116 protein-coding genes and 2 tRNA genes (1 of these 118 running past the window's edge) are annotated in these 115,343 nt (G+C 45.7%); 102 read left to right on the top strand and 16 right to left on the bottom strand.

Going from position 1 to position 115,343, the window contains the following annotated elements:
• Positions 1-958: the 5' portion of a PTS sugar transporter subunit IIC gene (locus MUN34_RS10250; RefSeq protein ID WP_026829004.1), read on the bottom strand. 104 nt of this gene lie to the left of the window's left edge; the window shows 958 of its 1,062 coding nt (coding positions 1-958); it begins with the start codon at positions 956-958; its stop codon lies off the left edge, out of view.
• A gap of 190 nt (positions 959-1,148) precedes the next feature.
• On the opposite strand from MUN34_RS10250, the gene MUN34_RS10245 reads away from it, so the two are divergent.
• Positions 1,149-2,141 (top strand): NADP-dependent oxidoreductase, encoded by a 993-nt coding sequence (locus MUN34_RS10245; protein ID WP_247857727.1) that lies wholly within the window; start codon positions 1,149-1,151, stop codon positions 2,139-2,141.
• A gap of 69 nt (positions 2,142-2,210) precedes the next feature.
• Here the strand turns inward: MUN34_RS10245 and MUN34_RS10240 are convergent, their stop codons facing one another.
• Positions 2,211-2,372 (bottom strand): hypothetical protein, encoded by a 162-nt coding sequence (locus MUN34_RS10240; protein WP_200868722.1) that lies wholly within the window; start codon positions 2,370-2,372, stop codon positions 2,211-2,213.
• 276 nt (positions 2,373-2,648) lie between these two features.
• Between MUN34_RS10240 and MUN34_RS10235 the strand changes: the two genes are divergently transcribed.
• The 13 genes from MUN34_RS10235 (at position 2,649) to pulA (ending at position 20,194) form a co-directional block, all read left to right on the top strand.
• Positions 2,649-5,291 carry a glycosyltransferase gene (locus tag MUN34_RS10235; protein ID WP_247857726.1) on the top strand — a complete coding sequence of 881 codons (2,643 nt, stop codon included), beginning with the start codon at positions 2,649-2,651 and terminating at the stop codon, positions 5,289-5,291.
• Positions 5,291-6,292 (top strand): methyltransferase domain-containing protein, encoded by a 1,002-nt coding sequence (locus MUN34_RS10230; protein WP_026829001.1) that lies wholly within the window; start codon positions 5,291-5,293, stop codon positions 6,290-6,292. The genes MUN34_RS10235 and MUN34_RS10230 overlap by 1 nt, the downstream gene beginning before the upstream one ends.
• The gene (locus tag MUN34_RS10225; RefSeq protein ID WP_235188877.1) at positions 6,187-7,509 is read left to right on the top strand and encodes a glycosyltransferase family 4 protein; all 1,323 of its coding nucleotides are present in this window, start codon (positions 6,187-6,189) and stop codon (positions 7,507-7,509) included. Before MUN34_RS10230 ends, MUN34_RS10225 begins: the two co-directional genes overlap by 106 nt.
• On the top strand, positions 7,506-8,744 hold the full coding sequence (locus tag MUN34_RS10220) for a glycosyltransferase (RefSeq protein WP_247857725.1): 1,239 nt from the start codon (positions 7,506-7,508) through the stop codon (positions 8,742-8,744). Before MUN34_RS10225 ends, MUN34_RS10220 begins: the two co-directional genes overlap by 4 nt.
• Before the next feature lie 302 nt (positions 8,745-9,046).
• The gene (locus MUN34_RS10215) at positions 9,047-10,339 is read left to right on the top strand and encodes a nucleotide sugar dehydrogenase (protein ID WP_247857724.1); all 1,293 of its coding nucleotides are present in this window, start codon (positions 9,047-9,049) and stop codon (positions 10,337-10,339) included.
• Positions 10,336-11,136 carry an ABC transporter permease gene (locus MUN34_RS10210; protein WP_247857723.1) on the top strand — a complete coding sequence of 267 codons (801 nt, stop codon included), beginning with the start codon at positions 10,336-10,338 and terminating at the stop codon, positions 11,134-11,136. The genes MUN34_RS10215 and MUN34_RS10210 overlap by 4 nt, the downstream gene beginning before the upstream one ends.
• Positions 11,137-11,147: 11 nt before the next feature.
• On the top strand, positions 11,148-11,978 hold the full coding sequence (locus tag MUN34_RS10205; RefSeq protein WP_247857722.1) for an ABC transporter ATP-binding protein: 831 nt from the start codon (positions 11,148-11,150) through the stop codon (positions 11,976-11,978).
• Between the two features lie 14 nt (positions 11,979-11,992).
• On the top strand, positions 11,993-13,102 hold the full coding sequence (wecB, locus tag MUN34_RS10200) for a non-hydrolyzing UDP-N-acetylglucosamine 2-epimerase (protein ID WP_026828995.1): 1,110 nt from the start codon (positions 11,993-11,995) through the stop codon (positions 13,100-13,102).
• Complete coding sequence (locus MUN34_RS10195) at positions 13,099-13,593, top strand: hypothetical protein (protein ID WP_114596417.1); 495 nt, start codon at positions 13,099-13,101, stop codon at positions 13,591-13,593. The genes wecB and MUN34_RS10195 overlap by 4 nt, the downstream gene beginning before the upstream one ends.
• Positions 13,583-14,971, top strand: a complete 1,389-nt coding sequence (locus tag MUN34_RS10190; RefSeq protein ID WP_026828993.1) for an MBOAT family O-acyltransferase — start codon at positions 13,583-13,585, stop codon at positions 14,969-14,971. Before MUN34_RS10195 ends, MUN34_RS10190 begins: the two co-directional genes overlap by 11 nt.
• A gap of 15 nt (positions 14,972-14,986) precedes the next feature.
• Positions 14,987-16,168, top strand: coding sequence for a DHHW family protein (locus MUN34_RS10185; RefSeq protein ID WP_247857721.1), 1,182 nt, complete (start codon positions 14,987-14,989; stop codon positions 16,166-16,168).
• Positions 16,169-16,179: 11 nt separating this feature from the next.
• Positions 16,180-17,112 (top strand): LCP family protein, encoded by a 933-nt coding sequence (locus MUN34_RS10180; RefSeq protein ID WP_026828991.1) that lies wholly within the window; start codon positions 16,180-16,182, stop codon positions 17,110-17,112.
• A gap of 169 nt (positions 17,113-17,281) precedes the next feature.
• Positions 17,282-20,194: a type I pullulanase gene (gene pulA, locus MUN34_RS10175; RefSeq protein WP_247857720.1), complete on the top strand. Its 2,913-nt coding sequence runs from the start codon at positions 17,282-17,284 to the stop codon at positions 20,192-20,194.
• 68 nt (positions 20,195-20,262) lie between these two features.
• Here pulA and MUN34_RS10170 read toward each other — a convergent pair whose 3' ends face one another.
• Positions 20,263-21,516 (bottom strand): dicarboxylate/amino acid:cation symporter, encoded by a 1,254-nt coding sequence (locus MUN34_RS10170; RefSeq protein WP_247857719.1) that lies wholly within the window; start codon positions 21,514-21,516, stop codon positions 20,263-20,265.
• A 310-nt stretch (positions 21,517-21,826) separates the two neighbouring features.
• Here MUN34_RS10170 and rpsU point away from each other — a divergent pair, with 310 nt between their 5' ends.
• The 21 genes from rpsU to MUN34_RS10065 all read left to right on the top strand — a co-directional run bounded on the left by rpsU (position 21,827) and on the right by MUN34_RS10065 (position 41,049).
• On the top strand, positions 21,827-22,000 hold the full coding sequence (gene rpsU, locus MUN34_RS10165; protein WP_012369719.1) for a 30S ribosomal protein S21: 174 nt from the start codon (positions 21,827-21,829) through the stop codon (positions 21,998-22,000).
• Positions 22,001-22,021: 21 nt separating this feature from the next.
• Positions 22,022-22,468 (top strand): GatB/YqeY domain-containing protein, encoded by a 447-nt coding sequence (locus MUN34_RS10160; protein WP_071498507.1) that lies wholly within the window; start codon positions 22,022-22,024, stop codon positions 22,466-22,468.
• A gap of 188 nt (positions 22,469-22,656) precedes the next feature.
• Positions 22,657-23,166 carry an NfeD family protein gene (locus MUN34_RS10155; RefSeq protein ID WP_034770302.1) on the top strand — a complete coding sequence of 170 codons (510 nt, stop codon included), beginning with the start codon at positions 22,657-22,659 and terminating at the stop codon, positions 23,164-23,166.
• Positions 23,163-24,146, top strand: coding sequence for a flotillin-like protein FloA (gene floA, locus MUN34_RS10150; RefSeq protein ID WP_026828986.1), 984 nt, complete (start codon positions 23,163-23,165; stop codon positions 24,144-24,146). The genes MUN34_RS10155 and floA overlap by 4 nt, the downstream gene beginning before the upstream one ends.
• 13 nt (positions 24,147-24,159) lie before the next feature.
• The gene (locus MUN34_RS10145; protein WP_026828985.1) at positions 24,160-24,627 is read left to right on the top strand and encodes a hypothetical protein; all 468 of its coding nucleotides are present in this window, start codon (positions 24,160-24,162) and stop codon (positions 24,625-24,627) included.
• Between the two features lie 226 nt (positions 24,628-24,853).
• Complete coding sequence (locus tag MUN34_RS10140) at positions 24,854-25,816, top strand: PhoH family protein (RefSeq protein WP_034769977.1); 963 nt, start codon at positions 24,854-24,856, stop codon at positions 25,814-25,816.
• Positions 25,817-25,857: 41 nt separating this feature from the next.
• A complete protein-coding gene (locus MUN34_RS10135) occupies positions 25,858-27,915 on the top strand; it encodes an HD family phosphohydrolase (protein ID WP_247857718.1) in 2,058 nt (685 codons plus the stop codon).
• Positions 27,912-28,388, top strand: coding sequence for an rRNA maturation RNase YbeY (gene ybeY / locus MUN34_RS10130; RefSeq protein ID WP_026828982.1), 477 nt, complete (start codon positions 27,912-27,914; stop codon positions 28,386-28,388). Before MUN34_RS10135 ends, ybeY begins: the two co-directional genes overlap by 4 nt.
• Positions 28,385-28,735 (top strand): diacylglycerol kinase family protein, encoded by a 351-nt coding sequence (locus tag MUN34_RS10125; RefSeq protein ID WP_247857717.1) that lies wholly within the window; start codon positions 28,385-28,387, stop codon positions 28,733-28,735. Before ybeY ends, MUN34_RS10125 begins: the two co-directional genes overlap by 4 nt.
• Positions 28,736-28,785: 50 nt before the next feature.
• Positions 28,786-29,184, top strand: coding sequence for a cytidine deaminase (locus MUN34_RS10120; RefSeq protein WP_014969809.1), 399 nt, complete (start codon positions 28,786-28,788; stop codon positions 29,182-29,184).
• Positions 29,177-30,085: a GTPase Era gene (era, locus tag MUN34_RS10115; RefSeq protein ID WP_012369729.1), complete on the top strand. Its 909-nt coding sequence runs from the start codon at positions 29,177-29,179 to the stop codon at positions 30,083-30,085. Before MUN34_RS10120 ends, era begins: the two co-directional genes overlap by 8 nt.
• 3 nt (positions 30,086-30,088) lie before the next feature.
• Positions 30,089-30,838, top strand: a complete 750-nt coding sequence (recO, locus tag MUN34_RS10110) for a DNA repair protein RecO (protein WP_026828980.1) — start codon at positions 30,089-30,091, stop codon at positions 30,836-30,838.
• Positions 30,839-31,124: 286 nt separating this feature from the next.
• Positions 31,125-32,015: a glycine--tRNA ligase subunit alpha gene (gene glyQ, locus MUN34_RS10105; RefSeq protein ID WP_012369731.1), complete on the top strand. Its 891-nt coding sequence runs from the start codon at positions 31,125-31,127 to the stop codon at positions 32,013-32,015.
• A complete protein-coding gene (gene glyS, locus MUN34_RS10100; RefSeq protein WP_247857716.1) occupies positions 32,008-34,068 on the top strand; it encodes a glycine--tRNA ligase subunit beta in 2,061 nt (686 codons plus the stop codon). The genes glyQ and glyS overlap by 8 nt, the downstream gene beginning before the upstream one ends.
• 19 nt (positions 34,069-34,087) lie before the next feature.
• Positions 34,088-34,717, top strand: coding sequence for a transcriptional regulator CcpN (gene ccpN / locus MUN34_RS10095; protein WP_026828978.1), 630 nt, complete (start codon positions 34,088-34,090; stop codon positions 34,715-34,717).
• Between the two features lie 14 nt (positions 34,718-34,731).
• Complete coding sequence (locus MUN34_RS10090; protein ID WP_026828977.1) at positions 34,732-35,541, top strand: pyruvate, water dikinase regulatory protein; 810 nt, start codon at positions 34,732-34,734, stop codon at positions 35,539-35,541.
• 137 nt (positions 35,542-35,678) lie between these two features.
• Positions 35,679-37,472, top strand: coding sequence for a DNA primase (dnaG, locus tag MUN34_RS10085; protein WP_026828976.1), 1,794 nt, complete (start codon positions 35,679-35,681; stop codon positions 37,470-37,472).
• 34 nt (positions 37,473-37,506) lie between these two features.
• On the top strand, positions 37,507-38,592 hold the full coding sequence (gene rpoD, locus MUN34_RS10080; protein ID WP_012369736.1) for an RNA polymerase sigma factor RpoD: 1,086 nt from the start codon (positions 37,507-37,509) through the stop codon (positions 38,590-38,592).
• Between the two features lie 153 nt (positions 38,593-38,745).
• Complete coding sequence (cccA, locus tag MUN34_RS10075; RefSeq protein ID WP_026828975.1) at positions 38,746-39,087, top strand: cytochrome c550; 342 nt, start codon at positions 38,746-38,748, stop codon at positions 39,085-39,087.
• A gap of 130 nt (positions 39,088-39,217) precedes the next feature.
• Complete coding sequence (locus MUN34_RS10070) at positions 39,218-39,934, top strand: tRNA (adenine(22)-N(1))-methyltransferase (RefSeq protein ID WP_247857715.1); 717 nt, start codon at positions 39,218-39,220, stop codon at positions 39,932-39,934.
• Positions 39,934-41,049, top strand: a complete 1,116-nt coding sequence (locus MUN34_RS10065) for a Nif3-like dinuclear metal center hexameric protein (protein WP_247857714.1) — start codon at positions 39,934-39,936, stop codon at positions 41,047-41,049. The genes MUN34_RS10070 and MUN34_RS10065 overlap by 1 nt, the downstream gene beginning before the upstream one ends.
• A gap of 41 nt (positions 41,050-41,090) precedes the next feature.
• Here MUN34_RS10065 and MUN34_RS10060 read toward each other — a convergent pair whose 3' ends face one another.
• The gene (locus MUN34_RS10060) at positions 41,091-42,038 is read right to left on the bottom strand and encodes a 4-hydroxy-3-methylbut-2-enyl diphosphate reductase (protein ID WP_026828972.1); all 948 of its coding nucleotides are present in this window, start codon (positions 42,036-42,038) and stop codon (positions 41,091-41,093) included.
• Positions 42,039-42,182: 144 nt separating this feature from the next.
• Between MUN34_RS10060 and MUN34_RS10055 the strand changes: the two genes are divergently transcribed.
• The 8 genes from MUN34_RS10055 to MUN34_RS10020 all read left to right on the top strand — a co-directional run bounded on the left by MUN34_RS10055 (position 42,183) and on the right by MUN34_RS10020 (position 50,538).
• On the top strand, positions 42,183-43,946 hold the full coding sequence (locus tag MUN34_RS10055; RefSeq protein WP_247857713.1) for a sensor histidine kinase: 1,764 nt from the start codon (positions 42,183-42,185) through the stop codon (positions 43,944-43,946).
• Positions 43,943-44,896: a sugar ABC transporter substrate-binding protein gene (locus tag MUN34_RS10050; protein WP_247857712.1), complete on the top strand. Its 954-nt coding sequence runs from the start codon at positions 43,943-43,945 to the stop codon at positions 44,894-44,896. The genes MUN34_RS10055 and MUN34_RS10050 overlap by 4 nt, the downstream gene beginning before the upstream one ends.
• 68 nt (positions 44,897-44,964) lie before the next feature.
• Positions 44,965-46,317 (top strand): DEAD/DEAH box helicase, encoded by a 1,353-nt coding sequence (locus MUN34_RS10045; RefSeq protein ID WP_026828969.1) that lies wholly within the window; start codon positions 44,965-44,967, stop codon positions 46,315-46,317.
• A 147-nt stretch (positions 46,318-46,464) separates the two neighbouring features.
• Complete coding sequence (locus MUN34_RS10040) at positions 46,465-47,364, top strand: deoxyribonuclease IV (RefSeq protein ID WP_026828968.1); 900 nt, start codon at positions 46,465-46,467, stop codon at positions 47,362-47,364.
• A gap of 20 nt (positions 47,365-47,384) precedes the next feature.
• On the top strand, positions 47,385-48,011 hold the full coding sequence (locus MUN34_RS10035; protein ID WP_247857711.1) for a hypothetical protein: 627 nt from the start codon (positions 47,385-47,387) through the stop codon (positions 48,009-48,011).
• A 113-nt stretch (positions 48,012-48,124) separates the two neighbouring features.
• On the top strand, positions 48,125-48,361 hold the full coding sequence (locus MUN34_RS10030) for a FeoA family protein (RefSeq protein ID WP_026828966.1): 237 nt from the start codon (positions 48,125-48,127) through the stop codon (positions 48,359-48,361).
• On the top strand, positions 48,358-50,340 hold the full coding sequence (gene feoB, locus MUN34_RS10025; protein WP_247857710.1) for a ferrous iron transport protein B: 1,983 nt from the start codon (positions 48,358-48,360) through the stop codon (positions 50,338-50,340). The genes MUN34_RS10030 and feoB overlap by 4 nt, the downstream gene beginning before the upstream one ends.
• Positions 50,341-50,355: 15 nt before the next feature.
• On the top strand, positions 50,356-50,538 hold the full coding sequence (locus tag MUN34_RS10020) for a FeoB-associated Cys-rich membrane protein (RefSeq protein ID WP_247857709.1): 183 nt from the start codon (positions 50,356-50,358) through the stop codon (positions 50,536-50,538).
• 69 nt (positions 50,539-50,607) lie between these two features.
• Here the strand turns inward: MUN34_RS10020 and MUN34_RS10015 are convergent, their stop codons facing one another.
• The 3 genes from MUN34_RS10015 to MUN34_RS10005 all read right to left on the bottom strand — a co-directional run bounded on the left by MUN34_RS10015 (position 50,608) and on the right by MUN34_RS10005 (position 54,557).
• Positions 50,608-50,781, bottom strand: coding sequence for a XapX domain-containing protein (locus tag MUN34_RS10015; protein ID WP_012369749.1), 174 nt, complete (start codon positions 50,779-50,781; stop codon positions 50,608-50,610).
• Positions 50,782-50,856: 75 nt separating this feature from the next.
• Positions 50,857-53,016, bottom strand: coding sequence for an RNA degradosome polyphosphate kinase (locus tag MUN34_RS10010; RefSeq protein ID WP_247857708.1), 2,160 nt, complete (start codon positions 53,014-53,016; stop codon positions 50,857-50,859).
• Positions 53,013-54,557, bottom strand: coding sequence for a Ppx/GppA family phosphatase (locus MUN34_RS10005; protein WP_247857707.1), 1,545 nt, complete (start codon positions 54,555-54,557; stop codon positions 53,013-53,015). Before MUN34_RS10005 ends, MUN34_RS10010 begins: the two co-directional genes overlap by 4 nt.
• A 222-nt stretch (positions 54,558-54,779) precedes the next feature.
• Here MUN34_RS10005 and MUN34_RS10000 point away from each other — a divergent pair, with 222 nt between their 5' ends.
• From MUN34_RS10000 to MUN34_RS09980, 5 genes are all read left to right on the top strand, one after another.
• A complete protein-coding gene (locus MUN34_RS10000) occupies positions 54,780-55,547 on the top strand; it encodes a metal ABC transporter ATP-binding protein (RefSeq protein ID WP_247857706.1) in 768 nt (255 codons plus the stop codon).
• The gene (locus MUN34_RS09995; protein WP_026828960.1) at positions 55,544-56,413 is read left to right on the top strand and encodes a metal ABC transporter permease; all 870 of its coding nucleotides are present in this window, start codon (positions 55,544-55,546) and stop codon (positions 56,411-56,413) included. The genes MUN34_RS10000 and MUN34_RS09995 overlap by 4 nt, the downstream gene beginning before the upstream one ends.
• Positions 56,385-56,807 (top strand): Fur family transcriptional regulator, encoded by a 423-nt coding sequence (locus MUN34_RS09990; RefSeq protein WP_026828959.1) that lies wholly within the window; start codon positions 56,385-56,387, stop codon positions 56,805-56,807. The genes MUN34_RS09995 and MUN34_RS09990 overlap by 29 nt, the downstream gene beginning before the upstream one ends.
• Before the next feature lie 88 nt (positions 56,808-56,895).
• On the top strand, positions 56,896-58,353 hold the full coding sequence (locus MUN34_RS09985; RefSeq protein WP_247857705.1) for an NAD(P)H-hydrate dehydratase: 1,458 nt from the start codon (positions 56,896-56,898) through the stop codon (positions 58,351-58,353).
• A gap of 150 nt (positions 58,354-58,503) precedes the next feature.
• Entirely contained in the window at positions 58,504-60,348 is a 1,845-nt protein-coding gene (locus MUN34_RS09980) for a GGDEF domain-containing phosphodiesterase (RefSeq protein ID WP_247857704.1), read from the top strand.
• 13 nt (positions 60,349-60,361) lie between these two features.
• Here the strand turns inward: MUN34_RS09980 and MUN34_RS09975 are convergent, their stop codons facing one another.
• From MUN34_RS09975 to MUN34_RS09960, 4 genes are all read right to left on the bottom strand, one after another.
• Entirely contained in the window at positions 60,362-61,363 is a 1,002-nt protein-coding gene (locus MUN34_RS09975) for a GGDEF domain-containing protein (RefSeq protein ID WP_247857703.1), read from the bottom strand.
• Between the two features lie 189 nt (positions 61,364-61,552).
• Complete coding sequence (locus MUN34_RS09970; protein ID WP_081776653.1) at positions 61,553-62,122, bottom strand: 5' nucleotidase, NT5C type; 570 nt, start codon at positions 62,120-62,122, stop codon at positions 61,553-61,555.
• Between the two features lie 106 nt (positions 62,123-62,228).
• Complete coding sequence (gene ispG / locus MUN34_RS09965; protein WP_026828954.1) at positions 62,229-63,332, bottom strand: flavodoxin-dependent (E)-4-hydroxy-3-methylbut-2-enyl-diphosphate synthase; 1,104 nt, start codon at positions 63,330-63,332, stop codon at positions 62,229-62,231.
• 191 nt (positions 63,333-63,523) lie between these two features.
• A complete protein-coding gene (locus MUN34_RS09960; RefSeq protein ID WP_247857702.1) occupies positions 63,524-63,997 on the bottom strand; it encodes a hypothetical protein in 474 nt (157 codons plus the stop codon).
• A gap of 220 nt (positions 63,998-64,217) precedes the next feature.
• On the opposite strand from MUN34_RS09960, the gene MUN34_RS09955 reads away from it, so the two are divergent.
• From MUN34_RS09955 to MUN34_RS09850, 22 genes are all read left to right on the top strand, one after another.
• A complete protein-coding gene (locus MUN34_RS09955; RefSeq protein WP_026828952.1) occupies positions 64,218-65,858 on the top strand; it encodes a Na/Pi cotransporter family protein in 1,641 nt (546 codons plus the stop codon).
• Between the two features lie 119 nt (positions 65,859-65,977).
• Positions 65,978-66,051: transfer RNA gene (locus tag MUN34_RS09950), tRNA-Met, on the top strand.
• Between the two features lie 11 nt (positions 66,052-66,062).
• Positions 66,063-66,136, top strand: a tRNA-Ile gene (locus MUN34_RS09945).
• Between the two features lie 131 nt (positions 66,137-66,267).
• Entirely contained in the window at positions 66,268-67,728 is a 1,461-nt protein-coding gene (locus MUN34_RS09940) for an alpha-amylase (RefSeq protein WP_247857701.1), read from the top strand.
• 93 nt (positions 67,729-67,821) lie between these two features.
• On the top strand, positions 67,822-68,430 hold the full coding sequence (locus MUN34_RS09935) for a superoxide dismutase (protein WP_114596381.1): 609 nt from the start codon (positions 67,822-67,824) through the stop codon (positions 68,428-68,430).
• A 138-nt stretch (positions 68,431-68,568) separates the two neighbouring features.
• Positions 68,569-70,641, top strand: a complete 2,073-nt coding sequence (locus MUN34_RS09930; RefSeq protein WP_247857700.1) for a peptidoglycan D,D-transpeptidase FtsI family protein — start codon at positions 68,569-68,571, stop codon at positions 70,639-70,641.
• Positions 70,642-70,866: 225 nt separating this feature from the next.
• Positions 70,867-71,811, top strand: a complete 945-nt coding sequence (locus tag MUN34_RS09925) for a PstS family phosphate ABC transporter substrate-binding protein (RefSeq protein WP_131503164.1) — start codon at positions 70,867-70,869, stop codon at positions 71,809-71,811.
• Positions 71,812-71,906: 95 nt separating this feature from the next.
• Positions 71,907-72,848, top strand: a complete 942-nt coding sequence (pstC, locus tag MUN34_RS09920) for a phosphate ABC transporter permease subunit PstC (protein ID WP_131503163.1) — start codon at positions 71,907-71,909, stop codon at positions 72,846-72,848.
• A 1-nt stretch (position 72,849) separates the two neighbouring features.
• Positions 72,850-73,758, top strand: a complete 909-nt coding sequence (gene pstA / locus MUN34_RS09915) for a phosphate ABC transporter permease PstA (RefSeq protein ID WP_247857699.1) — start codon at positions 72,850-72,852, stop codon at positions 73,756-73,758.
• Positions 73,759-73,858: 100 nt separating this feature from the next.
• The gene (pstB, locus tag MUN34_RS09910; protein WP_051525195.1) at positions 73,859-74,635 is read left to right on the top strand and encodes a phosphate ABC transporter ATP-binding protein PstB; all 777 of its coding nucleotides are present in this window, start codon (positions 73,859-73,861) and stop codon (positions 74,633-74,635) included.
• Between the two features lie 17 nt (positions 74,636-74,652).
• Positions 74,653-75,315: a phosphate signaling complex protein PhoU gene (gene phoU / locus MUN34_RS09905; RefSeq protein WP_026828944.1), complete on the top strand. Its 663-nt coding sequence runs from the start codon at positions 74,653-74,655 to the stop codon at positions 75,313-75,315.
• 108 nt (positions 75,316-75,423) lie between these two features.
• Positions 75,424-76,161 carry a DUF4912 domain-containing protein gene (locus tag MUN34_RS09900; RefSeq protein ID WP_247857698.1) on the top strand — a complete coding sequence of 246 codons (738 nt, stop codon included), beginning with the start codon at positions 75,424-75,426 and terminating at the stop codon, positions 76,159-76,161.
• 39 nt (positions 76,162-76,200) lie between these two features.
• Positions 76,201-78,384, top strand: a complete 2,184-nt coding sequence (locus MUN34_RS09895; RefSeq protein WP_247857697.1) for a 1,4-alpha-glucan branching protein domain-containing protein — start codon at positions 76,201-76,203, stop codon at positions 78,382-78,384.
• Positions 78,385-78,488: 104 nt separating this feature from the next.
• A complete protein-coding gene (gene rpmG / locus MUN34_RS09890; protein WP_012369771.1) occupies positions 78,489-78,638 on the top strand; it encodes a 50S ribosomal protein L33 in 150 nt (49 codons plus the stop codon).
• Positions 78,639-78,699: 61 nt separating this feature from the next.
• Positions 78,700-79,248 carry a 5-formyltetrahydrofolate cyclo-ligase gene (locus tag MUN34_RS09885; RefSeq protein WP_247857696.1) on the top strand — a complete coding sequence of 183 codons (549 nt, stop codon included), beginning with the start codon at positions 78,700-78,702 and terminating at the stop codon, positions 79,246-79,248.
• Positions 79,239-80,018 (top strand): DUF92 domain-containing protein, encoded by a 780-nt coding sequence (locus tag MUN34_RS09880; RefSeq protein ID WP_247857695.1) that lies wholly within the window; start codon positions 79,239-79,241, stop codon positions 80,016-80,018. Before MUN34_RS09885 ends, MUN34_RS09880 begins: the two co-directional genes overlap by 10 nt.
• Before the next feature lie 167 nt (positions 80,019-80,185).
• On the top strand, positions 80,186-81,139 hold the full coding sequence (locus MUN34_RS09875; RefSeq protein ID WP_026828939.1) for an L-lactate dehydrogenase: 954 nt from the start codon (positions 80,186-80,188) through the stop codon (positions 81,137-81,139).
• 215 nt (positions 81,140-81,354) lie between these two features.
• Positions 81,355-81,864, top strand: coding sequence for a GNAT family N-acetyltransferase (locus tag MUN34_RS09870; RefSeq protein WP_247857694.1), 510 nt, complete (start codon positions 81,355-81,357; stop codon positions 81,862-81,864).
• Positions 81,865-82,062: 198 nt separating this feature from the next.
• A complete protein-coding gene (locus tag MUN34_RS09865) occupies positions 82,063-83,100 on the top strand; it encodes a M42 family metallopeptidase (protein ID WP_247857693.1) in 1,038 nt (345 codons plus the stop codon).
• Positions 83,084-83,281, top strand: a complete 198-nt coding sequence (locus tag MUN34_RS09860; protein ID WP_247857692.1) for a YqgQ family protein — start codon at positions 83,084-83,086, stop codon at positions 83,279-83,281. Before MUN34_RS09865 ends, MUN34_RS09860 begins: the two co-directional genes overlap by 17 nt.
• A 77-nt stretch (positions 83,282-83,358) precedes the next feature.
• Positions 83,359-84,315: an ROK family glucokinase gene (locus MUN34_RS09855; protein ID WP_247857691.1), complete on the top strand. Its 957-nt coding sequence runs from the start codon at positions 83,359-83,361 to the stop codon at positions 84,313-84,315.
• Between the two features lie 220 nt (positions 84,316-84,535).
• The gene (locus MUN34_RS09850) at positions 84,536-86,461 is read left to right on the top strand and encodes an LTA synthase family protein (protein WP_034769970.1); all 1,926 of its coding nucleotides are present in this window, start codon (positions 84,536-84,538) and stop codon (positions 86,459-86,461) included.
• 131 nt (positions 86,462-86,592) lie between these two features.
• Here MUN34_RS09850 and MUN34_RS09845 read toward each other — a convergent pair whose 3' ends face one another.
• Positions 86,593-86,772 (bottom strand): DUF2759 domain-containing protein, encoded by a 180-nt coding sequence (locus MUN34_RS09845; RefSeq protein ID WP_012369780.1) that lies wholly within the window; start codon positions 86,770-86,772, stop codon positions 86,593-86,595.
• Between the two features lie 165 nt (positions 86,773-86,937).
• Between MUN34_RS09845 and MUN34_RS09840 the strand changes: the two genes are divergently transcribed.
• The gene (locus MUN34_RS09840) at positions 86,938-87,555 is read left to right on the top strand and encodes an MBL fold metallo-hydrolase (protein ID WP_247857690.1); all 618 of its coding nucleotides are present in this window, start codon (positions 86,938-86,940) and stop codon (positions 87,553-87,555) included.
• Positions 87,556-87,607: 52 nt separating this feature from the next.
• Here the strand turns inward: MUN34_RS09840 and MUN34_RS09835 are convergent, their stop codons facing one another.
• Positions 87,608-87,871 (bottom strand): DUF2626 family protein, encoded by a 264-nt coding sequence (locus MUN34_RS09835; RefSeq protein WP_012369782.1) that lies wholly within the window; start codon positions 87,869-87,871, stop codon positions 87,608-87,610.
• A 225-nt stretch (positions 87,872-88,096) separates the two neighbouring features.
• On the opposite strand from MUN34_RS09835, the gene MUN34_RS09830 reads away from it, so the two are divergent.
• The 13 genes from MUN34_RS09830 (at position 88,097) to gcvPB (ending at position 96,921) form a co-directional block, all read left to right on the top strand.
• Positions 88,097-88,483, top strand: a complete 387-nt coding sequence (locus tag MUN34_RS09830) for a Spx/MgsR family RNA polymerase-binding regulatory protein (protein WP_012369783.1) — start codon at positions 88,097-88,099, stop codon at positions 88,481-88,483.
• Between the two features lie 59 nt (positions 88,484-88,542).
• Positions 88,543-89,385, top strand: coding sequence for an ATPase, T2SS/T4P/T4SS family (locus tag MUN34_RS09825; protein WP_247857689.1), 843 nt, complete (start codon positions 88,543-88,545; stop codon positions 89,383-89,385).
• Positions 89,386-89,402: 17 nt separating this feature from the next.
• A complete protein-coding gene (locus MUN34_RS09820) occupies positions 89,403-90,341 on the top strand; it encodes a type II secretion system F family protein (RefSeq protein WP_247857688.1) in 939 nt (312 codons plus the stop codon).
• A 20-nt stretch (positions 90,342-90,361) separates the two neighbouring features.
• Positions 90,362-90,679 (top strand): competence type IV pilus major pilin ComGC, encoded by a 318-nt coding sequence (locus MUN34_RS09815; RefSeq protein ID WP_026828931.1) that lies wholly within the window; start codon positions 90,362-90,364, stop codon positions 90,677-90,679.
• Complete coding sequence (locus tag MUN34_RS09810) at positions 90,642-91,109, top strand: type II secretion system protein (protein ID WP_247857687.1); 468 nt, start codon at positions 90,642-90,644, stop codon at positions 91,107-91,109. The genes MUN34_RS09815 and MUN34_RS09810 overlap by 38 nt, the downstream gene beginning before the upstream one ends.
• Positions 91,106-91,426 (top strand): prepilin-type N-terminal cleavage/methylation domain-containing protein, encoded by a 321-nt coding sequence (locus MUN34_RS15980; protein WP_348772905.1) that lies wholly within the window; start codon positions 91,106-91,108, stop codon positions 91,424-91,426. The genes MUN34_RS09810 and MUN34_RS15980 overlap by 4 nt, the downstream gene beginning before the upstream one ends.
• A complete protein-coding gene (locus tag MUN34_RS09805; RefSeq protein ID WP_247857686.1) occupies positions 91,338-91,769 on the top strand; it encodes a hypothetical protein in 432 nt (143 codons plus the stop codon). Before MUN34_RS15980 ends, MUN34_RS09805 begins: the two co-directional genes overlap by 89 nt.
• Positions 91,770-91,810: 41 nt before the next feature.
• On the top strand, positions 91,811-92,038 hold the full coding sequence (locus tag MUN34_RS09800) for a hypothetical protein (protein WP_247857685.1): 228 nt from the start codon (positions 91,811-91,813) through the stop codon (positions 92,036-92,038).
• Positions 92,031-92,513, top strand: a complete 483-nt coding sequence (locus tag MUN34_RS09795; protein WP_247857684.1) for a shikimate kinase — start codon at positions 92,031-92,033, stop codon at positions 92,511-92,513. The genes MUN34_RS09800 and MUN34_RS09795 overlap by 8 nt, the downstream gene beginning before the upstream one ends.
• On the top strand, positions 92,510-92,824 hold the full coding sequence (locus tag MUN34_RS09790) for a hypothetical protein (protein WP_247857683.1): 315 nt from the start codon (positions 92,510-92,512) through the stop codon (positions 92,822-92,824). Before MUN34_RS09795 ends, MUN34_RS09790 begins: the two co-directional genes overlap by 4 nt.
• 182 nt (positions 92,825-93,006) lie before the next feature.
• A complete protein-coding gene (gene gcvT, locus MUN34_RS09785) occupies positions 93,007-94,089 on the top strand; it encodes a glycine cleavage system aminomethyltransferase GcvT (RefSeq protein WP_247857682.1) in 1,083 nt (360 codons plus the stop codon).
• Positions 94,090-94,103: 14 nt separating this feature from the next.
• Complete coding sequence (gene gcvPA, locus MUN34_RS09780; protein WP_247857681.1) at positions 94,104-95,450, top strand: aminomethyl-transferring glycine dehydrogenase subunit GcvPA; 1,347 nt, start codon at positions 94,104-94,106, stop codon at positions 95,448-95,450.
• Positions 95,443-96,921, top strand: a complete 1,479-nt coding sequence (gene gcvPB / locus MUN34_RS09775) for an aminomethyl-transferring glycine dehydrogenase subunit GcvPB (protein WP_247857680.1) — start codon at positions 95,443-95,445, stop codon at positions 96,919-96,921. Before gcvPA ends, gcvPB begins: the two co-directional genes overlap by 8 nt.
• A 61-nt stretch (positions 96,922-96,982) precedes the next feature.
• On the opposite strand, the gene MUN34_RS09770 is transcribed toward gcvPB, so the two are convergent.
• The gene (locus MUN34_RS09770) at positions 96,983-97,363 is read right to left on the bottom strand and encodes a rhodanese-like domain-containing protein (protein WP_026828921.1); all 381 of its coding nucleotides are present in this window, start codon (positions 97,361-97,363) and stop codon (positions 96,983-96,985) included.
• A 139-nt stretch (positions 97,364-97,502) separates the two neighbouring features.
• Here MUN34_RS09770 and MUN34_RS09765 point away from each other — a divergent pair, with 139 nt between their 5' ends.
• From MUN34_RS09765 to hpt, 3 genes are all read left to right on the top strand, one after another.
• Positions 97,503-98,333, top strand: coding sequence for a lipoate--protein ligase family protein (locus tag MUN34_RS09765; protein WP_081776652.1), 831 nt, complete (start codon positions 97,503-97,505; stop codon positions 98,331-98,333).
• A gap of 24 nt (positions 98,334-98,357) precedes the next feature.
• Positions 98,358-98,780, top strand: coding sequence for a transcriptional regulator MntR (gene mntR, locus MUN34_RS09760; protein ID WP_034770295.1), 423 nt, complete (start codon positions 98,358-98,360; stop codon positions 98,778-98,780).
• A 144-nt stretch (positions 98,781-98,924) separates the two neighbouring features.
• Complete coding sequence (gene hpt / locus MUN34_RS09755; protein ID WP_026828918.1) at positions 98,925-99,452, top strand: hypoxanthine phosphoribosyltransferase; 528 nt, start codon at positions 98,925-98,927, stop codon at positions 99,450-99,452.
• A gap of 200 nt (positions 99,453-99,652) precedes the next feature.
• On the opposite strand, the gene MUN34_RS09750 is transcribed toward hpt, so the two are convergent.
• Together MUN34_RS09750 and MUN34_RS09745 are read right to left on the bottom strand one after the other, a co-directional pair.
• On the bottom strand, positions 99,653-100,054 hold the full coding sequence (locus MUN34_RS09750) for an SA1362 family protein (RefSeq protein ID WP_026828917.1): 402 nt from the start codon (positions 100,052-100,054) through the stop codon (positions 99,653-99,655).
• Positions 100,055-100,074: 20 nt separating this feature from the next.
• Entirely contained in the window at positions 100,075-101,007 is a 933-nt protein-coding gene (locus MUN34_RS09745) for a DUF1385 domain-containing protein (protein ID WP_026828916.1), read from the bottom strand.
• A gap of 157 nt (positions 101,008-101,164) precedes the next feature.
• On the opposite strand from MUN34_RS09745, the gene aroQ reads away from it, so the two are divergent.
• The 15 genes from aroQ to spo0A all read left to right on the top strand — a co-directional run bounded on the left by aroQ (position 101,165) and on the right by spo0A (position 114,971).
• The gene (gene aroQ / locus MUN34_RS09740; protein ID WP_247857679.1) at positions 101,165-101,587 is read left to right on the top strand and encodes a type II 3-dehydroquinate dehydratase; all 423 of its coding nucleotides are present in this window, start codon (positions 101,165-101,167) and stop codon (positions 101,585-101,587) included.
• A gap of 18 nt (positions 101,588-101,605) precedes the next feature.
• Positions 101,606-102,670, top strand: a complete 1,065-nt coding sequence (locus MUN34_RS09735) for a M24 family metallopeptidase (protein ID WP_247857678.1) — start codon at positions 101,606-101,608, stop codon at positions 102,668-102,670.
• 34 nt (positions 102,671-102,704) lie between these two features.
• Positions 102,705-103,271, top strand: a complete 567-nt coding sequence (gene efp / locus MUN34_RS09730) for an elongation factor P (protein WP_012369804.1) — start codon at positions 102,705-102,707, stop codon at positions 103,269-103,271.
• 179 nt (positions 103,272-103,450) lie between these two features.
• Positions 103,451-103,906, top strand: coding sequence for an acetyl-CoA carboxylase biotin carboxyl carrier protein (gene accB / locus MUN34_RS09725; protein ID WP_026828912.1), 456 nt, complete (start codon positions 103,451-103,453; stop codon positions 103,904-103,906).
• 14 nt (positions 103,907-103,920) lie between these two features.
• Complete coding sequence (gene accC / locus MUN34_RS09720; RefSeq protein WP_034769968.1) at positions 103,921-105,273, top strand: acetyl-CoA carboxylase biotin carboxylase subunit; 1,353 nt, start codon at positions 103,921-103,923, stop codon at positions 105,271-105,273.
• Between the two features lie 119 nt (positions 105,274-105,392).
• Positions 105,393-105,818, top strand: coding sequence for a transcription antitermination factor NusB (nusB, locus tag MUN34_RS09715; protein WP_081776651.1), 426 nt, complete (start codon positions 105,393-105,395; stop codon positions 105,816-105,818).
• Positions 105,819-105,884: 66 nt separating this feature from the next.
• The gene (folD, locus tag MUN34_RS09710; protein ID WP_247857677.1) at positions 105,885-106,718 is read left to right on the top strand and encodes a bifunctional methylenetetrahydrofolate dehydrogenase/methenyltetrahydrofolate cyclohydrolase FolD; all 834 of its coding nucleotides are present in this window, start codon (positions 105,885-105,887) and stop codon (positions 106,716-106,718) included.
• On the top strand, positions 106,715-108,058 hold the full coding sequence (xseA, locus tag MUN34_RS09705) for an exodeoxyribonuclease VII large subunit (RefSeq protein ID WP_247857676.1): 1,344 nt from the start codon (positions 106,715-106,717) through the stop codon (positions 108,056-108,058). The genes folD and xseA overlap by 4 nt, the downstream gene beginning before the upstream one ends.
• Positions 108,036-108,257 carry an exodeoxyribonuclease VII small subunit gene (gene xseB / locus MUN34_RS09700; protein WP_026828907.1) on the top strand — a complete coding sequence of 74 codons (222 nt, stop codon included), beginning with the start codon at positions 108,036-108,038 and terminating at the stop codon, positions 108,255-108,257. Before xseA ends, xseB begins: the two co-directional genes overlap by 23 nt.
• Positions 108,254-109,123: a polyprenyl synthetase family protein gene (locus MUN34_RS09695; RefSeq protein WP_247857675.1), complete on the top strand. Its 870-nt coding sequence runs from the start codon at positions 108,254-108,256 to the stop codon at positions 109,121-109,123. Before xseB ends, MUN34_RS09695 begins: the two co-directional genes overlap by 4 nt.
• 120 nt (positions 109,124-109,243) lie before the next feature.
• A complete protein-coding gene (gene dxs, locus MUN34_RS09690; protein ID WP_026828905.1) occupies positions 109,244-111,130 on the top strand; it encodes a 1-deoxy-D-xylulose-5-phosphate synthase in 1,887 nt (628 codons plus the stop codon).
• A 6-nt stretch (positions 111,131-111,136) separates the two neighbouring features.
• Entirely contained in the window at positions 111,137-111,943 is an 807-nt protein-coding gene (locus tag MUN34_RS09685) for a TlyA family RNA methyltransferase (RefSeq protein WP_247857674.1), read from the top strand.
• Positions 111,944-112,085: 142 nt separating this feature from the next.
• Positions 112,086-112,535: a transcriptional regulator AhrC/ArgR gene (gene ahrC, locus MUN34_RS09680; protein WP_012369814.1), complete on the top strand. Its 450-nt coding sequence runs from the start codon at positions 112,086-112,088 to the stop codon at positions 112,533-112,535.
• 12 nt (positions 112,536-112,547) lie between these two features.
• Positions 112,548-114,254 carry a DNA repair protein RecN gene (recN, locus tag MUN34_RS09675; RefSeq protein ID WP_026828903.1) on the top strand — a complete coding sequence of 569 codons (1,707 nt, stop codon included), beginning with the start codon at positions 112,548-112,550 and terminating at the stop codon, positions 114,252-114,254.
• Between the two features lie 3 nt (positions 114,255-114,257).
• Positions 114,258-114,971, top strand: coding sequence for a sporulation transcription factor Spo0A (gene spo0A / locus MUN34_RS09670; protein WP_081776648.1), 714 nt, complete (start codon positions 114,258-114,260; stop codon positions 114,969-114,971).
• The last annotated feature ends 372 nt before the right edge of the window (positions 114,972-115,343 follow it).

Genomic DNA, 115,343 nt, shown 5'->3' with positions numbered 1-115,343 from the left:
GTCCGAAGACAACCGAGATATTGCCCCATGTCCAACCGCCGGTCATTAAATGTAACGCATTGATCGGACCAATCAATCCTGACATGCCGAAACCGGCACTGAACGGTGTTCCTTGAACACCAAGAACGCCAGCCAGTCCGCCGAGAACTGCCGCACTGCACATGACTGGCAGAATCATGATGGGATTTCGGATGAAATTTGCCATTTGGATTTTAGGAGATCCTAAAAAGTGAGCAATGGAAGTGCCTCGTGAATTCGCTTGCCAACCGGCAATCGCAAGTCCGAAACCGGCTGCGCAAACACCTAAGTTGGCAGCACCGGCGGCAACACCGGATAAGCTGATTGCAGTTGCGATTCCGACAGTCGACAACGGTGAGACAATCAGGACAGAGAAGGTGACGGCTAAAGTGATGCCCATTAACACAGGTTGAAGGACTGTAAAATGAGTAATCAACTGACCGATACTGGCAGTGATTTTTGTGACATAAGGATAGGTCAGGACACCGATTCCGCCTGCTCCGACGATGATTAAGGTCGGAATGACGAGGACGGTATACGTTTTAAACCGATTGCCAATCCACAGTACGAGAGCTGTTGCAATGGCAGCCGTTAGTCCGGCATTGATGACATCCCCCGTGCCGACGAATAAGTAACCTGCTGTATCGGTCCGGCTTGCGACACCTGATCCAACGACAGTCGCGAGACCAATCGAGGTAGTTTCGATGGGAGACGTCTTAAACTGCATCGCTACGGCAACACCAATCACCATCGGTAACAAACGCATCGCAAGCGCGGTAGAGTCGATGATATGTTGGGCGGGAGAAAAGTACGGAAGCAAGGCTTTGGCGAGTTCGCCAAGTAAGGCGCCAGGGATAAGTGCAACTAAAATCCCGATACTAAGACCGTTTAACACATGGATTCCGAATTGGCGGTCGAACCGTTTCGAAGTTGTCTTCATAAAAATCACTCCTTATGTATCACTTTTGCGCATAACAGTATAAAAGCGATGAATTGTGTTTAATCATACGAAAGTCTCTGTAGCACGTCAAGGTGAAAATGGAATTTTCTGAAAAAACAAAGGCAAAGTATTCGCACTCACAGGATAGGACTGCTAGAGTGAAAGAGTAAAAATCGGGGAGGGAACAATTATGTCAGAACAACAAATCGTATTAGCCAACAGACCGGACGGACGTCCGACACGGGAGACGTTCCGGTACGAAAAGATTGAACTGAATGAGTTGCAAACGGATCAAGTCTTGTTAGAGACGCTTTATATCTCAGTTGATCCATACATGCGGGGACGAATGAACGATTCCCGTTCTTATTCTCAGCCATTTGAACTGGATGCACCGATTCAAGGAGGCGTAGTCGCACGTGTCATCGAATCAAAAACGGATACACTCGAAGTCGGCGACATCGTCGTCGGAATGCTCGATTGGGCAACAAAATTAGTCGTGGATGCCAAACAAGTCCGTAAAATTGATGCATCACTGGCACCTGTCTCAACGGCACTTGGTGTACTTGGGATGACCGGCATGACGGCTTATTTCGGATTACTGGATATCGGGAATCCACAGTCCGGTGAAACGGTTGTCGTCTCGGCAGCAGCCGGAGCAGTCGGCTCGATTGTCGGACAAATTGCTAAAATCAAAGGTGCACGGGTCGTCGGTATTGCGGGAAGTGATGAAAAAATTCAGTATCTCAAAGAAGAACTTGGATTTGATGAAGTCATCAATTATAAAACGGAACAAATCGGAGAAGCCTTGGACCGGACGTGTCCGGACGGAATCGACGTCTATTTCGAAAATGTCGGCGGGGAAATCGGTGATGCAGTACTCAATCGTTTAAATCCGTTTGCCCGTATTCCAGTCTGTGGAGCAATTTCCGGATACAATGAAAAAACAGATGTTGGTCCACGTGTTCAATCCAAATTGATCATGTCACGCGCACGGATGCAAGGCTTTTTGGTCGGAGATTACGCTAAGCGTTTTAAAGAGGCGGCGGAGCAACTAGGACAATGGGTCAGTAACGGTGAATTAAAGTATGAAGAAACGATTTTTGAAGGGTTTAATCAAGTACCGGATGCGTTTCTTGGACTGTTTGATGGTTCGAATACCGGAAAATTGTTGGTCAAGTTATAAGAAGACGTCAAAAAAGGTTTTGCTTTCCTTTATGGGGGAGCAAAACCTTTTTTTTATGGAAAAACCTATTTATTGATCAGCGGGATCTTTTTGTAATTCTTCCAGATCGGGATCCGGATGCTGTGTTTCAGCCGGTTTGATACCGGGATCAGATGTTTCCGCGGGTTCCGGATCCGGGTGTAAGCCGACATCTGCTGTTTCGTTTGGCAAGTCTTGTTTTTTATCCGTCATGATTCTGTCATCTCCCTTATCATCAATACTTTTACATTTACCCCAATTGATTGTTCTAAAACGAAAAGCGACAGGTTTGAGTTCATTGTTTTGTGCGAAACACGTTGTGAACCAAAACGACTCCACACGTTTACGTCCTGATTTCATGACGAATGTCCGGGAAACCGTTAAAGGCTTCACCAAGTCTTTACAAAAACCTTGCAGATCCTTTAAGTCTCCTTTGAACTGGACTCGTAGACTGATAGGGAGATGAAAGAGAAGGAAGGGTGTATACGCGTGAGTGGACAACAATTTAAAAAAGCAGTCATGAAACAACTTCAGTGGGTACGCGAGGAGAAGCAACGGCTTCAATCGGAATCAAAGGCAAGTGTTGCTTCCATTGAACGTTTACAGAAGCTCCCGGTATTGACGATGAAAACAGGAATCCGACCAAACACTTCCGGACGTCCTTCGACAACAACGGCATATCATGAGCAAAGTAACAGCGGATTGTTACAGGAGATTGCGTATGCAGATATTCCCTTGCAAAGCGGAACGCGTTATTTTGAGCAGCGACCACTGGAAGTCGCCATCGTCTGTTCCGAATTCATGTATGCCTATTATCAAGATGCGCTCCACTTACACTATGTCAATCCGGCAACATTTGAAGAGGTATTTGAAAAACCGATTGACCTTTTCCTAGTCGTATCCTCATGGAAAGGACTACACGGAGACGACTGGAAAGGTGTCGCAACGCCGACCTCCAAAAAACGGGCCCGTCTGATGGAAATGATTCGACAGGTGAAGGCAAAAGAAATACCCGTTGTTTTTCAATCGACAGAGGATCCAAGTAATTTTGAACGTTTTAGTGGTGTGGCCAAGGAAGCGGATTATATTTTGACATCAGACGAAGCCATGATTCCGGAATATCAGGTGTTATGCGGGCATGACCGGATTGAAGCGACGACGTTCGGGGTGAATCCAATCATCCATAATCCGATTGGCGCGACACGCAGTCGAAAAAAACACGTTTTGTTTGCCGGCAGCTGGATGGCAAAGTATCCGGAACGTGTCAAAGACACTGAGATGTTATTTGATGGTGTCTTACGTTCCGACCATACACTTGATATCGTTGACCGCAACTATCAGTTGAATTTACCGGATTATCACTTTCCGGAACGTTATGTCTCGCGTGTCGCACCGTCAATTCCTTATGAGGCATTACAACAAGTCAGTAAGTGTTATGACTGGGTATTGAATTTAAACAGCATTAAATATAGTAAAACGATGTGTGCACGGCGAATTTACGAATCCCAAGCACTCGGAAATCTGATTTTGTCGAATTACAGCATCGCCGTCAATAATGATTTTCCGAACGTGTTTACTGTCCATGATCATCAAGAGGCTCAAGCGATTTTAGAACGGACGACCGAGGATGACGTGAAGCGGCTCCGGGCAGAAGGGATTCGTTCCGTCATGTCGTCCCATACCGTGTATGACCGGATTGATCAGATGACACGTTTGCTGAAGTTGCCGGTCCAACCGTTGCAGCGGAAACTTCTGGTCGTCTTACGCCACGTGACACCGGAACTAAACCGGATGATCGAACACCAAACCGTAACACCGGATTGGATTTACCGCGAAGAAGACCTGACGAAAGAATTATACGGACAGACCGATTTAGTGGCAGTACTCGACGGGGCGGAGTCATATGGAGAGTACTATCTTGAAGATTTAGTGAACGGATTTAAATACAGCGATGCAAGTATTGTCCGTAAAACAGCCCGCGATGAGGTACCGTTTGTCATTCGGGAAGAACAAGGCCAGCCGGTCGGCAGTATGATCTGGCGTGCTGATTTTTCCTATGAACAGTTCAGTGAAGGAAAGATGACAGGAAAAACACTGCTTCTTGATGCACTCGAGTGGAACGAGCAAGGGAAGTCATCTGCTGTTGAAACACCGGTTTTGTCCGTCGTCGTGCCGATTTTTAATAATGGATATCATCTCACATACAAATGTTTTGCCAGCTTAAAACGAATGGAACGATTTGACGAGACGGAAATTATCTTAGTGGATGATGGATCAACAGACCGTATGACTTTACAAGCGATTGATCGTCTCGCGCGACGACACGGCAACGTCGTAACCTATCTGTTCCCGACAGGCGGAAGCGGCAGTGCGTCACGCCCGCGCAATAAGGGCGTCGAACTGGCACGTGCCGAACGGATTGCGTTCCTGGATCCTGATAACGAAGTGTTGAGTGACCGGTATGCCGAATTATTGAGTGAACTCGATCATGACCCGACACTCGATTTTGCAGTCGGACATATGAAAAAGTTGGCAGAAAAAACAAGTATCATCGCCTTACCGAAAGTTCGGAAAGAAGGACGGAAGGTCTGTGAGCAACCCAAAACATATTTGCTCGAGAACCGTTTTTCCGTTCAAAGTATTCAGGCGTTAGTCGTTAAGAAGAGCTTTTTGCAGGAACACCAGCTGGAACAAGTCGTTGGTGCAGTCGGACAAGACTCATTGTTTTTCCAAGAAATGATGTTACATGCGGACCGTGTCTTACTCGTCAACCGAGTCATTCATTATTACTATGCCGCAGTAGCGGGTTCGACCGTCAACTCCTTGACAGTTCGCTTCTTTGAACGCAGCGTCGTCCGGGAAAAGGCCCGGGCTGAGAAGTTTGCACGTTATGGTGTCCTGGATGCGTATAAAGAAACCCGTTTCGAACACTTTTTTGAACATTGGTATTTGGTAAAACTTCGTTACTGCAGTGATAAAGATTTTGGTCCGAGCGTCGCGCTTCTCCGAATGATTATCGCTTTTTATGAACCGATGACATTAACGAATCCGTTGATCCGCCGATTCGTTGAACTTGCGGATAAAAAACAGACCGATGCAATCCAAGCATTGTTATTAGAGGAGGTACGGTGATGCCGACAAAACAGATGACGCGACCAAAAGATGAAATCCGTGCTGCTTATTATGATCAACTCGGAGTCCAGTTCGGAAAAAAAGTCCGGTCACGGATTCACTGGATTATTCGCGAGACAAAGGGCAGTCAGATTCTCGACATCGGTTGTTCAGGAGGGCTCGTCCCGATTTTACTAGGTCGTGAAGGGAAACAGGTTGTGGGAATCGATGTCTCACCGGAAGCCATCACAGAGTCGAGGAATGCACTGGAGAAAGAAGCACGTTCGGTCAAAGAATTGATTCAGTTTGAAGAAGAAAATCTGATGACGTTTTCGACCAGCCAACGTTTTGACACGGTCTTGATGACGGAAGTTCTCGAGCATATCGGCGAACCAGAACGGTTTGTCCAAAAAGCATGTTCATTCCTGAAACCGGGTGGACGGCTTGTCGTAACGGTTCCGTTTGGTGTCAATGACTATGCCGACCATAAGCGGACTTATTATTTACGTCATTTGTTAGAGCAATTGACACCCTATGGAACGATTGATCGATTGGAGCGGATGGACAAGTGGTTAGGCGTGATTGTGACGCTTCATGAGGAAAAACAACCGGTCCGTAGTATGACGAATCAAGAAATCGACTGGTTGGAAACGGCTTTTGAAGCAATCGAGCGGATGCATTTGACTGAAATCGTTCGATTAAAAAACCAGCAAAAGAAATGGGAGCAGAAACAGTTGAAACAGCAGGTCAACGAGCAGGAATATGCGGAGTTATCATCAGAACATGAGCGGCTGTTACAACAAGTGACCGAACAAGAAGAAACGATTGCACTGTTGGCACAACAGTATCAGTTGGTCCTCGAACGGTATGAAGGAGCACTTGTGTCGAATCTGGATGTCTTGGAGGCGAATACACAATGGAAATTAAAATACCGATCACTGGCAAATTCAAAGCTTGGAAAAATCGCCGTCCGTTACTGGAAGTTCCGACGAAAGCTCAAACAAAGACGGGCCCGGAGATGATGAATGTCTTGATGATCTGTCAGAATTTTTATCCTGAAATCGGCAGTGCCGCCAACCGGATGAAAAACATCTTTAAACGGATGGAACAACAAGGCAGTGACGTGCATGTCCTGACATCAGAACCACTGTACCCGACGGCGGAATTGTATACGGATGCGATGTTTTGGGACGAACCAAGTTTGGATGCGGCTAACATTACCCGGATTCAACCACGGGATCTACGGGCGACGACAAACTTATGGCGACGGCTACGGTTGTTTTTAGAACAGTTTGTCTTGGCGGTCCGGGAAGTACGGCAGGATAAAAAACAGTATAGCTACATCTATGCGACGACGCCTTCCATCTTCATGGGACTGGTTGGAGTCGTTGCCAAGTTCATCAAAAAAGCACCACTCGTGTTAGACGTCCGCGATTTGTGGCCGGAATCATTGGTCGGTGTCGGAATCACGAAGTCACGCTTGCTGCTCGCGCCGCTCTACTGGCTTGAAAAATGGATGTATCATCGAGCCGATCAAATTGTCATCAACAGTGAAGGATTTCGTTCGTATATCGAAAGCAAAGGAATTGCCCCGGAGAAAATTCATTACATTCCGAATTCAATCGAAGAAAACGAATGGTTGATTAAACGGCGGAAAGTATCGGAGCAAGTCCGCGTCGTCTATACCGGAAATATCGGGTTGGCGCAGGACGTATTCTTATTACTTGATGTAGCGGAGCGATTAAAAGAGGATTCAAAAATTGAATTTCATGTCGTCGGATACGGCTATCATAAAGAAAAATTTGAAGAACATGTCTTAAAACGCGGACTGACGAATATTCATTTCATGAATGCGATGCCGAGATGGGACGCGCTGAAACAACTTGCCAAAAGTGATATCGCCTTTGCGACATTAGTCGAGAGTACAGCATTCGATACAGTGACGCCAGGAAAAATCATCGACTATATGGCAATGGGCTGTGCGATTGTCGGAGCCGTTTCAGGACATGCTGCGAAAGTGATTGAAGAGGCCGGAGCAGGATTCGTCTCACGGGAGCGTTGTCGCGAGACAATCGTCGGACAAATCCGTTATCTCGCAGAACATCCGGAAGCGCGTGAAGAAATGGGTCAATCGGGTGTAGCGTATGTCCAGACCCATTTTGACTGGGAACAAAATCAGGAACGATTGTTTGAAGCCATTCGAAAAACCAATTTCCAAGTAGTAGGGGTGAGTAAATGAGACGGGTCGGGATGTTTGTTTGGAATACGTTTACGAATGATGCACGTGTTTTACGGGAGTGTACAGCGCTCGCGGAAGCAGGGAATCACGTCGATTTATATTGCCTCAATGATGGCACATTACCAGCAATGGAGTATCATCCGGCTGGCTTTCGAATCATCCGAATTGAACGGACACCTCCTTTTGAAACAATCCTTCGTCGTCTGAAGAAGCGTAACCCGGTTACGCTTCTGGCTGGCGCAGGATTGTTCTTGTTCATTCCCTGGCTGATTCCGATTGTAGTGATTCTGTACGTGTTGCAGAAAAGTCGGTTTATCCGCTATGCGCTTTATAACAGCTTCGGCATTGTCCGGATGACACGGGCAGCACGTAAGCGAAACTACGATATCATGCATGCCAACGATTTAAATACATTACCGCAAGCGATTTTAGCGGCGAAAGGTGCGAAAATCGTCTACGATTCGCATGAAGTCCAGACGGATCGGACGGGATATGGAAGAGGACAAGGCGGATTGGAACGTCACTTATTACGATTTGTGGATCGGACGATGGTTGAAAATGAGACACGGGCCGACTATCACGAAGCACTTTATGGAGAGCGTCCGGCCGTGTTGCACAATTATCCGTTCTATCAAGAAACGGTACCAGAAGCACGCCCGCTACATGAAGAACTTGGGATTGAAGAAAAAGAACCGATTTTATTGTATCAAGGCGGTATTCAGGAAGGACGGGGGCTCGAGCGGTTGATTGCTGCGATGCCTTTGATCCGAAACGGCACACTGCTGTTCATTGGCGACGGGAAAATCAAGCCGGAGCTTCAACGGCTAGCGTCTCAATCCTCAGAACGAGAACGTATTTATTTTATTGATAAGGTGCCGCTTGATCAGTTACCGAGCTATACAGCAGCGGCGACGGTCGGGTTTCAAGTGTTACAAAACGTGTGCTTTAACCATTATTCGGCATCTTCGAATAAGTTATTTGAATACATGTCAGCTCTTGTGCCGGTCGTGGCAGCCGATTTACCGGAAATCCGTCGTGTCGTCGAGGCAGAGGCCGTCGGACTGCTCGTTGACGTTGAATCGTCGCAAGCGATTGCCGCTGCCGTCAATCAAATCGTCGAGGAGGACGGGTTACGCCAGGCGATGAAAGAACGAACAAAGCAGGCACGGCAGAAATACAACTGGGATAAAGAAAAAGACCGATTATTGACTGTCTATCATGAATTAATGAAGTGAATGAACGAGAACAGAGGCAGGAAACAACAAAGATGCAGGTAATTCCACGCTGAAGAACAATGGAATGGACCGGATTGTGTTGTTTCTCTCGCGAATGCAACAAAAGTTCGTTGTTTATTTACAAGCTTTACAAAAAGCATAGGAAAAGGGTGGAATGTAAGGTCTGTGAAGAATGCTTTAAGAGATGGTTAGAACCATTGGAAACACAAGCAATTGTCGTTATGGTCTAGGTACAGCCACGACACAGTCAGTTTTTTTCTGACGTGAAGGACTAACTCGTACCTAGATGGAGGAATGACAAAATGAAACTTTGTACAATCGGACTCGGATATATTGGATTACCTTCTTCAGCCATGTTTGCAGATCACGGAACGGACGTCGTCGGGGTAGATATTGACCCGCGCATCGTCAAGATGTTGAATGCGGGAGATATTCACATCGAAGAGCCGGGACTTGAGGAAGTTATCAAACGTGTCGTCGCAAACGGAAAATTTCGGGCGACATTGACACCGGAACCGGCAGATGTCTTTTTGATTGCCGTACCGACACCAAATTTAAATGACACATACAAGTCGTGTGACTTGAAGTACGTGATAGCAGCAGTTCGGAACATGTTGCCGCACGTTCAAAAAGGAAATGTCATCATCGTTGAATCGACGATCGCGCCAAGGACGATGGATGATCATGTCCGTCCGTTGATTGAAGCAGCCGGTTTCGTCATCGGGAAAGACGTCTTCGTCGTTCATTGTCCGGAACGTGTACTTCCGGGACAAATCCTCCATGAACTCATTCACAACAACCGAATTGTCGGCGGATTGACACCGGCTTGCGCGGATGCCGGAGCAGCGGTCTACGAGACGTTTGTCCAAGGTGAAATCGTCAAGACGGATGCAAAGACGGCAGAAATGTCGAAGCTGATGGAAAATACGTTCCGCGATGTCAACATCGCGTTAGCCAACGAACTGACGCAAGTCTGCCATAAGCTCGAAATCAACGTGCTGGACGTGATTGAGATGGCGAACATGCATCCACGTGTCAACTTGCATCATCCGGGACCGGGCGTCGGGGGACACTGCCTGGCAGTCGACCCTTACTTCATTGTCGCCAAAGCCCCATCCCTTGCACGGATCATCCATACGGCGCGGGAAACGAATGTCAACATGCCGCACTTCGTCGCAGAGCAGGCAGAGCGCCTTGTTTCTTCGCGTGTTCGGCCGAAAATTGCTGTCTTTGGCGTCACGTATAAAGGAAATGTTGATGATATGCGGGAGAGCCCAGCTGTTGATGTGATTGAACAATTGATTGACCGTGGACTGGATGTCGCAGTTTGCGATCCGCATGTCGAACGTTCGATTTCTTCACGCTTTGAGCTGGTCGATGAGATTGAAGCCATTCAAGGAGCGGATCTTGCCCTTGTCTTAGTCGACCATGATGAGTTCAAACGTTTTGACTCACGCCGTCTTGCCAACCAGATGCGGACACCGCTCTTATTTGATACGAAAGGAATCGTCCAGCCGCTTGAAGATGTCACAGTCCTGAACTTCGGTAACCTGCATACGCATCAAACGACGGAAGTGGACGCAAAAGCAATATGAACGGGATTAGTACAATCGGGAAAGAGTTGAAAGATCATTTTTATCTGATCTTTCGTCTTTCACTTTATGAAACAAAAAGTCTATACAGCATGCAATATCTCGGTTGGTTTTGGGAAATCATGACGCCGCTCCTACAAATTGGCGTTTACTGGATTGTCTTTGGTTTCGGGATTCGCGGCGGACATCCCGTTGACGGAATTCCATTTGTCTTTTGGTTGGTCAGTGGATTGATTGCCTGGTTTTTCATCGGTAGTACGATTCCGAGCGGTTCACGTTCGATTTACGGTCGGGTCGCCTTAGTCTCGAAGATGCACTTTCCGCTTAGTACAATCCCGGCGTATGTCATCTTGGCGCAGTTCTATCGCCATCTTGCCATGATTGCCTTGACGATTATTCTTGGTATGGCATTCGGCTATTTTCCGGGCTGGCATACGTTTGAATTGTTCTATATCGTTCCCGCAGGTGTCATTTTCCTGTATGCCGTCTCGCTGTTATTATCGGCACTGGCGACAATGATTCGCGATGTCCAAAACATGGTGACGTCTGCAATCCGGATGTTGATGTACTTGACGCCCATCATGTGGATACCACCGGAACACAGTCTGTTTAAGACGTTGTTGATGATTAATCCTCTCGTCTATTTGATTGAAGGATACCGCTCGGCACTGATCGGAACCGGTTATTTACTCGATCATGTCTGGTACGGTCTCTACTTTTGGACGGTGACATCTGTGCTGTTGGTAGTCGGAGCAGCGGTCCATCTGAGATTCCGCCGGTACTTCATTGATTACGTCTAGGAGGAGAAAACATGAGTCACGTCGTATTTGAAAATGTTTCAAAACGTTACGTCTTATATTCACGCCCAATCGATAAATTAAAAGAAGTGTTGTTCGGTAAAGTCAGCGGGAAGCCATTTTATGCCTTAAAAAACGTCTCGTTTTCCGTCAAGCAAGGTGAAATTGTCGGAGTGGTCGGAATTAACGGGAGTGGTAAATCAACATTGTCTCACCTGCTTGCGAACGTCACGCCGCCGACATACGGTCGGGTGACACTTGGTGGGAAATCAGCATTGATCGCGATTTCGAGTGGTCTGAACAACCAATTGACCGGGCGGGATAACATCGAACTTAAAGGATTGATGATGGGATTGAATAAAAAACAGATTCAAGCCATCACACCGGAAATTCTCGAGTTCGCAGATATTGGGGACTTCATCGATCAGGCGGTCAAAACTTACTCGAGCGGTATGCGGGCGCGGCTTGGTTTTGCGATCTCGATTAACATCAATCCGGACATCTTGATTATCGATGAAGCCTTGTCAGTCGGTGACCAGACGTTTACGGAAAAATGTCTGGATAAGATGCGGGAGTTTCGTGATCAAGGAAAAACAATCTTTTTTGTCAGCCATTCCTTAAATCAAGTCAAAAGTTTTTGTACGAAAGTCCTTTGGCTCGAGTATGGAGAAGTCCGGATGTTTGGTCCAACAACGGAAACGATGGCGGAGTATAATAAGTACCTTTACTGGTACAAGCAACTTACGAAAAAACAAGCGGCACATTATGTTACGAAAAAACGAACAGGACGAAGTGATGAGATCGAGCGTTCCGAACGCGGTGAAACGATCGAATTGTCGTCATGAATAACGGATAGGGGATGGAACGAATGAAACGAGTCATGTTAGTGTTCGGAACGAGACCGGAAGCAATCAAGATGGCACCTGTCGTCAAAGCATTGGAGAAACGAGAAGGAGTCGAACCGATTGTCGTCGTGACGGCACAACACCGGGAGATGCTGGATCAAGTCCTTGAACTGTTCCAAATCGTTCCGGATCATGATTTAGATTTGATGCGTCCACGCCAGACACTCGAAGAGATGACAGCACGGATTTTAAATGCGATGCGCCGTGTCCTGGAAAAAGAGCAACCGGATTTGGTGTTGGTCCATGGGGATACGACAACGACATTCGCCGCCTCGCTGGCCGCTTTTTACCAACAGATTCCGGTTGGGCATGTCGAAGCCGGTTTACGGACGTATCAGAAGTATGCCCCATTCCCGGAAGAGATGAATCGTCAATTGACAGGTGTACTCGCTGATTACCATTTTGCTCCGACGGATCAGGCAGCGGAAAATTTACGCTTGGAAAACAAACAAAGTCCGATCATCGTGACAGGAAATACGGTCATCGACGCTTTAAAAACAACGGTTTCTGCTGATTACACGCATCCCGTTTTGAAAAGTCTTGCAGCAAGTGGCCGTAAGCTGATTCTGTTGACCGTTCACCGCCGGGAAAATCATCTGCAATTACCACAGATTTTTGATGCGATTGAACGATTGGCAGACAGTCATCCGGATATCGAAATCATCTATCCGGTCCATCCGAATCCGGTTGTACTTGAAGCGGCCGAACAATTGAAGAATCATCCGCGCATTCAATTGATTGAGCCACTCGATGTATTCGATTTTCATAACTTGGCAGCCCGGGCGACGTTGATCTTGACCGATTCTGGTGGCATTCAAGAAGAAGCCCCTTCGTTAGGTGTTCCGGTTCTCGTATTACGTGAGACGACGGAACGTCCGGAAGGTGTGGAAGCCGGTACATTGAAGCTCGTCGGAACAGATCCAGAACGTATTTATACAGCCGGTCATCAATTGCTGACAGATCCGATTGCGTACGAAGCGATGGCACAAGCTGCGAATCCCTATGGAGACGGGCATGCGGCAGAGCGGATTGTCGATGCCATTTTAAGTGAGGTACCGGTATGAGTTCACGACCACTTGAACTGGCGAGTTATCAATTTTTCCCGCAAGGCAACCGGGAAAAGATTTTACTCGAAGAAGATGGAAAAGAGGTCTGGTTTGATTTTCAAGAAGCTGATCCGACAGATAAATTGTACATCCAATTGTTTGATCAAGGATTTCAGTATCCTCCGTCAAAATTGTATCGGTCAGACGCTTCCTTTGAACAAGCGGAGACAATCACACTTACTTGTGAATTAGAAACAACCGAACCGTGTGATATTCAAATCTTTAAGATGCAGTACGGACAAAAAAAACGGATGCATTCCGAAACGGAGTGGTTGACGGTGAACGGTCCGACTACATGTGCCTTTCAACTGAATCGAGTTAAAGGAGCGGACTATTTCAAAATCGCATTCAAATTTTTACTTGAAGGGGACATGCGGGTCCGGTTGATGATGTTACACATCAATCGGCTTGTTCCGCTCAAACAGGAGGAATCCTATCATGTTATTTAGTTCAACGATTTTTCTATTTTTATTTCTGCCGACGGTACTGATTGTCTATTATCTGTTGCCGAGAAGCTTTCGAAATGGCTGGCTCCTCGTAGCAAGCCTTTTCTTTTATGCGTTTGGTGAACCGCGATTTGCATTATTGATGCTGTTAAGTGTCGGCATCAATTATTTCTTTGCATTATTCGTAGACGTCTACCGTCACCGTATCGGTGTGAAGTGGATCATGTTCAGCATGATTGCTGTCAATTTAGGATTACTTGGCTGGTTCAAGTACAGCGGTTTTTTTGTTCAGTCTGTCAATAAGACGTTTCATGCCGATTTTTTTGTTCCGGAAATCGTTTTACCGCTCGGAATTTCCTTCTATACATTTCACGCGATGAGTTATGTCATCGATATTTACAAGGAAAAGGAAGCCGTGCAAAAAAATCCGCTTGATTTAGCATTGTATATCGCCTTTTTCCCGCAACTGGTCGCAGGACCGATCGTCCGCTACAACACGATTGCGAGTCAGATTGAATCCCGTCAAGAAACCGTGTCGGACTTCTCGAAAGGGGTCCGCCGATTCATCATCGGATTATCAAAAAAGTTGATTTTAGCAAATGGCTGCGGTCAAGTAGCAGATGCCATTTTTGACATGAAGGATTTATCAATGGGGCTTGCATGGATTGGGATCATTGCTTACGCCCTGCAGATCTATTTTGATTTTTCCGGATACAGTGACATGGCAATCGGACTTGCATTAATGTTCGGCTTTCATTTTCTTGAAAACTTCAACTATCCGTATATTTCGAAATCAGTGTCTGAATTTTGGCGTCGCTGGCACATTTCACTTGGGTCATGGTTTCGGGATTATGTGTACATTCCGCTTGGAGGGAACCGGGTTTCACCCTGGAGACAATACCGGAACCTCGGAATCGTCTGGATGTTGACTGGACTTTGGCATGGAGCGAGCTGGACGTTCGTTGCCTGGGGCGTCTATTACGGGATTTGGATCATGCTTGAAAAAGCATTTCTCGGGAAATTATTGGCGCGAGTCCCGGTACTGGCAACGGTCTGGACACTCGTATTGGTTCTGGTCGGTTGGGTCTTTTTCAGATCGGAAACGTTCCCGGAAGCCATCACGTATATTCAGGCAATGTTTATGCCGGACGTACTTTGGGATGACCGTGCGAGTTACCAACTTGTCCAAAACGGTGTCATCTTAGCACTAGCATGTCTTGCCGCAACACCAATTCCAAAATGGATTGGAGAACGATTTGTCCAGTCATCGGGCAAAATCGGGCAGACGTTGCAATATGGGTATGCGATGGTTTTGTTGTTCCTCGCGACATCTGCGCTGGTTGCAAGTACATTCAATCCCTTCATTTATTTCCGTTTTTAGAGAGGAGGAACACCAGTGGCGCAACCTATTGAAAAGAATCAGAAACAGCCACAACCGGGAACTACGTTTGAGAAAAAGATGATGTGGCTGACGATCATCAGTTTTTTTGTCATTTTGCTGACGATCGGAATTGGAACGATTCTTCGCGACGACCGTGTCAGTTCCCAACTTGAAAATCGAACACTTGCACAATCCGTTCAACCGACTATGCAAGGAGTGGCTTCCGGTGAGGATATGCTGAAGATGGAAAGCTATTTTGCGGATCAGTTGTTGTTACGTGGTACTCTCGTTGAAATGCAGGCACGTCTATCGAAAAATCTTTTTCAACAGCCGTTTCGAAATGGGATCTACACTGCTAAAAACGGCTATATGATTGAACCGAGTCAAGCGGCACAACCGGTCATTCCGGGTGCTTTTCAACAGTTCACGAAAGATGTTGATCGGCCGGTCTACTTCGCACTTGCACCATCCAAGACCGTTATTGCGGAACGGGATGGAATCATTCCGGACTATGTCGCCTCAAACGCTGAGCAACGGTACAAGACGATGCAAGCCGGCTTTATGAAAGCAGGAATTACATCGATTCCCCTTGATGCGTTAAAGCTGACGGATTACTTTAAGACAGACCATCACTGGAACATAGATGGTGCCTATCAAGCGTATGACGAGATCATTCGCACGGTTGGAAAAACAGAGCCGACCTTAAAAAAAGTTGCAATGGATCCTCAGGCAAAACGGTCATCGGAACATCCGTATTTTGGTTCACTCGCCCGTAAGACAACGCTTGCGTATGCGAGTGCAGGAGACAAGATTGAATACTACGATGCCAATCAATTTAACGGCATTGACGTCTGTTACGACAACGTATGCGGTCAACCGCTGATTGATGAGCAATTCATTAAAGAAGAGGGGGATTATGCTGATCGTTATGAAGTGTTCATGCGTGGTAACCATGGCATTTTATCGATGTCATCGAAGACGAAAGGACCAAAGCTGCTTGTCCTCAAAGACTCGTTTGCGAATCCCGTCCTTCCGTTTCTCGCGAACAGTGCCAATCTTGAGGTCGTCGATATCCGCTATGTCAACAAAGATTTTGATGCCTCTGAATTTGCGAAGCAAAAAAACGTTGATGCCATCGTCTTTTTACACAATGCAAATATCGCCGGATTAATGAAGACGTATCAGCAGAAATTATAGGAGGTACCGCTGTGAAATCACGTTTGCGAAAGAGGCGACCTTGGATCGGGTGGCGCGTAATCAGTGCATTGTTATTAGCATGCATCTTGATTGTCAGCGCTACGACCGGGTATGCTTTTTTAAAATTACAGCATACGGCGGACGGTTTCATTACTCCGCTAAAAGGGCAAAAAAAGCTCCCGCTTGAAGTGATGCAACCGGTCAATGTCTTATTGATTGGTGTTGATGAACGAAAAAACGACCCGGGGCGGGCAGATGCCATCATGTTATTGTCGTTTAACCCGAAAACACAAAAAGCGACCTCACTTTCAATTCCGCGTGATATGCAGGTGACACTTGCAGATGGTGCAAAGACCAAAATCAATCATACCTATGCCTATGGTGGGGTGGAAGAGACGATTGAGACCGTCGAACAGACATTCGATGTCAAGATTCCATATTATGCCAAAATCAATATGGAAGGTCTGATTGAGCTGGTGGATGCCGTTGGTGGAGTGACCGTTGATAATCCGTCCGCTTTTAGTTGGAACGACCGGCGTTTACAAAAAAACTATGCCGAAGGAAAGATCAAACTGACCGGACTCGAGGCGAGCGGTTATGCACGTATGCGGAAACAAGATCCGCTTGGCGACATGGGGCGGCAAATCCGTCAACGGCAGGTACTCGAAGCTGTTGGTATGAAGCTTGCCGGACCCGATATTTTGACAAACTTAGAAGAAGTCAGTCGGGTCTTGAAAAACAACTTTAGTACAAATATCACGTTTTCCGAAGCATCCCAACTCGCACAAGAAAATCAGACAGGATTCGAGCGTTTAAAACCGTTAAAACTCGAAGGCGAAGGATATATCGCAAGTGACGGTGTCTGGTACTTTTTTGCTTCGGATCACTCGATGCAAGTCACGAAGCAGGCAATCAATGAAGTGACGGATCGTCAATCAAAATGAGTATGTAAGAGGATGACTGAGAAGTCATCCTCTTTTTTTAGTGGTCATTCGTCCCTGTTGGTCCAAAAGTCTTATTTTCTTTAGCGAACTAAAATAAGCTTTGACAGATAAGTCGAACGAATGGAGAATGGAAATGAAAACGATTACATAAATCCAAGGAGGATACGACATGAATCGATGGAAATCAGTCTGTGCAGTTGTGCTAACGTTTGCACTGATCTTTAGTTTATTTCCGGTAAACGGTTTGGCACTGGAAAAAGGAAAATCGACACTCGTCATCATTCACTACAAAGAAGATAAAACAGCACCAAAAGAATGGAACCTTTGGTTATGGGCAAATGGACCAGATTACTTCCCGAATAAGGCACATGCCTTTAACGGACAAGATGCTTACGGAAAAATTGCCGCTTACGAATTTCCGGTTGATCAACCGGAGAAAATCGGTTTTATCGTCCGCGATGATTCCTGGAACAAAGATGCCGGTTCGGAAAGCGACCGCTTTATCACAAAAGACATGATCAAAGACGGTGTTGCGGAAGTATGGATTGAATCGGGCAGTAAAGAAGTTTCACCGGTTAATCCGACGGGCGGCAGTGACGTCGAGTCCGTCAACACGAACATTCATTATTACCGTTATGACAATGACTACGAGAAGTACGGGGTGTGGGCATGGCCGAACGCTCAGGACGGAAAACGGTTTGAATTTGACGGTCAAGACGCATTTGGCGCTGTGGCAAACGTCACACTGACGAATATGACGAAGGAACGTCTTGTTGGAATCATTCCTCATATCGAAGGATGGTCTGAAAAAGACGGGGCTGACCGTTTCTATTATGCGGGAGCGAAGGATATTTGGCTGATTGAAGGCGATCAAACGGTTTATTACAGCCAACCTGATATTGATCGGACGCCGAAATTCACAAGTTTCTTAGCAGATGATTTTAAGACGATGACGTTGAAAACGAACTCGCCAATTACGGCAGAAGATTTAAAAACGCTGACATTCAAAGGTCTTGTCAATCCGCTTGTCACACAAGTGGATGCGAAGACGTTAAAAGTGACGGTCACAACGGATATTGATTTAGCAGATGTCATTACGGTCGCACACCCGGTGTTCGGGGAAGGGGTTCTAGAAGCAGGAAAAGTATTGCGTTCAGATGCCTTTGACAAAAAATATGCGTACGATGGAAAACTCGGCACATCCTATCAAAAAGGGAAAACGACGTTCCGCGTCTGGGCACCGACTGCGCAAGCCGTTGAACTGGAACTTTATAAACTGCCGAAAAAACAAGCAGCCACAACAAAGGATATCGTCCGTGAAGTGAAGATGATCCGTGGCGACCGTGGTGTCTTTAATGCCACGATTAAAGGGGACCTTGACGGAACAGGATACACATATGAAGTCAAACATGCCAAAGAAACAACGCGCGCCGTTGATCCGTATGCGACAGCTGTAGCCGTCAACGGAGATCAAGGGGTCATCGTCGATTTAAAGGAGACGAACCCAAAACGTTGGACGAAAACAAAAATGCCGCTGAAACAAGCAACGGATGCCATCATTTATGAAACACACGTCCGTGACTTGTCGATGTTTGATGTCACAGGAAACACATACGATTCAGGGATCAAGCAAAAAGGGAAGTATCTCGGTGTTGTCGAGCCGGGGACACGTTTATTGAAAGACGGTAAAAAAACAAAAACGAAAACAGGACTCGATCATTTGAAAGAACTTGGCATCACGCATGTCCAGTTCATTCCGGTCTACGATTTTAATACGGCTTCTGTCGACGAGACAAATCCGTTAAAAACATACAATTGGGGCTATGATCCGAAAAACTACAATGCACCGGAAGGCTCTTACGCGACTAATCCGTACGATCCAAAAGTCCGGATTAAAGAAATGAAACAAATGATTCAAGGTTTGCACGATAACGGCCTCCGCGCCGTCATGGATGTCGTCTACAATCATATGTTTGACGCCAAAGCATCGAATCTCGATAAAATCGTTCCAGGTTACTACTACCGTTACACTGAAGGCGGAGATCTCGCCAACGGAACAGGTGTCGGAAACGATACCGCCTCTGAACGGAAAATGATGCATAAATTGATTGTTGATTCTGTCGCCTACTGGGCAAAAGAATACCGTTGGGACGGTTTCCGCTTTGATTTGATGGGGATTCATGACGTCAAGACGATGAATGCCGTCAAAAAAACGACAACTAAAATCGATCCATCGATTCTTGTCTTCGGGGAAGGCTGGAGTCTCGGAACACCACTTCCGGAAGCAGACAAAGCCAACCAGACGAATGCAAAACAGATGCCGGGAATTGCTCATTTCAACGATAACTTGCGTGATGCGCTTAAAGGAAGTGTCTTTGAAGACACGGATGCCGGTTTCATCAACGGTAAAACGGGTCTTGAAACACGCATCAAACGCGGAATCGTCGGTGAGATTGCGTACAGCAAAGACATCACTGGATTCGCAGCAGAGCCGAATCAAACCATCACGTATGTCGAAGCTCACGATAACCACACATTGTGGGACAAGTTGAACTTAACGAATCCGACAGATACCGATGTGACGAAAACAAAAATGCACCGTTTGGCGTCAAGTATTCTGCTGACGTCACAAGGAACAACATTTATCCATGCCGGTCAAGATTTCATGCGGACAAAAGGTGGCGACCATAACTCGTACAAATCACCTGATTCCGTCAACCAACTCGACTGGAAACGTAAAATGGACCGTCAAACTGATGTCGACTATATGAAAGGTCTGATTCAAGTCCGGAAAGCGAATCCTGCTCTTCATTTAGGAACAGCAAAAGACATCCGCCGCTACCTGACGTTCACATCGTCACCAGAGCAGGTTGTAGCGTATCAATTATCAGATGATGCGCCTCAGCAAAAAACAGATCTTTATGTCGTTCACAATGCGAAACGTCAAGCCGTCAAGATGACGTTACCAAAAGGAACATGGAATGTGATCGTCGATGGTAAAACCGCCGGAACGAAAACACTGAAGAAAGTATCAGGCAACGTGACGGTTGATCCGCTCAGCTCGTACGTCCTAAAAAAATAATCAACTCAAAAACGCGCCGCCTCTGTGAATGACTCACGGGGGTAGCGCGTTTTTCATCTAAGGAAAAGTTAAGCGTAACGCTCGTCTTCTTCCTCTTTTTCGTTCAGGTTACCTTCTTCTGATTTTGCGATGATAACGGCACAAGCGGCGTCACCTGTGATATTGACGGCTGTCCGCATCATATCAAGCAGACGGTCGACACCGATGATCAAGGCAATCCCTTCGACAGGCAGATTGACGGACTGGAGAACCATCGTCAGCATGACGAGACCGACACCCGGTACGCCGGCTGTTCCGACAGACGCGAGAACGGCAGTCAGGACGACGGTTGCCAGTTGTGCCAGTGACAAGTTGATATCATACACCTGAGCGATAAAGACCGTCGCGACCCCTTGCATGATCGCCGTTCCATCCATGTTGATCGTTGCTCCGAGCGGTTGGACAAAGCTGGATACCGAGCGCGGGACTTTCAGCTCACGCTGCGCTGTCTGCATGGCGACCGGTAATGTCGCGTTCGACGATGAAGTCGAGAAGGCGAACAGCATGACCGGAGCAAACTTTTTAAAGAAGAAGAACGGATTCATTTTTCCGAGCAGTGAAACAGTCGAACCGTACGTCAACAGGGAATGAATGATCAGCGACAAGATAACGACCATCATGTAGAAGAACATCGCTTTGAGCGAAGCAAATCCTTGTGCACCGACGGCGGAAGCAATCAATGCAAATGCGCCGAGCGGGGCCATCTTCATGACAAGACCAATCAAATACGTCATCAAATCATTTCCTTGTTCGATGAACGAACGTAACGTCGATGCTTTACTGCCAAGGAACGTAATACCGAAACCGATAAAGACACTGAAGACGATCAGTTGCAGCATATTACCTTCTGCCATCGAAGCGATCGGATTTGTCGGAAACATTCCGACGATCGTATTAATTAAACTTGTATCCGGCAAATTGCCTTGATCATACTTCAAGTTGTCTGTCGCAAAACTACCGAATGTTCCAGGTTTAATCAACAGCGATAGACCAAGAGCGATGACGATGGCGACAGCGGTCGTCGTCATGAAATACGTAATCGCTTTTCCGCCGACACGGCCCAGTTCTTTTGGATTTCCAAGTCCCATGACACCAAGGGAAATCGAGAAGAAGACGATTGGTACGACAAGCATCTTGATCAGGTTCAGGAAGATCGTCCCGATCGGTTGGAGTGCATACTTATTCAATCCTTCATAGATTGATTTGTCCGGCAAGATGGCGAGAATGATTCCGAGGATAACTCCGAGAATCAATCCCCAAATGATCCGTTTGGCTTCTTTCATAACTGACAACAACTCCTTTTTCAGATAACTGTGTCTATTTTGACATATTGTTCACCCTTTTGACAAAACATTTCATAAATATTAAGAAAACGCTTACAAATTATTTCGGATTTTTTTAGTGAATAATCATGAATCTGTTGTAAATACGGGAGCAACATGAGACTATAGAAAAGAACAAAAAGGAACATCTCAGGGATCAGGCAAAACTGGTTAATCAACTATTGACCATTTTGTATATTCCTACTATAATGTTGTATGACGTGTCTGACACGTTTCCTTTAGTCGGTAATATCGGAGGGAGGGAAAACTAGTGGAAACTCGTGTACGTAAAAATGAATCACTTGAAGACGCACTTCGTCGCTTCAAACGTGGTGTTTCAAAAGATGGTACGCTTGCTGAAGTTCGTAAACGTAAACACTACGAAAAGCCAAGTGTAAAACGTAAGCTTAAATCGGAGGCTGCGCGTAAGCGTAAGAAGTTCTAACGTAAGAGAGGGTGTATCCTCATGAGTCTTCAAGAGCGTTTGACAGTGGATATGAAGGAAGCCATGCGTTCGCGTGAGAAAGATCGTCTTACGACGATTCGGATGGTGAAGTCGTCCCTGCAAAATGAAGCGATTAAACTCGGTAAGCAAGAATTAACTGATGAGGAAGAGCTAACTATACTCTCACGTGAGATGAAACAGCGCAACGACTCCCTCCGAGAATTCGAACGCGCTGATCGTCACGACCTCGTCGAGAAGATTCAAGCAGAGATAATCGTGCTCGAAGCTTATATGCCAAAACAACTTTCGGAAGAAGAAGTTCAGGAAATCGTCAACGCAGCTATTGCGCAGACGGGTGCCTCTGCTCCTTCTGATATGGGGAAAGTAATGGGTATCGTCATGCCGCAACTCAAGGGTAAAGCGGACGGTGCTCTAATTAATCGCCTTGTTAAACAACAACTGCATTAACCCGTTTTGAAAGGTGTCCTCCGGGACATCTTTTTTTGTGCGACAAAATCGGAAAATTCAAAACTTGGTAAAAATTATGAAACCTTTTTTAAGATGAAAGCGTATATAATAAGAGTAACAATGAGCTATGTTCAGAAAGATGAAACATGTTGCCGTCTGATTCTGATGAAAAAGGGGTGAACGAAGTAATGTCTTTTAGTTTAGGGATGATTTTAGCGGTCTTCATGATCGGTGTCCTCATGTTGCTGGTCGAAATATTCGTGACAGGATTCGGTATATTCGGCGTACTTGGCATCGGTGCAGTTCTTGCCAGCTTGATTATGGCAGGTGCTACGGTCGGTCAAGTCGGCCTTGCTGTAGGATTGGCAGTTTTTTTATCACTTGCTGCCGGATTTTGGGCCTATCGTCGGATCAAATCGAATCAATCGTTATTATGGCGGGGTTTGATTTTGACAGACTCCACATCGTCGGAAAAAGGATACCTCTCTCATCAAGATAAAGAACAACTGCGTGGGAAAATCGGGATCAGTTTGACACAACTTCGCCCGGCAGGAACGATCGAGATTGATGGGAATCGAGTCGATGCTGTCACGGAGGGGAATTTTATTAATGCCGGTGAACAAGTCGTCGTGCAAGAAGTCACACACGGACGAGTCATCGTTCGAGTCCAAAAAACGAAGGAGGAGTCACTCACATGACACCCGAACTATTGACCGTTCTACTCATATCAGGAGGAGTCCTTATTTTCCTCGCGATTTTCTTTACACTTGTCCCAATTCCGCTGTGGATCAGCTCGCTTGCCGCCGGAGTTCGCGTCTCCATCTTTACATTAGTCGGAATGCGACTCCGTCGTGTTACACCGTCAAAAATCGTTAATCCGTTGATTAAGGCAGTCAAAGCGGGAATCAACCTCAATACAAACCAGCTGGAAAGTCACTTCCTTGCTGGTGGTAATGTCGACCGTGTAGTCAATGCCCTGATTGCGGCGCACCGTGCGAACATCGAACTCAGTTTCGAACGGGCGGCAGCGATTGATTTAGCAGGTCGGAACGTGCTTGAAGCCGTCCAGATGTCCGTTAACCCGAAAGTCATCGAAACGCCATTCATTGCCGGTGTCGCGATGAACGGGATTGAAGTTAAAGCAAAAGCGCGGATTACGGTACGTGCCAACATCGACCGTCTCGTCGGTGGTGCGGGTGAAGAAACGGTTATCGCCCGCGTTGGTGAAGGGGTCATCTCGACGATTGGTTCATGTCAAGATCAAAAAGAAGTTCTTGAAAATCCGGAAATGATTTCCCGGACCGTCCTTGCGAAAGGTCTGGATTCAGGAACAGCGTTTGAAATCCTTTCGATTGATATTGCCGACATCGATATCGGTAAAAACATTGGTGCGGTTCTTCAAACGGATCAGGCGGAAGCTGACAAAAACATTGCTCAAGCGAAAGCGGAGGAACGTCGGGCGATGGCGATTGCGAGCGAACAAGAGATGAAATCACGTGTCGAAGAAATGCGTGCCAAAGTTGTGGCGGCAGAAGCAGAAGTCCCACTTGCGATTGCAGAAGCATTGCGTGATGGTAATTTCAGTGTGATGGATTACGCCAATTACTTGAATGTGACGGCTGATACGAAGATGCGTCAAGCCATCGGTGGTCAATCATCGCCGAACGACACACAATAAAAGGATGATCTAGATGGAAAGCTTAATTTGGGTCGGACTGATGATTGCCTTTGGTGTGATTTCGGTTATTTCGAAGGCGGCTGATCAGAAAAAGCCAAGCTCGACGACGCGGGTTCCTTCAAAAGAGTTTGGGGACTACGTCAAGAAAATGGTCGATCAAGTGGAAACACGGCTTCCAGAAGATCGAGATGTTCCGCCTCCGATCAAACGGAAACAGCCAAAGCCATCGCAACCGGTTAAGCACCAACGGACCGAGTTGCAACAGCGGTTGGATGAACGGGAACGTGTGAAAGCACAAAAACAATCGAAGTCAAATCTCGGTAAAATCACAGGAAGCATTTCCAGTGACGAAATCGGCAAACGGCGTGATCGGAAAACAGGAATGCGGACGACACAAGAAGAGATTCGCCAGGCGATGATCTGGAGTGAAGTCCTCGGTCCACCGGTTTCAAAACGTACTTCAAAGTCCCCTCATCGTTAAGAAAAGGTTGGTTCTCGTGTAAATGGGAATCAACCTTTTTTGATGGAAAAAAGTAAAGCAAAGCAAGCGGATGGGGAAGTCTGCGCATGAAAGTAGTTAAAATGAGGAAACCATGCATAGAGGATGGGTTTTTCTTTCCATCTATTCTTCGGAAATGATAAAGTGGACTAGAATAGATTTGTAGAGATGACGTACTGTTATCCATCATTAGGAGGCCAATCATAACGTGATATTCAATGAAAGAATCCCATTCGTATTTTCGAATTCAGAACAGATTCAAGCATTCGTAGGACCGAACGATGCCGTACTAAAAACGATGGAAGCGGAGCTTGAAGTCCAACTCACGCATCGTGGTGATGAATTGTTGGCACAAGCGGAGGAAGAACGATCTGTTGTTTTAGCAAAACAGGTTGTCGGTGTCTTAAAGCAACTGGTCGATCGAGGAGCCGTCTTGACGGAACGTGATGCGACAAGCGCGATTCAACTGGCACGACAAGACCGGGTCGATGAATTACTTGAATTATACGATACGGTCATTCATACGAATCATAAGGGGAAACCGCTCCGGGCAAAAACGCTCGGTCAAGCACGTTACGTTCGCGGAATCGAAAAGTGTGATTTGACGTTCGGAATCGGACCGGCCGGGACCGGGAAAACGTATCTTGCGGTCGTTATGGCAGCAAGGGCCTTAAAAGAAGGTTACGTCAAACGTTTAGTATTAACACGGCCTGCAGTTGAAGCAGGAGAAAATCTGGGGTTCTTACCCGGCGATTTGAAAGAAAAAGTCGATCCGTATTTACGGCCGCTGTATGATGCGTTACATGACGTGCTTGGCGTGGAGCACACAGCCCGTTTATTAGAGCGGGGTGTCATTGAGATTGCACCGCTCGCCTATATGCGGGGGCGGACACTTGAGCACGCTTTCGTCATTTTGGATGAAGCTCAAAATACAACAAGAGAACAAATGAAAATGTTTTTGACACGTCTTGGCTTTCACTCGAAGATGATTGTCACGGGTGATTTGACGCAAGTCGATTTACCGCGTGGAAAAGTGTCCGGACTACAAGAAGCCTTGAATCTGCTTGGAAATGTTCGCGGAATTCATTTCGAACACTTTAGTTCGGCTGATGTCGTCCGGCATCCACTTGTTCGGAAAATCATTGATGCCTATAGTCAAGAACTCAATTAAAGCGCAACAGGTGAGTCTTGAAGTGGAAAGGAGACGAACGGATGCGCAGAGTAGGTATGTGGATCAGTCTGCTGACATTGACGTTTTATGTTGTTGTCTCAACGATGATGTATGTCAGCGTCCGGCCTGAAGCCTTGTCAGCAGATCCATTTTCGATTGCAGAAGAAGACATTCGATCGCCATTGACGATAGAAGATCGGGAAGCAACCCGATTGCTAAAAGAAAATACAGTAGCTGCGATTGATAGTCAGTACACGATTAAGCAGGAATATGCTGCACAGCAGATCGATAAAGTCGAGCAGCTTTTTGCAAGTCTTAAGGGTATCAAAGAAGCAGAAGACATCGGTCGGATCAAACAGCGGCTTCGGGGAACGGAAGCCGCGGATTTACTGCAAGACGATGAATTACGGCTTCTTGCCACATCGTCTACAGCGATGAGGACGACGACACGCGATGTTGTGATTACGGCCATTGAGGAAGCGATGCGGCAACGGATTTCCTCTGATGGCGGTGAAGTGGCGGAAGCGCGTGAAAATGCACGGCTCGATATTGAACGATCCGCCTTATCGTTTTCGATGAAGGCTGTTGGAAAAACGCTGACGGATCAATTAATCGTGACGAACTATGTGTATGATCCCGAGAAAACAGAACAGTTGCGTAAGCAGACCAGTGATAAGGTGGAACCGGTCTTGATTTCTGAGGGGGAAGTCATCGTCAAACGAGGAGAAGTCATTTCCCAGGATGCCTACCGTCAACTGCAACTCGTCGGTCTGATTTCTGACCGGCAATCGCTTAAACCCTTGTTCGGCACCTTGATAGTCAGTGCGCTGATGACATTGTTGTTGTTCGGGTTCATCAGTCGGTCCAACTTACGTTATGCAAAGATGGGCAAAGTAAAATTGTTCAGTTTGGTGTATCTAGTTGTTATTTTGCAGCTTGTCGTGACATACGGGATGGCTTTCTTGGCAGACGACATCAATCCAGCCCTTTATTTACTCACGCCAACAGCATTTTCAGCGTTAGTCTTGCGCAATTTATTGAATGAGCGGATTGCTTTATCCAGTACCTTGTTCATGGCGTTAGCAGGTACTTTTTTCTACAGCACGAATCAGAATTTCAGCTTTAATATTGCGATTTACTTATTGGTGGGCGGATTGGTTGCGACCTATTTCCTGCGCTCCAGCTTGTCACGCCGGCGGATTTTTATCAGCAGTTTAACGATTGCTTTAGCGAATGCAGCTGTTTTCGTCGCTTTCGTACTCATGCGCAGTGGTCAGTTGGAAGTAAAAGAGATGTCGATTTTACTGGGATTTGCCGTTGCCAGCGGTGTCTTCAGTGCCATCCTGGCGATTGGATTATTACCGTTCCTTGAGATGACATTCGGTATTTTAGCCCCGACGCGCCTTTTGGAATTATTAAATCCGACCCATCCACTGTTGAAAAAACTATTGGTCGAGGCTCCCGGAACGTATCATCATAGTATGATGGTCGCGAATCTTGCCGAGACGGCTTGTGAAGCAATCGGTGCCGATGGTTTGCTCGCCCGTGTCGGTGCGTATTATCATGATTTAGGGAAAACACGTCGTCCGCTCTATTTCATTGAAAATCAACATGGACTCAATCCACACGACCGTCTGACACCAGAAGAATCCGCCAAAGTGATTCTTGCCCATACGGATGACGGGGTGGAATTGTTGGAAGATGCAAAGTTGCCGGGTGTCATCGTCGACATCTGCCGGGAACATCACGGTACGTCGTTACTCCGTTATTTTTACGTGAAAGCGACGGAACAGGGTGAAATCAATGAAGCGGATTTCCGGTATTCGGGTCCGAAACCACAAACACGCGAAGCCGCGGTCATCATGATTGTCGATTCCATCGAGGCGGCGGTTCGGTCCATGAAGTCCCCAACGGAAACTGGAATTCAAGAACTGGTTAAAAAAATCATTCGTGAAAAACTGCTTGACGATCAATTCTCAGAATGTGAAATGACGACACGTGACATTTACCGGGTCGGTGAAAGTGCCTGCCATACGTTATCCGGATTATTCCATGAACGGATTGAATATCCTGAATTAAAGAAAGAGGAGCTTACATGAATATTTACATGACCGATGAAGGAACCTTGTTGACGGAAGAGCAACTGAAATTAGTCGAAGCGATTTTAGTGTATACCGCAACGGAAGAAAAAATTGAATCGAACAGTGAATTATCTGTCACGTTCGTAACGAATGATGAGATCCAGCAAATCAACCGGGAATGGCGTGGGAAAGATCAAGCGACGGATGTCATTTCCTTTGCGATGGACGAACTGGGAGAAGATGAAATTGATTTTGAATTACTCGAAGACGAACCGGTTGTCCTCGGTGATTTAATCATTTCGGTCGAACGTTGCCGGGAACAGGCAGCGGAATACGGCAATCATTTCGAACGTGAGCTTGGTTTCCTGGCTGTTCACGGTTTCCTGCATCTGCTCGGATACGATCATATCGAAAAAACAGATGAAGACATCATGACAAAACGTCAGGAGGAAATCCTACATCACTTTGAACTGTACCGAGGAAAATTGTGAAGACGTGGTGGTTACCCTTCACCCATGCAATGAACGGAATCCGTCAGGCGATGAAGGAAGAACGGCATATGAAAGTTCATTTTACGATTGGACTCATCGTCTTGGCAGTTGCCTTATATTTACCGCTGACATGGATGGAACGGGCGATTTTATGTTTAACGATTGGTGTTGTCCTCAGTGCGGAAATGCTTAATACCGCTTTTGAGCGGACCGTTGATCTCGTTACGGAAGAATGGCATCCACTCGCAAAAGCAGCAAAAGACATCGCGAGCGGTGCTGTTCTTGTGTTGGCGCTTACATCGGTTGCGATTGCACTATGCATCTTCGTTCCATATTTGGTACAATAAGAATCCGGCCTTTTTTTGGCCAATACCGTTCCTAAAAGGGGAAAATAGACATGAAAACAGAACAATTACTCGAACAAGCTAAATTAGCGCGCGAAAAAGCGTATGTTCCATATTCGAAGTTCCAAGTCGGGGCAGCTCTGCTCACGAAAGACGGACAGGTTTTCCATGGCTGTAATATCGAAAATGCGGCATATGGTCTTTGCAACTGTGCTGAGCGGACAGCTATCTTCTCGGCTTGGGCACAAGATGCACGTGAATACGCAGCGATGGCTGTCGTAGCAGATACAGAAGGACCTGTTGCACCATGCGGACAATGCCGTCAAGTTTTGTTTGAAATGTGTGACGCGGATATGCCGGTCTACTTGACAAACCTGACGGGTGACGTCACGGAAACGACAGTCGGTGCGCTCTTACCGGGTGCATTCACGAAGGGAGATCTTCATGTTTAAAGAAGGATTTAAATCAGGGTTCGTTTCGATTATCGGTCGTCCAAACGTTGGGAAATCAACATTCTTAAACCGAGTCATCGGACAGAAAATCGCCATTATGTCAGATAAACCACAAACGACACGGAATAAGATTCAAGGTGTCTATACGACAGATGACGTGCAAACGATTTTCATTGATACACCAGGGATTCATAAACCGAAACATAAACTTGGAGATTTCATGATGAAAGTCGCGACAAACGCGTTACGCGAAGTGGATGCGATTCTCTTCATGATTAATGTGACCGAACCAAAAGGGAAAGGTGACGAATTCATCATCGAGAAGTTGAAAGATCTCGATACACCAATCATTCTTGTCATGAACAAGGTCGACTTGATTCATCCGAATGATATCCCGCCAATCATCGAATCGTATCAAAACGAATTGAACTTCGCGGCAGTCGTTCCGATTTCTGCTCTTCAAGGGAATAATGTCGAACCACTTCTACAAGAAATCTCGAAAATCTTACCGGAAGGTCCGATGTACTATCCGGCAGATCAAATCACCGATCACCCGGAACGATTCATTATCTCGGAAATGATTCGCGAGAAAGTCCTGCAGAAGACACGTGACGAAGTGCCACACTCGATTGCTGTTGCCATTGATCAGATCAAGACACGCGAAGACGGGAACATGGTCGATATTCACGCAACGATTTTGATCGAACGTGATTCACAAAAAGGAATCATCATCGGTAAACGTGGTGCTCTGTTAAAAGAAATCGGTTCAGAAGCACGAACTGACATCGAGATGCTGCTTGGAACAAAAGTCTACCTCAACCTGTGGGTGAAGGTCCAAAAAGACTGGCGGAACAAAGCAGGTCAATTGCGTGAACTCGGATTCCGAGACGACGAGTATTAATCGATGATTGATAAGGCGGAAGGGCTTGTCTTACGGACGGTCGTGTATGGTGAATCGAATAAAATCATTACACTGTTGACACGTGAATATGGCAAGCTCGCCGTCATGGCCCGTGGTGCTAAAAAACCCGGCAGCCGTTTCAATGCGGCGAGCCAACCATTTATCCGAGCCGTTTACGTGTACCCACGTTCGCGTGGTCTCGGTCAATTAAAATCAGCAGACGTCATCACAGGATATTCGAAAATTCGTCAAGACGTGTTTTTGATGGCCTATGCGATGTATCTTCTTGAATTGGCAGACAAAGCGCTCGATGAACGGGTGCCGCAACCGGCACTGTATGATTTGTTTGTCGATGGTCTTGAAGCGATGGACGAAGGGCTCGATCCAGATGTTGTATCCTTCATCGTTGAACTCCGATTACTGCGTCATTTGGGAATCGCACCACACTTAAACGGCTGTACGATTTGCGGCAGTGCAGAAGCACCATTCGCTTTTTCCTTGAATCACGGGGGTTTACTTTGCAGACGACATCGTCATGAAGATGAACATGCTGTTTATTTGACGGAATCCGTGGCCAAGATGCTATATGTCTTTTCTGTTTATGACTTTTCCCGGATCGGCACCGTCGATGTGAAGCCGGAAACGAAACGATTGTTGCGTCAAATCATGGATGCTTATATGGAACGCTACAGCGGTCTCCGTCTTCGTTCAAAACGGGTTCTCGATCAATTACTGAATCTCGGAGACGATTGACAGATGCGCCGTACGTTCGGTAGAATAAGTGCGGAAGAACTAACTAAACGAACACGATGAGAAAAAGGAGTAATACCTGATGTTCAGTCAAGCGATTTCGGGATAGTGCGAGCCGGAAATGAAGCAGGTGTGAACGGCATTTTTGAGTGTTCCTGGTCAAAGAGTGGCATGCTTATGTATGCAAGTAGGGTGGAACCGCGGGCTCGTCTCGTCCCTATGTACAACCTTGTTGTACATAGGGACGTTTTTGCGTTCCCGCATAAATTTGGAGGTGGAAGTCTTGAAGATGACAGTACAGGAAATGATCTTAACACTGCAAAAATTTTGGGCTGAACAAGGGTGCTTGACGATGCAAGCCTATGACGTGGAAAAAGGCGCCGGAACAATGAATCCGATGACGTTTTTACGAAGTCTTGGACCAGAGCCATGGAACGTCTGTTATACAGAACCATCACGCCGGCCAGCGGACGGACGCTACGGCGAAAATCCGAACCGCTTGTATCAACATCACCAGTTCCAGGTCATCATGAAACCGTCGCCGGACAATATTCAGGAACTGTATTTACAAAGTCTTGAATTGCTCGGCATCAATCCGCTTGAACATGACATTCGTTTCGTCGAAGATAACTGGGAAAACCCGACGTTTGGTGCAGCCGGACTCGGTTGGGAAGTCTGGTTAAACGGTATGGAAATCACACAGTTCACGTACTTCCAACAGGTTGGTGGAATTGAATGTAATCCGATCGCAGTTGAAATCACGTACGGAATCGAACGTCTCGCATCGTACATCCAAGATGTCGAAAGTGTATTTGATTTGGTTTGGACAGACGGTTTCAAATATGGAGATATCTTCTACCAACCGGAATTTGAACATTCGAAATATACGTTTGAGACATCTGATGTCGATCTCTTGTTCACATTGTTCGATCAATACGAAAAAGAAGCCAACCGGGCACTGGATGAGAACCTGGTCTTCCCGGCCTATGACTATATCTTGAAATGTTCACATACGTTTAACCTGTTGGATGCCAAAGGGGCGATTTCCGTCACGGAACGAACGGGCTTTATTCACCGTGTCCGAAACATGTCGCGCCGCTGTGCCCAAAGTTTCATCGAAGAACGGGAACGTTTAGGTTTCCCATTGATTAAATCGAAAGCTGGTGAATCGCATGCATGAGTTATTACTTGAAATCGGTCTGGAAGAAATGCCTGCCCGTTTCGTCTTACAATCGGAGATACAATTAAAAGACCGTGTGACGACATTCTTAAGTGAAGCACGTATTACGTTCGACACGATTGAATCATTTTCGACGCCACGTCGTTTAGCAGTACTCGTAACCGGAATGTCGGAACGTCAGGCTGACTTAGAAGAGACGCTTAAAGGCCCGGCGAAACGGATTGCGGTTGACGCGGACGGCAATTGGACAAAAGCCGCTCAAGGATTTGCACGCGGTAAAGGTTTGACGACGGATGATCTGTTCCTTCAAGAAGAGAAGGGAATCGAATACATCTTTGCGACGCGCAAAGAATCAGGACAAGAAACAGCAACGCTTCTGCCGGGACTCAAACAAATCGTTGAAGCGATGTCGTTCCCGAAAAATATGCGTTGGAGTACTCAGTCATTACGCTACATGCGCCCGATTCGTTGGATGATTGCCTTACTGGATGACCAAGTGATTCCATTTGAAGTGGCAAATGTTGCGACAGGACGGACGTCACGCGGACACCGTTTCCTTGGACAGGACATTACGATTTTACGACCGAATGCCTATGTTGAGGCACTTGCCGGAGAACATGTCATTGTCAGTTACGAACAGCGTCGTCAGCTGATTGAAGATCAGATTCAAAAACTCAGCGAACAAGAAGGATTTGAAGTACCGATTGATCCGACATTACTTGAGGAAGTTACGAACTTAGTGGAATACCCGACGGCATTATTCGGGGTATTTGACGAAGCCTATCTCGAACTGCCGGAAGAAGTACTGATCACGACGATGAAGGAACACCAACGTTATTTCCCGGTAAAAAAAGACGGGACGTTGCTTCACTACTTCGTCACTGTCCGTAATGGGAATGCGACGCATCTCGAGAACGTAGCCCGCGGAAACGAGAAAGTCATTCGGGCACGTCTTGCGGATGCACAGTTTTTCTATGAGGAAGATAAAAAAGCCGATATCGATGCCCAGGCAACGCGACTTGATAAAATCGTCTTCCATGAAAAACTCGGAACGACAGGCGAAAAAGTCCGTCGTGTGCGCGAGATGGCTCTGCAATTGGCGGAACGATTCAGTGCGGATAAAGTGAAAGTCGAACGTGCGGGAACGATTTATAAATTCGATCTTGTCAGCCAAATGGTTTATGAATTTACAGAACTGCAAGGTATGATGGGCGAACGTTACGCCAATATGAAAGGTGAAGACGATGAAGTCGCAGCGGCGATCCGGGAACACTACTTACCGCGTTTTGCTGGGGATGAAAGTCCGAGCACACCAACAGGTACAGTGTTAGCTGTTCTCGATAAGATGGACAGCGTGGCTGGTTTCTTCGGTGTCGGGATGATCCCAAGCGGTTCGGCCGATCCATATGCGTTACGACGCCAAGCACAAGGAATTGTTCAGATTCTTTCAGACCGTCAGATTGACATGACGTTGTCAGAGCTAATCGATTTCGTTGTGTCTGCTCAATTAAAAGCAGGTCTTTATCAAGCGGATGCAGAAACAGTTAAAGCAGCAATGGAAGACTTCTTCAATCAGCGTCTGAAGTTCCGCTTGTCGGAAAAAGGATATCGTCATGATGTCATCGAAGCGGCACTTGATCCGAAGTTGACGGTCGAAGCAAACGAAAAACGCGCATCAATGCTTGAACAGGCCACACAACAACCGACCTTTAAGAAGACAGTTGAGCAACTCAGCCGTGTCTTGAACATCTCGAAAAAAGCAGAGACGGTTGTTGCGGTAAATCCAGCGCTCTTTGAAAATGAAGCCGAACGTGCCTTGCATGAACAAATCGAGCAACTGATTCCAAAAGTGGAAGCGGCAGTTCAAGCCTCTGACTATAGTCAAGCGATTCAAGTGCTCGAATCGAGTGTTCCGGCCATTACTGCTTATTTTGATGGAACGATGATCATGGCGGATGACGAAGCAGTTCGGACGAATCGTCTTAGCGAGATGAAACGATTTGCGACGGCGATTGAACAAGTCGCACGATTCAATGCACTCACTTTAGTGTGAATAAAGGACGGATGAGCCGATGAAGTTAAATGAACGGCAGAAAAAAATACTCCAAATCGTTAAAGAAAACGGTCCGATCACAGGAGAGCAGATTGCATCTGAACTCTCCTTGACACGGGCGACCTTACGTCCGGACTTATCGATTTTGACGATGACTGGAATGCTGGAAGCACGTCCACGCGTCGGTTATATGTATGTCGGTAAAAAAAACACCTCCATGTTGCATGAAAAATTGGATACGTTGACCGTTGGCGAATTCATGTCTTCAGCGAAAGTCATTCATGAAGGGATGACGGTTTACGATGCAATCGTCCATCTGTTCCTCGAAGACGTCGGCTCTCTGTTCGTCGTCGGAAAAGATCATGCGCTAGTCGGTGTCTTGTCACGGAAAGACTTTTTACGGGCGGCGATCGGGAATCAGGAACTGGACTCGTTACCTGTTAACATCATCATGACACGGATGCCGAATCTGACGGTTTGTGAGAAATCAGAGACATTGATCGGGGCAGGGATGAAACTCATCGAAAAACAGATCGATTCCATGCCCGTCGTTGAACAGGTGGACGGAATCTTAAAAGTCGTCGGACGCATGACGAAGACAAACATGACGAAAGTGTTGGTCGCGCTGGCACGAGATGAAGAACTTTAAGAGGAGGTTCACAGATGAGACAACGCATTTATGTAGTGAGTGACTCGGTCGGTGAAACATGTGAATTGGTCGTGCGGGCAGCGGCGATCCAGTTTCCGGAGCAAGCAATTGAAACGGTCCGGATACCATTCGTCGATGACGATCAAGTCATTTATGATTTAGTGTTACATGCAAAAGAAGAGCAAGCGACAATCGTCTATACCATCGTCCATGCTACACACCGCCGGCTTCTTGCTGAAACGGCACATGCGCATGAAGTCAAGGCGATTGATCTGTTGGGTCCGTTACTGGATACGATGGAAGGGCGTCTTGGGATGCAGCCGAAAGAAGAACCGGGACTGATTTACCGGTTGGACGAAGAGTATTTCCGGAAAATTGAAGCTGTTGAATTTGCAGTGAAATATGATGACGGTCGCGATCCGCGCGGTATCAAACGGGCAGATATCGTGTTGATCGGGGTCTCCCGTACCTCGAAGACTCCGTTGTCACAGTATTTGGCGTTAAAACGTTATAAAGTTGCGAATGTACCGCTCGTTCCGGAATCGATCCCGCCGGAAGAACTGTTTGATATTCCAAAAGAAAAATGTTTTGGACTATTGATTTCTCCAGAGAAGCTGATTGATATCCGGATGGAACGTTTACGGTCGCTTGGACTGAAACCGGAAGCGGCTTATGCCCAAATGGACCGAATCAATCGTGAACTCGATTATGCGAAAAATCTGTATGACCGAATCGGTTGCCAAGTCATCGATGTGACGAATAAAGCGGTCGAGGAAACGGCGAATCTCATCTTGACAGGGATTTCGGGCAAATCACATGACTAGTAAAGAATGGTTTCACGTAGTATACTAATCTAGCTGCTTAATGAGATGATGTAAATTTTCTAATGAAACGGAACGAGTATTCGTTCCGTTTCATTGCGGGTATATGTATATAAACGTTCGAAAGGAGAGGTGACCAATTGAAACGGCTTCCTGACGAATTGGTTGACCAAGTCCGACAAGCAACGGATATCGTTGAATTGATATCAGAACGTGTAGAATTAAAAAAACAAGGGAATCGTTATTCAGGGTTATGTCCTTTTCACTCTGAAAAATCCCCTTCTTTTTCTGTTTCTCCGGATAAAGGCATGTATTATTGTTTCGGATGTGGGGCAGGGGGAAACGCCATTACTTTTGTCATGGAAACGGAAGGAATGAGTTTTCCGGAAGCCGTCGTCAAGCTGGCGGACCGAACAGACATCAAATTACCGGAATTTGAACGGTCTGATCAAACGGAGTCCACACCCGATCAAGAAAAAAAATATCGAATGCGGGAAGCACACCGGATCGTGGCAGATTTGTATCATGAAGTCATGTTGCAGACAGCTGCCGGTGACGCCGGAAGAGAATATCTCGAACAACGGGGAATCCAAGAACCGGCGATGCGGGAGTTTAAACTCGGTTACGCACCGGACCAGGACCGATTCACGGTGGATTCATTGGCACGGCGTAACTTTGATTTGGATGAGATGGTAGAAGCAGGGTTGATTTCAATAGGCAGAGATGGCGATTATCGCGATCGATTCAATGGACGGGTCGTATTTCCAATTTCAGATCGTGATGGCACGATTGTTGGATTCAGTGGTCGCTCCATTGACGGAAGGGACCCGAAATATGTCAATACAGCGGAAACTCCTCTTTTTAATAAAAGCGAATTGCTGTTTGGTTTCGCACAGGCACGTGGTGCAATGCGAAAAAATAAGCAAGTTGTACTTGTGGAAGGGAATTTAGATGTTGTACGTGTCGCTCAAGCGGGTATACCCTATACGGTAGCTTCTCTCGGGACAGCATTGACTCCGGTCCATGCTCAAAATTTAGCAAGAATCGTCGATGAAGTCATAGTTTGTTATGACGGAGACAAAGCGGGACGTGCCGCGACACTTAAAGCATTACGTTTATTAGAAGATGTTGCGGTCGATTGTTCTGTAATTCGTCTTCCGGATGGAGAGGACCCCGATTCTTTCATCGGTGCCCAATCGGAAGAGATATTTCTTCGTTTAATCGAGCAGGAACGGATTTCAAGCCTTGAATTCAAATCTTTTTATTTTCGGCAAGGAAAAAACCTTCGATTAGAAGGAGAACGGGTCCGTTATATTGAAACTATGCTTGAGGAGATTGGCCGAACGGCCAATCCATTGTTACGCGACATCTATTTAGGGAAACTGGCTGAAGAGTTCCACTTGTCGAAAGAATCACTGCTGTCGCAAGTTAAGCCGTTGCAACCGCAACAGGCTAAACCGAAACAAGAGCGGCGGCAACAGACACAAGTCGTGACATCTTCTCCTCAAGACCGTACCTTCTCGAATTGGAAACGAGCCGAACGGTTTCTGCTCGCCTATATGATCCGTTCAGAGGAAGTAGGTCTTGAGGTACGTGATCAACTTGGTGTGGCATTTAACGATCCTGCCCATCAACTGATTGCAGGGAAACTATATGAATTTTACGGAACAAACACCCCAGCGGATCCCGATCGCTTTCTGACGATGCTCCACGATGCATCGCTTCAGCGAATCGTAGCGGATCTAGAGTTTATGTTAATGCCGGAATATGATCCGGATTTATTGAGTCATTATATTCGTGCCGTTCAAAATGAACGACAACGGCGGACACTGGATGAGGAAAAGTCGCAGTTGAGTCAACAAACAGATATCCGTGCTCAAGCGGAGCTAATGCAGGCGATCATCGAACGGAAACGGCGTTTGAAAGATCGATGACCTGCTGCATGATGTGGAAGGAGTGTATGGTTCGATGGCAGAAAAAGCAAGATCGGAAGCAGAAATACTACGTCTCGCGAAGGATGAACTAATCGCGCTCGGACACAAGAATGGTGAACTATCGCATCAAAAAATCGAGGATAAACTCAGTTCGTTTGAATCAATGGATGCGCAACAATTCGAAGAATTCCTTCAACTGCTCGAAACAGAAGGCATCAAGGTCAATAACGACGGAACGGGTGACGACAAGGAAGAAGCGGATTTAAACGATCTTTCGGTCCCACCAGGCGTCAAAATCAATGACCCTGTCCGGATGTACCTGAAAGAAATTGGTCGCGTTGATCTATTGAACGCAGAAGACGAAGTCGAACTCGCAAAACGGATTGAACAGAATGACGAAGAAGCTAAGAAACGTTTAGCGGAAGCCAATTTACGTTTGGTCGTTTCGATTGCGAAGCGTTACGTCGGTCGTGGGATGCTGTTCCTTGATTTGATTCAAGAAGGAAACATGGGACTCATCAAAGCGGTTGAAAAATTTGATTATACAAAAGGATATAAATTCTCGACGTATGCTACCTGGTGGATTCGTCAGGCCATCACACGTGCGATTGCCGACCAGGCACGGACGATCCGGATTCCGGTTCATATGGTCGAAACGATCAATAAATTGATTCGGGTCCAACGTCAATTACTTCAGGATTTAGGACGTGAACCGACTCCGGAAGAAATTTCGAAAGAAATGGAAATCACACCGGAAAAAGTACGTGAGATTCTGAAGATTGCACAAGAACCGGTATCGCTGGAAACACCGATCGGGGAAGAGGACGATTCACATCTCGGAGACTTCATCGAAGACCAAGATGCGACAGCCCCTCAAGATGCAGCGGCCTACGAGTTATTGAAAGAACAGCTCGAAGATGTCCTCGATACGTTGACGGACCGCGAAGAAAATGTCTTACGTCTTCGTTTTGGTCTAGACGACGGTCGGACACGCACACTTGAAGAAGTCGGGAAAGTATTTGGTGTCACACGTGAACGGATTCGTCAGATTGAGGCGAAAGCGTTACGGAAACTACGTCATCCAAGTCGTTCAAAACGTCTAAAAGATTTCCTCGATTAATTCAAAGTGTGAAGAAAATATGAAATTTTAGTGAGAAGGGAGAAAAAGTTTTGTTTTTTTCTTCCTTCTCTGTTTTTTTTACAGTAGAATAGTAACGGGGAATACCATTCAGTCACCAACTTGGTTGGGTAGAGAATATGGGGGGGAATCCAAATGCGTAATCCGTTAGTACCGTTCGCATCGATTGCGATCATCGCCATCATCGCCATGATTTCATTGTCATACTTTGGGGTCGATCAGGTAAAACAAGCAGAAAAAGGTCCATCAACAGCTGAAATGAAGCCGGAAGATCTGTTTGCATCTAAAGGATGTACAGGATGCCACGGTGGAAATCTTGAAGGTGGAGTCGGTCCGAACTTAACAAAGATCGGCGCGAAGCTGAAAGAAGAAGAAATTAAAGAAATCGCTATGAACGGTAAAGGGCAAATGCCTGGCGGTCTTGCGAATGACGAAGAAGCCGCTGCTTTAGCAAAATGGCTCGCTGCAAAGAAATAAGTCAATCAACATCCGTCTCTTCTCCGAGATGGATGTTTTTTTGTGATGAATTTTAGGGAAACGACTGTTTCTTTTTTACGCCAAGTCCGCTATTTTTAAATGAGAACATGAATCAGGAAGGATGAAATACATGCAAACGAACGTCATACTTGATCAACGCCTACAAAAAGTCGTGTCTTATATTCCACAAGGAGCCGTACTCGCAGATATCGGATCCGATCACGCTTTTGTGCCTTGTTACTGTATCCAGCAAAACTTGATTGAACGCGCGATTGCCGGTGAAGTCAACGTGGGACCAATGGAAGCGGCACAAGGACAGGTTGCGCTTGTTCAATTAGAAGATAAAGTTGATGTCCGGCTCGGGAGTGGCCTGACCGTCTTAACACCGGGTGAAGTGACGGCAGTAACGATTGCTGGAATGGGCGGAACGTTGATTGCTTCGATTTTAGAAGAAGGCAAAAATCACTTATCCGGAGAAGAAAGATTGATTTTACAACCAAACGTCGATGCCGTTGATGTGCGGAAGTGGCTGCTCGCTAACGGCTATGCCTTATTATCAGAAGCGATTGTCAAAGAAAATGAGAAGATTTATGAAATTCTTGTTGCGGAAAAAGGAGAAGAATCGTTATATTCGGACGATGTCGAACAACGGGATTGGGAATTGTATTTTGGTCCGCAATTGTCACGGGAAAAGGCACCGGCATTCATTGAAAAATGGCAGACTGAAAAACAAAAACGACAATATATCCTGGAACAAATGCATCACGGAAACGATTCGGATGTCTTGCAAGGGAAAATCGCGAACATTGAACGGTTGATTCAAAAAATGGAAGAGGTGACGAACTGATGGCAAACGGTCAGCAAGTCATCGAACAGTTTGAGACATTTGCACCAAAAAAATTTGCCTTTGAAGGAGATCCGATCGGCTTGCAAATCGGGACACTCCATAAAGAGGTCAAACGGGTCCTTGTCACGCTAGATGTGTTGGAAACCGTCGTGGATGAAGCGATTGAAAAAAAAATCGATTTGATCATTGCCCATCACCCGCCGATTTTCAGCAAACTGCCAAAAGTGACGGATCAATCGGCAGCGGGACGTATCGTCATGAAATGCATCAAACATGATATTGCCGTCTATGCCGCCCACACGAACTTAGATGTCGCGGAAGGCGGCGTCAATGACCTGATGGCAACGGCATTAGGTCTCACGGATACAAAGGTCCTGGTGCCGTCTTTCGAAAACACGCTCTATAAACTCGTTGTCTTTGTTCCTGAATCTGCCGTACGACAGGTCTCGGAAGCGTTAGGGAAAGCAGGAGCGGGGCATATCGGAGCATACAGTGACTGTCAGTTCCATACGACGGGGATCGGACAATTCAAAGCGACGGCGGAGGCGAATCCGTACGTAGGACAACCGGGACAACTAGAGCAGGTAAAAGAAGTGCGAATCGAGACGATTGTCACGGAATTGAACCAAAAACAAGTCATTCGGGCAATGAAACAAGCACATCCGTATGAAGAAGTCGCGTATGACGTGATCCGTCAAGAAATTGTAGCGCCGTCACTTGGTCTCGGGCGGATTGGCCGATTAAAAGAAGCCGTTCCCTTAAAAGTTTTTGCGGAACAGGTGCGGTCCGCCTTTGGAGTTGAAAACTTACGGTTTGTCGGAGATGAGAATCGCTTGATTCAAAAAGTAGCTGTGTTGGGCGGGGACGGGAATAAATATGTTTCGACAGCAGCCTTTGCAGGGGCAGATGTATTAGTGACAGGTGATTTATATTTCCATGTCGCGCATGATGCGATGGCACTCGGACTTGCTGTGATTGATCCCGGACATCATGTCGAGTCGGTCATGAAGCAGGGAGTCGTCGACCTTCTGACAGAACGGTTTGAAAAACAGAACATCAAAGGTGTCGAATTGTTTGTGTCAGAAACCAATACGAATCCTTTTCGATTTCTTTAAAAAAAATTCCCGACCGCATTCGACGGACGGGAATCTTTTTTTTAAAGAATTTTAACTTTTGGTAAGATTCGGCGCAATTCGAGGAACGGCGTCTTGTCATGGGTGCTGATATCAGCCGGATCGTACTGTTGTAAGAAATCGATGACTTTTTTAGTAATCGGTGTTGGCGTCGATGCACCAGATGTTACGCCCACTTGGTTTACACCCTCGAGCCATGATAAATCCAGTTCCGTTAAATCACCGATCCGGTGAGCCGGTGTTGCGGCAATATCAAATGAAACCTGTGCCAGGCGATTGGAGTTGTTTGAACGTGGATCGCCGACGACAATCACTAAGTCGCAATCACCGGCTTGTTCTGCAACAGCTTCCTGGCGCACTTGCGTTGCATTACAAATTTCGTTATGCACTTCGACATGCGGATATTTTTCGCGGACATGCCCCATTAACGCCTGGACATCCCATTGGCTCATCGTCGTTTGATTCGTGACGATGATTTTTTTATTGGCGAGATGAGCAGGTAACGCTTCGATATCTTCAACTTTTTCGATCAAATGAACGTGTTCTGGTGCCACACCTACGGCTCCTTCAGGTTCCGGATGACCGTGTTTACCGACATAGATGACTTCATAATCATCTGCGACGACAGTTCGGATCAAGTCGTGTGTCCGGGTGACGTCCGGACACGTCGCATCAACGACAGTCAATTTTTTCTCGGCTGCACGGGCATAAACAGCAGGGGAGATTCCGTGTGCTGTAAAAATGACGGTTCCTTCTTTAATCGTCTCAAGTGCTTCCAGGCGGTCGGGACCATCTACGGTCAAGACCCCCATCCGTTCGAATTCACGCGTGACGTGGGCATTATGGACAATCATGCCAAGGATATGGATAGGACGTGGCAAGTTTTCGTTTAGTGCAGCTTGTTGAGCAAGTTTCATCGCATCAACAACACCGTAACAATAACCACGGGGACTGATTTTTTTAACAAGCATAGTCTAAATTCTCCTTTTGTATGGAAAGAATGATTATTTAGAGTGTACCATTGATTCAAGTTGAATGAAAATAGAGGAGTCTGCCGAAAGAGAATATCATGATATAATAATTGAGTTGTCTAGAAATGAGGGAGGGGTGAAAAGATGGAGACGAAAAAGATGATGCGGTCCTATTTTTTCCAAATCACGGCTGTTTTGTTCATTCTTATTTGTCTTGTCATCTCGGCACTTGCCTTTACCGCAGACCGTGTCACGATTTCACGAGTCGAACAGCAGACGGAGAAACAGAGTGAAAAAAGTGTCGAAGTCTCGAGTAATGCGTTACGCGACAGCGTCGGGAACTTACACGAAAAAATCATGAGTCTTCAATTGAATGTCACAAATATGAACAATCTCGATCGAGCGATTCGGGATTCGAATTTGCTGGATATCGATACCGGATTTAAAAGCTTCTTTTATTATGATCGTAAAACCGATAAAATCACCTGGTTTTCGAGTGAAGATCGCCGTATTTCGGATTCCAAGATTCGTCGCGATGACTCTTTTGTACAAGCTCTGACGAGTACGGATTTTCATATGAGTCCACGTTATGATATAGCGAATGATTCTTTGACCTATATGTATGTCTCGGTTCGAAATGGCAATGAGCGGGTCGGCGTATTTGGTGGAGGGCTCAGTCTTATGAATTCCGTCGTTTTTCGAAATTCACTGGAATCGTTTGATGATGATACGATGGCCTATTTATTTAACAGCCAGGGTGAGCCGCTGGCAACATCTAAAAATCTTGTGACCGATCAAGAACGCCTCTTGAGTCAAAGTGTTGTCAATCGGGCTTTCAAAAGCAGCAAACCGTACGAAATCTTTAGTACAAATAAAGATATGTACTATTTCGCACACGATTTGAAGGTGACGGATTGGAAAATCCTAGTGCGGACACCGCGGAGTGTATTTTACGAACCGGTCTATACGACACGTCAGCAATATTTGGTCATTGCGGCACTTACGTTGGTGCTCAGTCTGATTGTCGGTTATTTGATGTCGCGGCAATTGACAGCACCCTTACTGGAACTTGTTCAAAAAATCGAAAAAAGTACGACACCTCAACCGATTACTCTGGAACGTTCCGGCTCGAATGAAGTCAAGACCTTAGTCTCCGCCTACAATGAATATGCGCAAAGGATGGAACATGCACGGGTCGAACAGTTGAGTCAGCAACAGGTGATTTTACATCAGGAAAAACTGGCATCTCTCGGACAACTGGCGGCAGGAATTGCCCATGAAATCCGAAATCCGTTGACACCGGTTAAGATGGCACTGCAACTGCTGTCAGAAGAAAAACAAAACAATCCGGATATGATGCAAATTGCCTTATCCGAACTGGACCGGGCCAACCAGTTAATTCAGACGATGCTCGATTTATCCAAAAATGATAAAACAACGCTGGCAATGGAACAGATTGATATGAAAAAAATGATGGAGAAATTAACGTTCATTCTCGAATCGAAATCACATCCCTACGAAGCGGACTGCAAGATTTACACACCAGCACATATGCCGCCGCTGTATGCTTCGGAAAATGGCTTGTTACAAGTGTTGTCGAACTGTATCGGAAACGCACTGGATGCTGTCGAATCGAAAGGACCAGACGGGATTTGTCATGTCCACCTCCATATATATCCTGATCAGTTTGTATTTATCGTCCAGGATAATGGTGTTGGAATGACGGAGGAACAGATTCTCATGATTGGACAGGCATTTAATACGTCTAAAATCAACGGAAATGGTTTAGGATTGTTCATGTCCAATCAGATCGTTCGTCAGCATAATGGACGAATCGAAGTCGACAGTAAGGTCGGTGTCGGGACGACAGTACAACTCTTTTTCCCAAGACGGGAGGAGCAGGCATGAGATTCAATAAGTCCTGGTTGTTTGTTTTAATCATTTGGATTGCATCCGTCCTTGTCATTTCCAACATGTTTGTCCAAAAGGAAACAAGTCCTAAACGGAATGTCGTAGGATTTACAATCGTGAATGACAAACATGAATTTGCGCAACGGTTAATCAATGCCTTTAAGGCAGAGGCGAAAGCCAATAAATACGAAGCGTTGGTAGCGACGTCGCAAAATTCCCGAATAAGTGAACGCGAACAGATTTTGGAATTCGTTCAATTGAAAGTTGATGCCATCTTCATCACGACACTGGATGATGTCTATATCGGAAGTGCCATCGAAGAAGCCAAAAAAGCAGGAATCCCTGTATTTGCGATCGATCGCATGATTCGTTCAGATGCTGTCGTGAGCTCGATAACATCTAATAATCAAATGATTGGGGAACAATTGGCTTCCTATATTAAGAATGAGTTAATCAAAAGCACCGGTCAATCAAAGGGACGGATCGTCGAAATCACGGGTACGGCAAACGTTTATACGACAAATGAACGGCACCGGGGATTCTTAAAAGGAATCGAAAATGAGCCGGCGCTTTCCATTGTCGATTCTGCAAGCGGAAACTACGATCCGGTCACATCCGAACGTGTCATGCGGCAGGTAATCGAGTCCGGAATTCCGTTTGATGCGGTCTACTGTCACAATGACGATATTGCGATGGGAGTACTCGAAGCATTGAAAAAAGCAAACATTTCCGGAAAAATAGTTGTCGGAATTGATGGGAATCGTGCTATATTAGAAGCTGTTGACATGAAATCGATGGACGCGACAGTCGTCCAGTCCGCTGAAGAGATGATGAAAGTCGCCTTCAGCGCGTTGAAGCTTCATACGAAAAACAAAAAAATTCCCGATCGTTTCTATACGTATTCATATTTGTATGACGGTAGTAGACCAATACCCATGTTGAACTAAAGAAATAGATGGTGAAGGCGGACGATTCGCCTTTAATTGTTAAAGAAAGAGAAAGGATGGTGACAAATATGAATGGATTTACCCATTTCGATTTGCACCCGTTCGTCGTCGAAGCACTCGAAGACGCACGTATTAAAAAACCAACCGATATTCAATCCCGAATCATTCCAGCAGCGCTCAAAGGGCGGGATATCATTGGACAATCACAGACAGGAACAGGAAAAACGTTGTCGTTCCTCTTGCCGATCGTTCAAAATGTCAATCCGGAACTTCAAGAAATGCAAGCCATCATCGTCGCACCGACGCGCGAGCTCGCTTGGCAGATTCACGAGGAATTGAAATCAATCCTCGTCAAACAACCGGATTACATCAAGACAAGCCTTATCACAGGCGGAATGGATCGCGAACGTCAAATCGGACGTGTCAAAGTCTCACCGCAAATCGTGATCGGAACGCCGGGCCGCATCCTGGACCTCTTTAAAGAACAAGCATTGAAGCCGCATTTCGTGAAACATTACATCATCGATGAAGCGGATCAGATGCTCGACATGGGATTCTTGCCGGAAGTCGACCGGATTGCCCAAGCGCTTCCTGAGAAACTGCAGATGATGGTCTTCTCGGCAACGATTCCTGAAAAACTGCAACCATTCTTGAAAAAATATATGAACAATCCACGTTATGCGCATGTGGATCCAAAACAACAGACAGCGAAAAAAATCGTGCACCATACGGTTCCGGTCAAACACCGTGATCGTTCTGATTTGACGTTGAAACTGGCGAAAGCCCTCAACCCGTATATCTGTCTCGTCTTTACGAATACGAAAACAGAAGCGATCGAACTCGAAGCTCTCTTCCTTGAAGCGGGACTCAACGTCGGTTCGCTTCACGGTGACTTGCCGGCCCGTCGTCGGAAACAAGCCATCAAGGAAATTAACGAAGCGAAATACCAGTACGTTATCGTAACGGATCTTGCTGCACGCGGCATCGATATTTCAGGTGTCTCGCACGTCATCAACCACGGGATTCCGAAAGATCTCGACTTCTATGTTCACCGTGTCGGTCGGACGGGTCGTGTTGACCAAGACGGATTGGCTTACACATTGTTTGAAGATCACGAAAATGGTTCAATCAACCGTCTTGAAGACCGTGGTATTGAATTCATCAACGTCGATGTCAAGAGTGGTCAAGTCAGCGAAGTGAAAGAACGCCGTCGTGCGAAACCACACATGAAAACAGCAGTTTCGAAAACCGCGCACAGTCGTTTATCAGGTGAAGCTGCAAAAGCGAAAAAACGTGTCAAACCAGGTTATAAAAAGAAACACCAGTATAAACTGAAGGAAACAGCAAAACGCGAACGAATCAAAGAACAACGTGGAATCGGACGTGCTGAACGTAAAGCGAACGCAAGTAAAACAAAATAATCAGTCCTCGGCATTCAAGCCGAAGTCGAACGGTTTAAACAAAGTCTACGATAGAATTCGTGGACTTTGTTTTTTTTAGTATCGCTAAAGGTTCTTGTTTTTTTCGACATTTGGTACACTAGAAGCAGAAGAAGGGTGGAATTTTTAATGAAAATCGGTTCACATGTGTCTCTTTCAGGCAAAAAAATGTTACTTGGTGCGAGTGAAGAAGCGGCCTCTTATGGTGCAACGACCATGATGGTCTATACAGGAGCACCCCAAAATACAAGACGAAAACCGATCTCCGATTTGCGAATTCCAGAAGCATTGTTGCATATGGAAGCAAACGGAATTGAAGAAATCGTCGTCCATGCACCTTATATCATCAATTTAGGCAATACGACGAAACCGGAAACGTTTGAATTAGCCGTGTCGTTTTTAGGGGAAGAAATCCGGCGGGCGGAAGCTCTCGAAAAAGCAAAACATATCGTCCTGCACCCAGGCGCACATGTCGGTGCCGGGGAAGAAATCGGAATCAAACGAATCATTGAAGGGCTCAATGAAGTGTTAACGGGAGATGAAAAAGTAAAAATCGCTCTCGAAACGATGGCTGGAAAAGGGTCAGAAATTGGTAAGACGTTCGAAGAAATTGCAGAAATCATTGCGGGTGTGACGCACAATGACCGCCTGTCCGTTTGTCTCGATACGTGTCACGTCCATGATGCCGGTTATGATCTCATTCATGATTTGGACGGAGTATTGGAATCATTCGATCGTATCGTAGGAATTGACCGTATTGGCGTGATTCATGTCAATGATTCGAAGAATATTCGCGGTGCCAAAAAAGACCGTCACGAAAATATCGGATTTGGGGAAATCGGTTTTGACCCGTTACATCGAATCGTTCATCATCAGGATTTGGCCCATTTACCAAAGATTCTTGAAACACCCTATATCGGACTGGATCCAAAAAAGAAGGTCGCACCTTATCGTGAAGAAATTGCCATGTTACGTTCGGGAAATTTTGACGCCGAGTGGCGTTTGCCACTGATCGGTACATCCATTTAAATGAGAGAGGTGTCTGTCGCGTGTGCCATCTACTAGTCGTTGAAGAATCAGAATTTGCCTTAAGACAAGCAGTCGTCTTATATTATGAAACGAAAGAACCGTTTTATTTACCGGCGGAGCTAGCCGAAGGGGAAGAAGTATTTTTGGCGACGAAAGATGGAATCGTTGCGTATGCTGAAGTTTTGTTCAGCGAGTACACGACACGACCAGCAGATCCTCACTGGTTGACGGAGGCGGATGAACAAGAACGTACGTATGCCTGCCTGGATTTGATCAGCGTGGATTTACGGCATCCGTTGTTAGGGTCACCGTTATCAGGATTACAGGTGAAACCGGGACAAACGGATTTGAAAGTCAGACAGTGGTTGGTGGAGGCCTGGCAAGCCGGTCATTTTGAATCGGATGTGACGACAATCGATCAAGCAAAAAATCGTCGGATGGAACGTTTTCGTGAACGGAATCATCCTGCACCGCTAAAAGAATTTTGCGAGATGTGTGGAAACGCACAGCAATCAATTCTGGAATGGCACGAACATCACGGTCACTTTCAGACACTTTGTCCGACTTGTCATCGATTGGCACATCAAAGTATCGAAAAAATGGAAGACGTTGCTGCCACATCGGATCAAGCTTCTCCCAAACAGTAAGTGCCTCAGTGGGTTATTCCTGAGTCGCTTACTGTTTTTTAGATGGCGTCTCCATGATATAATCAAGACTGATAATTATTATCAGTGAAAATGGAGTAACTGGAGGAAAGCGCATGACTGATTTAGCAATGATTCCGATTGGTAAACCTGTAGTGATGACAGATTTAAATAAAATCGAAGATCGACTTCGGAGACGCCTGCTTGCTCTTGGATTTTATGAAGGATGTCCGGTCGTCGTCAGGAGACGAGCGAGCTTTCAAGGTCCTTTGACGATAGAACAACGTGACCACCATCAAATGATTGCCATTCGCAAAAGTGATGCAAAAAACATCGGGGTATTCTTACCATGACACAAAAAATTGCGTTACTTGGAAATCCGAATACCGGAAAAACTTCTTTGTTTAATCGTTTGACGGGGTCCTACGCCCATGTCGGAAACTGGTCCGGCGTGACGGTCGATAAAAAAGTCGGGAAATTGCACGGAAATCGTGGACAACTGATTGATTTACCGGGTGTCTACGATTTAGATCCATTATCTGCAGATGAAGCCGTCGTGGCACGTTTCCTGATGGAAGAGTCGTTTGATGGTATGATCAACATCATCGATGCTTCACAGTTGGAACGAAACTTACAATTGACAGCTCAACTCTTGGAAATCGGAAAACCGATTCAAATCGGATTAAATATGATGGACGTCGCCCGGAATCGTGGCACGACGATTGATGCAGAAGCATTAGCACGGGAACTGGGTGTCGATGTGTTTCCGATTGTCGCCCGGACGGGAGACGGCTGTGAAGTGTTGTTGTCATCCATTCCTGAAGCGGCAAAAAAACACACGCCCTTACGAATCGATTATGGACAAAAAACGGAACAGGCGATTACGACCATCATCGAGTTAGCTGATTTACAAGAACATGAACGTTGGATGGCTGTTCAGTATTTAGCTGGGAATCGTGTCTTCGTTGAATACCTGGAAAGAAAGTCACCACGTATCATTGAAGTCCGAAAGCAGTTGGAACATCAGCTTGGACGGTTTATTCATGCGCACATTACAGAGTGTCGGCGTAACTGGGCGATTGCGATTCGTGCCGGATCGGTCGTCGAAGAAAAATCAGATCGGAAGACATGGACGGACCGGATTGACGCGGTCGTCACGCATCCGGTTCTTGGGTTGCCTATTTTCTTCGCTGTTTTATACGTTCTGTTCCATGTCACCTTTAACTGGATCGGTGCACCCCTCTCTGATTTATTAGGTGCATTTATCGAAGGCCCGATTTCGTCGGGAGTGGTCTTTGTGCTGACACAACTCGGTGCATCCGGATTCATTCAGGACTTATTGATTGATGGTGTCATCGCAGGTGTTGGTGGTGTCCTCGTCTTCGTTCCACAAATCTTCGTCTTGTTTTTCTTCATCTCGTTTCTTGAAGATTCCGGATACATGGCACGTGTCGCAATCGTCATGGACCGTTTCATGCAGATGGTAGGACTGAACGGAAAAAGTTTTATTCCGATGATCATTGGATTTGGTTGTAACGTTCCAGGCATCATGGCGGCACGGTCGGTAGAAGAAGAACGTGAACGCCTCGTGACGATTTTCATCTCACCGTTCATGTCGTGTTCAGCTCGTTTACCGATTTACGCTGTGTTCGCAGGAAGTTTTTTTGCAAGTAATCAGGCGTCGGTCGTCTTATCGTTGTATATTCTGGGTATAGTGATGGCATTACTTGCTGCAAAAGTATTTTCAAAAGTTTTGGCGGCTGAAGAAGCAACGAGCCTGTTCCTGGTTGAACAACCGCCCTATCGTGTGCCTCAAGGATTGACGTTATGGCGTAGTACATGGCAAAAAGGAAAAGGTTTTGTCCGTAAGGCAGGAACATTCATCTTTGGAGGATCGGTCATTATCTGGCTGCTCGCCTATACGGGACCAGGTGGTTTTGATGTCAATATGAATGATAGTTTTCTTGCAATGATTGGTGGTCTGATTGCGATGTTGCTGATTCCACTGGGATTTGGAACATGGCAGGCAGGAGCCGCTTTAATTACAGGTTTCCTGGCAAAGGAAGTCGTTGTTTCGACGATGGCAATCATTTACGCCGTCAATGAATCAGAACTTGGACGGCAATTATCCGGCCAGTTCACATCACTCAGTGCCTATAGCTTCATGGCGTTCGTCCTGCTTTATGTGCCGTGTCTTGCGACTGTGGCAGTAATCCGACGTGAAGTCGGTAGTGCGAAATGGACGTGGATTGCCAGTTTGTATGGATTATTTGTTGCTTACGGTATTTCATTCTTGATTTATCAAACGGGGCACGCACTCGGATTTTCATAAAGGGAGGAAAGCAGGATGCATGTGATTGATATTTTAATTGGTCTGCTTGTCTTTGGATATGCCGGTTTTTCATTAATCCGTTTTACAAAAAAAGCGAAAAAAGGAAAATGTGCGACGTGTGAAGTAGAGCCGACATGTCAAACAGCATGCGATGACGTCAATTGGGACAAAGTCATTGCGGAAGCATTAAAGAAATAACAAAAAGCGTTTTTCTTCTATCGACGAGAAGAAAAACGCTTTTTATGTGGAATGCAGATTCATCCGTCGTCAAAACGGCCAACGATCGGCAAGGAATAAAAATACTTTCATCCCAAGGAATACACCGAAAATCCCAACGATGGCTGGAAAGACGGGGGGAGCAGGGATTGGTAATTTAAGAGCAGTAAAGACGACACCGCAGATGATACCGGCTAGCAAAGACAATAAAATTTGTTGAAGCATGAGGTCCAGTCCTTTCTTCATATAAAAAACCGCTTACATGCTTATTATATGAAGATGTCTGACGTTAAACAACGATTATTTTTTAGCAACGGTTGGATCAAAGGTAATCTTTTCTTCAGTGCGTTCGACCGGTATCCATTTTTGTTCGAGTGGGTTGTCAAAAGACGGTTTTGCTTTTAGTTTTCCGTTCGTATAGAGCTGAATGAGAATTTGTGATTCACAGGCTTGTTTGCCCTTCGTCACATAATGATAGTTTCCGGATTCATCCTGTTCACGTGCTTTTACGTTATCGGCCATCGTCAAAGCCAAACAATCCTTGATATAGTTTTTCTGTTCTTCGTCAATGATCGGGAAAAGGATTTCAATCCGTTTACGCATATTACGTGTCATCCAGTCGGCACTGGAACAGTAAATCAAATCGTCCCCATTATGGTGGAAGTAAAAGATACGGGAATGTTCCAAGTAACGATCGACGACGGACGTGACACGAATATTTTCCGAGACCCCTTTGATTTGTGGGCGGAGACAACAGACACCACGGACAATTAATTCGATTCTGACGCCTGCGCGTGATGCTTGATACAGTTTTAGAATAATATCTTTTTCCGTCAAACTGTTCATTTTGGCAACGATTCGACCATTGCCATGTTTTTTATGATATTTGATTTCTTCATCAATCAATGATAAAAATTTCTCGAGCATCGAGTTCGGTGAGGTATGCAGAGCATTCCATTGAGGTTGCTCCCCATAACCGGACAACCAGTTGAAGAAATTTGTTGCATCTTCAGCAATTTGTTCCCGAGCCGTTAAAAGCCCGATATCAGTATATAATTTAGCCGTGGAATCATTATAGTTCCCTGTTCCGAGATGGACAAACCGTTGAATGCGACCTTCCTGCAGCCGGACGATCAATGTGATTTTCGAGTGTGTCTTTAAATCGCTGTAACCGTAAATGACGTGAGCGCCTACTTTTTCTAATTGTTTGGCCCACTCGATATTTTTCGCTTCGTCAAAACGTGCTTTCAATTCGACGAGCACTGTGACCTGTTTGCCATTCTCTGCAGCAGTCTTCAATGCTTTGATGATCGGAGAGTCTCCGGATACCCGGTACAACGTTTGTTTAATCGCCAATACGTTTGGGTCATTAGCGGCTTGAACAATCAACCGGACGATGGGATCAAACGTATGATACGGGTGGTGCAACAAGTAATCCTGTTGCAGAATTTGATCAAATAAATTTTTTGATTTTTCAAGCGCCGGGGGTTCGACGGGCATGATAGTCTGATAAATCAAATGATCGTATTCCACACCAATTTGGCTGTAAAATGCAAAGGCAAATGTTAAATCAATCGGACCATCGACAGCATAGATATCCCGGTCCTGTAAGTCGAGGACATCGCGTAACATATTGAGTAAGTTCGTATTAATGGCATTCTTCTGAATTTCCAGGCGAATCCCGACTCCCCAACGTCGTTTCTTCAGTTCTTTTTCAATCAACTTCAATAAGTCATGTGTTCCTTCTTCATGGAACGGTAAGTCTGCGTTTCGTGTAATCCGAAACGGCATGGCTGACAAGACACGATAGCCTTTAAACAAAGAGTCAATAAAGGAAATGATGACATCTTCGAGTAAAATTACAGCTGTCGTTTCCTCATCATCCACCGGTAAATCAACGAAACGAGGCAGGACGGCCGGGACCTGAACAAGTGCCAGATTCCGTTTTGATCCGTCTTCCGCTTCAAGCGCCGTCGCGATGTTCAGCGATTTAGACGACAGCATCGGGAACGGGCGGTATGCATCGACCGCAACAGGCGTCAAAACTGGAAAGACTTGTTCTCTGAAGAACGCTTTGACATATTCTGCTTGCATTTCATTTAACTCGTCATGCTTCAGGAAAGAAATTCCCTCTGCCTTCAACGCTTGGGTGACGTCTTTAAACGCTTCGTATTGTTGATCGACAAGTTCTTTTGTTTTGGTCGCGATGGCGCGTAACTGTTGTTTCGGTGTGAGTTGTTGTTTATTTTCTGGTTTATTGAATCCAGCCAGCACTTCGTCCTTCAACCCACCGACTCGAACCATATAAAATTCATCTAAATTGGAACTGAAGATGCCTAAAAACTTGAACCGTTCCATTAAGGGATTTCGCGTATCCGTCACTTCTCCTAGGACACGTTCGTTGAATTGTAACCAGCTGATTTCCCGGTTGTTAAAAAACTCAGGGGAGTCAATCTTCACGTAAGGCCGCCTCCTTTATTGTCAAACTGAATGGATCGATCAATGATTCGTTCCAAATGTTTTTTTTGCTTTTCTGCCTTCTCGACCTCAAACCCGTAATCGTGATCACCGGTATCAAGAATGATGCGGATATCTTTTTTATCTTTTTCCAGGACGAGTTCGAGACTGTCGACGGCACGACGTTCTGTCACATCAAGTGCCTCCGTCAATTTAAGGATTGATCCGAGTAAATCAAAACGCTCGATGGATTTATCCGTGAACCAATCTTTAAACGGTTTTAAGAGTTGTTGCATCCGTTTGGAAGACGAATACGAACTGACCAGCGCCAGCGCTAAACGATCTTTATGCGTCATTCCTTTTAAATCGGTATTTGTCAAAAGATAAAATGTTTGATTGGACCGGGTATCCGGATTGATGTACTGTCCGCAGTAAAGTAAGCGGCTGGCAGAATCCAGTAATCGTAAATCAGCAGCCCGATCCGGAATGATATCGAGTGTCACCAATTGACGGTAAATCGATTTGGCGATTGTCCCGAGATAGTTCATCCGGTCCCGATTGACTTTGTAATCACTTTCCAGCTGATAAAGACTTTCTTCGCGAACATTCTCGATACGCCGTTGTTCCTGCTCGCGTAAATCATATTCGTAGACAAGACCTTCCCGTAAGCCGTAATTACTCATCACGAACTGCTCTGCCTCGATATGTAGTGCCAGTTCATGAATCGCGATTAACGCAGGTAAAAAGATGTCGACCCGGTCTTTGGATAATCCTTCGACTTTGGTCAATTGTTTAGGTGCTTTGTCCTCTAATTCGTCGATCAGTTTTCCTAACTCTTTTGACCGGACTTGATATTGATGGATACCATGCAGAGGATAGTCGAGTGTAGATTGATGAATGCGGACGAAGTTTCGTGCCGATCCGCCAACGCCAATCAGTGGAAGCTTTTTGTTTTTCAACCAAGGAATTTCGTCGAATTGTTCACGTAAGAACTTCACCAGTTTCTTTTGTTCACCTGACGTCATCGTTTCTCCGGAGAGGAATTGACGGGTCAACGTGACGGCACCAAAAGGGAAGCTGTGGTAAGCAACCATTTCCCGATTCTCAATCAACGTGACTTCCATGGATCCACCACCGATATCGACTGAGTAGCCATCGGTCAGGAAAGTTGAATTGATGATCGCGAAGTAGCCGTAATAAGCTTCTTGTTCATCAGACAGAACCCGCATCGTAAATGGAGTTTCCTGTTCGACAGCATAGACGATGTCCTGTCGGTTACTGGCATTTCGAATGGCGGCTGTCGCCACACAAATCGTTTCTTCGACGTGATGGGTAATGCCGATTTCGTGAAAACGCTGCAGCGTTTCGCACAGTAACCGGATTCCGATTGAATCGAGTGCACCGTTCGCATCAATATGAGCGGAGAGACGAGCAACGACCTTAACATTGATTGTTTCGATGTATCGACCGGAATCGATTGGATGGAAAATGACATACCGGATCGAGTTGGACCCGATATCGATGACTGCTAATTCATTCTTCAAAACAAATCCGCCCCCTTTGAGTACTCAATCCATCTTTTCCCGAATCAGTGATTCTGAAAACGACAGCTTGTATCCTTTTATTGTACCTTGTGTACCTGCCTAAAAGCGTCTATTCACAAAAAAGTTACATCGGTTGCAACGAATGAAGGCTGGCGCTATAATAAGACAGTTGATAAGACGTAATTATTCCGTTTTAACATGAGACGGAAGGAGAGAATAGACATGACAGAACCCATTATTGAAATTAAACAATTAACATATGATTATCCGGATCGACGTGTCTTAAACGAAGTGACGTTTAATGTCCAACAGGGGCAGTTCCTGGCAATCGTCGGAGAAAACGGATCCGGGAAATCGACATTAATCAAATGTATGCTCGGTTTACTAAAGCCCAAAGGGTCGATTCATTTATTTGGACAGGATCAAGCAGCCTTTAGTGACTGGTGGCGGATCAGCTACGTATCGCAAAAAGCAGCAGCGTTTAACTCCGGATTTCCGGTGACGGTCGCAGAAGTCGTCGAGATGGGACTGTATGCGAAAAAAGGATTATTTCGGCGGGTGACGAAACTGGACCGTCAAAAAGTAAAGACGGCGCTTGAAACGGTCGGCATGTGGGATCGGCGCGATTCAAAGGTCGGTGACCTGTCGGGTGGACAGCAACAGCGGGTCTTTATCGCCCGGGCGCTCGTCAATGATCCGGATTTGATGATTTTAGACGAGCCGACAGTCGGAGTCGATCAACGATACGTCAAAGAGTTTTATGAAATCCTGGAAGAGCTACGACGTGATAAAAAGCGGACCTTTGTTCTCGTCACACATGACATTCACTTTGTCAGCAAGTTGGTGACGGATGTAATTCACCTCGTCGACGGACGACTTGGGTGTAATTGCGGTATTAAAGAATACTGGGAACTGGATGAGCAGACGATTCGGTCCTTGTATCCCGTTCCAGGACGTGTTCTTGTCCATGAAGGGGAGGTCGTCCAGTGATTGAAGCGTTCATGACATTAAAGTTCTTACAGTATGCGCTTGTCGCAGCAGTATTGATTGGTTTTACGGCTCCGTTGATCGGGTCATTCGTCGTCGTCCGGCGAATGAGTTTGATTGCGGATGCGTTATCACACGTCACACTGGCAGGAATTGCCCTTAGTCTATTGATATCCGGTATGGTTGCGAGTCTTGCCGATTTGAATCCGCTCTATCTCGGAATCGTGACATCGGTCATGGCGGCGTTGACGATTGATTGGCTTCGTGCGAAATATAAACATTTTCAAGAGCTTGCCATCCCGATTATCATGGCGACGGGAATGGGACTTGGCGCCATTTTCATCAGCTTGGCGAACGGCTTTTCGATGGATCTTGTGTCCTTTTTATTCGGAACGGTTTCAGCTGTCACCTTGACGGATGTCTATACGATTTTGATTGTCACAGGCGTCGTCATCTTATTTGTGATTGCGTTCTATAAGGAGTTATTATTCTTGTCGTTTGACGAGGAACAGGCACGGGTTTCCGGCATTCGTCTTCGGCTCGTGCACATTCTATTTATGATCGTTGTTGCCTTGGTGATTGCAATCAGTATGCGGGTTGTCGGGATTTTGTTGGTATCAAGCTTAATCACCTTGCCGGTCGCAGCCGCACTTCGACTTGCGAAAAGTTTTAAAGCGACGATTTTTTATGCCATCGTGTTTGGAGAAGTCGCGACGATTACCGGTTTGATTCTGGCTTATCAATTTGATTTAGCGCCGGGTGGCATGATTGTCATGCTCGCCGTCGCAGAACTTATTCTCGTCATGATAATTGAACGGTTTTGGATCGGAGGGAAATTGCATGAAAAAAAACATCGAACAAGCGCGTGAACGGATGAAAGCATCCGGATTCAAAATGACGCCTAAGCGTCTTGATTTATTGGCTTATCTCTTTGAAGCCAACCGCTATGTCAGTGCACGGGAAGTGGCAGAGGAATTGCGATTGTCACATCCGTCACTCAGCTACGATACGATTTACCGGAACTTAAATGATTTTGCGGAAATCGAGATTTTAGAGACAACGGAGTTGGATGGAGAAATGAAGTACCGGGCTGCGTGTCAATCGGGACATCATCATCACCATCTGATTTGCCGGACATGTGGAAAAACAGAAACATTGGACGTCTGTCCGATGCAATGGGTGGCTCCGATTAAAGATTCGGGCTTCGAAGTCGAAGACCATAAATTCGAAATCTACGGCCGCTGTGCAGCCTGTCAAAAATAAGTAAATGGATACCGGAAAGTCCTTTGATGGTTCAAAGGGCTTTTTTTGCTTGAAATGAGCTAAAAGGGGAATAAGACGAACAGAGGTGATGAAGATGATTTATGAGGCACAGGAAGCAAGGCAAATCGATGAGTGGGCAAAAACATCCGGCTTGCCGCTTGAAGTGTTGATGGAACGGGCGGGGAGCGAAATCGCTAAACGCATCATGAAAAACCACGGCAGGAAAGAACGGATCTTAATCCTCTGTGGGACAGGTAATAATGGGGGAGACGGGTATGTGATTGGGCGTGAACTGATACGCGACGGCTATGATGTCACGGTTCATGCGCCGTTTGGAGAGGCGAAAACACCGACTGCTTTGTTGCACCAACGTTATGCCGAAAAATTTGGTCTGGTGGCAGAGGAAGTGTGTGGCCAATACGATGTGATGGTCGATGCTGTGTTTGGGACGGGGTTTGATCAATCCCGCCTGACGAAACCGCTGACTGATTTGTTTGAATGGGTGCGTGAGCAGCAACAACGGGCAACACTGTATGCCGTTGACGTTCCGAGCGGTATTCCAACCGATCATTCCATCGGGTTTTCCGGTCAGGGAATAAAAGCGGATTTGACGTTCTCGCTCCATGCCTTTAAACGGGCTGCTTTCTTGTTGAAGACCGCTCCGTTTTTTGGGCGACTGGAGAAGATTGATTTAGGGTTACCGGCCTTTGGTGGATGGCAGTTGTTTTCCGAGTCGATTGCACCGTTGTTGACCCGTGACGTATATGGTCATAAAGGAACATACGGTACGGCGTTATTGATTGGCGGTAGCGAAAACATGCCGGGTTCGATTCAACTGGCGGCACGTGCTGCTCTTCGAACCGGCGTCGGGAAGCTTCAGGTCGCAACTGTTCCGACGGCGCAAGTCGGATTGATCGTCAATGCTCCGGAAGCGATGGTCCTCGATCAGACGACAGAAGCAATTCAAGAGATATTTACAGAAGTGGATGTCGCTGGAATCGGACCCGGTTTAGCTTCGGAATCCGTCTCGGACTGGCTGGATCTTTTGTTTGATCAAGACATCCCGGTCGTCCTGGATGCGGGAGCATTGATCCGGGATCGTTATCCGGAACGTAAAGCGGCAATTGTCGTCACGCCGCACATCGGTGAATTTGCACGGATGACGAATCAATCCGTTCAAACCGTCCAAGACGATTTATTTGAACAGGCAAGTGATTATGCGATGTTGCATCAAGTGACTGTTGTTTTAAAAGCGCATGTGATCTTAATCGCAAAACCAGACGGCGGCGGTTACGTGGTTGCCGGGGCATCAAGCGGATTGGCAAAAGGCGGCAGTGGCGATACATTGTTCGGTCTGATTACAAGTTTGCTCGGGCAACGTAAACACTACAAGCAGCTATCGCTTGAACGACTGATTGCCATGGGAGTATCTTGGTATGCGCAAGCGTCCAAACACGTAGAACAACGAATTCATCCGAGCAGCATTACGGCTACAGACGTCATTGAACAACTGGGTCAAGTCGAAAACGATGATCTTATTAACTAGCGAAAAATATGAACAGACATGTTTCCTTTGAACAAATGAAGGGGCATGTCTTTTTTTAGGAAATAATTGCTAGGAATGGGAGTGCAGGAGTATCATGAAGTGATGTCGAAAAGTTTAAGACAATTATCCAATTCAGAAAGGAGGAGACCGATGCCCATCAAGACAGTGGATAAAATCGTTCAGAATCAGCAACGGTGGATTGGCAACTTTGCCTTTTTTTTGATGAGTGCAGGAGCACTTATTTTTTGGATCACGACGGATGAAACGATTCAAAATGCGTACTTAAATCGATCAACGATTGTCAGCGTACTGGTGCTCATTGGTCTGATGACCTTTTTAATCAGCCGCAGTCGATTATCGAACCGTTATCAATCGCATTTGTTATCTGTCATGTTTCTGATCATTCCGGTTACGTCCATTAGTTTGTTGCCGTACGCGGCGGTTACGGTATGGGCAAGTTGCTTTTTATTTTTAATGATTGCCTTGATTGCGTATGACCGGATCATGATGTGGTATGCCGTCGTCATCATCGTTGCGACCAATGCATATGTCATGCTCCGATCGGAGACGGTTTCAGTCGAAATTGATCCAACTGATCACTATGCCAGACTTGGAATGATCGGGATTGCGATTTGTATTGCCTTTATCATTAATCATCTTCACCTTCGCCATCTCCATCGTCTTCAAGTACTGGCAAATCAATTACATGACGCAGCGCGTCATGATTTACAAACACAACTTCTGAATATGCGTGGACTGGAAGAACGTTTTGCACAGCCGCATCATCAACAACTGTTGTTAGTTGGTGTTCATCTTGAAAATTATTATGAGTTGGCTCGTTATTTCGGCGATGAGATTCAAGAACGGGTGTTATTTGATTGTATCGAACGACTTAAAACCTTGTTACCACCGCATTTAGGGATGGTTCGTGTCGAGGGTGGGACCCTCGTCGTCGTGATGGAAAAGCCTCCCGGCGTGTCTTGTCAGGAAGAGATGGAGCGACTCAGCCAACAGATGTCGGCTCCTTATCAAGTCGACCGGCATCAGATTTACGTCAATTTATACATCGTCATCGATGACGGGGCGGTCCATCCATCCAGCATGACAAAACGGATTCAACAGATTACATCCGCACTTCCCGAAAGCGTCCGGAATTCAGAAAAAGTCATGTGCCTGAATGAAGAGTGGAGAGATGAACAGGCACTTCGGGTCGAGGCGGCTCAAGCGTTATCGCAAGCGGATATCAATCAAGATTTTTATCTCGTATATCAATTACAGTATGATTCCGATCAGGACCGATTTATTGGTCTTGAAGCACTAGTGCGTTGGAACAGCCCGATCCCGGGGGCAGGACGTCCCACGATTTTTATTCCGATTGCAGAAAAAAGCGACTTGATCATTCGTCTCGGAGAATGGATTTTTGAGGAGGGCTGTAAAACGAGGAAACGGCTGATCGGACTTGTTCCGGATGACTTCAGTTTGTCCGTGAATGTTTCTCCACGTCAACTGACACATGATTCATTCATGCCGTTCATCGAACGGATGTTACTGAAGTATTCCTTGCAGCCGAAACAAATCAAGATTGAGATTACGGAAAGCCAGGCGCTTGATTTTGAGAGCCAGCCGATTCTGCGGGCGTTACGGCGCATTAAGACCCTCGATTTCCCGGTTTCGCTGGATGATTTCGGGACAGGGCATGCTTCGTATCATGTCCTCGAACGGCTCTTGCCGCTTCGTCAGTTAAAAGTACCGAAACAATTTATCGAACAAGTCGAAGAGTCGGAAAAGCGTCGATCGATCTTAGAATCGATTTTCCAACTCAGTCAATCGATGCACGTTGAATGTATCGTAGAAGGTGTCGAGACGGGCGAAGAGGTTCGGATTGCCAAAAATATAGGCATTCATCTATTTCAAGGTTACTTTTTTGCAAAACCTGTTGTCCTCGAGGAAATTATTTGCTTGTTGCAAATGAAACAAACGGAAGTGACGGATTGACGTCACTTCCGTTTTAGTTTGAATACAGATGGGATTGATTTCGACCGTTTTTCTTCGCCTTATATAATGCAGCATCGGCCTGTTTAAAAACGATACTTGCGGATTGGCGTCGAGCAAAGGCAACACCGGCTGAGACGGTGATGGACAGGGCATGATCTTGCATAACGAAAGGGGTCTTCGTCACAGTCGAAACAATCTGTTGTGCCAATTGAACAGGAGAAACCTTAAATGTATTCGGAAGAATGGCGATGAATTCCTCGCCGCCATATCGACCGACTGTCACGTCGTCCGGACATTCTTGGGTCAGCAAAACAGAAAAGTGGCGTAACACGGCGTCTCCGACAGCGTGTCCGTATTCGTCATTCACGGCTTTGAAGTAGTCTAAATCAAACAGGATGACGCCCCAAGGAGCTTGCTCCTGTTCGAAAACCGCTACTTTATCCATGATGACATGACGATTGGCAAGTCGTGTCAATTGATCGGTCGAAGCCAAGTAGGATTGGTATGAGTACAGGACAAAATGCTCTTGCAACATACCGGACAACCGGTAAAACAGAAGGGAAGCAAAGGTGGTTATCAAAAAATACGGGACATAAATCGATTGCCATGCATTGTTTTCTGCTGCACTGAACAACATCCGAATCAAAACGAGCAGAGAGCCAATCGTAACGATGACCGTAAATAAAGCCGCCTTTTGTTTAATAAACCGTGTACACAGCAAAACAAGACCGATGAAACTGACTAACGTAATGATGGAATTTTGCAAAGCAATCATAGAGTCGCCCGTATCGAGGAGAATCCGGTAGGTGATTAACAGGAAACCCGTCGTCAGGATACTGATCGGTCCACCGTATAAAGCAGATAAGGCGAGTGGCAATAACCGTAAGTCAATAAAAGCGCCATTAAGGAAAATCGAGTTATGAATCAGTAAGATGCCTGTCAAACCATTGGCTAAACCAAAGTAAAAACGGGTCGATAATTTTGAATCACGTTGAATGGGGAGCCGGTTTCGCATGAGGTAGAATGTCACGGACAGAACTAAGAAAATGATACAGATATTCAGAAAAAAGATATTAAGGGTCGATAGCATAAAAAAATCCTTTCATGATTAGCGCTATGTATAAAATGAGATAATTTGGAATCTGCCATCATTGTACGATATTTGAACTACAACATACAGAAAAAACAGCCAATAAAGGCTGTTTTAGCGAATTGGAGCAAACTTATGAATTTGTTGAACGGCCTCATTCCAAGACGAGACACGGACGATATTTTCAGGGACGGGACGACGATTATAAGGAGCATCAAACAAAATAACGGGAATCGACGTATCTTCCGCAATTTGAATCGCATTTTCAAGCCGGTCCTCCATGAAGAGGTCGAGTGACAAATCACGGACGACTTGTACTTTATCATGTGAGCCGGTCATGATTAACGAATCAAGTGGCAACTCGTGCTGTTTGATCCATTCTTCGGTTACGGGGCGGACGATTTCCGACCGTGCCGTAACATAGTGAAGATCATACTGTTTACGTAACGCCCATAGATGTTGTTTGACGAGTTCTTGTGGGATAGATTCACGATAGATGCCAAGTTCATGACCTGATTTGACCATGAATTCCCAAAACTCGATTTGCTCCATATCCGTATAGGTATGAAGTTCGTATTCAGAGGCCATCTCAAAATCAATCGATGTCCCGAGGTATTTATTCATATAGTTAAAGCACGAAGAAGGATGAGTGATTGTTCCATCAATATCAATTCCGATTTTCACTTACATCACCAACATTCTATAAATTTTCTGCCACTAGTATAACACAATCGAAAAGCGGAGACGAAAAAAAGAGCCGCTCTGGGAAGAGGGCTCTTTTGACTTAAGCTTAGTTTGTTTTTGCGGCTTCTTTTTCCGCTTCTTTTTCGAGAACAATCGCATCGATTTCTTTTTTCAATTCTTCGACCATCGTCGCTTCTGGAACTTTTCGGATGATTTCTCCGTGACGGAATAATAATCCTTCGTTACGCGCGCCGGCAATTCCGATATCGGCTTCGCGTGCTTCCCCAGGACCGTTGACGGCACAACCGAGAACGGCAACTTTGATGTTGACTTGAATTTTATCGATATAGTCTTCGATTTCTGCGGCAATTGCCATTAAGTCGATTTCAATACGTCCGCATGTTGGGCAAGAAATCAACGTTGCAGCGTTTGCAGCAAGACCAAATGATTTCAAGACTTCTTTTGCGACTTTGACTTCTTCAACCGGATCGGCAGAAAGGGAGACACGGACTGTGTTACCGATACCACGTGATAGAATCGCACCGAGACCGGCAGCTGATTTTAATGAACCTGTCCGTAAAGGACCCGATTCCGTGATTCCAACGTGCAGCGGGTAATCAAATGATTCAGAAGCGAGCTGATACGCTTCAAGCGCCAATTGAACGTCAGATGCCTTCAAGGAAACGATGATATCGTGGAAATCAAGATCCTCGAGAATCTTAATGTGGTGCAAAGCACTTTCGACCATCCCGCGAGCTGTCGGATAACCGTATTTCTCAAGAATGTGTTTCTCGAGCGAACCGGCATTGACGCCAATCCGGATCGGAATATTTTTCGCTTTTGCTGCCGTAACGACCGCTTCGACTTTCTCGCGACGTCCGATGTTACCCGGGTTGATCCGAATTTTATCGACACCCGCTTCGATCGCCATGAGAGCAAGTTTATAGTTGAAATGAATATCTACGACAAGCGGGATATTGATCCGGCTTTTGATTTCAGCAAGTGCGAGCGCATCACGTTCTTCCGGACAAGCAACGCGGACGATTTGGCATCCTGCTTCTTCTAGACGTAAAATTTCAGCGACAGTCGCTTCGACGTCGTGTGTTTTTGTTGTCGTCATACTTTGAATGATGACTTCATTACTTCCACCAATGACAAGGTCCCCAACACGAACGGGACGAGTCTTAGAGCGATGGACCATTTTCGGCATATCGAAAATCTCCTTTTGTGGCATAACGCCAGATTGTTTATGACTACTTGTACTATCATATCGAACTATTCCCTAAAAATCGAGAAACAAGAACGAAAATTGAACATTTACAATTGTTTAACACGAATGGTGGAAAGTCAATCCGTCGCCGGGCGGACGTTTTTTTCTTAAATCCAGTGATTCATCTGATTTCAAGAAGACGGACGGGACGATTTTTTCTTTTTTCGAACAAGCAGAAGTGGTGTCAGCGAATAAACGAGATGGCCGATGATAATGAATGCAGCTCCTAAAGTCGGATATCCGAATTGGTAAAGGAAAACTCCAATCGGGAAAGTCCAGATGTTTGCGGCGACAGTATAAGGAAACACTTGGCGATACGCCCAGGGTCTTGGCAAAATCCACTGAATGAACCAGCGATTTAGATAAGAGAAAAATAACAGGTATAACAAAATGGCGATTGCAATGAAGATGAAATGCAGGATGAACCAAATGATGAACGGAATCGATTGCTGAAGAAAAATACTATCGATGATTGTTGACCACAGGGAAATCCATGCTAATCCACAAAAATAAAGGGATACATCGGCAAGGCGGGTCTTTAAAAATCCTCGGTTTGGAATTAGGGTAGTTTGTAAGTAATTAATCAGTTGACTTAAAAAATGCAATTAAATCACTCTTTCTTCTGTTTTATAACAAGATTTAATTTGATGAAAAACCTTTTATTCAAAGGGTTAATCTGTATCGGTACAGATTAATAAAACCTTAACAATCGAATGTCTGAAAAACTATTTACAAGTTCACTAGACCTTTACATAATAGGGGAGGTTGAAATAATGAATTCTTAAGAACAAATCAATTCCACTTTGTATATGAGGAGATGACAAGATGAACTATGATTTACAGGAAATGATTTTCACCTTTATCGGTGGACTGGGTATTTTCCTATTCGGTATTAAGTATATGGGAGATGGTCTTCAAAAAACAGCGGGAGACCGTTTACGGTACATTTTAGATAAATATACCTCCAACCCGTTTCTCGGGATTTTGGCTGGTATTGTCGTCACGGTCTTGATCCAGTCGTCATCCGGAACAACCGTCATTGTCGTCGGTTTAGTGAGTGCGGGCTTGATGAATTTACGTCAAGCCATTGGTGTCGTCATGGGGGCGAACATTGGAACGACAATCACTGCTTTTATCATCGGCTTTAACGTGAAGGAAGCGGCACTCCCTGCGATTGCAATCGGAGCATTCTTGATTTTCTTCTTCAATAAAGAAAGGATTCAATACATTGGCCAAATCTTCTTTGGATTTGGAGCTCTCTTTTATGGATTGACATTAATGGGTGACGGAATGGCACCTCTTGAATCGAGTGAATGGTTCCGTGATTTGACGGTCTCGATGTCAGATAGTCCGTTGCTCGGTGTGTTCGTCGGAACAGTCTTTACTATATTGGTTCAGTCATCCTCTGCGACGATCGGTATTCTGCAGGAATTATACGATGGTGGAATGATTGATATTAAAGCCGCATTACCGGTCTTGTTTGGGGATAACATCGGAACAACGATCACTGCAGTACTGGCAGCACTCGGTGCTTCAATCGCTGCAAAACGTACAGCGGCGGCACACGTGATCTTCAATATTGTCGGAACGATTTTATTCTTGATTGCCTTACCGCTGTTCTCAAGTTTTATCACGTGGATTACAGGAGCGCTTAATCTTGAACCAAAAATGCAGATTGCCTTTGCCCACGGAACATTTAACGTCGTCAATACGTTGATTCAGTGCTGGTTCATCGCGCAAATTGCTTGGCTCGTCCAAAAAGTCGTACCGGGAACGGATACGACCGTCGATTCAAAACCGCGGCACCTCGATCAAAACATCTTGAATCAGTCATCGTCACTTGCTTTAAGTCAGGCGAAACTGGAAGTCTTGCGAATGGGAGAATTCTCAAAAGACGCACTCGGGAAAGCACATCGTTATACACAATCGCATGATAAAAAAGATGTCTCGGATGCAGGTCAAATCGAGTATGCCATCAATCATCTGAACACAGAAGTGACCAGTTATCTTGTTAAAGTTGCAGCACATGACTTGTCCGAGCGGGAATCAAACGGTCACTCACTTCTCATGCATGCGGTCAACGATTTTGAACGAATTGGTGACCATGTCGAAAACGTCATCGAACTGGTTGATTTCCAAATCGTCAATCGGATTACATTTACTGAGAAGGCGAAAAAAGAACTGGATGAAATGTACATCTTGACCCAAAAAATCGTTGGGACAGCCATTAAAGCCGTTGAAACGGACGATGTTTCGCTGGCGCGTCAAGTACTTGAACTGGAAGGGAAGCTCGATTCACTCGAACGATCATTCCGGAAACATCATGTCTTACGGGTCAACGCAGGCGAATGTACAGGTCAAGCCGGCATGATTTTTGTAGATTTGCTGTCGAATTTAGAACGGATTGGTGACCATGCCGTCAATATTACGGATTTAGTACTCGAACAACGTTCTGGAACAGCGTGAACAAAATCATGAAAGAAGAGGAATTTCTGAATAGAAATTCCTTTTTGCTTTTTTAAGATAATTTATTGACATTTTAGATTGGTTTTAGTAATCTAATGTTAGTCGTTTTTAAACATCATGGCGGTGTAGCTCAGCTGGCTAGAGCGTACGGTTCATACCCGTGAGGTCGTGGGTTCGACTCCCTCCGCCGCTACTATTACTTAAGGACCCTTAGCTCAGCTGGTTAGAGCTGACGGCTCATAACCGTCCGGTCGCAGGTTCGAGTCCTGCAGGGTCCATTGTATAAACGTACACTCTTTTTTTTAGGGTGTGCGTTTATTTTTGGTTGCTTGGGGAATATTAAAGATATTGTAATAATGTTCATACAATAATATTCATACTATGGCAATTTAAGGGAGAGCGAAGAGAGATGGAACGTAACCATACAATGATGCAGTTTTTTGAGTGGCATGTAGAGAATGATGGGAAGCATTGGCAGCGCTTAAAAGAGAGAGCGCCGGAACTGCGTGCTGCAGGCATCACATCTGTTTGGATTCCACCCGCTTCAAAGGGACAATCAGATGAAGATACAGGGTATGGCATTTACGATGTCTATGATTTAGGAGAGTTTGACCAAAAAGGAACGGTCCGCACGAAGTACGGAACAAAAGACGAGCTGATCGAAGCCATTCAAGTCGCACATGAAAATGATATCGCGATTTATGCCGATGTCGTCATGAACCATAAGGCAGCGGCAGATGAACTTGAGACAATTAAAGTTGTCGAAGTCCATCCGGAAGACCGTTCGCAAGAAATTTCAGAAGAATTTGAAATCGATGCTTGGACGAAGTTTACGTTCCCAGGTCGAAACGGTAAGTACTCAGATTTCATTTGGACACATGAATTCTTCAACGGAACAGATTTTGATGCACGGGAAGAAAAAACGGGTGTCTTTAAGATCTCCGGAAAAAATAAAGATTGGAACGATCAAGTTGACAATGAATTCGGAAACTATGACTATTTGATGTTCGCGAACATCGATTACAACCACCTAGAAGTGCGTGAAGAGATGATTAACTGGGGAAATTGGTTTAAAGAGACAATCAACTGCCAAGGTTTCCGTTTGGATGCCATCAAACATATCAACTACGAATTCGTCAATGAGTTCGCCAAATCGATGATTGGAGACAATCCGGACGGTTTCTATATGGTCGGTGAGTTCTGGAAATCGGATTTGGATGATTGCCGCCAATTCTTAGACAGCGTTGATTATACAATTGATTTGTTTGATGTGCCGCTTCACTATAAATTCCACGAAGCATCGCAACAAGGACAGGACTTTGATTTAACGACGTTGTTTGCTGATACACTTGTTGAATCCCACCCGACGAATGCCGTGACATTTGTTGATAATCATGATTCACAACCGGGCGAATCGCTTGAGTCATGGATTGATGACTGGTTCAAACAGCATGCATATGCTTCTGTTTTATTACGCAAAGATGGTTATCCATGTGTCTTCTACGGAGACTACTATGGTGTCCAAGGACCACATCCGGTAGAAGGTAAAAAAGAGATGATCGATGCCTTGTTGTATACGCGTTATCATAAAGCATACGGCGAACAGGAAGATTATCTGGATGATGCGCATTGTGTCGGCTGGGTCCGTCGTGGTGTGGAAGAATTCCCGAACTCGGGATGTGCGGTCCTGCTTTCGAACGCTGACATGTGCGAAAAGCGGATGTTCGTTGGCGAAACGCGTGCCGGAGAAGAATGGTTCGATTATACGAACCACCAGGAAGAACCGGTTGTAATTGATGAAGAAGGATTCGGAGTCTTCCCAGTTCCAGGCGGCGGTGTCTCTGTATTTGCCCCGCGTGACGAACAGTAATTTCTGAGGGTCATTGCTTGCGCCTGACCAACTATTTTTGCTAGTCTTAAAGAGTACTGAAATTCCGAAAATAGGATAAAGGGGGACATGAAAATGTCAAAATTTGAATTACCAGAACTCGGCTACGCTTATGATGCGCTAGAGCCACATATCGATGCTCGTACGATGGAGATTCACCACTCTAAACACCACAATACGTATGTCACGAACGTCAATGCAGCACTTGAAGGGTCAGAGCACGAAGGAAAATCACTTGAAGAATTACTTCAAAACCTCGATTCACTTCCTGCAAACATTCAAACAGCTGTCCGTAACAACGGTGGCGGTCATTGGAACCACTCGTTTTTCTGGAAACTCTTGAAAAAGAACGATGGTGCAACACCAACTGGTGAACTTGCTTCGGCAATCGACGAGTCATTTGGTTCGTTTGATGCTTTCAAAGATGAGTTTGCAAAAGCAGCTACAACACGTTTTGGTTCAGGTTGGGCATGGCTCATCGTTGACGGTGGCAAATTAGCAGTCGTTTCAACACCAAACCAAGATACGCCAGTTATGGAAGGCAAAACGCCGATTCTTGGACTTGATGTTTGGGAACATGCGTATTATCTCAACTATCAAAACCGTCGCCCTGATTACATCAACGCGTTCTTTAACGTCGTTGACTGGGATCACGTGGCAAAACTTTACGCTGACGCAAAATAATTGTTATATCCAAACATCGATTTCCATTTCGGGAATCGATGTTTTTTTAATGCGGAAAATGATGGGATAGGTTGTTATGGAAAGTTTCCTTCTATATAATGAAACAAGATGACTTTTTGAACGATAGGGGAGTACGCCATGGCGAAACGAATCACGGTGAAGGGAAAACGGCGGAATCATCTGCCGCTTCGCCTTAACTTAATGTTTTTTGTAGTATTTTTATTGTTTGCGATTTTAATTTTTCGCTTAGGTGTTGTCCAAATTGTAAATGGTGAAAAGATTTCACGGGAAGTTCAAAAAACGGAAATGATTGCTTCGAAATACGAAGTTCCTCGTGGTAAGATTTATGACCGGGACGGAAGGCTTTTAGTCGATACGATCTCGAAATACTCGATTGTCTATCGTCGTTCCCAAAATACGAAAGTCGACGAACGAATTGAAATCGCTTCGCGTCTTGCAGCAATCATCAATCTTCCGAAAAACGATTGGAAAGTAACGGAACGTGATATGAAAGATTACTGGGTAGCCGTTAACAGTGAAGAATCGGATCGCCGGTATAAAGAAGCAGTAGCAAAACGTTATCCGGATGTGGAAGAACAAAATAAATTATCGATTTCGGAGCAGGATCAAATCCGTCTCGATACGATTACGAAAAAAGATATCGACTTTGATGATAAGACGATGGAAATCATCGCCATCAAACACAACATGGAAGTCGGTTATGCCCTTGATCCGCAGCTCGTTAAATTAGGAGCAAATGCTAAAGAAATGGCGATTATCGATGAGAACCTTGAAGATCTAAAAGGAGTATCGGTTGAGCCGTTTTATGAACGCTCATATCCATATGAAGGAACGTTACGAAATATCTTCGGGAAGTACTCGAAAATTCCAGCAGAACAACAAGCGGAATTCAAGGCAAAAGGATACAGCCTGAACGACCGGGTCGGAACATCATTCCTCGAGCAACAGTATGAAGATCTGTTACGTGGAAAACCGGCTTACGATGTGTATGAAACGTTTAACGGTGAACCGGTCGGTGAACCGAATCGTGAAGAAGGCGAATCCGGGAAAGATCTCGTCCTGACGGTTGATGCGGAATACAATAAACAAGTCGATCAAATTCTACAACAGGCAATCAGAATGGGTCGCGGCATGGGAAGCGGTTATCTGAAAGAAGGATATGCCGTTGTCATGAATCCGAAAACCGGTGAGATTTTGGCCATGTCCGGTCAAAAGCTCGATACGGCAACGAATAAATTCAGTGATGTTGCGATCAATAACGTGTTAACTTCCCTGCAAATCGGTTCGACGATTAAAGGGGCAACGGTCGCAATGGGACTTCAAGAAGGCGTCATCCGTCAAAACGAAGTCATCAATGATGCGCCGATTACAATCGGTGGGACGAAAAAAGGATCGTACGTCAATATGGGACCGATTACGGACTTAACGGCACTCGAACGTTCGTCAAACGTCTACATGTTTAACATCGCAATGCGGATGGCAAACTATCCGACTAACGGTGTCGCTGGTGCGAGCGTCGATGCGGCAGCGGCCATCATGCAGAACTATTACAGTCAGTTTGGTCTCGGTGTGACAACGGGAATCGATCTTCCGTATGAAGCAAAAGGGGTACAAGGGACACCGGACCGCGTCACGCTCCTGATGGACCGAGTAATTGGTCAATACGATGCCTTTACACCACTCCAAGTTGCGCAGTACGTTTCGACACTGGCAAATGGCGGGTACCGTGTACAGCCACACTTCTTAAAAGAAGTCTTAGCATCGAATTCAATTGAAGACGGAACGAAGCAAGTCGATTACAGTTTTAAAACGAACTATTTAAACCGGATCGAAGTCAGTCAAGCGAATATTGATCATGTCCGTGAAGGATTCCACCGTGTTGTCAAAGGGGAACGCGGGACAGCGAAAATCATTGCCCAAACCGGCATCGATGCGGCGGCGAAAACCGGAACGGCTCAGGTCAGCGTCTACGGCGAAGACGGAATTGCACTTCGGGATGGAAGTGGACAACCGGTTCGCTCGTTGAACTCGAACTTAGTCGGCTGGGCGCCATACGACAATCCAGAGATGGCATGGGCCGTGTTCCTTCCATATATGGAGCAGGAAACCGTCAACTCGAAAATTGGTCATGATTTAGTGAAGGCATACTTTAATGTGAAAGATGTTCCATGGCAAACTAAGCCAAATTAACTAGTGAAGCGAAGATGAGGAAACTCATCTTCGCTTTTTTTTGTATGGATTGACCTGTTTTTCTAATGAAGTTGAGTTTGTAAACGCAGAAACACACGCCTTTACAATTCTTTTACGTTGGATTCATTTTGGTTTAATAGTTCATCGGTAGTATAAGTCTTGTAAGGAAAACGGATATAAAGTCGTAGCGTTACCAGCGACATACTTCGAGGAGGAAAATTAATCATGTCTTGGATGAAAAAAACAGCTCTTATCACAACGGTAGCGTCAATCGCAGTAGTCGGTGCGGCATGCGGAAATGACAAAGGCGGCTCTTCAAGTTCTTCAGATCTTTCAGGAAAGATCGCAATTGATGGATCTTCAACAGTCTTCCCAATCATGGAAGCAGTCGGTGAAGAGTATTCAATCGAACAACCAGACGTCGATGTCACGGTCGGAGTATCAGGTACAGGCGGCGGATTCAAACGTTTTGTTGTTGGTGAAACAGACCTTTCAAATGCATCACGTGAAATTAAAGAAGAAGAAGCAGCGGAAGCTGAAAAAAATAGCGTGGAATATACGAAATTAGCGCTTGCTTACGACGGATTAACAGTCGCAATCAGCAAAGAGAACACATGGGTCAAAGAAATGACACTCGATCAGTTAGAAAAAATTTGGTTAGACCCGAATGTGAAGACATGGAAAGACGTGGATGCTTCTTATCCAGCAGAACCAATCAAATTCTTCAGCCCGGGTAAAGATTCCGGAACATTTGATTTCTTCTCAGAAAAAGTTCTTGAGAAAAAAGATATGCGTAAAGATGTTCAACTTTCAGAAGATGATAACGTCCTCGTTAAAGGGGTCGAAGGAACAAAAGGTGCGATTGGTTACTTCGGTTATGCCTACTACGCGGAAAACAAAGATAAGTTAAAAGAAGTGCCGCTTGTAGCTGAAGGAAAAGACGCAGTTGATCCGACACCGGAAACAATCAAAGATCTTTCTTATCCGCTTTCACGTGAGATCTACACGTACGTCAACAACAAATCATTAAAAGACAAAAAACAAGTGGCGGACTTCGTTAAATTCACAAATGAAAATGCAGGTGACTTATCGGAAGAAGTCGGTTATATCAAAATGCCGCAAGATCGTTACGATGAAAATACAAAAGCCATTGAAGATGCAATGAAATAACCATCATTACACAAGGACGGCCCGAAAAAAGGGAGATTTCCCTTTTTTGGGGTCCCGTTCTTATGTAGGTATGATGAAGTAGGGAGCGAAGAAGGGTGAATCCATCATCAAACAAATCGGTTCGCGAGCTGATCCAAAAGAACCGACAACAAAAATTCAGTATGAAAAACATCATGGAACGTTTTATGCCGATCGTACTATTTCTCTGTGCGTTCGTTTCAGTCGTTACGACCATCGGCATCATTCTCACGTTAGTTATTGAAACAGAACACTTCTTTGAAGTCGTCTCGTTCAAAGAATTCTTCGGCAGTACAAGCTGGTACCCGCTGAACTCTCAACCGGAGTATGGAATTTGGCCGCTTGTCGTCGGAACTCTTGAAATTACCGTGATTGCGATGCTAGTTGCCGTGCCGATCGGACTCACTTCTGCGATTTACTTAAGTGAGTATGCATCAGAACGCGCCCGTCGTGTTCTCAAACCGATTCTTGAAGTATTAGCAGGCGTTCCGACCATCGTTTTCGGATTTTTCGCCTTAACGTTTGTTACACCGTTACTTGTTAAATTAATTCCGGGTCTTGCGATTTATAATGCGTTAAGTCCGGGGATTGTTGTCGGAATCATGATTATTCCGATGATTGCCTCGATTTCAGAGGATGCAATGAGCTCAGTTCCGAAAAAAATTCGGGACGGCGCATTGGCACTGGGTTCAACACGTCTTGAAGTAGCTTTAAAAGTTGTTGTCCCGGCTGCACTTTCCGGAATCATCGCTTCCATCGTTCTTGGTATGTCACGCGCAATCGGTGAAACAATGATCGTGACGATTGCCGGGGGTTCAAACCCGACGGCTGCAGTTAATCCGTTGGAGCCGGTTCAGACGATGACGGCTTATATCGTTCAGGTTGCCCTTGGTGACGCAGGATATGGAACGATTGAATATTACAGTATCTACGCTGTCGGTACGTTGTTGTTCGTCTTTACTCTTTTGATGAACTTACTCGCGAACTGGATCACGCGTCGTTTCAGAGAGGAGTATTAAGATGGCCTTACCAGAAAAACAACCTGTACAAAAAAAGTTTATTGATCCTGTTGCTGTGAAAAAATCAATCAGCCAACGCCTTGTCGTCAATAATGTCACGAAAGTCGTTTTCCTGATTGGATTGTTATTTGGTTTAGTTGTGCTTGGTATTCTTCTCTTTGGTGTCATTCGTGACGGAGCTGCTTGGTTATCACTCGACTTCCTGCAAAATGCACCGTCCCGCCGGCCGGATCGGGCCGGAGTCTATCCAGCGCTGATGGGATCAATCTTCCTGATGCTCCTGATTATTCCGATGATTTTCATCCTGGGTGTCGGAGCTGCGATTTATTTAGAAGAATATGCGAAAAAAGGACGGATGACGTCTTTCATCGAAGTCAACATCTCGAACTTAGCGGGTGTTCCGTCAATCGTTTTCGGATTACTCGGACTCACATTCTTTGTCCGTAACATGGGCTTCGGCTCGACGTTGATTGCAGGAGCATTAACGCTTGCGCTGATGAGTTTGCCGGTTGTCATCGTGTCGTCGCAAGAAGCGATTCGTGCTGTGCCGCAAGCAATGCGTCATGCATCGCTTGCACTGGGTGCTTCGAAATGGCAGACGACATTCAAAGTCGTCCTACCCGCATCCCTTCCAGGGGTCATCACAGGAATCATCCTTGCCGTCTCACGGGCAATTGGAGAGACAGCACCGCTCATCATGGTCGGAGCAGCCATCTTCATCGCACGTGCGCCAGAAGGGATTTTCTCAGAGTTTACGGCATTACCGATTCAAATCTACAACTGGACAAGCCGTCCGCAAGCTGACTTCCAAGGCCTTGCTGCTGCTGGAATCATCATCCTGATGGTCATCCTCTTGACGATGAACTCACTGGCGATTTGGATCCGAAACCGTTTTTCAAAACGATACTAATCACACCTATATAACGAATTACGTTCTGAATCATTAAGGAGGAACACAGATGATGGATACGAAGCTGACGACAAAACCAGCCAAAGAAGGGGCAAAAACAATGAATCAACCAGTAGCTGCGCGACAAAGTGTATACCGTGTCAATGATTTGAACCTATGGTACGGTGATGATCATGCTTTAAAAGATGTTAATCTGGACATTAAACAAAATGAAGTGACGGCCATCATCGGACCGTCAGGATGTGGGAAATCGACTTTCATCAAAACGTTGAACCGAATGGTCGAACTCGTTCCGATCGTACGGACGAACGGTGTCATCGAATATCATGGCCGTAATATCTTTGATAAGGATTATGAAGTCGAAGAATTACGGACATCGGTCGGAATGGTCTTTCAGCAACCAAACCCATTCCCGAAATCAATTTATGACAACATCGCTTACGGGCCGCGTGTCCACGGTGTCAAAAACAAAAAAATCTTGGATGAGATCGTTGAACGAAGCTTACGTGGAGCAGCGATTTGGGAAGAAGTCAAGGATCGTCTGAACGAAAACGCTTATGGACTCTCAGGTGGACAACAACAACGTCTTTGTATCGCACGTTGCCTGGCAATCGAGCCGGACGTCATCTTGATGGACGAACCGACATCAGCCCTCGACCCGATTTCGACGTTAAAAGTTGAAGAATTGGTACAGGAATTAAAAAAAGATTACTCAATCATCATCGTAACGCATAACATGCAACAAGCAGCACGTGTCTCTGATAAAACAGCTTTCTTCTTGAACGGTGAAGTCGTTGAATTTGACCAAACGGATCGAATTTTCTCAAATCCGAGTGACAAACGGACAGAAGACTATATCTCAGGACGATTCGGATAACGAGGAGGAACTTTTCAATGGCAGCAAATCGGACGATTTTTGGTGAAAACCTGGCAGTACTCGATCAAAAAGTATTTTTGTTAGCAAGGAAGACGATGCAACAGATTGCGACGACAGCGGAAGCACTCGAAAAGTATGACCGTGAGATTGCGCTTAAAGTCATCGAAAACGACAGTGAACTCGATGCACTGGAACTCGAAATCAACGATGATGCGATTTTACTGATTGCGAAACAACAGCCGGTTGCTACGGACTTACGTCGTTTGATCACAGCAATCAAGATTGCAACCGACCTTGAGCGGATTGCCGATTACGCGGGAAATATCTCGAAAGCCGTTTTACGTGTCGAAACGTTCCCTTACGTGATTGATATCTCGTTGTTAAAAGAAGCGTTCGAAACATTACTCGATATGACGGAAACGGCGATTGTCGCGTATCGAGATGGCGATATTGAAAAAGCGAAGGCATTATCGGATCTCGATAACATCATTGATGACACGACGTATAAAGCATTGCGCCAATATATGCGGCATATGTCCTTACAGCCGATTGTCGTTGATGAAATCATGCAATTCACAAATATTTGCCGTTATATCGAACGGATGGGAGACCATTTGACGAATGTCGGTGAGCATTTGATTTATTTAGAAAAAGGAAAACACTATGATTTGAACAGCTAAGTACAGTAGGCTAGAGGGAGATCCTCAGCCTACTTTTTTTTGTAAAGGATTTTGAAACAAGTTTGTAGAATAAGAAAGAAGTGAATAAAGAGAAAGAGGTGATAGGTAATGCTTGAGAAAATCATAAAATTAAAAGAACAAGGGCTGACCATTAAACAAATTGCAGAAAAAGTGGAATCGACAGAAGGTAAGGTGAAATATGCCTGGAGTAAATACCGGAAGTCACTAACGGAAAATAAAGCAGTTTCGACGGAAACGACTGCAGTCACTAAACCTAAAAAGAAGAAGGCGGGCGTAACCGTGAGTGCTCCGAAACAAAATGAAATCGTACCTGCGTTGACAGCAATTCCTTCATTGGAACGAGATGCGTTTGGAATGGCGACTCATTATGAAGACGACATCATCCATGCGATCGTCCAATCCCCGACATCTGTCTATGTCTATTGGGAATTGTCTGAATTGTCTCGAAAGATGCTTGAGACACACTACCACGCATCATTTGATTCATTCCGAAAAGAAATGCGGATCATTGATGTGACGTTACGCGATTATGAAAAAGGTGAAGCGAATCGTTCGTATCAATTTGAATTGCCGGAAATGACGAATACATGGTTTGTCCGTCCGTTGATGCCGAACACTACATACATCATCGAATGGGGTATTCAAACAATCGACGGAGATTTTCTTCCTGTCCTCCGTTCAAAACCAATCGAGACACCACGAGACGAGCCTGTCGTCGACGGACGTTTTGCAGAGGTCGTCGCTCATTGGCAATACGGAGAACTAGAGCAACCCGAATGGGTCGAGGTATTACGTCCGTACTCCTATTTTGATCGGGTTCGCTAAAGATAACAGATAGAAAGCAGAAGGAGAGGAAGAACAGACATGCGCAAAGGTTATTTTTCATTAGTTTTACATGCCCATTTACCATATATCCGACATCAGGAAGCCCATCGTCTAGAAGAGAGATGGATGTACGAAGCCATCTCCGAAACGTATATTCCGCTATTGTGGGAAATCGACCGTTTGGAGCGTCCGCTTGGTTGGACAATCAGTATCTCGCCACCTGTCATTGAGATGTTAGCAGACTCACTCATCCAAGATCGTTATGTGGAGCACCTGGAAGATACGTTACGATTGATTGAACAGGAGTTACAACGCGATTTGGTGAACGAAGAACGTGATGCCTTGCTCTTTTATAAAGAACGGTACCACGACTTAAAAGTGACATTTGAGCACTGGGGACGGAACTTAAACAGTGCCTTCCGTCATTATAAAGAACAAGGGTATCTTGAGTTGATGACGTGTACCGCTACCCACGGGTTCAGTCCGCACATGTTGTCGGAACAAGCAGCACGATCTGAAATCCAAACAGGATTAAACTGTTTCGAACGCCATTACGGCTATCGTCCGACCGGTCTTTGGATGCCGGAATGTGCCTATACGCCAGGACTTGATAAAATCATGTACGAAGAAGGAATCCGGTATACGTTCGTTGACGAACATTCCATCCTGAATGCTGATCCTGCTCCAAAACACGGGATTGGTGCACCTGTTTATTCGCCGCATGGTGTTGCCTTGTTCCCGCGTGATCAAATCATCTCGGGCCGGATTTGGAGTTCAGTCATCGGTTACCCGGGTCACCCGGATTACCGTGAGTTTTATCGCGACCTTGCGTATGACCGCGAATGGGATCAAATTGCTGAATTCATGCATCCGGAAGGGCTTCGTTACGATACAGGCTTAAAACTTCACCGGGTGACGGGCGAGTCGGATCAAAAAGAATATTATGTCCGTGATTGGGCTTGGAAACGGACAGATGTCCATGCAACCGATTTTGCGGAAGCGCTGGCCAACCATTTAGATGAGCAGAGCGGGCAAGATTTTCCGCCGTTTCTCGTTACGGCACCATTCGATGCTGAGTTATTTGGACATTGGTGGTTCGAAGGTCCGGACTTCCTCGGGAAAACGATGGAACGATTCGGAGATTACGGAATCGAGTCGATTTCTCCGGCGATGTTTTTAGAACGTCACTTCCAGGACATCGAGACCGTTCACGTTTCGATGGGAACATGGGGACGCAAAGGTTATGCCGATGTCTGGATCAATGAACGGAACGATTGGATGATCCGTCACCTGCATCAGCTTGAAAAACGATTGGCAGGCGTCGTTGCCCGTAATCGTCATCAGGATGAATTGACGGTGAAAGCCAAACGTCAGTTGATTCGCGAATATCTGCTGGCCGTCTCGAGTGACTGGCCGTTTATTCTTGATGGACAGACGACGGCACAGTATGCAGCGAACCGGTTCCGTGAACATATTAAACGATTTGAAGAAACGGAACGTCGTCTCGATGCACAGGAACTGACGCTTGATTGGCTAGAAGATCGGTATGCAGAATATCCATTCCTCGCTGATACAGATATTGAACCGGATGTCTTCCTGACTCCGCATGATTACTATGTAGCGGTTCAACGTGAGGCATCGTGGAACAGTGAAGCCATTTTACTTGTGACGACTCAATACGATGATCCAAACCGTCCAGTTGCGGAATATGCGAAACGATTAGCTGCATCTGGTGAAAATGTTTACGTCATCACATCAGGAACGGCTGGTTATCAGCAGCAAGACGGCGTTCATGTCTATCAGGTCGGGGTCAATGGTTTACCGCTCGTTCAGACGTATAATCAATTGGCTGGCTTAAATCTGGCAGTCTTGCGTCAAGCGCAGGCATTGAACAAAATCGTCGAGTTCCGACTTGTTCATAATTTTAATATGGAGACGGCTTCAGCGGCCCAATCCTTTGCTGAAATGAACGGATTACCACTTGTGAGCAATGTGTATGACTTAGAAAGTGAACGTTCTCCATCGGGGACAGGTGGACTTGTCGTAGCGATTAAGCGACTCGAAGGAGAAGCATTACGTCATTCGGACGTCATTTATCTCGAGCGAGAAGAAGCAAGAAACGGGATTGAACATGATTATCATGTTGCAAAAGAACTGCGTACATTCCAGGTGGACCTTGAAAATCCATACCAGCATGTAACGAATCCGAAAAAGAACGGATGAACAGTTGCAATTCACTTCCTTTCTTGGTACGATACTTGAGTATGCTTAACCTTATGTAAAGCAAAAACACTTGATACATCGAGAGCTAGATAGGAGGGAATCCCATGCGCGTTAAAATTACTTTGGCTTGCACTGAAACTGGTGACCGTACTTATATCACTAAGAAGAACAAGCGTAACAACCCAGAGCGTCTTGAGTTGAAGAAATACAACCCACGTCTCCGTAAGCACACACTTCACCGTGAAGTAAAATAATTGAGATGGAAGCCGTCACCTTGTGTGATGGCTTTTTTGTTGAATAAGGGGGCTTCGCAAGATGGGAAAACAGGAAATCCGGCAATTTATTACCGATCAGTTAAATCAGTTAGAACATCGTGAACAAAAAGAACAACAGATTTATGATCATCTGTTTGCATTACCGGAGTGGAAAAATGCTCAATCCATTGCCATCACACTTTCATTTCGGAACGAATGTGCGACAGAGCCGATTATTTTAAAAGCTTGGCAACTTGGGAAACAGGTTGTCATTCCGAAAGTCATTCAACAGGATATGCGATTTTTTGAATATTTACCGACCAGTCCATTGATAGAAACAAAGATGGGTATTCGGGAACCGGATGATCAGGCGAAAGAGCAATCTTTGAGTTCAGTTGATCTTTGTCTTGTTCCGGGACGAGCTTTCACACGTCAAGGTTACCGTGTAGGATGGGGAGGCGGTTTTTATGATCGGGTATTAGCCGATTACCATGGGCATACCGTAGCGATTGCTTTTAACCGTCAGCTGGTCCCTGCTTTCGAAGTGGAAACATTCGATCAACCGGTCCAGCGAATCGTAACCGAGTCTGGGGTCGTTGTATGTCAGTAATCTACGGTATTCTATTTTGTTTTTTGCTCGGCTACATCGGATACCGGATGCGTTTGCTGACAATCAGCGGGAGTATCTGGACGGTTGTCGTCGGGGCACTTGTTCTTTCCGGCTTCGGTTACTCCGGACTTCTGATGTTGTTGCTCTTTTTTGGCAGTTCCAGTTTGTTGTCGAAACTTGGGAAACGTAGAAAACAGTCGGTGAATCAAATCGTCGAAAAAGACGGACCGCGTGACGGTTGGCAGGTTCTTGCGAACGGCGGTGTCGCAGCGGTGGCTTCCGTGGGATTCGTTTGGACAGAACAAACGTCTTTCCTCATTTTATTTTTGATTTTGCTCGCTGCGTCAAATGCCGACACATGGGCTTCTGAAATTGGTCCCTTGTCTAAAAAGGATCCCTTTCTCTTGACGGGACATCGTGTACCGGCTGGAACGAGCGGCGCAATTTCAATCCTCGGGACATCAGCGACGATCGTCGGGGCGCTGTTCATTGCGACAGCGGGGGATTTATTGTTCGATTTGTCGACGAACACTTGGCTGTTAGTGACGACAGGCGGCATCCTCGGAAGTTTGTTCGATACATTGTTCGGCGGGACGATCCAGCGGAAATTTCGATGTGTCGTTTGTCTTAAAGAAACGGAAAAACGTATCCATCATAATCAACCGACCCTTTATGTAAAAGGGTGGAAATGGCTCGGGAATGACGGAGTGAACTTTTTATCGAGTATGTTAGCCGGAATGATTGGTTTTATTGTGCATCGAATGTGGTAAGTGGAAATGGAAGATGTCACTTTTCCTTATGTTAGGATATTATTGACACAAATTAGACAAGATGTGAACGGTTTCATGAACACCTATACTTTGTGAAAGATGTTACAATCTATTTGTGAGATAGTTAACAAACTTTTAAATTACCTTCAGAAAGGTGGATATAAAGGATGGAATTACATGCGAAAGTGACACGTGTAGCGTTAATTGGTGCGGGGGCTGTCGGTTCAAGCTTTGCGTATCAGATGTCAACAGCGGGATTGTGTGAAGAATTGGTCATCATCGACGTCAATAAAGCCAAAGCAGAGGGAGAGGCGATGGATTTAAATCACGGGACACCGTTCAGTTCTTCCCCGATGCGTATTTGGGCAGGGGATTACGCAGACTGTAAAGATGCGGAAGTGATCGTTATCACGGCGGGAGCGCCACAAAAACCGGGTGAAACCCGACTCGATCTTGTCGCTAAAAATGCGTTGATCATGAAAGAAATGGTGCGTCAAATCATGGAGTCCGGTTTTGATGGCATCATCGTCGTTGCGTCTAACCCCGTTGACATCATGGCCCACTTAGCATGGAAATATTCCGGTCTTCCAAAATCCCGTGTCTTTGGGTCAGGTACCGTCCTTGATACGGCACGTTTACGCCAAATGCTCGGTGAATACTTCCATATTGATTCTCGTAACGCACATGCCTATATTCTTGGAGAGCATGGGGACACGGAATTTGCAGCCTGGAGTAATTCACGGATCTACGGTAAAACGATTGATGAATTGTTAGCTGAAGATGATCGATACTCTCAAGCCGATCTTGATCAAATTTACATCAATGTTCGGGATGCTGCGTATCATATCATCGAACGAAAAGGTGCGACCTATTATGCGATTGGTCTTGGACTTGTCCGAATCGTCCGGGCGATTCTTGGAAATGAGAACTGTCTCTTGACGGTCGGAGCACATGTTGACGGACAATATGGAATGTCCGGTATTCATATCGGCGTACCCGCAATCATCAACCGGCAAGGTGTTCGGGAAATCATCGAAGTTTCTTTAACGGAAGAAGAACTCAAAAAATTTCATCATTCAGCAGAAGTATTGCGTCAAACGATGGAACCTGTCCTCCGTTAATTTTGAGTTGATAGCTTCATCTTCGATTCTGGACGTGCTTAAAGCAAAAAGATCACTCTTTTTTGGTAAGTCGAAAAGGAGTGATCTTTTTGCGTGGAAAAAATCTCGATTAAACTAGGTTTTACTTTACTAGAAAAAGGTTATGTAAAGGGTAGAAGAGTTTTTCATGTCATATTGTCTAATAGGAAAAACGCATAAAGGGGAGAAAGACAGTCATGTATACATTTCGGAAGTTAACGAAAGAAGATGCAGAACAGTATTGGAGTCTTCGGCTGGAAGGATTAAAAAATCATCCAGATGCGTTTGGTCATTCGTTTGATGATGAACAACAAACACCAATTCAAGATGTTCAAGAAGGACTCGAAGGTGATCCGGACTCTGATGAAGTGTGGCTCGGAATATTTGACGGCGAAAAGTTATTTGGGTTTGGACAAGTCAAGCCGTACGAATTATCGCGCGAGTCGCATAAAGCGATGATTTCTGGTGTGTATGTATCGCCGGATTACCGTGGCGGGACAGGTCGCGCCCTAATGGAGGCACTGATCGAAGAAGCAAAACAACTTCCGGATGTCGAACAAGTCATCCTGGCGGTGCTTTCCGGCAATGAGGCCGCCCAGAACCTTTATGAGTCACTAGGCTTTGAAGTATATGGCGAAGATCCGGATTCCGTTAAATTGGAAGACGGAACATATCGCGATGATATTTGGATGAAGAAATACGTCTAATGGATGATGGATTACCTCATCTGTGTTGTAGATTCGAATTCAAGAATTGACGTGTGAAAAGTCGTAGAATCAATGTAAATTGAATCTACGACTTTTTTTATTCGGCAAAAGGCAATCGAAGCAGTGAATGATTACCCGGCTGTTCCATCTTTTGGTATCATATAGAGGAAAAAGCATTCGAAAAAAGGAGTGAAACAAATGCAGGCAGTTGTTCAGACGATTCGTGACTTAGTGGAGATTCCTAGTCCGACGGGATTTACCGTTCAAGCACTTACATATGTAGAAAACCGGTTTAAAGAAGAAGGAATTACGTATAAAAAATTAGAAAAAGGGGCTTTGCTTGCCATGTTGCCGGGTGAGTCGTCGCGGATTCGACTACTGACAGCACATGTCGACACGTTAGGAGCGATGGTCAAGGAAATCTTACCAACCGGTCGTCTCAGTCTATCGCAGCTTGGCGGCTATGCATGGACAGCAATCGAGGGAGAAAACTGTTTAGTCCATAAAATGGACGGACAAACCATTTCCGGAACCATTGTCTTTCATCATTCAAGTGTCCACACGTCGCGTGTGACGAATACGGAAGAACGGAGTGCGGCGAATATCGAGGTCCGACTCGACATTCGGTCAACGACGGCAGAAGAAACACGTGTTGCCGGGATTGAAGTAGGTGACGTCGTGACGTTTGATCCGCGGTTCGTTCATACGGAAACGGGATTCGTGAAATCACGTCACCTCGATGACAAAGCATCTGTTGCGTTATTGTTAGAGCTCGTCAAAAAATGGAAAACCCTCATGTTACCACATCCTGTTCAGATCCTTATCTCCAATTATGAAGAAGTGGGCTTTGGAGGGAATGCCGGTTTTTCAGAAGAGGTTGCGGAATATATTGCAGTCGACATGGGAGCACTCGGAGAAGGGCAACATTCGGATGAGTATACGGTCTCGATTTGCGCAAAAGATGGTTCAGGTCCGTACGATTTGGCTTTACGTCATCAGTTCACGCGGCTTGCCCAGCAACATGCGATTCCATATAAGGTCGATATTTACCCCTACTATAGCTCGGATGCTTCAGCTGCCGTCCATGCCGGGCATGACGTTCGACACGGATTACTCGGTCCCGGGATTGAATCAAGTCATTCTTACGAACGGACCCACGAGACATCACTTCAAGCCACATACGATTTACTCGATGCGTTTGTAAAGGAGCCGATGAACGATGAAAACACTTTATGATGTCCAGCAATTGCTCAAATCTTACGGAACGATTGTTTACCTCGGTGACCGGGAATCTGATATTGCGATGATGATGCTTGAACTGGATGAACTGGAGCAGGCAGGTGTACTGGAGAAAAAACAGTATGATTCTGCAAAAGTGATTTTAGCATACGAGTTACAGCAATCAAGAAAATTATGAAAAGTTTGTGCAACCCTTTGCACAAACAGATGAATCAGCTAAAATAAAAAGGAAGAATCTTTTATCATGAGGGAGCTATGACGATGAAGTGGTTACTGGGTGTAGATATCGGTGGAACGACGGTCAAGATGGCGATTCTAGATTTACAAGGAATTATCGTAGAAAAATGGGAAATCGAAACGGTCATCTTAAATGATGGTGCACAAATTCCGGGAGACATTGCCCGTTCTTTCTTTGAAAAATGTCAGCAAAGCAACAAACGAGTCGAAGACTTTGTCGGGGCTGGAATCGGTGCACCGGGATTCATCGACTTCAACACAGGTGTCGTCGAAAAAGCGGTCAATATCGGTTGGAACAATTTTGAGCTCGTCGGAGAGTTTGAACGTTTAACAGGATTGCCGGCTGTAATTGAGAACGATGCGAATGCGGCAGCGATCGGTGAAATGTGGAAAGGTGCCGGAAGTGGAGCGACGGAACTGCTTGCCGTTACGCTAGGTACAGGTGTTGGTGGTGGTTTGATCACAAATGGACAAATCGTTCACGGAACGGTCGGTATGGCCGGCGAAATCGGGCATATCACGATGTTGCCGGAAGGTGGCGTATTGTGTGGTTGTGGCCGTAAAGGTTGTTTGGAAACAATTGCTTCCGCAACCGGTGTCGCTCGTCTTGGTCTTGAAAAACGAAAAGGACAGGTTACTTCTCTGAACGACATCAAAGCTGTTACGGCAAAAGATGTGTTTGAAGCTTATTCGCAAGGGGACGCCGTGGCAACGCACGTTGTGGAAGAAGTGACTTTCCATCTTGGACTTGCCATTTCGAACTTGGCGAACAGTTTTAATCCTGAAATTATCGTGATTGGTGGTGGTGTTTCAAAAGCGGGCGATGCGCTGATGGCTCCGTTAAAGGAGTCCTTTGAACGATTCGCTCTGCCACGGGTTTTCGGATCAACGACCTTCAAAATCGCGGAACTGGGTAACGATGCCGGCGTTATTGGTTGTGCTTGGCTAGCAAAACAAATGTTTTTAAAAAAATAAATAACAGAAGTTTTTAAAAAAGGTTCGAATTATCGAATCTTTTTTTTGTTTACAAACGTAATAAAAGTATGTGATTGTTAAGTATCGACCGGATTCCGGTTGCATTTTTGTAAAAGTAAGCGTAAAATTTTCACGTGATACGGGTATAAATAGATAAGATATGTAAGTCGTGTAAAAGTTCGATTAAAAAGGACACACGTATATTAGGAGGCAGGTTTTTATGCAGCAAGACTCAAGCATCTGGTCGCGTATGCGGCTAAAGGTGGGTCAAGGTGTGCGCAGCACGTATAAGGAGCATAAGCTCTTTTGGATTGCGACACTTTTGATTTGGTTAAAAACATATTTAGCGTATACGCTCTTTTTCAATGTGCCTGTCACCAATTCGGCACAGGCATTCATCCTACTGATTAATCCAATCAGTTCAGCACTGTTTATGTTTGGATTCAGTTTCTTCTTCCGTGGGAATGTTCAAAAATGGTTCATCTACGGGACGCTTGTTGTCGCGACACTCGTCCTGTATGCAGATATCATTTTCTTCCGTTTCTTCAATGATTACCTGACACTACCGGTTCTGTTCCAAACATCAAATGCAGAGACGGTTTCAGCGTCGCTCGGTTCACTTTTATCATGGGCGGATCTTCTGATTGTCGGTGACTTATTGATTCTTCCGTTTTTCTTACGGAAAATGGATATGTCGAAAAATATCGCTTCGCGTGGACGTGCGATTCTCGCTTTCGTCGCTGCGACGGCAGTCTTCCTAGGGAACTTGACACTTGCCGAAACAGAACGTCCGGAATTACTGACACGTGCGTTTGACCGCGAATTGCTCGTCAAAAATATCGGAACGTTTAACTTCCACATGTATGATGCGTTGATCCAATCTAAAACGTCAGCACAAAAAGCATTGGCAGACAGCTCGGAACTTTCTGAAGTTCAAAACTTTGCAGATTCGAAGTACGCTACACCAAATCCGGCGATGTTCGGTAAATACAAAGGTAAAAACGTGATTGTCGTCTCGTTTGAGTCGGCTCAATCGTTTGCTGTCGGTTTAAAAGCACCGAATGGTCAAGAAATCACACCGAACCTTAATAAACTGATTAAAGACTCGCACTATTGGGATAATTTCTATCACAATACAGGGCAAGGTAAAACGTCAGACGCCGAGTTTATCTTGGAAAACTCAATTTATCCACTGGGTCGTGGATCAGCGTTCTTCACAAACGGAGAAAATGAATTCCGTGCGACACCTGAAATGTTAAAAGAGGACGGTTATTATTCAGCTGTTTTCCATGCAAACAATAAATCATTCTGGAACCGGGATATCGTTTACAACAGTTTCGGAGTCGACCGTTTCTTCTCTGAAACAGATTACGATTTAGGTAATCCGGAAGATTTAACGGAGTGGGGATTACTGGACGACAAGTTCTTTGAGCAATCGTTACCGATGCTGAAAGATCTTCCGCGCCCATTCTACTCGAAATTCATTACGTTGACGAACCATTATCCATTCGAAATGCCGAAACCGGAAGATGAACTCGTACCACCACTTGAAACGAGTTCGACGACATTAAATCATTATGTTCAAGCACTCGCATATCAAGACATGGCACTCGGTAAGTTCATCGAAGGATTAAAGAAAGACGGCACATGGGATGATACAATCTTCATGCTGTACGGCGATCATTACGGAATCTCGACGAATCACAATGCTGCGATGGCGGAATTGTTGAAAAAAGACGAATTAACACCGTATGATGTTGCTCAATTGCAACGTGTACCGTTTGTCATCCACTTACCTGGACAAGACAAGGGTGTCAAACATGATGATGTCGCAAGTCAAATTGACATCAAACCGACGTTGTTAAATCTGCTTGGTTACAATTTCAAGGATGAAGTATTGTTCGGAACGGACCTGTTCTCGAAAGAACACAAAGATTATGCGCTGTTCCGAGACGGTTCTGTCGTAACGGATAAGACAGTCTACACACAAGAGACATGTTATGACCGTAAAACCGGTGAAGAAGTCACAGATGAGAAAGACGGCGCAATCTGTAAAGAGTCCGTCAAACAATCTGAGAAAGAATTAGGTTTATCGGACAAAGTCATCTATGGTGATCTGTTACGTTTCTTACAAACTTCTAAATAATCGAAAAGACGGAAACGATATTTAATCGTTCCCGTCTTTTTTCGATAGTGGCTCGATTTTAAGACAGTGAGCAGCAGACAAAAGGTCAGCTTTCCGATGTGGAAAGCTGACCTTTTGTCTGTAACACATGATTATGACGGAATTCCGCCGAAAATCAATGTCGCAATACCAAACCAACCGAATAAGATTACAGTCAGTCCGGCAAATACGAGTGGAAACATTTGACGTTTCTTAAGTGAACGCAAGACGGCCCAAACACCGACGAGTGCAACGATAAAGAAAAGCCAACCGATTGGTTGATCCAAATGCATGACGTACTCCCCCTTAAAAATCACGTTATGAAGTTCACGAAGATTTCACTTAAATCTCACTTTTTAGTTTAGCCGACTGAGCGAATAAAGTCGAGAGGGGGGACGACGAACTTTCGACAATTTCGTGTATAGTAGAGAAGAATATCAACAAAGGAGTTTGATGAGATGGAAATCGTAAGTATTACTTCAGGTATGGCTTCAGAAAACGGCTACCTTCTTTTTAAAGAAGGAAAATGTTTAGTGATTGATCCGGGAACCGAAGATATGCGTTTTTTCGACGAAATTGAAAAGCGCGGAGCAAAGGTCGAAGCAATCCTTTTGACTCATGCCCATTTTGATCATATTGGTGGTGTGGATATGTTACGACGTTTTACGTCTGCACCTGCCTATATTCATCCGAGAGAAATGAAATGGTTGTCGAATCCGAATCTGAACGGGTCCATCAAGTTCAATATGCCTCCCTTAAAGGTGAAACCTGCGGAACAATTGCTGACAAGTGGTCCGTTAGAAGTTGGACCATTCCAGTTTCATGTAATGGAAACACCGGGACATTCACCGGGGAGTGTCACGTTTTATTTTAAAAAAGAGCAGGTCGCCTTTGCAGGTGATTTGATTTTCAAGCGCAGTGTCGGTCGAACCGATCTTGAAGGCGGCGATCAAGAAGTGCTGACGCGGTCCATTGATCGTGTCATTGCAGAGATTCCGCACGATACGACGTTTTATCCGGGACATGGACCGGAAACGACGTTACGTCAGGAAATCAAGCATAATCCATTTTTTTAAGGAAATATAAAAAAGTCCCTCGTCTTCATTTGAAGGCGAGGGACTTTTTTGTTCACATTTGGAAGTTGGACCAATACGTGAAGACGATAAAGAATACTGTTAAGTACGCTGCAAAAATGTAGACATACGTTTTTTCAGTTAGGCGAAGATAGCCTAATGCTGCAAAGAATACTGTTTGTGCCAAGAAGACAAAGCCCATAACTAAAAATGAATCCGTATGTTCACTTGAGCTAGCATCTCCACCTAGAGCGCCGATAAATGCCATGACTGCAATGATTCCAGTCCAAAATCCGAGTACGCGGTACATTCTCCCCATTCATATAACCCCCTAAATCCGACAGATAGTCAATATACGTACTTATTTTACCAAGCAAACAATCATCCGTCCATCATGTTCTAGTGTTTGTTAAGGAATAACTGTGAACAAAAGATGAAGTTTGAAAAAAACTTGTACAATAGTTGTACAAAAGGTGTACAAAACAAAAAAGGCATGGTATAGTTTCTGTAATGAAAAGCGTAGATTTTGAGAGGAGGAGCAATAATGGCGAATGAGTTGATATTTTTCACATATCCAAGCTGTACATCTTGTCGTAAAACGAAATCATGGTTAAAAGAGGAACATGTTGATGTAGAGGAACGTCATCTGTTCAGAAATGCTCCAACAGTAGATGAATTGATGGAATTGCTAAAACTTTCAACAGATGGAATCGAAAGTTTACTGGCAACACGCAGTCAGGCATTTAAAGACTTAGGGATTGATGTTGATGACATGAAATTAAGCGAACTACTTCGTTTAATGAGTGACAATCCGAAATTGTTGCGTCGCCCAATCATTACTGACGGCAAACAACTTGTAATCGGATACGATAAACCAGGACTCGAGACACTTGCGAAACGTAAAAACCGAATTATTGCTCAAGTATCTTAAAGAAGCCGATTTGTTTCGGCTTCTTTTTTTTTGTACTTTTTGAATAAGGAGGTGTTGGGTTGAGAAAAGCGATCAGTCAGTTGATTCATCAATTTGAAGAAGTGGGTGCGACCGATGTCCACTTTATTCCGGGTGACCAGTCGGCACAAGTCATTTGTCGAGCGAATGGAGGGTTAAAAGAACAATCCTCGGTATCGATTGAACAGTATCGGACGATTGTCAGTCACATCCGTTATGAAGCCAATTTAAAGGAGCAAAATGAACGAATCCCTCAAAGTGGTCTCTATTCTCTTGAGGAGAGCGGGATGCGTGTCGCCATCTTACCGAGTCGATATGGCGATGCCATGTCCTGGCGTTTTTATCGGGCAGTTGTTTCTGATGCGGTTGCGGCACGTTTGCTTGATCCCGAACATGATTTGCTCTGGCTGAAACAACAAACACATGGATGCATTATCATTTCCGGAACGACAGGGGCAGGCAAGACAACGATGCTTTACTCGTTAATGGCTTCGATGGAAGGGAAACGAATCATCTCAGTCGAGGATCCGATTGAATGTAGCGTACCGGGGATTTTACAGCTGGAGTTAAATGCAAAGGCCGGTTTTGACGCAACTAGGTGCTTTGAAGAAATTCTCCGGGCCGATCCGGACTGGATTGCTTTTGGCGAAGTAAGATCAGCCGAAGCGGCACGTTTGACCATCAATGCGGCACTGAGTGGTCATGTCGTTTTGTTTACGTTGCATGCAGGATCAATTGAAGAGGCCTTGTTGCGATTAAGAACGTTAGGAGTAACGAATGAAGAATTGGCAGTGTGTAAAAAAATCATTCACTTGTACCGGGAGGAGGGTGACGTTCGCTGTATCGTCGAAAACTTACAAGCGCTAGTAAATGTCGGTTCTTAAATCGATTTCATCGTCTCTTGTCTAAAGGAATCTCGACAAAAGAGGCACTGGATATATTGGTCCGCTTCGAAGATCCGCTGCTCGTTCCGGTGATTCATGAGATTCAAGACCGACTGGAGCAAGGCAATCGACTCTCTTTTTCCCTTGAACCGTTAAAATTGCCGACAGCGTTACAACAATTACTTACAGTAGGAGATCAGACGGAACGTCCGTTGATGATTTTACGACAAGTCATTCGGTTACTTGAACTCGAAAGCCAGATGAAAAAGAAATTTTGGAAGATGGCCCGTTATCCGATTGTCTTGGCAGCCAGTCTGTTGCTACTGTTCATGTTTTATGCCCTTTATGTGTTTCCTTCCTTATTGGAGATGTCGAATCCGGCTACCTTACCGCCATTTGTCCGCCCCTTCCTTCATCCTTCAGCAAAGTACGTCATGGCGTTTGCCCCTGTCACGATGGTGACGGGACTTGTGCTCCTGATTCGACATATCCCAATGAAACGGCTGCTCCGTATGAAGATGATTCAAAAAATGCTGCGTTTGTATTACAGCTATTTGTTTACAATCGAGGTCGGCTCCTTCATTGATGCCGGATTTTCATTGGAAGAAGCTTTTCATGCTTTGGAACAAGGACAAACCGGTAAAAAGAAACAGATGTATCAAATGTTGCATCACCGTCAAAAAAGTGGTCAACCGTTATCGGAAGCGATGCAGGATGAAAACATCATTGATGTTGAAACTGTCGGATTGGTTCATATTGCACGGGAAAGTGGCGACTTAGGTCCTTTATTATTGGAGCAAGCTGCATTATTGCATGAATCGATTGAGGAAGAAGTCGAAAAGAAGCTGTTATTGATTGAACCGGCGTTGTACGGAGGATTAACCGTGATGACAGGCACACTATTTTTAATTCTCTACTATCCGATCCAACTTGCTATTCAGCAACTTCCATTTTAAAGAGACGAGGAGTCGATTAAATGAAACGATTTATTCAAAATCAACGCGGATTTACTTTGCTCGAAATGGCAGCCGTCCTGCTGATCATTTCCTTGCTTTTACTCGTATTGATTCCGACGATGACGAGCGGGAAAGATCAGGCGAAAGGAGTCAGTTGCGAAGCGAACATCCGTGTCATCCGTTCCGAAGTAAATCTTTATTACGCTAAAGAGAAAAAATATCCGGAATCACTGCAAACCATCAATCGCGGAACAGCGGAAAAGCCAAACGAGCTTGCTTGCGATCAGGAGACCTATACGTATGATGCGAAGACTGGAGAACTTACGAAAGCTAAATGACGGATTTACATTAATTGAAATGACCGTTGTACTGGTGATGATTGGATGTCTTTTCATGTTTTTATTGCCAACTGTCATCGACCGGCGACCGGCCTTATATATGCTGGAACAAGACATTGCAATCCTTGAACAGGATTTTCAGACCCTTCGATTGATTCAATATTCTAAAACGAGTGACCAAAATCAGATGCAGCTCCGCTGGAAAAATGACGGGAAAGGATATTTCGTCATCGCGAACGACCGACTGTTATGGCAACGGACATTTCAACCGGGGCATTCCTGTGTCGTACCTTCAAATGGACGCATCATTTATTTTAAAAGTTATCATTCGACGTATGCGTCGACCTGGGTCTGTCAATCGACGACACAAGCTTTTGAAATTAAATTTTTACTCGGTAATTATCAGATGGTGATTCAAAAAGTGAGGTGAACACCGTGGAGAGTAAAATCATTCAGCAACAGGGATTCACACTTCTTGAAGTCGTTTTATCAATGGTTGCCATCTCCTTTTTCCTGATGTTTACGATAGATCCTCTGTTGTCTTTTCATAAGCAAAAAAATCAATTGTCGGTCGAAGCACATCGCCTTGATCAAATGGCGTCGGATCAAATCGCAGAAAGAAGAACAGGATACGATATTAAGGAAGGGATGTGGTGTAGTGAAGGGCTCTGTTTGGCGAGCTCAATCCGGAACGACACTCCTCGAAATTTCATTGGTCCTTTGGCTGAGCCCGCTGCTATTGATTAGTCTGATTGCGATAACACAAATCGTCAGTACCGCGCATCAAGAGCAAGCGATGGAGGAAGAGTTATTTTTTCATACGATTGAACGACTGATGTGGCGGAGTATTTCGTGTGAAAAAAATGGAGATGAAGTTCGCGGAGTAGATGTCGATCCGGAAGAGGATCCGATCAAATGGCGACTCGTCCGTGTACAAAATCAAATCCGATTAAAAAAAGAATTTGGAGGCGAACTGACGTATGCCCACGATGTAACGCATTACCAAGTCCGGCAGGAAGGACAGACGCTCATTTTCGAACTCAATCAGCGTCAACGAACCGTTCAGTGCAAGAAGGCGGGTTCATCCTGATTCAAACCTTGTTGTTGCTGCTTGGAATAGGAGTGGCCATCTTGTTGGGTTGTCATCAGATGGATGAAGCGGTGAAGCAGGTTCAGTTGGAGAAAGAAGCGTTACAACTCGAGTCACTTATACGAGCCGCAGCAAGTGACTGCCGTCAAGATGAAACCGTTCAGTATCCGATTGGCCAAGTTATCTGTACACGGACAGATAAAGGCTTTAAAATGGAAGCGATACTAGAGAATGGACAGAGAATCGAGGCGGTTGTTTCGAATGGATAAGGTTTATTTGATTGGTTTTATGGGAACTGGTAAAACAGCGATTGGACGTAATCTTCAGGTACATTATCACGTCGAAGAACTGGATGAGCGCTTTGTTCAGGAGTATGGTTCGATTACAGAGTTCTTCGCAAAATACGGCGAAACAGGATTTCGGGATCGGGAAGTCGAATTATTACGAGGTAGTGAAGCGGAAATCGTCGTCACGGGAGGCGGAATCATCGAGCGTTTGGAAAACCGGACGTTCATGAAAGAAACCGGAATCGTCATCTGGATTGATACGCCGTTCCATCTGGTCTGGAACCGAATCAAGACAGACCCATCCCGTCCGCTTGTCAAATCGCGGACGACAGTTGAAAAGTTGTTTCGGAGACGCCGGCCAATCTATGCGCGGTTGGCAGATATCCGCGTGGATGGTAAGAAGTCCGTCCGGGAACTAGCAAAAGAAATTGAAACGATACTGGAGGAGAACGTATGATTTGGATCAATCTCGGGATTATCGTCTTAGCCATCATCGGCCTGGTGATTTATGGGTTAAGCTTATACAAAAAGAAGATTTCAAAAGATGTGACATTGATGAAGCAACTACTGGAGCGTTTTTCCATTCGTCAACAAACATTGCAGACGGGTATTGACCATACGACGAGCCGGATCGATCAAATTAAAGGAAACATTGATCATTTGGTCGCGGAAGGAAAACGAGTCGAGCAAGGAGGACGTCAACTCGTTGCTGAAGGGCAACGTCTTAAAACAGAAGTTGAACATACTGCCGGACTCAAACCATTTTGAAATGGCTTTCATCGGCTGAATATGAAACAATAGGAGAGAAGGGACTTTGTCCTTTCTCTCTTTCCTTTTGTTCAATTTCCGAATAAACCTAGAATAAAAGATTCGAAATTGGTAGAATGTAATTGAAAGTTGAACAATAAAGAGAAAAGGAATTGAAAATGTTCGTAATTAGGGGGAAAAGTATGAGTCAGACGACATTGAAGAGAACACCATTGTTCGACATCATTGCACCAACGGGGAAAATGGTCGATTTTGCAGGGTTTGAAATGCCAGTTCTGTTTTCATCCATCAAGGAAGAGCATACAGCGGTGCGGGAACGTGTCGGGATGTTTGATGTATCCCATATGGGCGAGTTATTTGTTTCCGGATCAGATGCGTTAGCGTTTTTGCAACAGACGCTGTCGAATGATATCTCGAAGATTGCGATCGGACAGGCTCAATACAACGTCTTATGTCAAGAAGACGGCGGGACAGTAGACGATTTGTTGGTATATCGTTTGGACGAACAGGATTACCTGCTCGTCGTCAATGCATCCAACATCGAGAAAGATGAAGCACACTTACGTCAGTATCTGACGGGGGACGTGTTGCTTGAAAATCAATCGGATGCCTACGGTCAAATTGCCGTTCAAGGTCCAAAAGCTGTTGAAGTGTTGCAGGAACTGACGGCACTCAAGCTGGAAGACATCAAATTTTTCCGCTTTGCGCAAGGAGAATTGGCTGGAGTCGAGATGCTGGTATCGCGCAGCGGTTATACAGGAGAAGACGGCTTCGAGCTGTATATGCCGTCAGCAGACGCATCAGCGGTCTGGAATGCGTTATTGGAAGCGGATGTCGTACCATGCGGGCTGGGTGCCCGGGATACGTTACGATTTGAAGCGTGTCTGCCGTTATACGGACACGAGTTATCGGCGACGATTTCACCGATTGAAGCAGGGATGGGATTTGCCGTCAAACCGCAAGTGAAGTCATTTGTCGGATCGGAAGCCTTATTGAAACAGAAAGAAGACGGACCGCGTCGTCAATTAATCGGTCTTGAACTGACGGATAAAGGGATCGCTCGTCAAGATGCTCCTGTTTTGGTAAACGGGGAAACTGTCGGATTCGTTACGACAGGTACATTACCGCCGACAATCGGTAAAGCCATTGCGTTAGCACTTGTGCCGACGCAATATGCGACCGAGGAAACATTTGAAATCGAAGTACGCGGAAAAAAACTGGCAGCAAAACGAATTGATACGCCATTCTATCGCCGGAGCAAATAAGGGGGACATAAAAGATGGATTTTCGTTATTTACCGATGACGCAAGAAGATGAAAAAGAAATGTTACAGACGATTGGTGCAGACTCGATTGAAGACCTGCTTGCCGATATTCCGGCAAGTGTACGCGACCAAGGGACGTTGGAAGAAGTGGGCATTCCGTTACCGGAAACTGACTTGATTCGAACGCTCTCGAAACTTGCCGATCAAAACATGAATACGAAGCAGTATCCGTCGTTCCTCGGTGCCGGCATTTATGACCACTATGCACCGGCTGTCGTGAATCATATGTTACTCCGGTCTGAGTTCTACACGGCGTACACGCCGTATCAGCCTGAAATTTCGCAGGGGGAGCTGCAGGCAATCTTTGAGTACCAAACGATGATTTGTGAACTGACGGGAATGGATGTCGCGAACTCTTCCATGTACGACGGGATCACCGCACTGGCTGAAGCGGCGATGCTTGCCTGTGCCCACAAGAAGAAAAAAACAATCGTTCTCTCGGATGGCGTCCATCCGGAAGCGCACGATGTCGTACGGACATATGCAAACGGTCCCGGACTTGAAGTCGAGACACTACCGCTCGTGAATGGGGAAACGGCGATTGCGAACCTGGATGCACTGGATGATGTCGCCTGCGTCATCGTACAGTATCCGAACTTCTATGGACGTGTCGAAGACTTACAGGCACTGGCCGACGCGACACATGCGAAAGGCGGTCTATTCATTGTCTCGGCCAATCCGCTTGCGCTCGGTTTGTTAGAGGCGCCTGGTAAGCTCTGCGCCGACATTACGATCGGGGACTGCCAACCGTTCGGCATTCCGCAGAGCTTCGGTGGACCGACGTGTGGATACTTCACGACGACAAAAGCCTTGATGCGAAAAATTCCGGGACGTCTTGTCGGTCAGACAGTCGATGAAGACGGAAAACGCGGGTTCGTCCTGACGTTACAAGCACGTGAACAACACATCCGTCGTGATAAAGCGACTTCGAATATCTGTTCGAACCAGGCATTAAACGCTTTGGCTGCATCCATCGCAATGAGTGCACTCGGGAAACGCGGAATCCGTGAACTGGCAACCCGTAATCTTCAGACAGCATATGCGTTGAAAAAATCATTGGTGAAAGCCGGTTTCCACATCGTTGACGACGGTCCGAGCTTCAATGAATTTGTCGTTGAATTGCCAATCGATGCGACAGAAGCAAGCAAACAGTTATTACAAGCCGGAATCATCGGTGGACTGCCGCTTGGTACGTTCGACGAAAGCCGGAGAAACCAAATGCTCGTTTGTGCGACTGAACTACGGACAAAAGAAGAATTGGATCAATTCGTGACTGCGTTAGGAGGACTGACTCATGCATAAAACTAGTGAACAGACATTGATTTTTGAAATCTCAAAAGCCGGTCGTGTCGCCTATAGTTTACCGCTTCCGACGGTCGACGAAGTAGCGGCGGAAGAATTGTTGCCTGCGCATTTGTTACGCCAAGAGGATGTGGAGTTGCCGGAAGTATCGGAACTGGATCTTGTCCGTCACTATACGGCCCTTTCGAACCGAAATCACGGAGTCGATTCCGGTTTTTATCCGCTTGGTTCCTGTACGATGAAATACAATCCGAAAATCAATGAAGATATGGCGCGTCTCCCGGGATTTGCCCATATCCACCCGTTGCAACCGGTTGAGAGCGTACAAGGTGCTCTTGGGCTGATGTACGACTTACAAGAGAAACTTGCGGTCATTACTGGTATGGATGAAGTAACGTTGCAACCAGCAGCGGGAGCACACGGTGAGTGGACGGGGTTAATGTTAATCAAAGCGTATCATCATGCGCGGGGAGACTTTAAACGGACGAAGGTCCTGGTTCCAGACTCAGCCCACGGAACAAATCCGGCATCGGCATCTGTCGCCGGTTTTGATACGGTGACCGTCTTATCTGACGAGCGTGGATTAGTGGATTTAGCTGACTTAAAGAGTAAAGTCGGAGAAGACACGGCAGCATTGATGCTGACGAACCCGAATACACTCGGCTTGTTCGAATCGGATATCGTGGAGATTGCGAAAGCGGTCCACGAAGCCGGCGGGAAGCTGTATTACGATGGCGCGAACTCAAACGCGATTATGGGAATTGCGCGTCCGGGAGACATGGGCTTTGATGTCGTCCACTTGAATCTCCATAAGACGTTTACGGGTCCTCACGGAGGCGGCGGTCCGGGTTCAGGTCCGGTCGGTGTCAAACAAGACTTGATTCCATATCTGCCAAAACCGATTGTTGCTAAGACAGAAGACGGGTTTGTCCTCGATTACGATCGTCCGGAATCAATCGGCCGCGTCAAGCCGTTTTATGGAAACTTCGGCATCAACGTCCGGGCCTACAGTTATATCCGTACGATGGGAGGCGCAGGGCTTGCCCGCGTTTCAAAAGAAGCCGTCTTGAATGCCAATTACATGTTGGCACGTCTGAAGGGCGCATATGATGCTCCTTATGATGTCTATTGCAAACACGAGTTTGTTTTATCGGGACGCCGTCAAAAAGCACTTGGTGTACGGACGCTCGATATCGCCAAACGTCTGCTTGACTTTGGATACCATCCACCGACGATTTACTTCCCGTTGAATGTGGAAGAGTGTATCATGATCGAACCAACGGAAACAGAATCGAAGGAGACGCTTGATGCATTTTGTGATGCGATGCTCCAAATCGCCAAAGAAGTCGAAGAGACGCCGGACGTCGTCTTGAACGCACCGCATACGACGGTCGTCAAACGAATGGACGAGACATTGGCAGCACGTAAGCCGATTTTACGTTACCAGCCGAAACAAGAAGTTCACGTCTAAACAAAAAACCATCCCGCGTCTCAGTTGACGGGGATGGTTTTTTATTATGAAGTAAAAGGAATCAGCTGCGTTTGACTTTTCCAGTCCATTGCTTGAATCCGCCTTTGAGTTGATACAAGTTCGTATAACCGGCTTTTTTCAAGACTTTGGCCGCTTGTGATGAACGCATGTTGCCTTGGCAGTATAAATAAATCGGCATGTCCTTACGTAATTCTTTAGAACGCATTTTCATCTGACTGACCGGTATGTTACGCGCTCCGATGATGTGACCACCTTTGAATTCTTGTGTCTCGCGAACATCCACAATTTGTGCTTTCCGGTAGTTTGCCCGGAATTCATCTTGTGAGAGCTTCGTGATTCCTTTCACCGGCATGAAGCGCCATACGATATAAGCAATCAAGGCTACCCATAAGACGATCGTGATGATTGTACTGATTTCCATATCTAAGTTCCAACCCCTTCGTTCATATAACATCTTTACCATTATAGTAAACGAAATCGATTTCGGCAATCGACTCGTCGTTGCGCAGGATAGAAAGGGTCTGATACACTAATACGGAAACGTTTCTGGGGGTGTTCACTTGATCAGAGAGTGGCAAGTATTGACGACGGAAAGAATGGAACCGGCATTAAATATGGCGATTGACGAAGCCTTAATCGGTTTTGTCGGTCGCGGCGAAGTGGCGCCGACGCTTCGTTTTTATTCGTGGGAACCAAGAGGATTAAGTGTCGGTCATTTTCAACGGGCGACAAACGATATTGATCGAAAACGGATTGAAGCACTGGGTATTCCGATCGTTCGTCGGATGACCGGGGGACGAGCTGTCTTACATGCAGATGAATTGACATACAGCGTGATTCTTCCTGAACAGATGGAAGGCGTCCCGAAAACCGTCATTGAAAGTTACCGGATGCTGACAGAAGGAATCCGTAAAGGGTATCATCATTTAGGTATTCCTGTTGAATTTTCGGTACCGATGACAGAAGAAGAAAAGGAAGAATTGCGAAAACCGAAGTCTGCCGTCTGTTTTGATGCCGCATCGTACTACGAACTTGCGGTCGGAAAACGGAAAGTGGCCGGAAGTGCACAAGTTCGTCATCAAGGCGTCGTGTTGCAACATGGTTCTGTGCCGCTGTCTGTCGATGAAGGGGAATTGTTTGATTGTTTTATGTATGAAGACGAAACAATGCGTGAACGGATGAAAGCACGATTTTCCGGAAAAGCGGTTGCCTTGAATGAGCTTGCAGGACGTTCTGTCTCATTCGATGAAGTCCGTGTCGCATTTTTAAAAGGGTTTGAAGATGCACTTCAATTGACCTTCACACCTCTAGAGTTCACAGCGCATCAATGGCAGGAAATTGAGCGGTTGGCAGAGAAGTACCGTAGTGAAGAATGGAACTGGAAGCGCTAAAGAGATGGATTGGAAGGTGATGTCGTGCCGACTCCGAGCATGGAAGATTATTTAGAACAAATCTATATTTTGATTGAAGAAAAAGGATATGCCCGTGTATCCGATATTGCAGAACTGTTAGGTGTTCATCCATCGTCTGTGACAAAGATGGTGCAGAAGTTGGACCGGGAAGAATACCTCGTGTATGAAAAATACCGCGGATTAATGTTGACGGCAAAAGGACGGAAAATCGGAAAACGTCTTGTCGAACGTCATGCGTTGTTAGAAGATTTTCTGCGTCTCGTCGGAGTGGATGAATCTTTGATTTACAAAGATGTTGAAGGGATCGAGCATCATATCAGTATTGAAGCACTCGATAAAATCAACGGGATGATTCAGTTTTTTGCCGAACGTCCAGAATTACAAGCAGAATTTCAAAAACATCAGCAAGTACACCCAGAAGAATGAGTGTACTTGTTTTTTTATCTCATTTACCTTAAAAGACGAACGTTTTATAATGAAATATCGTTATAGTACGGTTAATGGGGGTCGGATATGCTATACTGACCGTGAAATCATCGAAGGGGGTGACGGATGGGTATCCATCCGGTTATGGAAATCGTGATTAAAGAAAAGTTAATATCGGAGTCAGAGCTTGCGTTAAAAGTAAAAGAGCTTGCCGCTGCAATCGAACGTGATGCGGCAGGACGCCAAATTGTTTTAGTCGTCGTATTGAAAGGTTCGATGGTGTTTGCTGCCGATTTGATGCGCGAAATCAAAGGAAGTGTCCAAATCGATACAGTCGCCTGTTCTTCGTATGGCGCCAAAACGGTTTCGTCAGGACGCGTTCAGCTTAAAAAAGACCTGGACCTTGATGTCGAAGGGAAGTATGTTGTCGTCGTCGAGGATATCATCGATACCGGGCATACATTAAGTTTTTTATGTGAACACATGAAACTGCATAAACCGGGTGTCCTGAAGATTTGTACGTTACTCGACAAGCCTGCACGACGGGAAGTGCCGTTAGACGCAGATTATGTCGGATTTGAGATTCCTGATTATTTTGTAGTCGGTTATGGAATTGACTGTGCCGAAGAATACCGGAACCTGCCATACGTTGGTTGGGTCGAGACGGAGTGAACTACTCACCACTTATTTGCTGCGCAAATTGAAGTGGGCGCTTCTTGGGAAGACCGTACTTTTACTAGCTACGATTATTTACCAAGCTCATCGGGTCGTTCCCACCCTGAGACACTTAGAGGTGGGGGAATTCTCGCTAAATTTAGTTAAAAAAACAGTAGCTGTGTGGCCTCATCGGCACACAGCTACTGTTGATGTGTTTAAAAAGCACGTTTTTTCTTTTTGCCTTTTTTCCCTTCAATGACAGTCAAATGTGGTGCTTTTGATCGGTCGCGAAGGGGACGGACTTTATTAGAAGTGGCCGTTTTTGTCGTTTTAACCGGTTTCTTCTTAATATCTGTCCGACGGGGAGGAGGATTGTTCTTGGCATGCATTTTTTTAGACTGAGCAACAGATTTCCGATATTGTGAGTTCGTACCGCTGCTGACGCTGTTTCGTGTTAAAAATTTAAACAGCAAGAAGATGATTCCAGCTGTAATCGCAAAAAACAGTAATTGTGAAAACAGACTACCGGGATCATTAGCTAGCTTATATCCAAAGCCGACGAACGCAAACAGTAACACGACAAGTGCGAATGTAGAGCCAATCCGTTGTCTAATCATATTATCACCCCTGTTATCAATTAACCAAGTGCATTCTCATGTAGGTTATGTTCCTGTTTTTCGAGTGCTTCAAACGCGTAAATCGCAACCTCGATTTGAGAATCATCCGGTTCTTTCGTCGTCAAGTACTGTAACCACAGGCCGGGTAAGGCGATGACGCGTAACCCTTTAATGTTTTGCGCTTTATTTGTTAATTGTAAAACTTCAAACGAAAGACCGATGACGACAGGCAATAACGCAATCCGACAAACGAGACGTAACCATAATGGATCAGTCGGTACGATTAAATAAACGAAAAATCCGACGATGACAGTGAAAATCAAGAAACTCGAACCACACCGGTAATGCAGGCGGCTGCTTGTCCGGACATTTTCGACCGTCAATGCCTGCCCGCTCTCGACACAGTTGATGACTTTATGTTCCGCACCATGATATTGAAACAGCCGTTTGACGAGTGGGGTCAAGGAAATCAGATAGAGATAACTGAACAGCAAGGTCAACTTGATTAAGGCTTCCAGCACGTTTTGAACCAAATGTCCGGATAACGCCGGGAAGTAGCTGAAAAGTGAGGCAAGAAAAGCAGGTAATAACGTGAATAACAATTTTCCGAAAAAGAACGACAAGACACCGAGTACGGCGACGCCGAGCCATTTCGTCAATTGTCCTTGGGAAGCATCTTCGGGCTCTTCTTCACCCGGTTTGACACCGTACCGGTCACTGGCAAAGTTCATATGACTTGCTCCGTTTGCTGAAGATTCGACCAAAGCGAACAGCCCGCGGATCAAAGGGATTTTTTTACCGACGGCGATCCGTGGTCGAATCGGTTTTTTTTGTTCAAACGTTTCGATCGTATCGTCATTTCGACGAATGGCTGAGACGGCATGTGTAGCATTTTGGAACATGACACCTTCGACGATGGCTTGTCCACCGACGGGCGCTTGAGCAGTTTTCATAGAGCAACGCATCCCATCTTCAAATAAAATATCGTGTACCGTTATTTTACTCGATTTAGGAAAAAAACACTATGCTCAGCTGTCGATGCCGGTCGAAAATTTAGGAGACGGAAAACGACTTATGATACAATGACAAAGACAATCTGGAGGTGATGAAATGCGGATATTAGTCTTGAATGGACCGAACTTGAATTTGCTTGGGACACGGGAACCGGATACATATGGGACGCAAACTTTATCGGATTTGGAAGGTCTGATCAAAACTCGTTTTAAGGACATTGATTTTCAATTTGCCCAGTCGAACCATGAGGGGGAATTGATCGATTATTTACATGGAGCACGCGGATATGACGGGATCGTCTTGAATGCGGCGGCTTACACGCATACGAGTATTGCGTTGCGTGATGCGATTGCGGCAATTGACGTACCGACGATTGAAGTTCATTTATCAAACGTTCATGCACGTGAAGCATTTCGGCATCATTCGATGCTTGCACCGGTTTGCCGAGGTGTCATCAGCGGCTTAGGGATGACGGGGTATCTGCTCGCGGTCGAGGCATTGATTCAACCGTCTACATAATAAAAGGGGGAAACAGACATGAAACATCGTATCGAAGCACTCCAAACGGCTCTCAAGGAACGTGATTTACCAGGTCTTCTCGTCACGAAGGCAGAAAATATCCGGTATATTTCTGGATTCACCGGTTCGAGTGGCGCATGTCTCGTGACGGCGGAACAAGCTTATTTTGTAACGGATTTCCGTTATACGGAACAAGCAGCTGACCAAGTAAAGGGAATGGAAATCGTTCAGATTGAACGATCGATTCCGGAAACGATGGGTGAATTGATGGCCGGGGCCCGTGTGCGTGCAGTCGGTGTCGAAAAAGATGCGATGACACTTGGCTCATTCGAAGCATTCGATCAGGCATCCGCTGTGGAATTGGTTCCGACGACAGGAATCGTTGAAAACCTACGCTTGATTAAGGATTCATCAGAGATTAAGATGATTAAGGAAGCGGTGGATTTAGCAGATGCGACGTTCCACCACATCTTGACGTATATTCAAGCTGGTCGGACAGAACTGGAAGTCTCGAACGAACTCGAATTCTTCATGCGTAAACAAGGTGCGACGTCTTCGTCATTCGATACGATTGTTGCATCTGGTTATCGTTCGGCGTTACCGCACGGTGTCGCCAGTTCGAAAGTGATTCAGTCAGGTGAACTCGTGACGCTTGATTTTGGTGCGCTTCTGAACGGATACGTCTCGGACATTACGCGTACTGTTGCCATCGGACCAATCAGTCCAGAGCTGCAGAAGATTTACGATACCGTCCTTCAAGCGCAACTCGCAGGCGTTGACGGATTACGTCCAGGAATCACGGGAATCGAAGCGGACGCGTTGACACGTGACATCATCAAGGATGCAGGATATGGGGAATATTTCGGTCATTCGACGGGTCATGGAATTGGGTTAGAAGTACATGAAGGACCAGGATTATCGTTCCGTTCTGAAACGAAACTGCAACCTGGTATGATTGTTACGGTTGAACCGGGAATTTACGTACCGCAAGTCGGAGGATGTCGGATTGAAGATGACGTCTTGATCACCGAATCAGGGCGTGAAATTCTTTCGTCTTCACCAAAAGAACTCATCACACTGTAAAAACGGCAAGATCAACATTTAGGAGGAACTTTTCATGGTATCAGTAAACGATTTAAAAACAGGACTTACAATTAAAACATCAGACGGAATGATTTGGCAGGTCCTTGAATTCCAACATGTTAAACCAGGTAAAGGTGCAGCATTCGTGCGGACAAAAATGCGTAACATCCGAAACGGAAACATTCAAGAAATGACATTCCGTGGTGGCGAACGTGTCGAACGTGCCCACATCGAACGGAACAAAATGCAATACCTTTATCCGATGGGTGAAACATATGTCTTCATGGATACAGAATCATACGAGCAACTCGAATTGACAACGGCTCAAGTCGAAGCGGCACTCCCGTTCCTTCTTGAAAACATGGAGGTTCAAATTGCGATCTACAACGGCGAAGTCCTCGGAATCGAGCTTCCGAATACGATCGTCATGACAATTGTTGAGGCAGAGCCTGGTGTCAAAGGCGATACAGCATCAAACGTCAAGAAAAATGCAACAGTTGAGACGGGACATATCATCCATGTGCCACTCTTCATCGAAGCAGGAGAAAAAGTAACAGTTGATACACGTACTGGTGATTTCACAGGGCGTTACAACGGATAATCAAACTTTCGAAACGTCTATTCATCCTCGTCTTGGGTGGATAGGCGTTTTTTCCTCTTGTCTTGACTTGCGTCCTTTGGTATGACCAGTTAATATTAGTATTTGAGTAGGCATTAGCACCTGGTATAATATTAAAGTATAATAATAAAGGTGAATGTTGAGATAGGGGATGAAGAAAAATGAAAATCGATCAGTTGAAGCAAGTACTCGAAATGTTGGACCAATCGAGTGTCAATGAACTTTCTCTTGAAACCGACACGTATAAGTTAAAATTAAAAAAACAAAATGATAACATCGTTGTTTCCCATCAAGCACCGGCTCCGGTGGCAGCACCAGCGCCGCAAGCTCCAGTAGCCGTCACGGAATCCGCAACGGAAGAACCAAATACCGAAGCAGATACGGTGACCATTAATGCATTGATGGTCGGAACGTTTTATTCACGTCCGAATCCGGACAAACCGTCTTTCGTCAAAGTCGGCGATCAAATCGAAGTCGGTCAAATTGTCTGTGTGCTAGAAGCAATGAAACTATTTAATAATCTGAACTCGGAAGTAGCCGGAACAGTCGTCGAAATTCTCGTCGCAGATGGAGACCTTGTTGAATTCGGACAACCACTCTTCCGGATTCGTCCTTGAGCGGGGTGATGGCAATGGAAAAACTTTTAATAGCGAACAGAGGCGAGATTGCGGTCCGAATCATTCGAGCGGCAAAAGAACTCGGAATTCAGACGGTTGCTGTTTATTCGACTGCGGACCGTGATGCGCTGCATGTCCGTTTAGCAGATGAGGCATATTGTATCGGAGATGTCAGTTCGACTGCTTCCTACTTGAATGTCACGAATATCCTGGCCGTTGCGACTAATCGGAACGTCACGATGATCCATCCGGGCTACGGATTCCTAGCGGAGAATGTTGATTTTGCCGAGATGTGTGAAGCATGCGGCATCAAGTTCGTTGGACCGACATCAGCCGCCATCCGTCAGATGGGAATCAAGGATGTTGCGAAACAAACGATGATTGCCTGCGGTGTACCTGTCGTACCGGGTTCTGACGGGACGGTTACAGATGATGAAGCATTACAGTTAGCCGAAGAAATCGGCTACCCCGTCATCATCAAAGCGACTGCCGGCGGAGGTGGACGAGGCATTCGTGTCGCCCGTTCACAGGAAGAACTCGTGACCGGTCTGGATGAAACACGCCGTGAGGCGAAACAGGCATTCGGCAACAGCGAAGTGTATCTCGAACGCTTTATCGAAGAGTTCCGTCATGTCGAAGTCCAAGTACTTGCCGATCGTCACGGAAACGTGATTCATCTTGGGGAACGCGATTGTACCGTCCAACGACGGATGCAAAAATTGATTGAGGAAGCACCATCGCCGGCTGTTAGTCCTGAAACACGTTTGAAGATGGGGGAAGCGGCGGTCAAAGCGGCGAAGGCGATTGACTATACGGGAGCCGGGACGATCGAATTCATCTTTGTTGAAGAGACGGAAGAATTTTTCTTCATGGAAATGAATACGCGGATCCAGGTTGAACATCCGGTGACGGAAATGATTACGGGATTCGATCTTGTCCAGGCCCAGCTCCAGGTGGCGCTAGATCATCCATTGGCTGTTCAGCAACAGGATATTGAATTCCGTGGGCATTCGATTGAATGCCGGATCAATGCAGAAGATCCGGATCACGATTTCCGTCCGCACGCCGGACGAGTCACCCAATACGTTGCGCCAGGAGGAATGGGCGTCCGAATCGATAGCGCAGTGTATCCGGGATATATGATTCCCCCGTACTATGATTCAATGGTCGCAAAACTGATTGTTCATGCCGAAACACGTGAAGAAGCATGTGCGAAGATGGAGCGAGCACTGTCCGAGTTTTGGATCGAAGGTGTCAAAACGACGATTCCGTTCCATCAAAAAGTCTTGGCACATCCCGTATTCCGTCGTGGAACGTTTACGACGAAATTTACAGAGCGTGAACTAAAAGCAGAAATCGTGAAGTGATCGTGGGCGGGAGTCGATTGTATTTAACTCCCGTCTTTTTGCCGTTCTCTATGTTTTTTGAAAAAAGAATGTGCTAAACTAATTGATTGAGAACGATAAAAAAAGGAGCACGTAAAATCATGATGAAAAGACATATGGCGCGCGAACTTGCAGTACAGTCTTTGTTCCAAATGGAACTCTCGGATCTGTCTGCCCAAGAAGCCATTGAATTCGCAGTAGAAGGTAAAGAATATGATACGTTTGTTACACAATTGGTCGAGGGTGTCGAAGCCAATAAACCAGAAATTGATCAAAAGTTGCGTGCCGCGCTCGTGAACTGGTCATTTGAACGTCTTGGAAACATCGAACGGACGATTCTTCGTCTTGCGGTTTATGAACTGTTATTTGAAGCTAAAATTCCAGTCCGTGTAACGATCAATGAAGCGATTGAATTAACAAAAGCTTTTGCCGACGAAGAAGCAACAAAAATCGTCAACGGTGTGTTAGGAAAAGTAGCACAAGAGGTGGAACAAAACGGTTTGAAAGAAAATCCGCAAAGCAACTGAACTTAAACAGAGAAGTTTGATCAGGCAAAGAGTGAAGTGAATATTTTTTGGGGAGTGGACAAAATCATGGCAGTCGTAATCGATGGGAAACAAGTCGCACAATCGTATCGTTTGAAACTGAAAGAAGAAGTCGCACGTCTGAAAGAACAACGTATTCAACCGAAGCTGACCGTCATCTTAATTGGGGAAGATCCAGCCAGCCAATCGTATGTCCGTGGTAAAGAAAAAGCGGCACAAGAGATTGGGATGGATTCTGACTTGATTCGACTATCAGAAGAGACGAAGGAATCGGAATTGCTTCACTTGATCGAACGTTTAAATGCCGATGCAAGCGTACACGGTATTTTGGTTCAATTGCCTTTGCCAAAGCATATTGATGAGAGTAAGGTCATCTTCGCCATTTCACCGGAAAAAGATGTCGATGGATTTCATCCTGTCTCAGTCGGGAAAATGATGATTGGTGAACCGACCTTCTTGCCGTGTACACCAAACGGAATTCTTCACCTCGTCAAGGAAATGAACGTACCGATTGCCGGTCGCCATGTTGTTGTCGTCGGTCGAAGTCAAATTGTTGGAAAGCCGGTCGGCATACTGTTCTTAAATGAATCGGCGACGGTGACGTATTGTCACTCGAAAACTGCTGATCTCGGTGCCATGACCCGTCAGGCGGACATTTTGATTGTCGCTGTCGGTGTACCAAAACTGATTACGGCCGACATGGTCAAACCGGATGCCGTTGTCATCGATGTCGGTGTCAACCGGGTAGACGGGAAGTTGGTCGGAGATGTCGAATTTGAAGCTGTGAAAGAGGTCGCCTCGATGATTACACCAGTTCCAGGTGGGGTCGGACCGATGACGATTACAATGTTGCTTCATAATACGATTGAGGCGGCGAAATGACGAATCCTCTTCAGGTTTCCGAACTCGTCCATTACGTGAAGCGGGAACTCGAGAATGACTCGTTGCTCCAACAAGTTCAGGTGGTGGGAGAAGTGTCGAACTTTAAACGACACTCTTCCGGTCACCTTTATTTTACGTTGAAAGACGAACAGTCGCGGATGAAAGCCGTTATGTTCGCCCGCGATGCCGCCCGTGTCAAAACGGACATCCGGGACGGTGCACGCGTCATCATAACGGCGCGGATTTCAGTATATGTCGCATCGGGTGAGATGCAACTCTACGTCGAACGGATGATGGAAGACGGCGTAGGCGCCCTCTACGAAGCCTATGTCCGATTGAAAGAGGATGTCGAAGCCCGAGGCTGGTTTGAGTCGGAGCAGAAACTGCCGTTGCCGGCATTCCCGCAAAAAATCGGAATCGTGACATCACCGAAGGGGGCAGCCTTGCATGACATCGCGACGACGTTACGTCGGCGTTATCCGCAAGCCGCCATCGTCTTTGCGCCTGTGCTGGTCCAGGGAAAAGACGCAGCACCCCAAATCGTCCGTGCCATTGAAGCAATGAATGAACATCAAGCGTGTGATGTGATGATTATCGGTCGGGGGGGCGGATCAATCGAGGAACTGTGGGCGTTCAACGAAATGTCGGTTGTGACGGCGATTCATCAGTCGCGGATTCCGATTGTGTCAGCGGTCGGTCATGAAACAGACTTTACGATTGCTGATTTTGTTGCTGATGTCCGGGCGGCGACACCAACAGCCGCGGCAGAACTCGTGACGCCTGAGGCAGTAGAACTCGAGAAGCGTCTCAATGAGCTGAATCGAAGATTGAAACGGCATTACGCTCAGTACATCAACGAACGTAAAGATCAAGTCAACCGGTTGGCAACAAGTTACGGATTGAAATCTCCTCGGGTCTTGTTAGGTTTAAAACAAGAACGGCTGGACCGGGCAGAGATGGGACTTCATCGAATCGGGAAGCAAGTGTTGCAGACGAAACAACAAGCGTTGACCGATCAGGTGAACCGTTTCGCACGGATCGCGATGCAAGAACGTCTGGCAGAACAAAAGCGCCAATTGATTCGGACACGAAAACAACTGGAACGGATTCACACCATTATTCGCTCGAAGCAGGATCGGCTCCATCAAATGATTGCCCGTCTCGACTCGGTCAGTCCGACGCAAGTCATGCTTCGTGGATATACATACGTCGAGCAGGATGGACGACTCGTCCGCTCCGTAGCAGAATTGTCAGATCAGACCTTCCGGGTTCAGTTTCATGACGGGAGTATCCTAGCGAAACGAGAGGATGAAGAAGATGGAAACAGAACAATCCTTTGAAGCAGCTTTAGAGCGGTTGGAAGAAATCGTCGAATTACTGGAAGCGGGTGAAGCACCGCTTGAACAAGCGATGAATTTGTACGAGGAAGGTGTCAAATTGACGGCACTCTGTCAAGGGAAACTGTCGACGGCAGAACAACGGTTGGATCAAATCTTGGAACAAGACGGCACGTTACGTGAAAAAGGGGGATCACAATGATTGTCTTAACAGAGTGGAAAACGCAAGTGGAACAAGCACTGGAAACATTCATGACTCGTCTAGAAGCACCAGAACGTCTACGGGAAGCCATGCGTTATTCGCTTGATGCAGGCGGAAAGCGTGTCCGGCCAGCATTGATTTATGCTGTCCTTGATGCGTATGGGATCGACCGCAAGATGGGTGACGCTACGGCAGCAGCCCTTGAGATGATTCATACATATTCGTTGATTCATGATGATTTACCGGCGATGGATGATGATGACATGCGACGCGGACGTCCGACGAATCATATTCAATTTGATGAAGCGACTGCGATTCTCGCTGGAGATGCGTTACTCACGAATGCCTTTACATGTTTACTCGAGACCAAGGCGACAGCAGAAGTCAAAGTGAAATTGCTCGAGCGACTCGCAACAGCGGCAGGTGCAGCCGGAATGGTCGGCGGTCAATTAGACGACATGCTGGGTGAGCGTGGAGGAATCAATGACGCGGAGGAACTCGAGTCGATTCACCGTCGGAAAACGGGAGCGCTGCTGATTTTTGCGGTCGAAGCAGGCGGTATTTTAGCCGGAGTCGCGGATGAGGATCTCGAACATTTGAAACGGTATGGTCTTCATCTGGGGATCGCGTTTCAGATTCAAGACGACATCTTGGACGTGACCGGAGACGCTGATAAAATCGGAAAACCGGTTGGCAGTGATGAAGGAAATGACAAAGCAACTTATCCAAAACTACTAGGTCTTGACGGAGCGGAACGGGCACTTGCAGCCCAAGTGACGGCAGCAAATGAAGCAATCGAAGCTCTTTCCGTCGAAGCGGCACCGCTTAAGGATTTGCTCGACTTCGTCGTCAAGCGTGACCATTAAGAGAGGCGGCGTAGTATGCCGTCTTTTTTTATGCGCCGGGAATGTGGCATTCGCAAGATTGTTCTAGTACAATGTAGGGTACAAACCATATAAGAATGCAAGGGAAAGAGGCGGTAAGGTATGAAGTTGACAGAGATACAGGATCCGTCATTTTTAAAGCGTATGTCAGTCTCGGAATTAGAACTGTTCGCAGGCGACATCCGACGCTTTTTGATTGAAGAACTAGCAACAACAGGTGGGCATTTGGCACCGAATTTAGGTGTCGTTGAACTGACGTTGGCGCTTCACCGTGAATTTGACAGTCCAAACGATAAATTCGTCTGGGATGTCGGACACCAAGCATACGTGCATAAAATTCTGACAGGACGGGCAGGTCAGTTTGATACGTTACGGCAACATAAAGGGTTGTGTGGGTTCCCGAAACGCAACGAGAGCGTCCATGATGTCTGGGAAACTGGACACAGCTCGACTTCACTTTCGGCAGCGATGGGGATTGCTGTATCAAATGAATTAAAAGGAAACGATGACCGGGCGATTGCCATCATCGGGGATGGTGCATTGACAGGCGGAATGGCACTCGAAGCATTGAACCATATCGGTGCGGAGCAACAAAACGTCATCGTCATCTTAAACGACAATGAGATGTCAATTGCACCGAATGTCGGGGCGATGCATCAGATGTTAGGTAGAATCCGTTCTTCCCGCAAAGTCCGTTATGCACAAGATGAGCTGGAAACATTGATTAAAAAAATTCCTTTAATCGGCGGAAAGCTTGAAAAAGGCGGAGAGAAAATTAAAGAAGCTGTCAAAGGAGCACTTGTTCCCGGCATGTTCTTTGAAGAACTCGGTTTCAATTATTACGGACCAGTCGATGGTCATGATTTGACCGATTTAATTGAACAGCTGAATTATGTGAAGAAAGAAGAGGGACCTGTCCTGCTTCATGTCATCACGAAAAAAGGAAAAGGCTACCGTCCGGCAGAATACGACGGGATCGGTACATGGCATGGTCTTGGACCGTACAAAATCGAGTCGGGTGAAGTCATCAAAGGGAAATCAAAAGCACCAAGCTATTCGTTTACAGTAGCAGATACGTTGACGAAGATGGCCCGTGAGGATGAAAAGCTGACACTGATTACGCCGGCAATGAGTGTTGGATCGAAACTGGATTGTTTTGAAAAAGAATTCCCGGAGCGGATGTTTGATGTCGGAATCGCGGAACAACATGCCGTGACGTTTGCTGCGGGTCAGGCAACACAAGGGATGAAGCCAGTCGTATCGATTTACTCGACCTTCTTCCAGCGCGCATATGACCAACTCGTTCATGACGTTGCGCGTCAGAACCTGGATGTCACGTTTACAATCGACCGTTCTGGTCTTGTGGGTGCTGATGGTGAGACACACCAAGGTGTCTTTGATATCGCCTTCATGCGTCACGTGCCGAATATTCGGATTGTCATGGCGAAGGATGAGAATGAACTACAACATCTTCTCTATTCGGCTGTTAAATACGAAGGACCGATTGCTGTCCGTTTCCCGCGTGGAGAAGGAATCGGTGTTCCAATGGATGAGACACTCCGTGAGATTTCGCTTGATACATGGGACGTGGAACGTGAAGGAACGGATGTCGCCATCATGGCATTTGGTCCACAAGTGCAAGACGCCCTGAAAATCGCGGAACTTCTTGAAGGCGAGTTATCGGTACGGGTCATCAATGCCCGGACGATCAAACCACTGGATGAAAAAATGTTGACTGCTTTATATGCAGAAGGAATTCCGCTTGTAACGCTTGAAGAAGCGGTGCTTAAAGGTGGATTCGGTTCAGCTGTTCTCGAACATGCCAATGAACAGGAAGCCTTCCCGCGCGTCAAACGATTTGGTATTCCGGATTGGTATATCGAACACGGCGGCGTCAACGAATTGTTAGAAGAAATCGGATTATTACCTGGACAGATTGCGGAAGAAGTTCGCTCGTTTGTCAATCAAGGAAAGAAACAGAGTGTGTAACGATTCATGGAAACTGTAAAAAAAATCCGCCTCGACGTCTTACTCGTCGAGCGCGGTCTATGTGAAACACGTGAAAAAGCAAAACGGACCATTATGGCAGGTCTTGTATTCAGTGGAACAGAACGATTGGAAAAAGCCGGTGAAAAAGTAAAATCAGACATTGATTTGACGGTTAAAGGTCAGGTCATGCCATATGTCGGTCGTGGTGGATATAAGATGGAGAAAGCACTTGCTGTATTCGATATCGATGTGTCCGGACGGATTGGTCTTGATATCGGCTCTTCAACAGGCGGGTTCACGGATTGCGCCTTACAAAATGGAGCTGCACATATGTATGCGCTTGATGTCGGGTCAAATCAACTGGACTGGAAATTACGTTCGGACGATCGTGTGACGGCAATGGAGAAAACAAATTTCCGCCATGCGACACCAGACATGTTTTCGATTCAGCCAAGTTTTGCGACCATTGATGTCTCCTTCATTTCGCTCCGATTAATCCTTCCGCCCTTAAAAGCCATTCTAGCTCAGGAGGGGGATGTCATTGCGCTCGTCAAACCACAGTTTGAAGCGGGGCGGGATGATGTCGGTAAAAAAGGGATTGTTCGGGATGAACGGATTCACGATCGGGTACTCAAAGAGATGGTTGATTTCTTTGTCCGAGAAGGGTTTTACGTCAAACAATTAGATTTTTCACCGATCACGGGTGGTGAAGGCAATATTGAATTTCTTTTACATGCTCAACTCAAGACACCAGGAATGGAAGAGGCGGTTGATCCACTTGAAACGGTTCGCCTGGCACATGCCGCGTTGTAAGACCAATTGATTTCCAAGCAGGCTCCTTCAAAGATGATGGGGTCTGTTTTTGATTTGGCAGGAATGAATAGGGCAAGCATGGACTTTTATCGAATTATTGGATTACAATAGTATCAGTGAAGAAAAACTGTGAGGTGCAAGGATGACAAAGGGGCAACGGTTAATCAAGATTCGGGAAATCATTACGCAGTCAGAAATCGAAACACAGGATGAACTGGTCGAGGAACTTCGAAATGCAGGGTATAAAGTAACGCAGGCTACCGTCTCTCGAGACATTAAAGAACTCCATCTCGTAAAAGTACCGTTAAATGATGGAAGATATAAATACAGTTTGCCTGCTGATCAGCGATTCAATCCACTTGGAAAGTTACGCCGATTACTCGGAGATAGCTTCATCTCGATTGATTCTGCTCAAAATTTGATTGTCATGCATGTCTTACCAGGGAATGCCAACGCATTAGGCGTCCTCCTGGATCATTTAAATTGGCCGGAGTTGCTCGGTACGGTCTGTGGAGATGATACGATACTAATGATTACACGAAACGAAGAAGCAGCAACGGAAGTGACCGAACGTATTTTAGGAATGTTGTAAGGAGTTGACATGATGTTAGCTGAACTATCGATAAAACAATTTGCAATCATTGACCAGCTACAGATTGATTTTAAAAAAGGTATGACGGTCTTGACCGGAGAGACAGGAGCCGGCAAATCGATCGTGCTGGATGCGATTGGATTACTGATTGGTGGTCGCGGATCAGCTGAATTTGTTCGGTATGGTGAGGACAAGGCTGAATTAGAAGGTCTCTTCATGATTGAAGACGGTCACATGGCATACACGTTAGCCGAAGAGTACGGGATCGACATGGAAGACGGCATGATCATTTTACGACGTGATTTGTTTGCTTCCGGGAAAAGTGTCTGTCGCGTCAACCATAAATTAGTCACGTTGACGATCTTGCGGGAATTCGGACGAGCACTTGTCGACCTGCATGGTCAGCATGAACATCAACATTTGATGGAAAGTACGTATCATCAAACGATTTTGGATGATTTCGGACATGCGACGATTTCTCCGATTCTCGAACGGTATCAGGAACGTTTTCAGCAGTATGAAGAAAAACGCGATGCCTTACAAGCGTTGGCGCAAAGCGAGCAGGAATTAGCTCAACGCATCGATTTGTTGTCTTTTCAAACGGAAGAAATCGACAGTGCGAAACTCCGAAAAGGAGAAGAAGAAGAGTTGTTGAGTGAACGAAACCGGTTGGCGAACTTCGAAAAACTTCACGCCTCTCTCAGTGCGGCTTACGATGCGTTGCATGATGAACGACGCGGTATTGATTCCGTAGGAGATGCGATGCGTGAGCTTCAGCAGGCATCAAGTATCGATGATGAGTTTTCTGGTCAAAGTGATACACTGGCGAATGCGTTTTATGCGCTAGAGGAAGTCGGGTATGCGGTCCGTGATCAACTCGAAACATTGGAGTTTGATTCGAATCGGCTTGATGAAATCGAACTTCGTCTGTCAGTATTCCAACAATTGAAACGAAAATACGGGGCGACGATTGAAGAAGTCATCGCATACGGGAAAAAAATCGGTGTGGAACTGGATACGATGACGAATCGGGATGAGCGGATTGAGAAACTGAAAACAGAAGTGGAACAGTTGGAAACGGAACTGTTCGAAATCGGTGGCGAGTTGTCCCAGGTCCGGAGAAAAGCAGCGCATCTTTTAGGCGAAGCGATTCATCTCGAGCTACGTCAGTTGTATATGGAAAAAGCCCGGTTTGAAATTCGTTTTTTACAGGATGGGAAGGTACCCACTTTACGTAGAAACGGAATCGATTTTGTTGAGTTCTATATCATGACGAATGCCGGAGAACCGTTTAAGTCTCTGGGGAAAGTCGCTTCCGGCGGCGAATTGTCGCGTATCATGCTGGGACTGAAATCGATTTTCTCACGTTCAGTCGGTGTGGCCTCGATTATCTTTGATGAGGTGGATACAGGGGTATCCGGACGTGTCGCCCAAGCAATGGCGGAAAAGATTTATCGTCTGTCAATCGACAGTCAAGTGTTGTGTATCACCCACTTGCCTCAAGTCGCTTCCATTGCGGATCAACATTTGTATATTCGCAAAATTGAAGAGACGGACCGGACGACGACACAGGTCAACGTACTGACGGACTCGGAACGCGGAAATGAACTGGGACGGATGATTTCCGGTACACATATGACGGACTTGACATTGCGTCATGCGGAAGAACTGATGGAACAGGCAATGCATATGAAGGAATCGCTTAAAAATGGGGTGTAACAATTGATTAGAGTTGGGATTGCAGATGATAACCGAGAGATGGTCGAATTGATTCGACAACATCTATCTGCCCAGGACGACATGGAAGTAGTGTGTGTCGCATACAATGGCGAGAGTTGTCTGGAGAAATTGGAACATGTCGAAACGGACGTTCTATTATTAGATATCATCATGCCTCATCTTGATGGGTTAGGGGTCTTGGAGGCATTGATGAATCATGAAAGCAGTCCGGCTGTCATCATGTTAAGTGCGTTCGGAAAAGATGAAGTATCGCAACAAGCGGTTTCACTGGGCGCTGCCTACTTTTTATTAAAACCGTTTAGTTTAGATCAACTTGTCAATAAAATACGCCTGGTCGTTCATGGCGTACAGACGAACCAAATAGAACCGGTCGAAACGAAAGTCGGTACCACGCTACGGGAAATCGGGATTGCTCCGCATATCAAAGGGTTCACGTACTTAAAAGATGCAGTCTTGATGGTGCTGGAACGAGAAGATTTATTGGGATTGATCACAAAAGAGCTGTACCCGATGATTGCCAAAAAACATCAAACAACCTCCTCGCGTGTCGAACGGGCGATGCGTCATGCGATTAAGTCGGCTTGGAAAGAAGGTATGAGTGAACATACCTTATTCAACGGACGGATTGAACAACAGAAAAGTCCCAAAAATTCCGAGTTCATTTCTTATGTGTCAAACCATATGAACGGATCTTAAGGTAGAGAGAATCAGGTTTGTACGGATGAAAGCATCCGAATAAGCCTGTTTTTTTGATGTACAAATAAAAACTGAATATTCACTAAATAAATGTTGCACAAACTGAAATGTTTGTTATAATAAAGGTACCAAATGATTTGGAAAGACGTCAGATGAACGTCGAGTCGAATTGGTTCCCGGAAAACCGTTCAACAAATTTCATCTCAGGTCGCCACCTGTAAACGGCTCAAGAATGATGGACGACATTCTCTTGGTAGAGTGTTTACCAAGGCATTTCATATCTTTTTTGGATAAGTTATTTCAAACGGGTATGAAGCTTCACGATTTCGAAGCAAGGGAAAAGTGAAGGGTAACGTAAATTAAACGTCCAAG

Source organism: Exiguobacterium sp. 17-1, assembly GCF_023096305.1.
Taxonomy (GTDB): domain Bacteria; phylum Bacillota; class Bacilli; order Exiguobacteriales; family Exiguobacteriaceae; genus Exiguobacterium_A; species Exiguobacterium_A sibiricum_A.
Note: the sequence above shows the minus strand (reverse complement) of the source record. Positions and strands in the feature narration are given on the sequence as shown.

Bases quoted from the DNA above. Each gene is read 5' to 3' on its own strand.
- MUN34_RS10245 (WP_247857727.1), top strand. From the start codon at position 1,149: ATGTCAGAACAACAAATCGTATTAGCCAACAGACCGGACGGACGTCCG.
- MUN34_RS10240 (WP_200868722.1), bottom strand. From the start codon at position 2,372: ATGACGGATAAAAAACAAGACTTGCCAAACGAAACAGCAGATGTCGGC.
- MUN34_RS10230 (WP_026829001.1), top strand. From the start codon at position 5,291: ATGCCGACAAAACAGATGACGCGACCAAAAGATGAAATCCGTGCTGCT.
- MUN34_RS10225 (WP_235188877.1), top strand. From the start codon at position 6,187: ATGGAAATTAAAATACCGATCACTGGCAAATTCAAAGCTTGGAAAAAT.
- MUN34_RS10220 (WP_247857725.1), top strand. From the start codon at position 7,506: ATGAGACGGGTCGGGATGTTTGTTTGGAATACGTTTACGAATGATGCA.
- MUN34_RS10215 (WP_247857724.1), top strand. From the start codon at position 9,047: ATGAAACTTTGTACAATCGGACTCGGATATATTGGATTACCTTCTTCA.
- MUN34_RS10210 (WP_247857723.1), top strand. From the start codon at position 10,336: ATGAACGGGATTAGTACAATCGGGAAAGAGTTGAAAGATCATTTTTAT.
- MUN34_RS10205 (WP_247857722.1), top strand. From the start codon at position 11,148: ATGAGTCACGTCGTATTTGAAAATGTTTCAAAACGTTACGTCTTATAT.
- wecB (WP_026828995.1), top strand. From the start codon at position 11,993: ATGGAACGAATGAAACGAGTCATGTTAGTGTTCGGAACGAGACCGGAA.
- MUN34_RS10195 (WP_114596417.1), top strand. From the start codon at position 13,099: ATGAGTTCACGACCACTTGAACTGGCGAGTTATCAATTTTTCCCGCAA.
- MUN34_RS10190 (WP_026828993.1), top strand. From the start codon at position 13,583: ATGTTATTTAGTTCAACGATTTTTCTATTTTTATTTCTGCCGACGGTA.
- pulA (WP_247857720.1), top strand. From the start codon at position 17,282: ATGAATCGATGGAAATCAGTCTGTGCAGTTGTGCTAACGTTTGCACTG.
- MUN34_RS10170 (WP_247857719.1), bottom strand. From the start codon at position 21,516: ATGAAAGAAGCCAAACGGATCATTTGGGGATTGATTCTCGGAGTTATC.
- MUN34_RS10160 (WP_071498507.1), top strand. From the start codon at position 22,022: ATGAGTCTTCAAGAGCGTTTGACAGTGGATATGAAGGAAGCCATGCGT.
- MUN34_RS10155 (WP_034770302.1), top strand. From the start codon at position 22,657: ATGTCTTTTAGTTTAGGGATGATTTTAGCGGTCTTCATGATCGGTGTC.
- floA (WP_026828986.1), top strand. From the start codon at position 23,163: ATGACACCCGAACTATTGACCGTTCTACTCATATCAGGAGGAGTCCTT.
- MUN34_RS10145 (WP_026828985.1), top strand. From the start codon at position 24,160: ATGGAAAGCTTAATTTGGGTCGGACTGATGATTGCCTTTGGTGTGATT.
- MUN34_RS10135 (WP_247857718.1), top strand. From the start codon at position 25,858: ATGCGCAGAGTAGGTATGTGGATCAGTCTGCTGACATTGACGTTTTAT.
- ybeY (WP_026828982.1), top strand. From the start codon at position 27,912: ATGAATATTTACATGACCGATGAAGGAACCTTGTTGACGGAAGAGCAA.
- MUN34_RS10120 (WP_014969809.1), top strand. From the start codon at position 28,786: ATGAAAACAGAACAATTACTCGAACAAGCTAAATTAGCGCGCGAAAAA.
- era (WP_012369729.1), top strand. From the start codon at position 29,177: ATGTTTAAAGAAGGATTTAAATCAGGGTTCGTTTCGATTATCGGTCGT.
- recO (WP_026828980.1), top strand. From the start codon at position 30,089: ATGATTGATAAGGCGGAAGGGCTTGTCTTACGGACGGTCGTGTATGGT.
- glyQ (WP_012369731.1), top strand. From the start codon at position 31,125: ATGACAGTACAGGAAATGATCTTAACACTGCAAAAATTTTGGGCTGAA.
- glyS (WP_247857716.1), top strand. From the start codon at position 32,008: ATGCATGAGTTATTACTTGAAATCGGTCTGGAAGAAATGCCTGCCCGT.
- ccpN (WP_026828978.1), top strand. From the start codon at position 34,088: ATGAAGTTAAATGAACGGCAGAAAAAAATACTCCAAATCGTTAAAGAA.
- MUN34_RS10090 (WP_026828977.1), top strand. From the start codon at position 34,732: ATGAGACAACGCATTTATGTAGTGAGTGACTCGGTCGGTGAAACATGT.
- rpoD (WP_012369736.1), top strand. From the start codon at position 37,507: ATGGCAGAAAAAGCAAGATCGGAAGCAGAAATACTACGTCTCGCGAAG.
- cccA (WP_026828975.1), top strand. From the start codon at position 38,746: ATGCGTAATCCGTTAGTACCGTTCGCATCGATTGCGATCATCGCCATC.
- MUN34_RS10070 (WP_247857715.1), top strand. From the start codon at position 39,218: ATGCAAACGAACGTCATACTTGATCAACGCCTACAAAAAGTCGTGTCT.
- MUN34_RS10065 (WP_247857714.1), top strand. From the start codon at position 39,934: ATGGCAAACGGTCAGCAAGTCATCGAACAGTTTGAGACATTTGCACCA.
- MUN34_RS10060 (WP_026828972.1), bottom strand. From the start codon at position 42,038: ATGCTTGTTAAAAAAATCAGTCCCCGTGGTTATTGTTACGGTGTTGTT.
- MUN34_RS10055 (WP_247857713.1), top strand. From the start codon at position 42,183: ATGGAGACGAAAAAGATGATGCGGTCCTATTTTTTCCAAATCACGGCT.
- MUN34_RS10050 (WP_247857712.1), top strand. From the start codon at position 43,943: ATGAGATTCAATAAGTCCTGGTTGTTTGTTTTAATCATTTGGATTGCA.
- MUN34_RS10045 (WP_026828969.1), top strand. From the start codon at position 44,965: ATGAATGGATTTACCCATTTCGATTTGCACCCGTTCGTCGTCGAAGCA.
- MUN34_RS10040 (WP_026828968.1), top strand. From the start codon at position 46,465: ATGAAAATCGGTTCACATGTGTCTCTTTCAGGCAAAAAAATGTTACTT.
- MUN34_RS10030 (WP_026828966.1), top strand. From the start codon at position 48,125: ATGACTGATTTAGCAATGATTCCGATTGGTAAACCTGTAGTGATGACA.
- feoB (WP_247857710.1), top strand. From the start codon at position 48,358: ATGACACAAAAAATTGCGTTACTTGGAAATCCGAATACCGGAAAAACT.
- MUN34_RS10020 (WP_247857709.1), top strand. From the start codon at position 50,356: ATGCATGTGATTGATATTTTAATTGGTCTGCTTGTCTTTGGATATGCC.
- MUN34_RS10015 (WP_012369749.1), bottom strand. From the start codon at position 50,781: ATGCTTCAACAAATTTTATTGTCTTTGCTAGCCGGTATCATCTGCGGT.
- MUN34_RS10000 (WP_247857706.1), top strand. From the start codon at position 54,780: ATGACAGAACCCATTATTGAAATTAAACAATTAACATATGATTATCCG.
- MUN34_RS09990 (WP_026828959.1), top strand. From the start codon at position 56,385: ATGAAAAAAAACATCGAACAAGCGCGTGAACGGATGAAAGCATCCGGA.
- MUN34_RS09985 (WP_247857705.1), top strand. From the start codon at position 56,896: ATGAAGATGATTTATGAGGCACAGGAAGCAAGGCAAATCGATGAGTGG.
- MUN34_RS09980 (WP_247857704.1), top strand. From the start codon at position 58,504: ATGCCCATCAAGACAGTGGATAAAATCGTTCAGAATCAGCAACGGTGG.
- MUN34_RS09975 (WP_247857703.1), bottom strand. From the start codon at position 61,363: ATGCGAAACCGGCTCCCCATTCAACGTGATTCAAAATTATCGACCCGT.
- ispG (WP_026828954.1), bottom strand. From the start codon at position 63,332: ATGCCGAAAATGGTCCATCGCTCTAAGACTCGTCCCGTTCGTGTTGGG.
- MUN34_RS09955 (WP_026828952.1), top strand. From the start codon at position 64,218: ATGAACTATGATTTACAGGAAATGATTTTCACCTTTATCGGTGGACTG.
- MUN34_RS09940 (WP_247857701.1), top strand. From the start codon at position 66,268: ATGGAACGTAACCATACAATGATGCAGTTTTTTGAGTGGCATGTAGAG.
- MUN34_RS09935 (WP_114596381.1), top strand. From the start codon at position 67,822: ATGTCAAAATTTGAATTACCAGAACTCGGCTACGCTTATGATGCGCTA.
- MUN34_RS09930 (WP_247857700.1), top strand. From the start codon at position 68,569: ATGGCGAAACGAATCACGGTGAAGGGAAAACGGCGGAATCATCTGCCG.
- MUN34_RS09925 (WP_131503164.1), top strand. From the start codon at position 70,867: ATGTCTTGGATGAAAAAAACAGCTCTTATCACAACGGTAGCGTCAATC.
- pstA (WP_247857699.1), top strand. From the start codon at position 72,850: ATGGCCTTACCAGAAAAACAACCTGTACAAAAAAAGTTTATTGATCCT.
- pstB (WP_051525195.1), top strand. From the start codon at position 73,859: ATGAATCAACCAGTAGCTGCGCGACAAAGTGTATACCGTGTCAATGAT.
- phoU (WP_026828944.1), top strand. From the start codon at position 74,653: ATGGCAGCAAATCGGACGATTTTTGGTGAAAACCTGGCAGTACTCGAT.
- MUN34_RS09900 (WP_247857698.1), top strand. From the start codon at position 75,424: ATGCTTGAGAAAATCATAAAATTAAAAGAACAAGGGCTGACCATTAAA.
- MUN34_RS09895 (WP_247857697.1), top strand. From the start codon at position 76,201: ATGCGCAAAGGTTATTTTTCATTAGTTTTACATGCCCATTTACCATAT.
- rpmG (WP_012369771.1), top strand. From the start codon at position 78,489: ATGCGCGTTAAAATTACTTTGGCTTGCACTGAAACTGGTGACCGTACT.
- MUN34_RS09885 (WP_247857696.1), top strand. From the start codon at position 78,700: ATGGGAAAACAGGAAATCCGGCAATTTATTACCGATCAGTTAAATCAG.
- MUN34_RS09880 (WP_247857695.1), top strand. From the start codon at position 79,239: ATGTCAGTAATCTACGGTATTCTATTTTGTTTTTTGCTCGGCTACATC.
- MUN34_RS09875 (WP_026828939.1), top strand. From the start codon at position 80,186: ATGGAATTACATGCGAAAGTGACACGTGTAGCGTTAATTGGTGCGGGG.
- MUN34_RS09870 (WP_247857694.1), top strand. From the start codon at position 81,355: ATGTATACATTTCGGAAGTTAACGAAAGAAGATGCAGAACAGTATTGG.
- MUN34_RS09865 (WP_247857693.1), top strand. From the start codon at position 82,063: ATGCAGGCAGTTGTTCAGACGATTCGTGACTTAGTGGAGATTCCTAGT.
- MUN34_RS09860 (WP_247857692.1), top strand. From the start codon at position 83,084: ATGAAAACACTTTATGATGTCCAGCAATTGCTCAAATCTTACGGAACG.
- MUN34_RS09855 (WP_247857691.1), top strand. From the start codon at position 83,359: ATGACGATGAAGTGGTTACTGGGTGTAGATATCGGTGGAACGACGGTC.
- MUN34_RS09850 (WP_034769970.1), top strand. From the start codon at position 84,536: ATGCAGCAAGACTCAAGCATCTGGTCGCGTATGCGGCTAAAGGTGGGT.
- MUN34_RS09845 (WP_012369780.1), bottom strand. From the start codon at position 86,772: ATGCATTTGGATCAACCAATCGGTTGGCTTTTCTTTATCGTTGCACTC.
- MUN34_RS09840 (WP_247857690.1), top strand. From the start codon at position 86,938: ATGGAAATCGTAAGTATTACTTCAGGTATGGCTTCAGAAAACGGCTAC.
- MUN34_RS09835 (WP_012369782.1), bottom strand. From the start codon at position 87,871: ATGGGGAGAATGTACCGCGTACTCGGATTTTGGACTGGAATCATTGCA.
- MUN34_RS09830 (WP_012369783.1), top strand. From the start codon at position 88,097: ATGGCGAATGAGTTGATATTTTTCACATATCCAAGCTGTACATCTTGT.
- MUN34_RS09815 (WP_026828931.1), top strand. From the start codon at position 90,362: ATGAAACGATTTATTCAAAATCAACGCGGATTTACTTTGCTCGAAATG.
- MUN34_RS09810 (WP_247857687.1), top strand. From the start codon at position 90,642: ATGATGCGAAGACTGGAGAACTTACGAAAGCTAAATGACGGATTTACA.
- MUN34_RS09795 (WP_247857684.1), top strand. From the start codon at position 92,031: ATGGATAAGGTTTATTTGATTGGTTTTATGGGAACTGGTAAAACAGCG.
- MUN34_RS09790 (WP_247857683.1), top strand. From the start codon at position 92,510: ATGATTTGGATCAATCTCGGGATTATCGTCTTAGCCATCATCGGCCTG.
- gcvT (WP_247857682.1), top strand. From the start codon at position 93,007: ATGAGTCAGACGACATTGAAGAGAACACCATTGTTCGACATCATTGCA.
- gcvPA (WP_247857681.1), top strand. From the start codon at position 94,104: ATGGATTTTCGTTATTTACCGATGACGCAAGAAGATGAAAAAGAAATG.
- gcvPB (WP_247857680.1), top strand. From the start codon at position 95,443: ATGCATAAAACTAGTGAACAGACATTGATTTTTGAAATCTCAAAAGCC.
- MUN34_RS09770 (WP_026828921.1), bottom strand. From the start codon at position 97,363: ATGGAAATCAGTACAATCATCACGATCGTCTTATGGGTAGCCTTGATT.
- hpt (WP_026828918.1), top strand. From the start codon at position 98,925: ATGGAAATCGTGATTAAAGAAAAGTTAATATCGGAGTCAGAGCTTGCG.
- MUN34_RS09750 (WP_026828917.1), bottom strand. From the start codon at position 100,054: ATGATTAGACAACGGATTGGCTCTACATTCGCACTTGTCGTGTTACTG.
- MUN34_RS09745 (WP_026828916.1), bottom strand. From the start codon at position 101,007: ATGAAAACTGCTCAAGCGCCCGTCGGTGGACAAGCCATCGTCGAAGGT.
- aroQ (WP_247857679.1), top strand. From the start codon at position 101,165: ATGCGGATATTAGTCTTGAATGGACCGAACTTGAATTTGCTTGGGACA.
- MUN34_RS09735 (WP_247857678.1), top strand. From the start codon at position 101,606: ATGAAACATCGTATCGAAGCACTCCAAACGGCTCTCAAGGAACGTGAT.
- efp (WP_012369804.1), top strand. From the start codon at position 102,705: ATGGTATCAGTAAACGATTTAAAAACAGGACTTACAATTAAAACATCA.
- accB (WP_026828912.1), top strand. From the start codon at position 103,451: ATGAAAATCGATCAGTTGAAGCAAGTACTCGAAATGTTGGACCAATCG.
- accC (WP_034769968.1), top strand. From the start codon at position 103,921: ATGGAAAAACTTTTAATAGCGAACAGAGGCGAGATTGCGGTCCGAATC.
- nusB (WP_081776651.1), top strand. From the start codon at position 105,393: ATGATGAAAAGACATATGGCGCGCGAACTTGCAGTACAGTCTTTGTTC.
- folD (WP_247857677.1), top strand. From the start codon at position 105,885: ATGGCAGTCGTAATCGATGGGAAACAAGTCGCACAATCGTATCGTTTG.
- xseA (WP_247857676.1), top strand. From the start codon at position 106,715: ATGACGAATCCTCTTCAGGTTTCCGAACTCGTCCATTACGTGAAGCGG.
- xseB (WP_026828907.1), top strand. From the start codon at position 108,036: ATGGAAACAGAACAATCCTTTGAAGCAGCTTTAGAGCGGTTGGAAGAA.
- MUN34_RS09695 (WP_247857675.1), top strand. From the start codon at position 108,254: ATGATTGTCTTAACAGAGTGGAAAACGCAAGTGGAACAAGCACTGGAA.
- dxs (WP_026828905.1), top strand. From the start codon at position 109,244: ATGAAGTTGACAGAGATACAGGATCCGTCATTTTTAAAGCGTATGTCA.
- MUN34_RS09685 (WP_247857674.1), top strand. From the start codon at position 111,137: ATGGAAACTGTAAAAAAAATCCGCCTCGACGTCTTACTCGTCGAGCGC.
- ahrC (WP_012369814.1), top strand. From the start codon at position 112,086: ATGACAAAGGGGCAACGGTTAATCAAGATTCGGGAAATCATTACGCAG.
- recN (WP_026828903.1), top strand. From the start codon at position 112,548: ATGTTAGCTGAACTATCGATAAAACAATTTGCAATCATTGACCAGCTA.